Raw genomic sequence first — 115,343 nt, 5'->3', positions numbered from 1 at the left:
AACGCTGGGTTAAGCAGTACGGTTCAAAACCTGACTTTGAACCAGTCAACTACCGTAACCTGCTGCTGACCATTATTGGTGTTGTGGCTCTGATCGCGGTTGCAACCTGGCTGCTGCACAACCAGGAAGTTGCACGTATGGCGCTGGGCGTTGTTGCCCTGGGTATCGTGGTTATCTTCGGTAAAGAAGCCTTTGCAATGAAAGGTGCCGCACGTCGTAAAATGATCGTTGCCTTCATCCTGATGCTTGAAGCAATCATCTTCTTCGTGCTGTACAGCCAGATGCCGACGTCGCTGAACTTCTTTGCGATTCGTAACGTTGAACACACTATTCTGGGTCTGGCCGTTGAGCCAGAGCAGTATCAGGCGCTGAACCCGTTCTGGATCATCATTGGTAGCCCGATTCTCGCCGCTATCTATAACAAGATGGGCGATACCCTGCCGATGCCGACCAAGTTTGCAATCGGTATGGTGATGTGCTCTGGTGCGTTCCTGATCCTGCCGCTGGGTGCGAAATTCGCGTCTGACGCCGGTATCGTTTCTGTAAGCTGGCTGGTAGCTAGTTACGGCCTGCAGAGTATCGGTGAACTGATGATCTCTGGTCTGGGTCTGGCGATGGTTGCACAGCTCGTTCCGCAGCGTCTGATGGGCTTCATTATGGGTAGCTGGTTCCTGACCACTGCCGGTGCAAACCTGATTGGTGGTTATGTTGCGGGTATGATGGCTGTTCCGGATAACGTAACCGATCCGCTGATGTCGCTGGAAGTGTATGGTCGCGTGTTCTTGCAGATTGGTGTCGCCACTGCCGTTATTGCTGTGCTGATGCTGCTGACCGCGCCGAAACTGCATCGCATGACCCAGGACGATGCTGCAGACAAAGCGGCGAAAGCTGCCGTAGCGTAAATTTCAGGGAAACTCTTTTACAAGCCGCTAACTTTTCGTTAGCGGCTTTTTTTTTGTTCAGCAACGCACTACCATACTTTAAACCACAGCCAAAAGGAGTTACCGATGAAACTGTTCTACAAACCGGGCGCCTGCTCTCTTGCTTCCCATATCACCCTGCGTGAGAGCGGAAAGGACTTTACGCTCGTCAGTGTGGATTTGATGAAAAAACGTCTCGAGAACGGTGATGATTACTTTGCCATTAACCCTAAGGGACAGGTTCCTGCGTTGCTGCTGGACGATGGTACTTTGCTGACGGAAGGCGTAGCAATTATGCAGTATCTTGCCGACAGTGTTCCCGACCGCCAGTTGCTGGCATCGGTAAACAGTATTTCTCGCTATAAAACCATCGAATGGCTGAACTATATCGCCACCGAATTGCATAAAGGGTTCACACCACTGTTCCGCCCGGATACCCCGGAAGAGTATAAACAGGCTGCCCGTGCACAACTGGAGAAAAAGCTACAGTATGTTAACGACGCGCTGAAAGATGAGCACTGGATCTGCGGGCAACGTTTCACCATCGCTGATGCCTATCTGTTTACGGTTCTGCGCTGGGCATATGCGGTGAAACTGAATCTGGAGGGTTTAGAGCACATTGCAGCCTTTATGCAGCGTATGGCTGAAAGGCCTGCGGTGAAAGCCGCGTTAACGGCGGAAGGGTTGCAGTAATCGTCATCGGCCCACAGGAAGCTGTGGGCCAAGGTATTTCAGAGCTTCGTTGCGCTGAAATAGTGTTCCGGTTTGGCTATACGATCTTGCGCGGCAACCACCTGCAGCTCATATTCCTGCATTGCTTTGGTGGTCACCATAATTTCGTATACTGCAGCCGTCACGTGTTCCAGTGCCTCTTGCAGCGTTGCCCCCTGCAACAATTTCACCAGCAGTAAACCGCTCGTCACATCACCAACGCCTACCGGCTGGCGCGTACCGAAATCGACCAGCGGACGGCTGATATGCCAGGCTTCATCGGCAGTAACCAGCAGCATTTCAAAACGATCTGTGCTGTAGCCCGCACGCGCCAGGTGTTTAACCAATACGATTTGTGGCCCTTGCGCAATAAGCTCACGCGCAGCTTTAACGGCCTCTTCGACGTTATGTACTGGATGTTCACAAAGAATTTCCAGCTCGACCAGATTCGGCGCGATGATATCGCTGGCTGGCATACCGTGACGGACATGAAATTCCGCCACGCCCGGCGCAACGATGCAACCTTTTTCCGGGTGCCCCATTACTGGATCGCAAAAATATTTCGCTTGTGGATTCGCCGCTTTTACCTGACGGACAATACCGAGGATATGTTCGCCCTGCTCTGCCGATCCCAGATAACCACTGAGTACGGCATCACAGGTGTGTAATTTATCAATGGCGGCAATGCCCTGAACAATTTCGGTTAAATGGCTGGGCGGCATCACACAGCCAGTCCATTTGCCGTATTGAGTGTGATTAGAAAATTGAACGGTATTCAGCGGCCAGACATTCGCGCCCAGGCGGCGCATCGGAAACTCTGCCGCACTGTTACCCGCATGACCATAAACAACGTGAGACTGGATAGCGAGAATATTTTTCATTGTGTTCCCTGTATAAAAATCAGGGGAGTGATTTCTCACTCCCCCTTTCCACTTAGTGCATTATTTCCAGCAAATCAGACAGTAATTCTTTTTGCCGCGACGCAGTAAGGTATAACGACCAAACAGGCGATCTTCTTCTTTAAAGAAGTATTCAGGATCGGACTGTTTTTCACCGTTAATGGTGATGGCATTGGATGCGATAGTTTTACGCGCCTGTCCACGGGATGGTTGCAGTTCAGAATCGACCAGCGCCTGCATCAGATCAGCGCCTTTTTCCATCTCAACCATCGGTACGCCGTCCTGCGCCAGCTGTTCAAAGTCCGCTTCGCTAAGCGCACTCAAGGAACCGCTGAACAGACATTCGGTAATACGTTTCGCGGCTTGCAAACCTTCTTCACCGTGAACCAGACGCGTCACCTGCTCCGCCAGCACATACTGGGCGCGCGGTGCTTTGCCGCTGTTTTTATCTTCTTCTTCTAGGGCATTGATCTCTTCAATGCTCATGAAGGTGAAGAACTTCAGGAAGCGGTAAACGTCGGCATCAGCGGTGTTGATCCAGAACTGGTAGAACTTATACGGACTGGTCTTCTTCGGATCCAGCCATACTGCGCCGCCTTCAGTTTTACCAAATTTGGTGCCGTCAGCCTTGGTGATCAGCGGAACGGTCAGGCCAAACACCTGATTCTGATGCAGACGACGGGTCAGATCGATACCAGAGGTGATGTTACCCCACTGGTCAGAACCGCCAATCTGCAACGTAACACCATACTGTTTATTCAGACAGGCAAAGTCATAGCCCTGCAACAGGTTGTAAGAAAACTCGGTGAACGAAATACCCTGATCTTCACGGTTGAGACGCTGCTTAACCGCTTCTTTGTTGATCATCTGGTTAACGGAGAAGTGCTTACCGATATCGCGCAGGAAGGTCAGCACATTCATATTGCCGAACCAGTCATAGTTGTTCGCGGCGATAGCAGAGTTTTCTCCACAGTCGAAATCGAGGAACGGGGCAACCTGCTTGCGGATTTTGTCCACCCACTCCTGAACAGTTTCTTCGGTGTTCAGCTTACGCTCGGCAGCTTTGAAGCTTGGGTCGCCAATCAGACCTGTCGCGCCGCCTACCAGCGCAACCGGCTTGTGGCCCGCCTGCTGGAAGCGTTTCAGGCATAACAATGGAACAAGATGCCCCAAATGCAAGCTGTCAGCGGTAGGATCGAAGCCGCAATAGAGCGCGATCGGGCCTTGCGCCAGTCGCTCTGCTAACGCTTCTTCGTCCGTCACCTGGGCCACCAGCCCCCGCTCTTGCAATTGTTTAATCAAGTTACTGCTTGCCATCAAAATCTCCATGTATATAACGACTGCACCTTTGCCGGTACACGACTTTTCGCCAGATGCGAAAGAGACATAGAATAAAGTGCCGGAATCAGGAGTGCCAGCGATTAAAGCAAGATTTTTGCATCTTTTCAGGGTGCGAGACGATCGATTTTCCACGCCTCATTTTCACGCTGGTACAAAAAGCGGTCATGCAGACGATGCTCACCGCCCTGCCAGAACTCAACCTGCTCAAGACTTACGCGAAAACCGCCCCAGAAACTCGGTAACGGGACGTCGCCCTGCTGAAACTTCTGCTTCAGCTCAAGGAATTTGCTCTCAAGGATCCCTCGCGCGGAAATACGGCTGGACTGCTTAGATACCCACGCGCCAATCTGGCTATCGCGCGGACGACTATGAAAATATTTCATCACTTCGAGAGTCGAAAGACGCTCCGCTTTACCGGTCACCATCACCTGGCGTTCAAGAGTATGCCACGGGAAAAGCAGGCTAACACGAGGGTTATTTTCGATTTGATGCGCTTTGCGACTGCCGAGATTGGTGTAAAACACCATCCCTTTTTCGTCGTAATGTTTGAGTAACACGATGCGCTGATAAGGCTGACCATGTTCATCAACGGTTGCGACGACCATCGCGGTGGGGTCAACCAGTTTGGCTTCACAGGCCTGGGAGAGCCAGCGTTCAAAAAGGGTTAAAGGATCGGCGGGAAGATCGCGGCGGCGTAAACCGCCTTTGGTGTATTCACGGCGCAGATGCGCGATTTGCTGCAATTCGTCGTTATCAGACATGGTTTTCTTTACGGATTGTCAGTGGGTGACGCTATTGTGCGCCGCCCCTGGAAAAATCTCAACGCTGCGGATTTTGTAACTGACAGTTATTCAAGACGATGCGGTCACGCTTATAGACCGTTGCCTCATCACCTTTTGACCAGAAAACATAAATGCCATCGGTATAACGTGCGCCAGAGGCTGAAATGCCCTGTTTAAGGTGAATTAATTGATTGTCGTAGACAAAACTGACTTCCTGACGCGGATTATTCAGTTTTACCGTCAACGGTTTTTCATCACACTGGTATTCCAGCGTATCAGTTTGCATACGTTCAACCAGTTGATTAAACGCGCCACAGCCAGTGAGAAGCACCGGCAAACAGATCAGTAACAGTTTTTTCATAAACACATCCCGAAGACTTTCCTGGTCCGGAGAGCAAAACGCTCTCCTCAACTTCCAAGTGTAACGGCAGACGCAGTAGGAAAAATTCAGTTAACTCTGATATCGCGGGTTTGCAGGGAAAATTGCGCCCAGCACCGTCGCCTCGCTTGCGCCGGTGACCGAAGGCAGGTTGCCTGGCAGCCCCGCCAGCGTCCGCCAGGCAAGCCACGCGAAGGCCAATGCTTCCATGTCATCACCACTAATGCCGACGGCGTCAGTGGTAGTCACTTCGGTTCCTGGCAGCAAGGCAGCAAGTCGCGTCATCACCAATGGATTACGGCTTCCGCCACCACAGACCATCAAACGATCGCAGCCGCCACTCAATAATACCTGTTCAGAAATGGTCACGGCGGTAAGTTCCGCCAGCGTCGCCTGGACATCACGCGCATCAACACCCGGGAAATGGCGCAAATGCCGTTCCAGCCAACCGTAGTTAAAGTATTCGCGCCCGGTGCTTTTCGGCGCGGATTGGGAAAAATACGCATCACTAAGCATATTCTGCAACAGGGGCAAAATGACTTTCCCCCCCCGCGCCCACTCAGCGTCTTTATCGTAAGGTTTACCGGCCTGACGCCAGATCCACGCATCCATCAACATGTTACCCGGCCCGGTATCGTACCCCCCCACCGGCTGCCCTGGAATCAACAACGACAAATTGGCGATACCACCAATGTTGAGAACCATTCGCCGCTCCGTCGGATGAGCCAGTAATGCGTGATGAAACGCTGGCACCAGCGGCGCCCCCTGCCCACCTAAGGCAATATCGCGACGGCGAAAATCACCAACGACAGTAATTTCAGTGCGCGCCACAATTTGATTGTTATCACCAATCTGTAGAGTATGCGGCGCAACGCCTGTGGGTTCGTGCCAGACAGTCTGTCCGTGACACCCGATGGCGACGATATCTTTTGACTGCAAATTTTCTTGCTTGAGCAGTGCGTTAACGGCATCGGCAAACAAACGACCAAGTTGAGTATCCAGTTGACCGAACTGAGAAAGCGTAAGCTGCTGCCCCTGACAAATATCCAGTACTGCTTGTTTAAGTGATGGGGGAATCGGCCAGCTCAAACTTGCCAACTGCGCCACCCTGTGTTCATCGATAGTCGCCAGTACAACATCGACACCATCCAGGCTAGTACCTGACATTACGCCAATAAAGCGGCCTGATTTCATAGTTCATCCTTTTTCAACCTGTCGTTTGCGCTCCACTCAAACACAAACCTCTCACGAATTCCATGCATGAGCGCCGATTTTTACCATTACCAGGAAAACATTATATTCATATCAATAATTACTATGAATGTTTTGTTTATACTTGGTTAACCGTATTCTAATTATGATTCCATCATGTTTTAGTGGAACATGTAATCATAGTTATACCAATGCCATTTACTTTGGCCATGAGGGATGCTTGTGAGGCGTTTCATGGTAATCAGGAGATTTTTCAATGATTAAGCGCGTACTGGTTGTATCAATGGTAGGTCTGTCTCTTGTCGGTTGTGTTAATAACGATACCCTTTCTGGCGATGTCTATACCGCCTCTGAAGCGAAGCAAGTGCAGAATGTCAGCTATGGCACAATCGTTAATGTACGACAGGTACAAATTCAGGGCGGTGATGATTCCAACGTTATCGGCGCAATTGGCGGTGCGGTTCTCGGTGGCTTCCTTGGGAATACCGTTGGTGGCGGAACAGGGCGTTCTCTGGCAACTGCGGCAGGCGCTATCGCAGGTGGCGTAGCTGGTCAGGGCGTGCAGAGCGCAATGAACAAAACTCAGGGTGTGGAGTTGGAAATTCGTAAAGATGATGGCAACACCATTATGGTGGTACAGAAACAGGGCAATACCCACTTCTCTCCGGGACAACGTGTTATTCTGGCCAGCAACGGTAGCCAGGTGACGGTTTCCCCGCGCTAAACAAGTTGACGTGTGGTCAGGTCACTGACCACACGCCCCTTTCATTTCACCCTTTGGCCTGTAACTCAGTGATATTATGCTCAAGTTTTGCAATGAGTTTAATCAACTGTTCTACTTCCTCTGCGGAAATTCCATGCAATATTTCCGCCCGGGTTTTGTTAATAACCGCTTCCATTTCGCTAATCAGCGGCTCCGCTTTTTCCGTCAGTTTAATACGTTTAGCCCGACGATCGCTGGCGCAAGTTTGACGCGAAATTAACCCTTTTTCTTCCAGTTGGTCCAGCGTACGAACCAGTGAAGGCTGCTCAATGCCGATCGCTTTTGCCAGTTGAATTTGCGACTGGTCTGGAGGTAACTGATGAATATTGTGCAACGTTACCCAATGGGTTTGCGTTAACTCCAGCGGTTTCAGGCGATGGTCTATCAGAGCACGCCATATGCGCACCAACCGTGCCAGATCAGAACCTAGTGGCGATTCCAATTTCATCTCCTTATAATTAGCTTGCTAAGATATTATACAGCTTTTAGAATAGTGTGCAGCAATTGTATTGCTAAAACAAATGTATTGCTGCATTTGCTTACCGTCAGACATGCTTTTCAGAAATTGCGCGTAACTTTTTCGCACTTAAAGAATATTTATTAATCTAACGCAATATATTCGGTCGTAAAGGAATCTATTTTGTGAAGTTTATGCTCAATACAACGGGATTGCCCTTACAAGATCTGGTGTTCGGTGCGTCCGTCTATTTTCCTCCGTTTTTCAAAGCGTTCTCGCTTGGATTTGTCCTCTGGCTTGTCATACACCGCCTGCTTCGCGGCTGGATCTACGCCGGTGACATCTGGCATCCCTTGTTAATGGATTTATCGCTGTTTGCGATTTGCGTTTGCCTTGCTCTGGCAATACTGATTGCGTGGTAACTATGTCAATTAAAACAATTAAGTATTTCTCAACAATTATTGTAGCGGTTGTTGCGATTCTTGCCGGATGGTGGCTATGGAACTATTACATGCAGTCACCGTGGACACGCGATGGAAAAATACGTGCAGAACAGGTTTCTATCACGCCACAGGTGTCTGGACGTATTGTTGCGATGAATATAAAAGACAACCAGTTGGTTAATGCTGGTGATATTTTGCTCACCATCGATAAAACGCCCTTTCAGATAGCCGAACTGAACGCCCGGGCACAGTTAACGAAAGCGCAATCTGACCTCGCCAAAGCCAATAACGAAGCTAACCGTCGCCGTCATCTCTCACAAAACTTTATCTCTGCCGAAGAGCTGGATACCGCTAACCTCAATGTTAAAGCGATGCAGGCCAGTGTTGATGCCGCACAGGCGACGCTTAAACAGGCACAATGGCAACTGGCGCAAACGGAAATTCGCGCTCCGGTGAGTGGATGGATAACTAATCTCACTACTCGCATCGGCGACTACGCCGACACCGGAAAACCCCTGTTTGCCCTGGTGGATAGCCATTCGTTTTACGTCATTGGTTATTTTGAAGAAACCAAATTGCGCCATATCCACGATGGTGCACCAGCGCAAATTACGCTCTATAGCGATAACAAAACGTTACAGGGTCACGTTTCCAGTATCGGTCGGGCGATTTATGATCAGAGCGTTGAAAGTGATTCCAGCCTGATTCCGGATGTGAAACCTAACGTCCCCTGGGTGCGTCTCGCCCAACGCGTTCCGGTCCGCTTTGCTCTGGATAAAGTCCCCAGCGATGTCACGCTGGTGTCGGGCACCACCTGTAGCATCGCCGTAGGTCAATAATGAGCGCATCGCCATGGTTCTTGCGCAATTTGCCCTGGTTCAGGGCCACGCTGGCGCAATGGCGTTATGCGTTACGCAATACCATTGCCATGTGCCTGGCGCTGACGGTTGCCTATTATTTAAATCTCGATGAACCCTACTGGGCGATGACCTCGGCTGCGGTGGTAAGCTTTCCCACCGTTGGCGGAGTCATCAGCAAAAGTCTCGGACGCATCGCTGGTAGTTTGCTGGGAGCCATTGCGGCACTGATTCTTGCCGGGCATACGCTTAACGAGCCGTGGTTTTTTCTATTGAGTATGTCGGCGTGGCTTGGCTTTTGTACCTGGGCTTGCGCGCACTTCACGAATAACGTGGCGTATGCCTTCCAACTGGCGGGCTACACTGCGGCCATTATCGCCTTTCCGATGGTCAATATCACGGAAGCAAGCCAGTTATGGGATATCGCTCAGGCGCGCGTTTGCGAAGTCATCGTCGGTATTCTCTGCGGTGGCATGATGATGATGATCCTGCCGAGTAGTTCCGACGCCACCGCGCTTTTAACCGCGTTGAAAAACATGCATGCCCGTTTACTGGAACATGCCAGCCTGCTCTGGCAGCCTGAAACAACCGATGCCATTCGCACTGCACATGAAGGAATCATTGGGCAAATATTAACCATGAATTTGCTGCGCATTCAGGCGTTCTGGAGTCACTATCGTTTCCGCCAGCAAAATGCACGCCTGAATGCGCTACTTCACCAGCAATTACGCATGACCAGCGTCATCTCCAGCCTGCGACGTATGTTGCTCAACTGGTCATCAACGCCCGCCGCCACACGTGAAATTCTCGAACAGTTGCTGACGGCGCTTGCCAGTTCGCAAACTGATTTTTACACCGTCGCACGTATCATTGCCCCACTGCGCCCAACCAACTTAGCCGACTATCGGCACGTCGCCTTCTGGCAGCGACTACGCTATTTTTGCCGCCTTTATCTGCAAAGTAGTCAGGAACTACATCGTCTGGAAAGCGGTACAGATGATAGAGCCAGACTCCCACGAACAGCCGGCCTGGCACGTCATACCGATAACGCCGAAGCTATGTGGAGTGGACTGCGCACATTTTGTACGTTGATGATAATTGGCGCATGGAGTATTGCCTCGCAATGGGATGCCGGTGCCAATGCATTAACACTGGCAGCAATTAGCTGCGTACTCTACTCCGCCGTCGCGGCACCGTTTAAGTCACTGTCGCTACTTATGCGCACGCTGGTATTACTTTCGCTATTTAGCTTTGTGGTTAAGTTTGGTCTGATGGTTCAGATTAGCGATCTGTGGCAATTTTTGCTGTTTCTCTTCCCGCTACTGGCAACGATGCAACTTCTCAAATTACAGATGCCCAAATTTGCCGCGCTGTGGGGACAACTGATTGTATTTATGGGTTCGTTCATCGCTGTCACTAACCCACCGGTGTATGATTTTGCTGACTTTCTTAACGATAATCTGGCGAAAATTGTTGGCGTGGCGCTGGCGTGGTTAGCGTTCGCCATTCTGCGTCCAGGATCGGATGCCCGTAAAAGCCGTCGTCATATTCGCGCACTGCGCCGGGATTTTGTCGACCAACTAAGCCGCCATCCAATCCTGAGTGAAAGCGAATTTGAATCGCTTACTTATCACCACGTTAGTCAGTTGAGCAACAGCCAGGATGCACTGGCTCGCCGTTGGTTATTACGCTGGGGCGTGGTGCTGCTGAACTGTTCACATGTTGTCTGGCAATTGCGGGACTGGGAGTCGCGTTCCGATCCGTTATCGCGAGTGCGGGATAACTGTATTTTGCTGTTGCGGGGAGTAATGAGTGAGCGTGGCGTTCAGCAAAAATCACTGGCGGCCACACTTGAAGAATTACAGCGGATATGCGATAGCCTTGCCCACCATCATCAACCCGCTGCCCGTGAGCTGGCGGCGATTGTCTGGCGTCTGTACTGCTCGCTTTCGCAACTTGAGCAAGCGCCGCCGCAAGGTACGCTGACCTCTTAATTACTTAATAACACCACAGGCATAGCGTTCACCGCCACCGCCCAGCGGTTTTGGTTGATCGGACATATTATCGCCGCCAACGTGGATCATCAGCGCCTTATCTTTGATTTCATCAAGTGATTTCAGACGAGGTGCAATGACGGCATCGGTTGCTTTACCGTCATTGTTAACCACTAATGCAGGCAGATCGCCTAAGTGTCCTGCACCTTCTGGCCCTTCATGCTTACCGGTATTTTGTGGATCAAGATGTCCGCCTGCGGATTCTGCGGCGCTGGCTTTGCCATCTTTCGTTGCTGGCTGGCAGCTTCCTTTGGCATGAATATGGAAGCCATGCTCACCGGGTGGTAATGCTTTCAGATCGGGCGAAAACTCCAGACCTTTATCGGTTTCAGTAATCGTTACACTACCGATTGACTGCCCAACCCCTTGCGACGTGACGAGGTTCATCTCGACTTTTTCACTGGCAGCTTGTGCGCCGGTTGCAACAACCAGCGCCAGAATGGCCAGACTAAAACGTTTCATAGGACCTCCGTTCAATGTGCATATCCGTTAAGTGTAAACCAGTGACACATATTTGAACGGCGGCTATTCCTAAAAGTGTTTACGGTACGTCGTAACCCAGTGCCGCTTTACGGATACGGAACCATTGTTGGCGGGTCATTTTCAATGCTTCCGCTTCGACAGCAGCCCGCACACGCTCAATTTTACCGGAGCCGATAATCGGCAGCGGCTGCGATGGCAGACGCAATATCCAGGCATAAACCACCTGCTCGATAGAGCCCGCGTTTAATTCTTCCGCCACCACAGCAAGTTCATCACGTAGCGGCCTGAAATAATCATCATTAAACAGACGACCACCGCCAAGACAAGACCAGGCCATCGGGCGAATACGCAGTTGTTGCAGTTGATCAAGCGTGCCATCCAGCAGTAACGGCTGATGCACCGGGGATATTTCCACCTGATTAGTGGCAAGGGTAAACGGCAGACGCGATTGCAACAGCGCAAATTGCGCAGGCGTGAAGTTGGATACGCCAAAATGGCGTACTTTTCCGCTCTGATGCAGATGTTTAAACGCATCTGCCACTTCATCGGCATCCATGAGCGGGTCGGGGCGATGGATCAGCAGCAGATCCAGATGATCGGTCGCAAGATTAATCAGCGACTGTTCGGCGCTCTTAATGATGTGATCGCGGTCAGTGATGTAATGACCAATGACGTTTTCTTCACGCGCGGTCGTCGCGATACCGCATTTGCTGACAATTTCCATTCGTTCACGCAAATGAGGCGCCAGTTTCAACGCCTCGCCAAACGCCGCTTCGCACTGATAACCGCCATAAATATCAGCGTGGTCCACGGTAGTCACGCCGAGATCCAGATGCTCTTCAATAAAACTGACTAACTGGCGAGCGGACATATTCCAGTCCATCAGTCGCCAGTAGCCCATCACGAAACGGGAAAACTCCGGGCCTTGCGGCGCAATAGTAATACGCTGAACCATAATCGCTTCCTCTTATCAGATATGAGAGGAGTATACGCAAGATTAGGCTCAAAAGAGTGATGGTTGCTCCGGTTCGTCTGATGACGCTGGCTTATTTGCATGTAATTTACGCATAAGTCGTTGCCGACAAAGGCGCAGCACCTCTTGTTTTTCGCCATCACTCATTTTATTCCAGTTAAAACGCTCATCCCGGCTACGAAAACAGCCGCGACAAAATCCGCGTTCATCAGACTGGCAAATTCCCCGGCACGGGCTCTGGACGGGAAAGAACTCTAATTGCTCCGCCATTTCGCCCTCCTGAGATGAGATTATTACCACTATTGAAGCTGTTAATGCCCAAAGTAGCAACTTTGCTTGCACTAGACCGACTGGTCTACTACACTCGAACGCATGAACAAACACACCGAACATGATACTCGCGAACACCTCCTGGCTACGGGTGAGCAACTTTGCCTGCAACGTGGATTCACCGGGATGGGATTAAGCGAGTTACTGAAAATCGCTGAAGTGCCGAAAGGGTCGTTCTATCACTACTTTCGCTCTAAAGAAGCGTTTGGCGTTGCCATGCTTGAGCGCCATTACGCGGCATATCACCTGCGACTAACGGAGTTGCTGCAATCCGGCGAAGGTAACTACCGCGACCGCATTCTGGCTTATTACCAGCAGACGCTTAACCAGTTTTGCCAGCATGGAACTATCAGCGGATGCCTGACAGTAAAGCTCTCTGCCGAAGTGTGTGACCTGTCAGAAGATATGCGCAGCGCAATGGACAAAGGCACACGCCAGGTAATCGCCCTGCTCGCCCAGGCACTGGAAAATGGCCGTGCCAGCCACTGTTTAACCTTTTGTGGCGAACCGCTGCAACAGGCGCAAGTACTTTACGCGCTGTGGCTGGGCGCAAATCTGCAGGCCAAAATTTCGCGCAGTTCCGGGCCACTGGAAAACGCACTGACACATGTAAAAACCATTATTGCGACGCCTGCCGTTTAGCAGGCATTTTTTCATCACCAGACGACCGGGAGCCTTTATGTCATCTGAAAAACTGTATTCTCCACTAAAAGTGGGCACGATCACGGTGGCAAACCGTATTTTTATGGCCCCTCTGACGCGTCTGCGCAGCATTGAACCGGGTGATATCCCTACTCCGTTAATGGCGGAATACTATCGCCAACGTGCCAGTGCCGGTTTGATTATTAGCGAAGCCACTCAAGTTTCCGCTCAGGCAAAAGGGTATGCGGGCGCACCTGGCATTCATAGCCCGGAGCAAATCGCGGCGTGGAAAAAAATCACCGCTGGTGTTCATGCTGAAAATGGTCATATCGCCGTACAGCTTTGGCATACGGGGCGCATTTCTCACGCCAGCCTGCAACCTGGCGGCCAGGCTCCGGTAGCACCTTCGGCACTTAGTGCGGGAACCCGTACTTCTCTGCGCGATGAAAATGGTCAGGCGATCCGCGTCGAGACATCTATGCCGCGTGCACTGGAGCTGGAAGAGATTCCGGGCATCGTCAACGATTTCCGTCAGGCCATCGCTAACGCCCGTGAAGCCGGTTTTGATCTGGTGGAGCTTCACTCCGCTCACGGTTACTTACTGCATCAGTTCCTGTCGCCTTCTTCAAACCATCGTACCGATCAGTACGGCGGCAGCGTGGAAAATCGTGCACGCCTGGTACTGGAAGTCGTTGATGCCGGAATAAAAGAATGGGGTGCCGATCGCATTGGCATTCGCGTTTCGCCAATCGGGACTTTCCAGAATACCGATAACGGCCCGAATGAAGAAGCCGATGCGCTGTACCTGATTGAACAACTGGGCAAGCGCGGCATTGCTTATCTGCATATGTCAGAACCAGACTGGGCAGGCGGCAAACCATATACCGAGGCTTTCCGCGAAAAAGTACGCGCCCGTTTCCACGGTCCAATTATCGGGGCTGGTGCATATACAGTAGAAAAAGCAGAAACGCTGATCGGCAAAGGGTTAATTGATGCGGTGGCATTTGGTCGCGACTGGATTGCGAATCCGGATCTGGTTGCCCGCCTGCAGCGCAAAGCCGAACTTAACCCACAGCGTGCTGAAAGTTTCTATGGCGGCGGTGCGGAAGGCTATACCGATTACCCTACGCTGTAATCCAACATTGCGAGCGGCGCAAAGCCGCCGCTATACTAAAACAACATTTTGAATCTGTTAGCCATTTTGAGGATATAAAAATGCGTCTTCTTCACACCATGCTGCGCGTTGGCGATCTGCAACGCTCCATCGATTTTTATACCAACGTGCTGGGCATGAAACTGCTGCGTACCAGCGAAAACCCGGAATACAAATACTCACTGGCGTTTGTTGGCTACGGCCCGGAAACCGAAGAAGCGGTGATTGAACTGACCTACAACTGGGGCGTGGATAAATACGAACTCGGCACCGCTTATGGTCATATCGCCCTTAGCGTTGATAACGCCGCTGAAGCGTGCGAAAAAATCCGTCAGAACGGCGGCAACGTGACCCGTGAAGCCGGCCCGGTAAAAGGTGGCACTACGGTTATCGCATTTGTGGAAGATCCGGACGGTTATAAAATTGAATTGATCGAAGAGAAAGACGCCGGTCGCGGTCTGGGCAACTAATCTCCTGCCGGGCGTGCACTCATCACGCCCGCATCTTTACTGCATCAGCGGGTAATATTTGTCATAATGCGCGCTGCAATTTTTCCGTATTAAGAGAATCAGATGTCCGATAACGCTCAACTTACCGGTCTGTGCGACCGTTTTCGTGGTTTTTATCCTGTTGTGATCGATGTTGAAACAGCCGGATTTAACGCCAAAACTGATGCGCTGCTTGAGATTGCCGCCATCACCCTGAAAATGGATGAACAAGGCTGGCTGATGCCGGACACCACATTACATTTCCACGTCGAGCCGTTTGTCGGCGCTAATTTGCAACCAGAAGCCCTCGCCTTCAACGGCATTGACCCGAACGATCCCGATCGTGGCGCGGTCAGTGAATACGAGGCGCTGCATGAAATTTTCAAAGTTGTCCGTAAAGGCATTAAAGCGAGCGGCTGTAACCGTGCCATTATGGTGGCGCACAACGCCAATTTCGACCACAGCTTTATGATGGCCGCCGCAGAACGCGCCTCACTGAAACGTAACCCGTTCCACCCTTTCGCCACTTTTGACACTGCTGCACTGGCCGGGCTGGCGCTCGGACAAACCGTATTATCAAAAGCCTGCCAGACCGCTGGCATGGAGTTTGACAGCACTCAGGCACACTCCGCGCTGTACGATACCGAACGTACCGCTGTGCTGTTTTGTGAAATCGTCAACCGCTGGAAACGTCTGGGAGGCTGGCCGCTACCTGCCGCCGAAGAGGTGTAATCGAGTCGATGCCTGATGACATGCAATGATTCAGGCATCTATAGTGAGGCTATTCCACGCATCATGCATGATATTCACGGGGAATAGCGTTAATGGCAGATAATCCAAACTTTTCATCGCCGCTGCCGGACGTGTTTTCACCGGCGACCCGCGACTGGTTTCTTCGCGCCTTTAAACAGCCGACCGCTGTCCAGTCGCAAACCTGGCATGTGGCGGCACACGGTGAACATGCGCTGGTGATTGCACCGACAGGTTCCGGAAAAACGCTGGCCGCTTTTCTCTACGCCCTCGATCAACTCTTCCGCGAAGGCGGAGAACATGCAAGCGAAGCGCATAAGCGTAAAACCTCGCGCATCCTCTATATTTCACCGATTAAAGCCTTAGGCGCCGACGTTCAGCGCAATTTACAGATCCCGTTACAGGGCATTGCGGATGAGCGACGGCGGCGTGGCGAAACGGAAGTCAACATTCGCGTGGGTATCCGCACTGGCGATACCCCCGCACAGGAACGCAGCAAACTGACCCGTAATCCGCCGGACATTCTGATCACCACGCCCGAATCACTCTACCTGATGCTGACCTCCCGCGCGCGCGAGACGCTGCGCGGCGTCGAAACGGTGATTATTGATGAAGTCCATGCCGTGGCAGGCAGCAAACGCGGTGCACATCTGGCACTGAGCCTGGAGCGACTCGATGCGTTGCTAAACACCTCTGCACAGCGAATTGGTCTTTCCGCCACCGTGCGCTCAGCAAGCGATGTGGCGGAATTTCTGGGTGGCGATCGCCCGGTTACGGTGGTCAATCCGCCCGCAATGCGCCATCCACAAATCCGTATTGTCGTTCCTGTCGCCAATATGGATGATGTCTCATCGGTCGCCAGCGGCAACGGCGAAGACAGCCACGCTGGCAGAGAAGGATCAATCTGGCCATATATCGAAACCGGCATTCTTGATGAAGTGTTGCGCCATCGCTCAACCATTGTTTTCACCAATTCTCGCGGACTGGCGGAAAAACTGACGGCACGGCTGAATGAGCTTTACGCCGCACGATTACAGCGTGCCCCGACTATCGCCGTTGATGCGGCAAATTTTGAGTCTACCTCCGGCGCAACCTCTAACCGCGTGCAAAGTAGCGACGTTTTTATTGCCCGTTCGCATCACGGTTCCGTCTCTAAAGAACAACGGACGATAACCGAGCAGGCGCTGAAATCGGGCGAATTACGCTGCGTGGTCGCCACTTCCAGTCTCGAGCTGGGGATTGATATGGGCGCGGTGGATCTGGTGATTCAGGTGGCGACGCCGCTCTCTGTCGCCAGCGGGTTACAACGCATTGGGCGCGCCGGACACCAGGTTGGAGGCATCTCCAAAGGGCTTTTTTTTCCCCGTACCCGGCGTGACTTAGTCGATTCCGCAGTTATTGTGGAGTGTATGTTCGCTGGCAAGCTGGAAAGCCTGACACCACCGCATAATCCACTCGACGTTCTGGCGCAGCAAACTGTTGCCGCTGCGGCGATGGACGCCTTACAGGTTGATGAGTGGTACGCCCGCGTGCGCCGTGCCGCACCGTGGAAAAGTCTACCGAGGCGCGTTTTTGACGCCACGCTGGATATGCTTTCCGGGCGCTATCCTTCTGGTGATTTTTCCGCTTTTCGCCCAAAACTTATCTGGAATCGGGAAAGTGGAATATTAACTGCGCGTCCAGGCGCCCAACTTCTGGCGGTGACCAGCGGTGGCACCATTCCGGATCGTGGCATGTACAGCGTGTTATTGCCGGCAGGTGAAGAACAGGCAGGATCTCGTCGGGTAGGAGAACTGGATGAAGAGATGGTGTATGAATCGCGGGTGAATGACATTATCACCCTCGGGGCTACCTCCTGGCGGATCCAGCAAATCACCCGCGATCAGGTGATTGTGACGCCTGCGCCCGGACGCTCCGCCAGACTTCCCTTCTGGCGCGGTGAAGGTAGCGGACGTCCCGCTGAATTAGGCGAGATGATCGGCGATTTTCTCCATTTGCTGGCGGATGGCGCGTTCTTTTCCGCGAATATCCCTCCGTGGCTGGCGGAAGAAAATACTCTCGCCAATATTAAGGGGCTGATTGACGAGCAGCGAAACGCAACGGGCGTTGTCCCCGGAAGCCGTCACCTGGTTCTCGAACGCTGCCGTGATGAAATTGGCGACTGGCGTATTATTTTGCACTCTCCCTATGGGAGACGCGTGCATGAACCCTGGGCGCTGGCGATTGCCGGGCGAATACATGCGCTATGGGGCGCAGACGCCTCAGTCGTTGCCAGTGATGACGGCATTGTTGCGCGCATTCCTGACACCGATGGCAAATTGCCTGATGCTGCCATTTTCTTGTTTGAGCCGGAAAAGTTGCTGCAAATTGTCCGTGAAGCGGTGGGCAGCTCAGCACTTTTCGCCGCCCGTTTTCGCGAATGCGCCGCGCGGGCATTATTAATGCCGGGGCGCACGCCGGGCCATCGCACCCCGCTTTGGCAACAACGGCTGCGCGCCAGTCAGTTGCTGGAAATCGCTCAGGGATATCCGGATTTTCCGGTCATTCTCGAAACCCTACGCGAATGTCTGCAAGATGTTTATGATCTTCCCGCACTGGAACGTTTGATGCGTCGCCTGAACGGTGGCGAAATTCAAATATCCGATGTAACGACTACTACGCCCTCGCCTTTCGCCGCCAGTTTATTGTTCGGCTATGTCGCGGAGTTTATGTACCAGAGCGACGCCCCGCTGGCAGAGCGCCGGGCGTCCGTACTGTCGCTGGACAGCGAGCTGTTGCGCAATCTACTCGGTCAGGTCGATCCGGGTGAATTACTCGACCCGCAGGTCATTCGCCAGGTGGAAGAAGAGTTACAGCGGCTGGCGGCTGGCAGAAAAGCGAAAGGTGAAGAAGGTTTGTTTGACCTGCTACGCGAACTGGGGCCAATGACCGTTGAGGATCTGGTACAACGGCATACAGGCAGCAGTGAAGAAATTGAGACGTATGTGGAAAATCTTCTCGCTGAAAAACGAATCTTCCCGGCGATGATTGCAGGTCAGGAGCGTCTTGCCTGTATGGATGACGCAGCCAGGCTACGAGACGCCCTCGGTGTACCATTGCCGCACTCACTGCCGGAAATCTACCTGCACCGCGTAAATTCCCCGCTTCGCGATCTCTTTCTACGCTATCTGCGGACTCATGCCCTGGTCACGGCTGAACAACTTGCCCGTGATTTTGGCCTCGGTATTGCCATTGTCGAAGAGCAACTTCAGCAACTGCGCGAGCAAGGGTTGATGATGAATCTGCAACAAGACGTCTGGGTGAGTGACGAAGTTTTCCGTCGTCTGCGCTTACGCTCGCTGCAGGCTGCCAGAGAAGCGACGCGTCCAGTTCCGTCTACAGTCTATGCGCGATTGCTGCTGGAACGTCAGGGCGTGTTACCCGCCACCGATGGCAGCCCGGCGCTCTTTGCCACAACGTCTACAGGCGTTTATGAGGGTGTGGATGGCGTCATGCGGGTTATCGAACAACTTGCCGGTGTTGGTTTACCCGCCTCACTCTGGGAAAGCCAGATCCTGCCAGCCCGCGTGCGCGACTATTCGCCAGAAATGCTTGATGAACTGCTGGCAACCGGCGCAGTTATCTGGTCGGGGCAAAAAAGACTGGGGGATGATGACGGTCTGGTGGCTCTGCATTTGCAGGAATATGCCGCAGAATCGTTAACACCAGTAGAAAATGATCACGCGAAACGTTCAGCGATTCAGCAAGCAATTATCGCGGTTCTGGCTGATGGTGGTGCCTGGTTTGCGCAACAAATCGGTCAACGGGTAGGCGAGAAAATCGGTCAACCGGTAGATGCGTCGCCCCTGCAAGAAGCGTTATGGGAGCTGGTCTGGCAAGGCGTCATTACCAGCGATATTTGGGCACCGTTACGCGCCCTCACCCGCAGCAGTACCAGCGCGCGCGCCTCAGCTCGCCGCAGTCACCGGGCTCGGCGTGGACGTCCTGCCTATACGTTGCCCATCTCGCCGCTGGTATCTTACAACACGCCGAAGCTGGCTGGACGCTGGTCGTTATTACAGGTGGAGCCACTGAACGATACCGAAAGGATGCTGGCGCTGGCGGAAAATATGCTCGACCGCTACGGCATCATCAGTCGTCAGGCGGTGATAGCCGAGAATATCCCTGGCGGGTTTCCATCAATGCAAACGCTTTGTCGCAGCATGGAAGATTCAGGGCGAATTATGCGTGGTCGTTTTGTTGAAGGTCTGGGCGGCGCGCAATTTGCTGATCGCCTGACTATTGACCGATTGCGCGATCTCGCCGCCGCCAGCCAACCGCAGCAATTCACGCCAGTGGCGCTCTCTGCCAACGATCCGGCTAATGTGTGGGGAAATATCCTGCCCTGGCCTGCACATCCGGCAACGCTGGTGCCAACGCGTCGGGCGGGTGCGCTGGTGGTCATTTCCGGCGGCAAATTGTTGCTCTATCTGGCGCAAGGTGGCAAAAAAATGCTGGTCTGGCAGGAAAAAGAGGAATTACTCGCGTCGGAGGTTTTACAGGCGCTGACCACCGCGCTGCGTCGCGAACCTCGGCTGCGCTTTACGCTGACAGAAGTGAATGATCAACCCGTCCGGCAAACGCCGATGTTTACGCTGCTGCGTGATGCGGGATTTTCAAGTTCACCACAAGGGCTGGATTGGGGATAGAAAAGGACTGACGGATGCTTGTTTGCATCCGTCAGTATTGCAGGACGGATTACTCCGCGTCCGGCTCTTCAGACTTGTATTTAGCGGCAGTTTCTTTGATCAGCTGCTGCAGTTCGCCGCGCTGATACATTTCGATCACGATATCACAGCCGCCTACCAGTTCGCCGTCAACCCACAGTTGCGGGAAAGTCGGCCAGTTAGCGTATTTCGGCAGTTCCGCACGAATGTCCGGATTCTGCAGGATATCAACATAGGCAAAACGTTCGCCACATGCGGCAAGCGCCTGGACTGCCTGGGCAGAGAAACCGCAGCTCGGCAGTTTCGGTGAACCTTTCATGTACAGCAGGATCGGGTTTTCAGCAATCTGGCGTTGGATTTTTTCGATAGTGGTGCTCATTGTCTTGCTTCCTCAAACTTCTTTACGGCAGTAATCTGACATTGTAGCGGGTCAGTGCGGCAACGGAAAATAACATTTTCATCACGCTTTTGCTATTTTATCCCTTTGCTCTAAATGTTGCATTTCAAATATTCTTTTCTTCTCTGGCACGCAACAACGTGGTGTTTTTATAACCATTTTTAGCTTTGCCTGCTGCATTTTTTTGCGCTCGCCGACGAAACGTATTTTTTAACAATAAAAGCTATTAACTTTCTCTTCTTCTATGCATTAGAATCATCAAGTTTTGTAAATCAGACGCAGGCATGATAGACCTGCCTTAACAGAGGGACGCTCAGTGGCGCGGATAAACCGTATTTCGATCACGCTCTGTGCTTTACTTTTTACTACCCTGCCTTTTACGCCTATGGCACATGCTTCAAAGCAAGCCAGGGAGAGTTCTGCTACCACTCACATCACCAAAAAAGCAGATAAAAAGAAAAGCACGGCAACCACCAAAAAGACCAATAAAACCAACCAGAAAACAGCGAAAAAAGCCGCCAGTAAAAGTACTACTAAAAATAAAACTGCTTCTTCCGTTAAAAAATCCTCCATTACTGCTTCTAAAAACGCCAAAACTCGCAGCAAACAAGCCGTCAATAAAACGGCGTCAGCCAGCTTTACGGAAAAGTGCACCAAACGTAAAGGCTATAAGTCACGTTGCGTGAAAATCAAAAATGCCACACAGGGAACCATCGCCGACGCGCATAAAGCCAAAGTACAGAAAGCCACAAAAGTGGCTATGAATAAGCTGATGCAGCAAATTGGCAAACCATATCGCTGGGGCGGCAGCTCACCGCGTACCGGTTTTGATTGCAGCGGGCTGGTTTATTACGCGTATAAAGATCTGGTGAAGATCCGTATTCCACGCACGGCTAACGAAATGTATCACCTGCGTGATGCCGCGCCGATCGATCGCAGCGAACTGAAAAACGGCGACCTGGTTTTCTTCCGCACTCAGGGGCGCGGAACCGCCGATCACGTTGGCGTGTATGTCGGCAACGGCAAATTTATTCAGTCACCACGCAGTGGTCAGGAAATTAAAATCACTTCATTAAGTGAAGATTACTGGCAACGCCACTATGTTGGCGCTCGTCGGGTGATGACCCCAAAAACACTTCGCTAAAACTTTACCCTGTTGTTACGGCAACAGGGTAAGTTCATCTTTTGTATCACCTTTTAATTTGCTACCCTATCCATACGCACAATAAGGCTATTGTACGTATGCCAATTAATAATAAAGGAGAGTAGCAATGTCATTTGAATTACCTGCACTACCATATGCTAAAGATGCTCTGGCACCGCACATTTCTGCGGAAACTATCGAGTATCACTACGGCAAACATCATCAGACTTATGTCACTAACCTGAACAACCTGATCAAAGGTACTGCGTTTGAAGGTAAATCACTGGAAGAGATTATTCGCAGCTCTGAAGGTGGTGTATTCAACAACGCCGCTCAGGTCTGGAACCACACTTTCTACTGGAACTGCCTGGCACCGAACGCGGGTGGCGAACCTACTGGTGAACTGGCTGAAGCTATCGCCGCTTCTTTTGGCAGCTTTGCTGACTTCAAAGCTCAGTTTACTGATGCTGCGATCAAAAACTTTGGTTCTGGCTGGACCTGGCTGGTGAAAAACAGCGATGGCAAACTGGCTATCGTTTCCACTTCTAACGCAGGTACTCCGCTGACCACCGATGCGACTCCACTGCTGACCGTTGATGTCTGGGAACACGCTTATTACATCGACTATCGCAATGCACGTCCGGGTTATCTGGAGCACTTCTGGGCGCTGGTAAACTGGGAATTCGTAGCGAAAAATCTCGCCGCATAATCACTGATGGCAAATGCAACATTGCCTGATGCAACGCTTAACGCGTCTTTTCATGCAAACGCGGATGAGGCGTTAGCACCACATCCGGCAAGATAAATCGCACTTTGCCTGCAAACTGTAACGCAGAAGGTTAGCCTTCTGCGTTTTTGTTTTATTAGCTGTTGGCAACGCAAACTGCTTCAGGTTGTTTTCTGGCTGACATAAACACCAGCAACAATGCCAGTCCCGCGACAATCGCCCCCATCACCGGCACAAAACTGTATCCCAGACCACCGGAAATCACTGCACCACCGGCTGCGGCACCCAGCGCATTTCCAAGGTTAAAGGCACCAATATTTACTGATGAAGACAAACCCGGCGCTTCGCTGGCGACGCGCATCACTCGCATCTGCAACGGCGGTACGACCGCAAAGGTTGCCGCGCCCCACACCACCATGCTGATTGCCGCGCCAAACTCATTTCGTGCCAGGAACGGGATCGCCAGCATAATCACCATCAACAGCAGCAAAAAGCCTTTCAGCGTACCATTGACCGAACGATCTGCCAGTTTACCGCCGAGATAGTTACCGATAGAGAACCCAACGCCAATCAGCACCAGCATTGCCGTCACGAACACCGGCGTTGCGTGAGTGATACTTTGCAGTACCGGAGAAATATAGGTGTAGAGGGTGAACATTGCACCAGCGCCCAGCACCGTCGTCAGCAATGCAGACAGCACCTGTGGACGCAACAGTACCGCCAGCTCTTTTTTCACTTCAGGCCGCGCTCCTGCGCCACCTTTTGGTAACGAGAAGAACAGGCTCACCATTGAAATCACGCCTAACCCTGCCGTTGCCAGAAATGACATACGCCAGCCAATAGTTTCCCCAAGCCAGGTTGCCGCCGGAACGCCACCGATATTCGCCAGGGTTAAGCCCATAAACATAGTGGCAACTGCGCTGGCCTGTTTATGTTTTGGCACCACGCTTGCTGCCACGACAGACCCCAGGCCAAAAAACGCCCCATGATTCAGGCTGGTTAAAATGCGTGAAAGCATCAGCGTCATATAATCCGGTGCGATGGCAGAAAGTACGTTACCGAGGGTGAAAATCGCCATCAGGAAAATCAGCGCACTGCGGCGGGCACGATGAGAAAGCAGAAGCGTCATCAATGGCGCGCCAACCATCACGCCAACCGCATAGGCGCTGATTAACATTCCGGCAACTGGAATCGAGACATCCACACCACGCGCAATAACGGGCAACAAGCCCATTGGCGAGAATTCCGTTGTCCCGATACCAAACGCGCCAATTGCCAGCGCCAGCAACGGATAGTTAATTTTCATGCCTAATCTCCACCTCTTCGCGTCATCACGCGATGTTCATCAAAGTGGCGAAAGCATGACATCAATCACAAAAGAATGAAAATAACAAAAAGAGAAAACACTTTTGCCATTTTGCTAACAAAGAGGAAGGAGATGTGAGGGAGAACGCGCTCCCTCGAGGGGAAATCAGTGCAGCGCGGCTGTCAAACCCACGGCCACGATCAAACCAAGAACGATAATGGTTGTTACCAGTGAAAATTTAAGGTCGGTGCTCATCAAGTTTTCTCCTTTTTATTACCCCACAAAAAGTGATATTACGCATTTTTACACACTGTGATGAAAAAATCTCCCGCCATTTATAATGATAAGTGTTTTTACTACTTCCCCTTTTCATCAAGATCGGCCAAAATTCCACGCTTACATTATTTGCGTACTGGCCATTGACCCCTTCCTGACGCTCTGTGTCATTTTCCCGGCGTACCGCAACACTTTTGTTGTGCGTAAGGTGTGTAAAGGCAAACGTTTACCTTGCGATTTTGCAGGAGCTGAAGTTAGGGTCTGGAGTGAAATGGAATGGCAACAATAAAAGATGTAGCGAAGCGAGCAAACGTTTCCACTACAACTGTGTCACACGTAATCAACAAAACACGTTTTGTCGCTGAAGAAACGCGCAATGCCGTGTGGGCAGCGATCAAAGAATTACACTACTCCCCTAGCGCGGTGGCGCGTAGCCTGAAGGTTAACCACACCAAGTCTATCGGTTTGCTGGCGACCAGCAGCGAAGCGGCCTATTTTGCCGAGATCATTGAAGCGGTAGAAAAAAATTGCTTCCAGAAAGGCTACACGCTGATTCTGGGCAATGCGTGGAACAATCTTGAGAAACAGCGGGCTTATCTGTCGATGATGGCGCAAAAACGCGTCGATGGCCTGCTGGTGATGTGTTCTGAGTATCCGGAACCGTTGCTGGCGATGCTGGAAGAGTATCGCCATATCCCGATGGTGGTGATGGACTGGGGTGAAGCAAAAGCAGACTTTACCGATGCGGTTATCGATAACGCTTTTGAAGGCGGTTATATGGCCGGGCGCTATCTGATTGAACGCGGTCACCGCGAAATCGGCGTTATTCCTGGTCCTCTGGAGCGTAACACCGGTGCTGGCCGTCTGGCGGGCTTTATGAAAGCGATGGAAGAAGCCATGATCAAGGTGCCGGAAAACTGGATTGTGCAAGGTGACTTTGAGCCTGAATCAGGTTATCGCGCCATGCAGCAAATCCTGTCGCAACCGCACAGACCTACCGCAGTCTTCTGTGGCGGCGATATTATGGCGATGGGCGCGCTCTGTGCCGCTGATGAAATGGGTCTGCGCGTCCCGCAGGATGTTTCTCTGATCGGTTATGATAACGTGCGCAATGCTCGCTACTTTACCCCGGCACTGACTACTATCCATCAGCCAAAAGATTCGCTGGGTGAAACGGCGTTCAATATGCTGCTGGATCGTATCGTCAACAAACGCGAAGAACCGCAGTCAATTGAAGTTCATCCACGGTTGATTGAACGTCGCTCCGTGGCCGATGGCCCGTTCCGCGACTATCGTCGTTAATCATCCGTTGCGGGAGTCTCTTCAGGCTCCCGCAGCCACTCCTTATTCAGCGTCTCACTATCGCCGAGATACTCAAGCAACCAGGTTAAAGCAGGCGACATATCATTCTGCTGCCAGGTCAGACAACATGCTGAATCAGGGAATGGATTTTCCAGTTCTAGTGCTACCCACTTCCCCTCATTAAGCCACGGTTTGGCGAAATGTGTCGGCACCATACCGATGCATAACCCAGCCGAAATACACGTTGCCGATGATTCCCAGTCCGGTACAACCAGGCGCTTTTGATTATCCAGCAGCCAGGTAATACGTTTGGGTAGCGTCCGCGAGGTGTCTTCGCGCACCAGTGACGGCCAGTTGCGCAACGTATCATCGCTGAATGGTCCATTCATTGACGCAAGCGGATGATGACGGGCAACAACACAGCTCCAGCTCAGCATCCCCATATCACGGAAGGCATAACGACCGCCCACCGGAATCGCTCGTGTCGCGCCAATCGCCAGTTCCACGCGCCCATCAGAAAGCGCATCCCAGACACCGTTGAATACTTCCTGAAATACCAGAAGTTCAACGTCATCAAAATGGCGATAGAAATCAACGATCATCTGCCGTGTACGTTCTGGCCTGACGATATTATCCACCGCAATGGCTAACTGACCGCGCCAGCCGTTCGCAATCTGCTGACATTGCTGGCGCGTGATCTGCATTTTTTTGACAACAGAGCGCCCTTCTTTGAGAAACCACGCCCCGGCAGCGGTCAGTTCCACATCACGATGACGCCGTTCAAAAAGCGGCACCGCCAGCCACTCTTCCAGCTGACGCACGGTATAGCTGACCGCTGAAGGAACGCGATGCAACTCCTGAGCCGCAGCACTAAAACTGCCATTACGCGCCACCGCATCAACCACTTCGAGAGAATACTCAGACCACATAGTTTGCCTGCAAAATTTTTGAAACCAGTCATCAAATATTACCGTTTCACAACAGGAATTTCACTCCCTACACTTTGCGACGGTGTTTAATTGAGAAATTTAGAGAATATACATGCAACCTGGGAAAAGATTTTTAGTCTGGCTGGCGGGTTTGAGCGTACTCGGTTTTCTGGCAACCGATATGTATCTGCCCGCTTTCGCCGCCATTCAGGCCGATTTGCAAACGCCTGCGTCTGCTGTCAGTGCCAGCCTTAGTCTGTTCCTTGCCGGTTTTGCCGCAGCCCAACTTCTGTGGGGGCCGCTCTCCGACCGTTATGGTCGTAAACCGGTGTTATTAATCGGCCTGACAATTTTTGCGTTAGGTAGTCTGGGGATGTTATGGGTGGATAACGCCATCACTCTGCTGGTATTACGGTTTGTGCAAGCGGTTGGTGTCTGTGCCGCCGCAGTTATCTGGCAGGCGCTGGTGACGGATTACTATCCTTCACAAAAAGTGAATCGTATTTTCGCCACTATCATGCCATTAGTGGGACTCTCTCCTGCCCTTGCTCCTCTTTTAGGTAGCTGGCTGCTGGTTCATTTTTCCTGGCAGGCGATTTTCGCGACCTTATTTGCCATTACCGTGGTGCTGATTCTGCCCATTTTCTGGCTTAAACCCACGACTAAAGCACGTAACGACAGTCAGGATGGACTGACCTTTACCGATCTGCTGCGTTCAAAAACCTATCGCGGCAACGTGCTGATTTATGCGGCCTGTTCAGCCAGTTTCTTTGCCTGGCTGACCGGTTCACCGTTCATCCTTAGCGAGATGGGCTATAGCCCGGCAGTCATTGGTTTAAGTTATGTACCACAAACCATCGCGTTTCTGATTGGTGGTTATGGCTGTCGCGCAGCATTGCAGAAATGGCAAGGCAAACAATTATTACCGTGGCTGCTGGCGCTGTTTGCTGTCAGCGTCGTGGCGACCTGGGCTGCTGGCTTCATTAGCCATGTTTCGCTGGTCGAAATTCTGATCCCATTCTGTGTGATGGCTATTGCCAACGGCGCAATCTACCCGATTGTTGTCGCCCAGGCGCTGCGCCCCTTCCCACATGCGACCGGCCGCGCCGCAGCATTGCAGAACACACTGCAACTGGGACTGTGCTTCCTCGCAAGCCTTGTGGTTTCCTGGCTCATCAGCGTTAGCACACCACTGCTCACCACCACCTGCGTGATGTTATCGACCGTGGTATTGGCTTCTCTGGGTTACATGATGCAACGTTGTGAAGAACCTGGTTGCCAGAATCATGGCAATGCCGAAGTCGCTCATAGCGAATCACATTGATCTATATCGACATCTTTATACTTAGGCTGCTAACAAAATTTTGTTGTATGATTGAAATTAGCGGCCTATACTAATTTCCAGTTGTTAAGATTACGATAAATATTATGTTTTTACGGGGACAGGAGCGTTCCCGGATTGCTATGGATGGTCATTTCGGCAAGGGTTCCTCCTTTCCCTCTGTTCTACGTCGGATTATAGACTCGCGGATTTTCTGCGAGATTTCTCACAAAGCCCAAAAAGCGTCTACGCTGTTTTAAGGTTCTGATCACCGACCAGTGATGGAGAAACTATGAGTTCATCGTGTATAGAAGAAGTCAGCGTACCGGATGACAACTGGTACAGAATCGCCAACGAATTACTTAGCCGCGCCGGTATAGCCATCAACGGTTCTGCCCCGGCGGATATTCGTGTTAAAAACCCCGATTTTTTTAAACGCGTTCTACAGGAAGGTTCGTTGGGGTTAGGCGAAAGTTATATGGATGGCTGGTGGGAATGTGAACGACTGGATATGTTTTTTAGCAAAGTCTTACGCGCAGGTCTCGAAAACCAACTCCCCCATCATTTCAAAGACACTCTGCGCATCGCAGGCGCTCGTCTCTTCAATCTGCAGAGTAAAAAACGTGCCTGGATAGTTGGCAAAGAGCATTACGATCTGGGTAATGACCTGTTCAGCCGTATGCTTGATCCCTTCATGCAATATTCCTGCGCTTACTGGAAAGATGCCGATAATCTGGAGTCTGCCCAACAAGCGAAGCTTAAAATGATCTGCGAAAAATTGCAGTTGAAGCCAGGGATGCGTGTACTGGATATTGGCTGCGGCTGGGGCGGACTGGCGCACTACATGGCGTCTAACTATGACGTAAGCGTGGTAGGTGTCACCATTTCTGCTGAACAGCAGAAAATGGCTCAGGATCGCTGTGAAGGTCTGGATGTCACCATTTTGCTGCAAGATTACCGTGACCTGAACGATCAATTTGACCGCATTGTTTCAGTGGGAATGTTCGAACACGTCGGGCCGAAAAATTACAACACTTATTTTGAGGTGGTGGATCGCAATCTGAAACCGGACGGTATTTTCCTGTTACATACTATCGGCTCGAAAAAAACCGATCTGAATGTTGATCCGTGGATTAATAAATATATTTTCCCGAACGGTTGTCTGCCCTCTGTACGCCAGATCGCTCAATCCAGCGAACCACACTTTGTGATGGAAGACTGGCATAACTTTGGCGCCGATTACGATACCACGCTAATGGCCTGGTATGAGCGATTCCTCGCCGCATGGCCGGAAATTGCGGATAATTACAGTGAACGCTTTAAACGGATGTTTACCTATTATCTGAATGCTTGCGCTGGTGCTTTCCGCGCCCGTGATATTCAGCTCTGGCAAGTGGTGTTCTCTCGAGGGGTCGAAAACGGCCTTCGGGTTGCACGCTAAATGTTATTCTATCGCCCCCGTTTGGGGGCGATATCATATTTAAGTCCGTTATTGATTCAGCGCCTTTTCCCGCATCGCCAGCACACGTTCTACCGTATCTACCACTGCCTGAGTTTGTGGATCGATTTCAATATTGACGCGCGCTCCGAGTTTTTTCTTACCGAGAGTGGTACGTTCCAGCGTTTCCGGAATTAAATGCACGCAGAAACGTGTTGACGTTACTTCGCCCACGGTCAGGCTAATACCGTCGATTCCGATAAATCCTTTGTACAGGATATATTTCATCAACTGACTATCCTGCACTTTAAACCAGATCTGGCGATTATTTTCAGAGGTTAATATTTTCGCTACTTCAGCGGTGGTCATAATATGACCCGACATTAAATGTCCGCCAATTTCATCACTGAATTTAGCCGCACGCTCAACGTTTACCCAATCCCCAACCTGTAAATCGCCAAGATTAGTAATGCGTAATGTCTCTTTCATCAGATCAAAACTGATATGGTTACCGTTGATTTCCGTCACGGTCAGGCAACAACCGTTGTGTGCCACAGACGCACCGGTCTCCAGACCATCCAGCATATAGTCAGGTAACTCAACCACATGAGTACGAAAATTTGGTTTCTCGTCAATCGACACCAGTTTTGCAGTGCCCTGCACTATCCCCGTAAACATACTTACAACTCCTGAAATCAGTTAAGGCATTCTGTTCAGCACAATAGCAGGTGGGAAACACCCTTACCAGTAAAGGGGGCTGAATGGTTATTTTTTCACTGGAGAATTAATAAATCCTCGCTACAATAGACTGAATTTCCCCTGCTTCTTCTTTTTGCTGCCCATTCAGGCGGCTTTTTAGTCTCTCATATAACAACAATATAAAAGGTGTTCACGTGCAGAAGTATATCAGTGAAGCGCGTCTGTTATTAGCATTAGCAATCCCGGTGATTCTCGCGCAAATCGCCCAAACAGCGATGGGTTTTGTCGATACTGTCATGGCGGGCGGCTATAGCGCCACCGACATGGCGGCGGTCGCCATTGGTACATCTATCTGGCTCCCGGCTATTCTTTTCGGGCACGGATTGCTGCTTGCGTTGACGCCAGTGATCGCGCAATTGAATGGTTCTGGTCGCCGTGAACGCATAGCGCATCAGGTACGACAAGGTTTCTGGCTAGCCGGCTTTGTCTCGGTGCTCATTATGGTGGTTCTGTGGAATGCGGGTTATATCATCCGCTCCATGCAAAATATCGATCCGGCGCTCGCCGATAAAGCGGTAGGTTACCTGCGTGCACTGCTGTGGGGTGCTCCGGGCTATCTGTTCTTCCAGGTCGCGCGTAACCAGTGTGAAGGTCTGGCAAAAACCAAACCTGGGATGGTGATGGGTTTTATTGGCCTGTTGGTGAACATTCCGGTTAACTATATCTTTATTTATGGTCATTTCGGAATGCCTGAACTCGGTGGCGTCGGTTGTGGTGTAGCGACGGCGGCTGTGTATTGGGTGATGTTCCTCGCCATGGTTTCTTATATTAAACATGCCCGTTCCATGCGCGATATCCGCAACGAAAAAGGCACCGCTAAACCCGATCCTGCCGCATTGAAACGGCTGGTGCAACTTGGTCTACCTATCGCGCTGGCGTTGTTCTTTGAAGTGACACTGTTTGCTGTAGTGGCGCTGTTGGTATCTCCACTCGGTATTATCGATGTGGCAGGCCACCAGATTGCACTGAACTTCAGTTCGTTGATGTTCGTTCTTCCAATGTCGCTGGCCGCAGCAGTAACCATCCGTGTTGGTTATCGTCTGGGTCAGGGCTCAACGCTGGATGCACAAACAGCCGCGCGAACAGGGCTTATGGTTGGCGTTTGTATGGCGACTCTGACCGCAATTTTCACGGTTTCACTACGGGAGCAGATTGCCCTGCTGTATAACGATAATCCTGAGGTCGTAACGCTGGCGGCACATTTGATGTTGCTGGCGGCGGTGTATCAGATTTCTGACTCCATACAGGTTATCGGCAGTGGGATTTTGCGTGGTTATAAAGATACGCGGTCGATTTTTTATATTACCTTTACGGCGTACTGGGTATTAGGCTTGCCGAGCGGCTACATTCTGGCGCTGACCGATCTGGTAGTTGAACCAATGGGGCCAGCAGGTTTCTGGATCGGCTTTATTATTGGCCTGACTTCTGCCGCTATTATGATGATGCTGCGTATGCGTTTCCTGCAACGTCTGCCATCAGCCATCATTCTGCAACGAGCAGCTCGCTAAAAAACAAGGCGCAACCTTCACAGATTGCGCCTTAGTTTTTATTCGGGCTGGAGCGTTGCGCCAATCCTGTCTTCGTCAGGTTGCAGTTTAAGCACACTGCAAATTGGTTGCCGACTGGCATCCGTTATCTCAACGAGAATATTGCCACTAACTTCCCCTTTCACACTGATGAAGTCAGGCGAAATTTCTTTCGCGCTGGTTTGCAGGCAAATCGTTCCCTCTCCGCGCAGTCGTTTCACTTTCAGTTGCACATGTGTGGCTGCTGCCGTGATCAGCCAAACTTTTCCGCCATCAAGGTTTAATTCACCAACGCGAAAAGTGACATTGTCACCTTTTACCGTACTGCCATCGAGGATCATCACGCCTCCCGGCTGTACCGTAACCGTTGACTGTTGTAAATCAGCACCGTAACCAATAATCAAAGAGCTACCTTCTTGTACGGCAACGCTCCCCATCAGTTCAACTGGCGCACAATCCTCTTCCACGACAAATTTATCGTCCGCGCTGGTGGGAGACATGACAATCATCGTGCCACCTTTCAGCAGTGCATTTTCCAGCGTACCGGCATAAACTTCAGCACGGCCTCCGGCATTAACCGCCAAATCCTTCGTCTTACCGGAGCTATAGAGCTGTAGACCGTCTGTCCCAAGGCGATAAACGGCTGCGTTCTCAACAAGGGTATGAATATCTTCTCCGCCTATGTTATTCATGGCTCCGCCCGCAAGCGTCGTATCGCAGGCTTTCCCCGCCAGCATAAAGACTCCGCCCTGGTTAATTGCGCTGTTGAAAGCTTCTCCACCAGGGTAAACCAGCAATTCACCGCCATCATCCACTATTGCAGATGAAGTCGTCCCGTTGACCAATAAACCACCGGCCTGATCGAGAATAATTTTTTCTGCCCGATGGCCTTCCAGTACGCGCAGATTACCGCCATTCTCCAGTAACAAACCGCAGGCGTAGCCCTGATCAACGCTAAATTCACCTTCGGGATGGCGGCCATTAACAGTAGCGAGCGTTGAGAGGCTAATTGCTCCACCGTCGGACTGAACGATGTCTGTGGCAATTGCACCGTCACCGACTGATAACGTGCCATTGTTGCCATATTGTGTGCCTCTGACGATCCCACCAGTTTCCACTTTCAGCCAGCCCGCATCTGTCACTACGGTGTTTTCAGCTCTTCCGCCTGTCTCAACGAGCAACTCACCGTCAGTGAGTTGAGTCGCGCTAATGACCTCGCCGGTCTTAACAATTTGCACTTTCCCGTCGCTCATCAAGTTTTTTGCATCAGATCCCATGATTTATTCCTTTGCTGCATCTGTGTGCCCTTATCGCTACCTAAGTGTAAAGGCTACGGAGGATTTATCCACGATAGAATTGATTTGCTGGCAAACGACTCGGTTTATATCCTGATGCGCGAGATAGTGGGTTGTGTCAGATGTGAAAATGACTCTGACCAAAAATCACCCTTGCAAATCAACAAAATATAGCCAATTTGCTTAAAAGCTCTGCAAACGGTCGAAATACCGCAGAAAATTACGCTTTGCCTCTTGCCACCTTCCCACTCTGCCGCTAATATTCGTCCCCGTTGTCACCTACAACGTTGCGTTCATAGCTCAGTTGGTTAGAGCACCACCTTGACATGGTGGGGGTCGTTGGTTCGAGTCCAATTGAACGCACCATCCTGCGTCCGTAGCTCAGTTGGTTAGAGCACCACCTTGACATGGTGGGGGTCGGTGGTTCGAGTCCACTCGGACGCACCAGATTTTTTAGTCTGGTCTCCTCTCTCCTTGTATTCCCTTGTTTCTTCTCTGTATCCAACACATTAAAAAATTTATACTGTTTTGTATGTGTTATCAGAAGGAGAATCGCTATGGCGACTTTGTTACAGATTCACTTTGCATTTAATGGCCCCTTTGGCGATGAAATGGCCGAACAGCTTAAACCGCTTGCCGAGTCGATTAATCAGGAACCTGGTTTTCTGTGGAAAGTGTGGACAGAAAGTGAAAAGAACCGCGAAGCTGGTGGCATCTATCTTTTTACTGATGAAAAAAGTGCCCTTGCCTATCTGGATAAACATACTGCCCGTTTGAAGAACCTTGGCGTTGCAGAAGTTATCGCCAAAGTTTTCGATGTCAATGAACCATTAAGTAAAATCAATCAGGCCAAACTCGCCTGACAAGTCTTCATGAAGGGCGGTTGGCGCCCTTTTCATCCCTGTCTGAAATTTTCCAAATTCTAAAAATCTCAACCAAACTTATCTGATAACACTAAATTCAAAAGAATGCATACAGGTAAGTAATAATGAAAAAAATTGCCATTGTGGGTGCCGGGCCAACAGGGATCTACACTCTCTTCTCGCTTTTACAGCAACCAACGCCGCTTTCTATTTCCATCTTCGAACAGGCTGACGAGGCCGGTGTCGGGATGCCGTACAACGACGAAGAAAACTCTAAATTAATGCTGGCAAATATTGCCAGCATTGAAATACCACCGATTTATTGTACTTATCTGGAATGGTTACAAAAACAAGATGCCAGCCATCTTCAACGTTACGGCGTTAAAAAGGAAACCTTGCACGACCGTCAGTTTTTACCGCGAATTCTGTTGGGAGAATATTTCCGCGATCGATTTTTACGATTAGTAGATCAGGCGCGACAGCAAAAATTTGAAGTGGCTATTTATGAATCATGCCAGGTTACCGATCTGCAAATTACAGACGCTGGCGTCATGCTCGCTACAAATCAGGATTTACCCACAGAGACGTTTGATTTAGCGGTAATAGCCACCGGTCACGTCTGGCCTGATGAAGAAGAAGCAACCCGAACGTATTTTCCCAGCCCGTGGTCGGGTCTGATGGAAGCAAAGGTCGATGCCTGTAACGTGGGCATTATGGGAACATCCTTGAGCGGACTGGATGCGGCAATGGCAGTGGCTATTCAGCATGGTTCGTTTATTGAAGAAGATAAACAACGAGTTAGCTTTCAACGCGATAGCAACAGTGAAAATCTGCACATTACGTTGATGTCGCGCACGGGCATTTTACCGGAAGCCGATTTCTATTGCCCCATCCCCTACGAACCGTTACGCATCGTCACAGAACAGGCCTTAAATACAGAAATAGAAAAAGGTGCGGAAGGCCTGTTGGATCGGGTATTCAAATTGATACAGCAAGAAATTAATTCTGCCGATCCAGACTGGAGCCAACGCATAGCGTTAGAGCGCCTCAATGTCGATACCTTTGCGCAAACCTGGTTTGCCGAGCGTAAACAGCATGACCCTTTTGGCTGGGCGGAAGAAAACTTAGCCGAAGTCGAGCAAAATAAACGGCAAAAACATACCGTCCCCTGGCGTTATGTCATTCTGCGTTTGCATGAAGCTGTACAGGAAATTGTGCCGCATCTGAATGAACACGACCATAAGCGATTCAGTAAAGGTCTTGCCAGAGTCTTTATCGATAATTATGCGGCAATCCCTTCAGAATCTATAAGACGATTACTGGCCTTACGCGAAGCGGGGATCATTCATATTCTCGCCCTCGGTGAGGACTACGAGATGGAAAACAACGAAACGCGCACAATTCTGAAAACAGCGGATAACAGCTACTCGTTTGATGTTTTTATTGATGCCCGAGGTCAACGTCCACTCAAAGTGAAAGATATTCCTTTCCCTGGGCTACGCGAACAATTGCAGAAAACAGGCGAGGAAATCCCTGATGTTGGTGAAGATTATACGCTACAGCAACCTGAAGAAGTTCGTGGTCGCGTGGCGTTCGGTGCTTTACCCTGGCTGATGCACAACCGGCCTTTCGTCCAGGGACTTACGGCTTGTGCAGACATTGGCGAGGCTATGGCGCAGGCCATCGTAAAACCTGCATCCCGTGCACGTCGGCGTCTTTCGGTTGATTAAAGATAAAGCTATCAGCACTCAACAAACTGATACTGTTCATTGAGACGATAGCGGACTCCGGCACGGATATTGTTTTCACCTTCAATGGCGACGGCGAAGCGCACTCTTTCGCCGTCATGATATGCCAGTGCGGCGCTGCCACCAGGCCCGAGGACAATCGAGTCAACCACGCCCGTACTGACTACTGTTGAGTTAGCACCGCTGGCAATAATGTGAACATTATCACCACTGTTAGCAATTTTCGCGTTTGCGCCAAAGCTGGCAATTTGTACCAGATCGCCATTACTGGCAACATGACATCTTTCACCGGGAGTACAGACGCGTACTCGCATCCCGGCATTCGCAATACGGCTACCCTCTCCGGCACTGCTGATTCGAGTCGAGTTACCCGCCACTGCCACGCGGGCACGCTCGCCTGAGCTGCCAATATGGCTGTTAAAACCCACACTAGCCATCCGTACGCTGTAGCCCGTGCTGGCAATTTGCGCCGCATAACCTGCTGTAACTATTCTGGCGTTATCGTCGCAACACCCGACGCGTGCGTTATCCTCGGCACTGGAGAGCTGGCGGCAAAATGTTGGTTCCACCGGTTCTGTGACCTGCTTTTGCATAGAGGAAACTTCCTGGCGGGCAAAGTTTTCGTCTGTCAGCCATTTGTTCCATGCATACTCAACCAGACTATCTGCCCAGTCCGTATACCCTTCGTCGATCAGCGCATGGTGAACATCGGCATAGCTGCCGTCCTGCGGAAAATGGCGCAAAAACCAGCGGTACATTACCGCTCCTACACGCCACTCTCGCAGGTTCTCTCGCGTAATGATCATACGTTAATGTCGGTGATAGCCATCGATCATACATTTAAAGGTTTCGTGCGGAGTACGCCCCGTAGTGCAAAGATAGAGATGACCGAAGATGAAAAAGAGGCTAATAAATGCCAGAGCAAAATGCGCCTGTAATAACCAGTATCTTACGCCAGGAAACACATTTCCCACGACTTGCGGATAGAGACACAGCAGCCCCGTCACCAGTAACAACGGCAGTAATCCATACATCACCCCGACATAGGCTACCTGCTGTAAGGGATTAAATTTAGACTGCATTGTCGCCGGAAAAGGATGCGCTTCCCCCTGCATAATGCCAGACAGATAAAATCGCGTTTGTTTCGCCGCTCGCCCCTGCCACCCTTGACGACGAATGCGATAGTGGTGACCATTACCCCCAACGGCATTAATCAGAACAAAGCCAAGCCAGCATACCAGTAACAAGAATCCACAAACTTCATGCACAGCAACCAGACTTTTGACCGCAGCTGCGCCCACCAGCGCAAAGTGATTAATTAGCCCACTTGCCAGCAACAATACGAAGAGTAATGCGTTCGACCAGTGCCATAATCTGACCGCCTTGCTGTAAAGATAAACCTTCTCGCCATGATCGGTGGCTGATTTCTTCACACCACGAGCACGAAGCAAAGCGTGCAGCCCCAGGACTAACCACATTCCAACCAGCAATAGCCCGGCAATGACCAGCCACACCGGCCAAAATTCAGGGGTGAACTGTGGTACATAGTTCGCCAACTGGCTCTGAAACTGTTCAGCATTTTGCGACGGGTTCATACATTTTCCTTCTTAATCAAATGTTGACCGAACCGGCGATACAAATGCGGTTTCCCGGCACCAGGCAGCTGATATTGATAGTATTTATTTTTCTGTAACCACGCCTGAATTTCTGGGCTATCTTCGCGGCCAAAGATCAATGCGTGTTCCGGGCAGGCGCTGACGCAAATGGGCGGAAACCCTTTTGCCAGCCGGGACTCGGCGCAGAAATCACATTTATCCGCTACTTTAGTCACAGGGTTAAGGTAACGAACCTGGTACGGACAAGCGCCAATGCAATAACTGCAGCCGATGCACTGCGATTTTTCTACCCGCACGATCCCCTGCTCATCACGCCACGACGCCCCTGTTGGGCAAACGTCAATGCAAGGAGCATCTTCGCAGTGCTGGCATGACTGGCGAAAAAAGTGATACAGCGTTTCGTTGTCGTTATCGGTAACTGGAATGTGTGCTATCGATAAACGGCTTCCCTGGGCAGGAACGTGATTGGTCTTGCGACATGCTCGGGCGCAAATATTACAACCATTGCACCGTGACTCATCGTGAATCATGGCATACCGAACTTCCTTTTCTTGCCTGGTGTTCGCTAACAGAGAAGACGCAGAGCCAGTAAAAAAGATTACTGTTCCCATCCCCAGAACAAATTTGCGTCGAGTGAAGGACATCTGATTATCCCCTAATGCAGTGGCTGCAACTGTCCACCCTGTCCATGACATTTCCCTGAAATTTCAGGGATTCTGAAACTGCTCAACCTCAAACCATTCGCATAAACCATAAGCCTTGCCATAGCTCATATACCGCTCGCTAAACAGGTACAGCACCGCCGTCGATGACTCCACCTGGCGTATATCGGCATATTCAGGGGCAACATCCATCGCGGCGATCGCGGCTTCAATCTGCGCTTCCTGGAAGTAATATGGCGCTTGCCTCAGCATGGCGACTTTGTAGGGTCGCGGGTACGTCTGGCACTCAAAGCGAACGACGTGAGCAATGGCGCGACAAATGTCCTGCTCCACAACTTGCAAAGACATCGCCGCGTAGTTTTCGCTCATGGCCTGCGTTGAGTAATAGTAATCATCGTGAGTTCCCGTGATACAGGCGATATCCGCGTAGTCTCCGTTCTGTTTTATGCCTTCCAGCAAAAAAGACAGATCCTCTTCAGCAACCGAATATGGCGGCGAGAGAAACACGGCACGCGCCACCAGTTGACCCGCAGCCGAATGCTGACGGATAAACTCTGCCAGAACTTCTGTCGGTTCTGGTTCTGCGACGTCTTCACTGACCGTATCTCCGGTGTGACGCATACCCTGCAACCATTGACGCTTCGCCTCGTCAACGTCGCTGACTCCGGATAGCGGCAACTCATCCTGATGGTTCATCTCACCCATTCCTTACGCAGGCAGCAGATTGTGTGCAGCCAGATCGGTGGCAATATCTTCCAGCCCCAGACGTTGCAACGTTTCACGTGTCGGGCAACCGAGCTGTGGATCCCAGCCCATTTCCTTGTAGAACATAGTGAGAGACGCGTACATATCGTCGCGATCCATTTTGTCAGTTCCTTCAGTAAAGACCGGGATCTGCGGATCCTTGTCGAATACCCAGGAGCAAATAAGATCGTGCTCGTTACGCATATCTTTGGTTTGCATCAGTTTTACCGTGTAAGCGCGATGCAGTGTAAATATACGTTCAGCGGCTAAATCTAATTTTTCCTGGGTCATCTCTTCACCGGTGATCGCTTTGAAGAATTTGGCTTCTAAAGCAAGGTCACCACGGTAATTACGGCTCTTCAGCGGCGAAACGGTCATTGGCCAGACCCAGTTGCACAGGGTGACAGCGTTATGCAAACAGACCCGCAACAGCGACCATTTGGCATATTTAATTTTTGCGTCATTGATCGGCGTGTAGTTTTTGGTTTCGTCGTAAGCATCTTCAGAGCCAAAAAGCTCTTTCGCCACTTCACGCTGCAATTTCAACGGCAGACCGGAGCCAATAAAGTTAATGTGGGTGTGCGTCATGCAATCGCGGTTGAACATGCAGTTAACAATGGAACCAACTTGCGCCGAGGCTTCATTAGCATGATGAACCGGATAGCCAAACGGCGACCAGAGTTTATTTTTCGCGTAGCCCCAATACTCTTCGCCCAAATTCCAGCGTTCCGCAATGGCATATGAGCCATCAGCCAGGTGGCTCAACTCACCCACGCGATGCGCCAGACGGTAGTAAAAATCTTTAATGAAGTTAACGTCGCCCGCTTCCAGCTGATCCCAGCGAATTTCTGCATACTCATCAGCAGGCAGAACGCGTTTGAACACGCCTTTGCTGTAGCAATACGTAAAATCTCGATGTAGCTGTCCGTAGTTACACCACAGGCCATAGTCATCAAACAGATTCAGACCAACCAGATTACCAATAACACGACCATCGTCTTTATCTTCAAAATCTTTCGGCCCGTTCGGGAAGATGGTGGTATGGACAAAGTTTGCTACACAAGTATTACCGCCGGTGCTGGGCACGCCGAACTCTTTGACCCGAGGAATGTTCATCTGGGTCATACAACGAATCGGGCAAGAGTGGCAGCCGCTCATTTTTACCGTGTATTTCTCTGCTGCCGGACCTAAGTCAAAAACGGATTTATAGGTGCGAAAACCCACGGTATTTTGATTGCCTGGCGGGATCTCGCCCGTTTCAATCGGGCCACCTTCCGCCGCTCCCCAGAACAGACCTTTACGCGCCGTCCAGCGAGACTTGGGATCGGAGTACTCCGCCCACGATTGCGGCGTACTTGGCACCACATGGTTGTTATTCGCACCGATAAGTTCGGTCATCATGTAGTCATTGAGACGTTTCATCTCCTGACGATCGGCAATGTTGACCCCTTTAGTCCCTTCAACTGCAATCGCTTTGAGGTTTTTCGAACCCATTATTGCGCCAGTTCCCGCGCCGCCGCTGTGATTACGGCTATTCAACATGCCAGAGAGCGGCACAAGGTTTTCACCTGCCTGACCAATAGCTGCCACACAGGTTTCCGGGCTGGTCAAACGACAAATTTCTTCCGTCGTGGCTCGCGTCCCTTTACCCCATAGGAAATCTGCTTTTTCGAGGGTAACTTTGTCATCTTTAATATTCAGCCAAACCGGTGATTTCGCTTTCCCTTCGATAATAATAACGTCGTATCCAGCGAATTTCATTTGCGCGGCAAAAAAGCCACCCATATGGGCATCAACAACTAAATTCCCTTTGGTAAAGGTGGAAAGCGAAGTGATATTTACGCGAGAACTACAGGGAGCACCAGAGCCAGTTAATGGCCCGGTAGCAAAGACTAATTTATTTGCTTCATCGAAAGGTTTAGTGCCTGGCGGTACTTCGTCATACATAATTTTGTAGCCGAATCCCATGCCACCAACAAAATTTTTAAACTTACTGGAATCTTCGAGGGTAATATTTCCTGTCGTGAGATTAACTCTTAATATATTACCTGTCCAACCGTTAGCCATGATTTTTTCCTTTGCAAGATTCACACAGTAATATCTTTCCACTCGATAATTTTTAACGCCCCTGTTGGGCAGGCGTTTGCACATTCACCACATAACACACATTTCGAGGATTTTTTACTTTCGGTATTTACGGTAGCCATCATCCACGGACATGCAGTGGTACAGGCGCTACAACCAATACAACGTTTATGATCGACGACAATACAGCCTTCTTCCTGCTGCCAGGCAATCGCGCCAATCGGGCAAACGTTCATGCATTGCGGATCTTTGCATTGACGACAGGTGTCAGCGGTATAGTTCAGATCGCCATACAGACCACCGCCTGATCCTATCCCTTTGTCGCCAAAGAAATAATTGCGATGGATTTTGATGCGGGAGAAAAAAGTGCCCACTGAGCCATCATTGAAGTTAGTACAAGAGATTTCACAGCGATGGCAGCCTGTGCATCGCGCTCGCTGGGTAACCAGCACGCCTTTGGGCGTATTTATCAACCCTACCGTACCGCTATCAATATCTTCCTGTTTGCAACCCAAAAGTGACAGTAACGCAGGGGCTATCGTTAAACCAGCAAGACCCTTTCCTGATATACGCAAGAATTCTAATCGCGTTAAGCCAATATCTAATAGTGGACGATCAACCGGGTTCATTTATTTCGCATCCTCTTCGCAAACACAGTGCTGACAATTCAACAGCCTGATATTAAGCATTCAACTAATACGCTGCTGACTCTGTCCCCAACACCAGATATTTTCCCTAACCTGATAGTGCATGAGAAAAGAATTAACGCCAATAAACTAATCCTTTATGGTTAGGAGAAAAAATAATGTGATTATTCTGAGGGCTTAACATTGATCATTATCAATTAAATTCACAAAGTGAGAAATTAAAAGTGAACTGATATTTATTATCATCTGGAATTAATTTCATTTAAGTGACAATTATTTGTGATATTCATTCCAGAAAATAAAAATAACATTCCCGTTATGCACTTTAATACATATCGAAACTCATATAATTTCATCAGTTGCTATTTATGAAAATTAGCTGTGGCTGCGATTGAAATAAACATATCAGGATGAAGTGTTGCACTTCATCCTGAATGGTCATTTTACCAGCGCGTTAATGACGGTTTCCATCGCCTGTTTTTCCAGTTCGCTGCGTTGAATACGTTTATTGGCTAAAGCCGTGCGTAATACGCCAGCGATGACAATATGTTTTGGTTCCTGCCCCAAATCGCGCATTTCCAGCACAACTTTACCGACTACCCTGCACATCTCGCGGTACAGTTCGTCATCTTTTGTCCGATTTCCCATTCTTTGTACCTATTTATCATGCCAACTATCAGCATATATCAATCTAAACAATTAAACAAAAATCAAACAAAATCATATAAATAACGCTATAAACTATTTTGACTGTAGCGATTGAGCGATGGTGTATTTACACACCTGATGAACATTCACTCCTCCCCAGGCTGGCGACCTTACCTCGTAACGTTGCGCAAACAACGAAATTTTTGCGTAATCTTTTCCCCGTAACGTTAAATCTTTGATAACAATTTATTGTCTGCCGACTTGTATATTTTTTGAAACGCTGTTTTTGTTTTCCTTTTGGATTAATTTCAGCGTATAATGCGCGCCAATTGACTCTTGAATGGTTTCAGCACTTTGGACTGTAGAACTCAACGACTCAAAAACAGGCACTCACGTTGGGCTGAGACACAAGCACACATTCCTCTGCACGCTTTTTCGATGTCACCTATCCTTAGAGCGAGGCACCATCACTTTCGTAATACCGGATTCGCTTTCCGGCAGTGCGCCCAGAAAGCAAGTTTCTCCTATCCTTCTCAACTTAAAGACTAAGACTGTCATGAAAAAGACCAAAATTGTTTGCACCATCGGACCAAAAACCGAATCTGAAGAGATGTTAGCTAAAATGCTGGACGCGGGCATGAACGTCATGCGTCTGAACTTCTCTCATGGTGACTATGCAGAACACGGTCAGCGCATTCAGAATCTGCGCAACGTGATGAGCAAAACCGGCAAAACTGCCGCTATCCTGCTCGATACCAAAGGTCCGGAAATCCGCACCATGAAACTGGAAGGCGGCAATGACGTTTCTCTGAAAGCAGGCCAGACCTTTACTTTCACCACTGACAAATCTGTTATCGGCAACAGCGAAATGGTTGCGGTAACTTATGAAGGTTTCACTTCTGACCTGTCCGTCGGCAACACCGTACTGGTTGACGATGGTCTGATCGGTATGGAAGTTACCGCCATTGAAGGTAACAAAGTTATCTGTAAGGTACTGAACAACGGTGATCTGGGCGAAAACAAAGGTGTGAACCTGCCTGGCGTTTCTATTGCCCTGCCGGCACTGGCTGAAAAAGACAAACAGGATCTCATCTTTGGTTGCGAACAAGGCGTAGACTTTGTTGCTGCTTCCTTTATCCGTAAGCGTTCTGACGTTATCGAAATCCGTGAACACCTGAAAGCGCACGGCGGCGAAAACATCCAAATCATCTCCAAAATCGAAAACCAGGAAGGCCTCAACAACTTCGACGAAATCCTCGAAGCCTCTGACGGCATCATGGTTGCTCGTGGCGACCTGGGTGTAGAAATCCCGGTTGAAGAAGTTATCTTCGCCCAGAAGATGATGATCGAAAAATGTATCCGCGCACGTAAAGTCGTTATCACTGCGACCCAAATGCTGGATTCCATGATCAAAAACCCACGCCCGACCCGCGCAGAAGCCGGTGACGTCGCGAACGCCATCCTCGACGGTACTGACGCAGTAATGTTGTCTGGTGAATCCGCAAAAGGTAAATACCCGCTGGAAGCGGTTTCTATCATGGCAACCATTTGCGAACGTACCGACCGCGTGATGAACAGCCGTCTCGAGTTCAACAATGACAACCGTAAACTGCGCATTACCGAAGCTGTGTGCCGTGGTGCGGTTGAAACTGCTGAAAAACTGGATGCTCCGCTGATCGTCGTAGCAACCCAGGGCGGTAAATCTGCTCGTGCAGTGCGTAAATACTTCCCGGATGCAACCATCCTGGCACTGACCACGAACGAAAAAACTGCACATCAGCTGGTACTGAGCAAAGGCGTTGTGCCGCAGCTGGTCAAAGAGATCACTTCTACTGATGATTTCTACCGTCTGGGTAAAGAACTGGCTCTGCAGAGCGGTCTGGCGCACAAAGGTGACGTAGTAGTAATGGTTTCCGGTGCACTTGTACCGAGCGGCACTACCAACACCGCATCTGTTCACGTCCTGTAATATTGCTTTTGTGAATTAATTTGTATATCCAAGCGCCCTGATGGGCGCTTTTTTTATTTAATCGATAACCAGAAGCAATAAAAAATCAAATCGGATTTCACTATATAATCTCACTTTATCTAAGATGAATCCGATGGAAGCATCCTGTTTTCTCTCAATTTTTTTATCTAAAACCCAGCGTTCGATGTTTCTTTGAGCGAACGATCAAAAATAAGTGCCTTCCCATCAAAAAAATATTCTCAACATAAAAAACTTTGTGTAATACTTGTAACGCTACATGGAGATTAACTCAATCTAGAGGGTATTAATAATGAAAGCTACTAAACTGGTACTGGGCGCGGTAATCCTGGGTTCTACTCTGCTGGCAGGTTGCTCCAGCAACGCTAAAATCGATCAGCTGTCTTCTGACGTTCAGACTCTGAACGCTAAAGTTGACCAGCTGAGCAACGACGTGAACGCAATGCGTTCCGACGTTCAGGCTGCTAAAGATGACGCAGCTCGTGCTAACCAGCGTCTGGACAACATGGCTACTAAATACCGCAAGTAATAGTACCTGTGAAGTGAAAAATGGCGCACATTGTGCGCCATTTTTTTTGCCTGCTAATTACTGTTATTGCGTCGCGCGTAACATATTGCCCTGCTCAGGTTCGCCATTTTGAGCTGACTCAACTGCGGGCGCGTTGCTGGCATGTGTCGTTCCATTGCCTACCGCGACCGGATATCCCGCCCGACGATATAAGGCTTTATCCACCAGCTTCTGATCAACAGCCTGATTATCTTTGAATTGCGTAAAACCAATGGGCAGTTTATACGGCATCGTCTGAACGTTCTGCTGTTCCTCTGCCGATAGTGGTCGATGCACTTCCACATAACGCATTCCGTTCGGTTCTACAGAGTATTTCACCGGCTCATTGATCACTTTCACTGGCGTCCCCGTCCGCACGCTGGAGAACAAAGCTTTAATATCCGGTGCGTTCATACGAATACAGCCCGAACTGACGCGCAAACCGACGCTGTCCGGCGCACTGGTGCCATGAATGAGATATTCGCCATTGCCGTGCGCCAGGCGCATTGCGTAGCGTCCTAGTGGGTTATTAGGCCCTGCTGGAACGACTGGTGGTAATTTTATGCCACGCTCCAGCGAACGCTGCCGAATACCAGCGGTCGGTGTCCAGGTAGGGTTAGGGATTTTCTGCCCAACCCGCGTATCCATCACTGGCGTTTCCAGTCCCTGCAAGCCAATGCCTATCGGATAGACCTGCACGATATTTTCTCCTGGCGGATAATAATAAAGACGCAGCTCGGCAAGGTTAACGATGATCCCCTGACGCGGCGCATCAGGTAATAACAGTTGTGAAGGAATGGTTATCGTCGTACCTGGTTTTGGCACCGGGGCGATGGTGTTATTGGCTTCCAGAATCAACATTGCCGCAGTATCAAAACGTCGGGCGATGGCCTGAAGGTTTTTATCCCCCTCTTGCACCGTATACGTTTGATTTTGCCCAACCAGTCGGCTTTCGGTTGGTGGGAGCGGGTAATCTACCGCCCAGGCAGCGTGTATGGCGCTAAAAGCGCCGATAAGAGTCAGTGTAAGCAGAGACGCGCGTTTCATTGTAAACCTCCTGTATTTGCCGGAGACTCACGCTAAGACGTCGGATGGCGCTTTTGCTTACCTGAAGCCGAAACACTCCTGTGCTGGTCAGAATAAACATCGACCATCCGGCAATGTGAGTCATCCGGATGAAAGCTGTTCCTTTAGTTTAGCTAAGTGCAGCGGCTTTGGCGCGGATTGCACGAATCATCGCTTCCAGACCTTGTGAACGAGATGGGGTGAGATGCTGAGCAAGTGCCATTTTTTCAAACCACGGGCGCACGTCAAAATTAACAATATCCTGCGGCGTCATCTGGTCGTAGAGAATAAAAACAACCGCAATAAGCCCTTTCACAATGGCGGCATCGCTGTCGCCCTGCAATTCAATAATTCCCTGCGCATTCTGGCGCATGACAATCCATACCTGACTTTGACAGCCCTGAATACTATTTTGCGGGTTTCTGTCTTCATCGCGTAATTCCGGCAGACGCTGACCCAATTCAATAATGTAGAGATATTTCTCTTCCCAGTTGGCACAGCGTAAAAAATTACGCAGCAATTTTTCTTTATCCGGCAATACAGCCATAGAGCCTCCCTGTTATCCCAGCAGACGATGAATGCGTTGCAATCCTGTCACCAGACGATCCACTTCTTCATGGGTGTTATACATAGCCAACGACGCCCGACACATAGCCGGAACGTTATAAAACGCCATCAACGGCATCGCGCAGTGATGGCCGGTACGCACAGCGATACCGTAGTTATCAAGAAAACTGCCAACATCATAGGCATGATGTTTACCGAGATTAAAGGCGATAACGCCAAGTCTGTCCGGTGGTCCATACAGAGTAAGATCCGGCACTGCTGTCAGTTGTGACAGCGCGTAATGCATCAGATTCTGTTCGTACTCAGCAATGTTGTTAAGCCCCAGAGCTGACACATACTCCAGCGCCGCACCAAGACCAATAATCCCCCCCGTATTGGGCGTGCCGGCCTCAAACCGCCACGGCGCTTTGGTCCAGGTAGTCCCTTCGCTAAGGCTGACGGTGGCAATCATAGATCCGCCCCCTTCCCACGGCGGCATCTCCTGCAACAAGGCTTCTTTAACATAAAGAATGCCAATGCCGGTGGGGCCATACAGTTTATGCCCGGAAAAAACGTAGAAGTCGCAATCCAGCGCCTGCACATCCACCGGATGATGCATCACTGCCTGAGCGCCATCCACCAGCACTTTTGCGCCATGCTGGTGCGCAAGTGTGATCATTTCCGGCAGCGGATTTTCCGTCCCCAGCACATTAGACACGTGAGTAATCGCCAGCAGGCGGGTTTTTTCATCAAACAGATTAGGCAGCGTCTCCAGTTGCAGCGTGCCGTCCGGGTTAAGCGGGATCACCCGCAGCTCTGCGCCAACGCGCGCGCAAAGCATCTGCCAGGGAACAATGTTAGCGTGGTGTTCCATCTGACTGATGATGATGTTATCTCCCGCCCGCACGTTGCTGTTGCCCCAGCTATTGGCGACCAGATTGATCCCTTCCGTAGTGCCACGGACGAACACCAGCTCTTCCGCCGAACGGGCATTGATAAACAGCGATGCACGCTTACGCACGTTCTCCATTTTCTCGGTCGCCTGGGCGCTTAACGTATGAATACCGCGATGCACCGCCGCGTAGCCGTGACGATAAAACTCAGCCTCGGCGTCAATCACCTGGCTCGGTTTCTGCGCACTGGCGGCGCTGTCGAGATAAGCCAGCGGCAAACCGTTCACCTCACGCGAGAGCACCGGAAAATCGGCACGCACCTTCTCAACGGAAAAAGTCATCTTGCACCTCCCGGCAGCCGTTGGCCGATTCGAGCCAGCACCTGCTGTTTAAGACCATCATCGCGTAAGGCTTCCGTCAGTTCGGCGGCAAAGGCATAGATGATCATCTGCTGGGCATCCTGCTGATTGATCCCGCGAGAACGCAGATAGAACATTTGCTCATCATCAATACGCCCGACCGTTGCGCCGTGACTGCATTTCACATCATCGGCATAAATTTCCAGTTGCGGTTTGGTATCCACTTCCGCCAGCTTGCCCATCAGCAGATTATTATTGGTCATCTGACCGTCAGTCTTGATGGCATACTGCGCGACGTTAATCAAACCATTAAATACCGCGCGCCCTTTGTCGCTGACGATAGTTTTGTGCAACTGGCGGCTGTTACAAAAACCTTTATTGTGTTCCAGCCAGGTGCGGGTATCGCACACTTCATTTTTCACCGGCATCGCCAGGCTATTAATCCGCAGCGTACTGTTTTCGCCATTAAGTTGCGTACTGGTGTTGTGCCGTAACACGGCGCCACCAAGCAGAAAACTGTGGCTAGATGCGGTGGCATCGTCTGCCAGCAGCAAATCGTTATGGGCAAAGTGGTGGCTGACCGGGTTTTCAAACGCCAGCTTGATATGCTGCAAGTGGGCGTTCGCTGCGACGTTGATAGTAAAGCGCGCGCCTGTAAAATGGCGGGCATCATTAAGGCTGACAAAATGTTCAATCACTGTCGCTTCCGCGCCTTCCGCCAGATCCAGATGATGGCGGTAATGGGCTGTGTTCACCTCTTCACCTGCCACGCCCTGGGTAATATGCATTAACAGCAATGGCTTTGCAGGCCGTTGACCGCGCTTCACAGCAATATGCGTAACGCTTTGCGCCAGGCTTTCCGTCAGATGCAGAAACACTTCTGGCTGAATTGCATCGGGCAGCCCCTGGCGTTCGTCGTTTATGCTCACGTCATATCCGCTGCCTTCAGTTGCATCGCTAAGTGCTGGCACGTAACGTCCATCAACAAACACCAGTCGCACGGCGTCTAACGTTAAGGCTAAAGCATCACGCTGCTCTTGAGATATCTCCCCTGCAATGCTGACAAACTGGCTATTGGTCAGCCCTTCCAGCGGCGTATATTTCCAGTGCTCATGTTTACGCGTCGGCAGACCGGTACGCAGCAATTGTTGTAAATGCTGCTGCGCTTGCGGGGAGCGTTTTGCCCCTTCAGCCTCAAACAAGTGATGCCACTGTTGCAGCACGTTACTGCTGTTCACTAAGCCAGCCATAACCCTGCTCCTCCAGTTGTTTGACCAACGTGAAATCGCCGGATTTCACAATTCGCCCCTGATACAGCACGTGGACGTAATCAGGCTTGATGTAGTCAAGAATGCGTTGGTAGTGCGTCACGATGATGAATGAACGCTTGCCATCACGCAGCGAGTTCACGCCATCGGCAACCACTTTTAATGCGTCGATATCCAGCCCGGAGTCCGACTCATCAAGAATGCATAACTCCGGTTCCAGCACTGCCATTTGCAAAATATCGTTGCGCTTTTTCTCGCCACCGGAAAAACCAACGTTAACCGAACGGGTTAATAAATCTTCCGGCATCTTCAACAGGGCGATTTTCTCTTCCATCAAATCCTGAAAATCGAAGCGGTCGAGCGTTTCCTGACCGCGATAACTACGCACCGCATTGAGCGCCGTTTGCAGGAAAAACTGGTTACTGACGCCTGGGATTTCCACCGGATACTGGAAAGCCATAAAGATGCCTTCGCCCGCACGATCTTCCGGTGACAGCTCTAGCAAATCTTTGCCCTTAAACTCCACCGTGCCGCCCGTCACTTCATAATCTTCGCGCCCGGCAAGCGTTGCCGATAAGGTACTTTTGCCCGAACCATTGGGTCCCATAATGGCGTGAACTTCACCAGGACGAACGTCGAGGCTTAATCCGCGCAGGATAGCTTTATCTTCCACGCTGACGTGTAAATCTTTAATACTTAACATGTTTATTCCTTATCCGACGCTGTGTTCAAGACTGATGGCGAGGAGTTTTTGTGCTTCAACGGCAAATTCCAGCGGCAGTTCCGAGAACACGTCTTTGCAGAAACCGTTAACAATCATCGAGATGGCGTCTTCTTCGCTGATCCCGCGTTGCAGGCAGTAAAACAGCTGATCTTCACCAATACGCGATGTCGTTGCCTCGTGCTCCAGTTGTGCGCTGTTATTGCGACATTCGACATACGGGAAGGTATGCGCCCCGCAATTAGCGCCAATCAGCATTGAGTCGCACTGAGTGAAGTTGCGCGCATTGGTTGCCGTCGGCATGATTTTCACCAGGCCGCGATAGCTGTTCTGGCTGTGTCCGGCAGAGATCCCTTTCGAGATAATGGTCGATTTGGTGTTCTTACCGATGTGGATCATCTTGGTGCCGGTATCAGCCTGCTGATGACCGCTGGTCAGCGCCACCGAGTAGAACTCGCCGATGGAGTTATCGCCGCGCAAAATACAGCTTGGGTATTTCCAAGTAATGGCTGAACCGGTTTCCGATTGTGTCCACGACATTTTGCTGTTTTCGCCTTCGCACAGAGCACGCTTGGTGACGAAGTTGAGAATACCGCCAGTGTTGTTATCGCCAGGGAACCAGTTTTGCACCGTGGAATATTTCACCTCGGCGTTTTTATGGATGATGACTTCCACCACCGCCGCGTGTAGCTGGTAGCTATCACGCACTGGTGCGGAGCAGCCTTCAATGTAGCTGACGTAGCTGTCTTCGTCGGCTACCAGAATGGTGCGCTCAAACTGCCCGGTTTTTTCTGCGTTAATGCGGAAATAGGTGGAAAGCTCCATCGGGCAGCGTACTCCTTTAGGTACATAAATAAACGTACCGTCGGAAGCCACCGCCGCATTGAGCGCGGCAAAAAAGTTGTCATTCCCCGGCACCACGGTGCCGAGATATTTACGCACCAGTTCCGGGTGATCGTGAATCGCCTCGCCAAAGGAACAGAAAATGATCCCCTGCTCCGCCAGTTTTTCGCGATAAGTGGTGGCAACCGAAACAGAATCGAAAATGGCATCCACCGCCACCTCTTTGCCTTCCCGCACCGGTACGCCCAACTGCTCAAATGCCGCTTCAACCTCTTTACTTAAAAAGGCGTTTGCGCCGGTTTGTTGCACCGCGCCCGGTTCAGAAATACAGGTGTCATCGCAGTTACCACATGAAGGCGCGGAGTAATAGCTATAATCCTGATAATTCAGCTTGTCGTAGTGCGCCTTCAGCCAGTGCGGTTCTTCCATCTCCAGCCATGCGCGATAGGCGTTGAGACGAAACTCCAGCATCCAATCCGGCTCATTACGCTTCGCCGAGATTGCGCGCACCACCTCTTCGTTTATGCCCTTAGCCAGTTCATCAGTCGCTAATTGGGTGAAGAATCCTTCTTTATAATTCAGCGGGCCGCCGGTCCAGGTTTTGACATCGTCAGTTGCTTCAGTATTACGAGACATAGTACCGCCTATACCCCAAAGCTTTCGCCACAGCCACATTCATTCTGGGCTTTCGGGTTGTGAAATTTAAATATCTGATTGAGTCCTTCGCGAACGAAATCAACTTCCGTGCCATCAATAAACGGCATTGCTTGTAGGGGGACGAACAGCTTCGCGCCGTCGTGTTCAAACAGCAGATCGTCTTTGTCCGGCTCGCTAACACTGTCGAGTACATAGCCAAAGCCCGCGCAGCCCGTTTGCTTCACACCTAAGCGCACACCAACCATGCCTGGTTGCTTCGCCACCAGCTCACGGATGTGTACCGCCGCTGCGGGGGTTAGCGTTAAGCCTTGCCAGGTAAAATCCTCTGGGTTAAAGGTTCCTGAATGCATGTCCATCGATTTACCTCACTTCATCGCTTTCAGCGTATAACAGCATGTTAGTGATAATGATTATCAGTTCAACCCAGCAAACGCAGGGGCTTTACCGTAAAACATGCTTTTTGCCTGCATTTAATAAGCATAGACCCTGATGTGCGGCTTAACAGGCACGCTAAGAATTAGGTATCTCATTGTTAGTTAATGATTATTACCGGAGGACATTTAAGACTGTGATGGAAAAGAAAAAGTTGTATTGAAAATGACTATTTAAGAGATAGGTAAAAAAGTGGCTCGTTCAGAAATAAGAAAACCCTTAAGTCTGTTCAACACAGACTTAAGGGTTTCTACCCCATCCGGCGCTTATCTCCGGCACTCACAGTGGCTTAGCTCTTGAAGGGGCGATAAGAATAATCTCATAAAGCTAAGCCGGCGTTTTAACACAACCTGCGATTTGTATTCTTTTTAAACAAGATCAAGCGGGTAAAAATGGGAGAAGTCAGAAGAAAGTCGTCAGACCTGGACTGGAGTTAATCCAGGTCGATGGGGCACACTAACTGCGTTCAGCCAGATCAATGCACGCCCAAACGCCAGGCAAAGTAGATTTCTTCTTTTAATTCAGCAGAAGAGAGAGTAAGCAGATCAGCGAATTCAAGTTCTAGTTGTTTCAGACGTTTGAGGTATTGGGCAGGTGAAAGATTGCTCTGGTCACGGCGTAAAAATTCAATGGCCAGTTGGGTGGGATCAAGTTGAGTAGACATAGCATCCTCGCTTTTAGACAAGACCTGCACAGTATACCACCGATTACTGTGCAGATAATAACCAAAGGCAATATGCGTCACACTTTTCTGGTGACAACGTCACAAAATGGCGGTCGTCAATCGTGATGAACAGCACAATCGCTCTTTCTCATCGAAGATTTCAATCTGCCAGACCTGATGACGTGAACCAAGATGCAGCGGCTTACAAACGCCGCGAACTCGCCCTTCTCGTGCCGAGCGAACATGGTTAGCATTGATTTCCAGACCAACGACTTTTTGCTCGCCCTCGGTACATAAATAACCGGCAACGGAACCAATACTTTCGGCCAGCACCACGGACGCCCCGCCATGCAGCAGCCCGAAAGGTTGCTTTGTCCGCGAATCTACCGGCATTGTCGCTTCCAGGGTGTCATCACCAATATGTTCAAAACGAATATCCAGCAACCCCACCATGTTTCCGTCACCCATGGCGTTCAGCGCCTCGAGTGTGATTTTACGTTTCCATATCATTTAATAATCTCCAGTAATGCCTGCACAGGATGGCGTACCCCCGTGCCTTCAACCCGTTTTACCTGACTACGGCAGGAATATCCGGTCGCCAGACAGCGATTTCGCGGCAGACGCTGCATCGCCTGATGCCAGGATAACTCATAGATCCCGAGCGAGTTTTTATGATTTTTCGCTTCATGTCCGTAAGTCCCCGCCATACCGCAGCAACCCACACTGACATTTTCCAGCTTCGCGCCAAAACGGGCAAATATCGCGGCCCACTGTGCTGGCGCCCCCGGCAAGGCGGTGACTTCGGTACAATGACCAAAGAAATACCACGGTTCACCGCTGACCGCAGCCACTGGCTGTGACTCAAGTGCGCTTGCCAGCCATTCATTCGCCAGCAGAACGTTAAACTCGCCGCGTTCCTTGCCGAGAGTGAGTTTGTATTCGTCGCGATAACAAAGAACCAGAGCTGGATCGACACCCACCATTGGCATTCCCAGCTTCGCCATACGGTTGAGGAAATCCGCCGTCTTTTTCGCCGTCTTCGCAAAACGATTGAGGAATCCTTTGATGTGCTGGGCTTTACCATTCGGCGAGAATGGCAGTAACACAGGCTGGAAACCTAATTTTTCGACCAGACGGACAAAATCTGCCACCACTTGCGCATCGTAATAGCTGGTGAAAGGGTCTTGCACCACCAACACCGTGCGCGCTTTCTGCTCAACATTGAGAGCTTCAAGCTGTTCCAGCGTCATGTTTGCCGAACGATGCCCCACCATTTGTTGTTGCAGCGAGGGAACTGACAACAGCGGCAAATCAACCATGCCGATATGTTTTTTCGACAGTTTGCGCACCAGCGACTGGTTAATGAAGAAGTTAAACGTCTTCGGCGCTCGCGCCATCAGCGGCGCATAACTTTCGACCGTCGCCACAAGATGGTCGCGCAGCGGGCGTAAATAACGGGTGTGATAGAGTTGCAGGAAACGAGAGCGGAACTCCGGCACGTCAATTTTGATGGGGCACTGGGTCGAACAGGCTTTACAGGCCAGACAGCCTGACATCGCCTCTTTCACTTCGTGGGAGAAGTCATATTCGCCTTTATTTGCGTGCCAGCTATTGCGCGTGCGGGAAATTAACGTCCGCAAACTGGCTCGCGATTCCGGCAGTTCTTGTTCCAGTTTTAGAGGATCAACGCCACGGTCAGCCAGCAAACGTAGCCATTCACGCACCAGTGTTGCGCGCCCTTTCGGTGAATGAATCCGGTTCTGGGTGATCTTCATCGACGGACACATGGGGCTGCGGGCATCAAAGTTGAAGCATAAACCGTTGCCGTTACATTCCATTGCCCCGCGCCATTGCTGACGTACCGCGATGGGGATCTGCCGGTCAAATGTACCGCGCTTCACCGCGTCCACTTTCATCATCGGTGCATCGAGACCTTCTGGCGGACAAATTTTCCCAGGGTTTAGCCGATTATGCGGGTCAAATGCCGCTTTAACTTTGCGCAGTTCTGCGAAAAGTTCCTCACCGAAAAACGCCGGGCTGTATTCGGCGCGAAAACCTTTACCGTGCTCGCCCCACAACAATCCACCGTATTTCGCAGTCAACGCCACCACGTCATCAGAGATTTGCTTCATCAAAATCTCTTGTTGCGGATCGCACATATCCAGCGCCGGACGAACGTGCAAAACACCCGCATCGACGTGACCGAACATACCGTAGCTTAAGCCGTGGCTGTCGAGCAGCGCGCGAAATTCGGCTATATAATCCGCCAGATGTTCCGGCGGTACGCAGGTATCTTCGGCAAACGGAATTGGCTTGGCGGCGCCTTTTGCATTGCCAAGCAGGCCTACGGCTTTTTTACGCATCGCATAGATACGTTCAACACCCGCCAGTTCGCGGCACACCTGCCAGCCGATCACACCTGCTTGCTGGCTGGCGATAAGTTCGTCCAGGCGCGCACAGAGTGCATTTACCCGCTCGTCAATCAGCGCCTCATCATCACCAGCAAATTCCACAATGTTCAGCCCGAGCATCTCTTTGTCTGGCACGTCAGTAATCAACTCGCTGACGGAATGCCAGACAATATCTTCCCGCGCCAGATTCAGCACTTTTGAGTCCACCGTCTCTACCGAAAGCGCCCGAGCCTCAACCATAAACGGCGCGTTACGCAGCGCGGAGTCAAAAGAGTCATATTTGACGTTCACCAGACGGCGCACTTTCGGCAAGCGAGTAATATCCAGTCGCGCTTCGGTAATAAAGGCCAGCGTCCCTTCTGAACCCGTCAGAATGCGCGTCAAATCGAACTCAGTCATCTCATCGTTAAAGACATGACGCAGATCGTAACCGGTAAGAAAGCGATTAAGTTTGGGGAATTTGTCAATAATTAACTGGCGTTGCTGACGGCAGCGTTGATAAACCGTTTTATAGATACGCCCGATAGCGGTATTGGTTTTACCCAGCGTTTCCGCCAGTTCGACAGGTAAAGGTTGCGTATCGAGAATATCGCCCCCCAACAACACCGCCCGCACGCCGAGCACGTGATCTGACGTTTTGCCATAGACCAGCGAGCCCTGACCGGAAGCATCGGTATTGATCATCCCGCCGAGCGTTGCCCGGTTGCTGGTTGAAAGTTCCGGCGCAAAAAAGTAACCGAACGGTTTCAGGTACTGGTTAAGCTGATCTTTAATTACCCCCGCTTCAACGCGCACCCAGCCCTCTTCAGGGTTAATTTCGATGATGCGGTTCATATGGCGGGACATATCAACAATAATCCCCTGGTTGAGCGCCTGACCGTTTGTGCCAGTACCGCCACCGCGCGGGGTGAAGATCAGCGATGAATAGCGTTCCTGCGCAGCCAGACGGGCGATTAATGCCACATCTGCGGTCGAACGTGGAAATACCACTGCATCGGGGAGAAGTTGGTAAATACTGTTGTCGGTCGACATTGTCAGACGATCGGCATAACTTGTCGCCGTATCGCCGGTAAAACCCTGTTGCTCCAGCTCTTGCAAAAAATTAAGCACCAGTTGAACGACGCCGGGTGCCTGGGAAATCTGTGGAATCATTATATTGACCCTTTCCTGCGGTCTGTGATGAGAGATTAATCGTTTGCGTGTTGCCTGAATTGTTGTACCACATTTTTTTCTTACACGCCCATCAGAATTAAGGGCAGAATCGGCCTGTTAAAAACCGCTGAAATTGCTCATCATTATGCAGGTGAGTTTCGCGTGTTCACGTCGCGTCGACGATTTGACGCACAAAAAAGGTGAAAAGTAGTTATGGTAAATGTTCGTCAGCCCAGGGATGTCGCACAAATTCTGCTTTCGGTGCTGTTTTTAGCCATCATGATTGTGGCATGTCTGTGGATTGTTCAACCCTTCGTTCTCGGCTTTGCGTGGGCCGGTACTGTGGTTATCGCTACCTGGCCGGTATTGTTACGCTTGCAAAAGATCATGTTTGGTCGCCGTTCGCTCGCCGTTCTGGTGATGACGCTGTTATTAGTGATGGTGTTTATCATCCCTATTGCCTTGTTGGTTAACAGTATCGTCGATGGCAGTGGGCCGTTGATTAAAGCCATTTCCAGCGGTGACATGACGTTACCCGATCTGGCGTGGCTTAATACCATTCCGGTGATTGGCGCGAAGCTGTATGCAGGCTGGCACAACTTGCTGGATATGGGGGGGACGGCGATCATGGCGAAAGTCCGTCCTTATATTGGCACCACCACCACCTGGTTTGTTGGGCAGGCGGCGCATATCGGGCGCTTTATGGTGCATTGTGCGCTGATGCTTCTCTTCAGCGCCCTGCTGTACTGGCGCGGTGAACAGGTAGCGCAAGGCATTCGCCATTTTGCCACTCGTCTGGCAGGCGCTCGCGGAGATGCCGCAGTCCTGCTGGCTGCGCAAGCTATCCGTGCGGTGGCGCTGGGCGTGGTGGTAACGGCGTTGGTGCAGGCGGTTCTTGGCGGTATCGGTCTGGCGGTATCCGGCGTACCTTACGCAACGCTGCTGACGGTGTTAATGATCCTCTCCTGCCTTGTCCAGCTTGGCCCGCTACCGGTGTTGATTCCGGCGATTATCTGGCTCTACTGGACCGGTGATACCACCTGGGGCACGGTATTGCTGGTGTGGAGTGGTGTGGTTGGCACACTGGATAACGTGATTCGCCCGATGTTAATTCGCATGGGTGCCGATTTACCGCTGATCCTGATCCTCTCCGGGGTTATCGGTGGTTTGATTGCCTTCGGGATGATCGGTCTGTTTATTGGTCCGGTTCTGTTAGCCGTTTCCTGGCGTCTGTTTGCCGCGTGGGTGGAAGAAGTCCCGCCACCGACTGACCAGCCGGAAGAAATTCTCGAAGAACTGGGCGAAATTGAAAAGCCGAATAAGTAACTCTCTCATCAGGCGGCTCTGCCGCCTGATTGTTAACCATCGCTAATTGATATTTCATTTCTCAACCTCGTATTTCCCTGCTTCCCTCCATTCAGCTGGTAGTACCTGTCGCAAATTCTTTACAGTTTTTAAACTAATGAGACGAATCTGATCGACGCAAAAAGTCCGTATGCCTACTATTAGCTCACGGTTATAAATCAACATATTGATTTATAAGCATGGAAATCCCCTGAGTGAAACAACGAATTGCTGTGTGTAGTCTTTGCCCATCTCCCACGATGGGCTTTTTTTTAACATTTTTCCGTTTCCTTATCTCGCCATTCATTCTTTCCAATAATGTTGCACAAGATACTGTGACTCTCTTCAAGCCGTTAGCAGGCTGATAATGTTATTTATATTTTATTCTATTTTTTGATGCAGCCATTACCTATGAACGCTTATGAACTCCAGGCACTACGCCATATTTTTGCCATGACTGTTGATGAATGCGCGACCTGGATTGCCCAGACAGGTGACAGCGAAAGCTGGCGGCAGTGGGAAAATGGCAAAAGCGCCATTCCTGATAGCGTCGTTGAAAAATTGTTGGCTATGCGTCAGCAAAGAAAAAAACATCTCCACGCCATCATAGAGAAAATAAATAACCGCATCGGCAATAACACCATGCGCTTCTTCCCTGACTTAAGCGCGTTTCAACGTGTCTACCCTGACGGCGATTTTATTGACTGGAAGATTTATCAATCAGTAGCCGCTGAGTTATATGCGCACAACCTTGAGCGTCTTTGTTGATATTTTAACGGGAATCAATAGCCATTATTACAAGAATAATGACCGAATATTGACGCAATATCGCCACATTTTTTAAAGCAAAGTTGCTAAGTGGATCTTATGAAAAGTCCCTATCTCCCTACCGCGCTGGGGTTGTATTTCAATTACCTGGTACATGGTATGGGCGTCATTTTGATGACTCTGAATATGACCTCGCTGGAGACGCTTTGGCATACCAGTGCGGCAGGTGTCTCGATTGTTATCTCATCATTAGGCATTGGTCGATTAAGCGTCCTGTTTCTTTCTGGCTTATTATCCGATCGCTTCGGTCGACGACCGTTTATCATTCTCGGTATGTGCTGCTATATCGCCTTCTTTTTTGGCATCCTGCACACTAATAACATCATTATCGCTTATGTTTTTGGCTTTCTGGCCGGAATGGCAAACAGTTTTCTCGATGCAGGCACTTATCCCAGCCTGATGGAAGCCTTTCCTCATTCGCCGGGTACAGCCAATATTTTAATTAAAGCCTTTGTTTCCAGCGGACAATTTTTATTGCCGCTAATCATCAGCCTGTTAGTGTGGGCCGAACTGTGGTTTGGTTGGTCTTTTATGATTGCCGCAGGCATTATGATTATTAACGGTCTGTTTTTATACCGCTGTACCTTTCCACCGCATCCGGGTCGTCGCTTACCTGCCGTAAAAAAAGCAACCACTTCTGCGGGGCATCGCTGCTCAATAATCGATTTAGCCAGTTATACCTTATATGGCTATATATCAATGGCAACGTTTTATCTGGTCAGCCAGTGGCTGGCACAATACGGGCAATTTGTCGCTGGCATGTCATACACAATGTCGATCAAATTACTCAGCATCTACACTGTGGGATCGCTGCTTTGCGTATTTATTAGTGCACCGCTCATTCGTAAAGCGATTCACCCGACAACATTGTTGATGCTGTACACTTTTATCTCATTTATTGCCCTGCTCACCGTTTGCCTGTATCCCATATTTTATGTGGTAATAACATTCGCTTTCGTTATTGGTTTTACCTCCGCTGGAGGCGTTGTACAAATTGGCCTGACGTTAATGGCTGAACGTTTTCCCTACGCTAAAGGTAAAGCAACCGGGATTTATTACAGTGCGGGAAGTATTGCAACCTTTACCATTCCGTTGATTACGGCTCATCTATCACAAAGAAGTATTGCCGATATTATGTGGTTCGATACCGCCATCGCTGCCGTCGGATTTTTACTGGCGCTGTTTATTGGCTTACGCAGCCACAAGGAAACACAACATCCATCGCTAAAAGAAAATGTCGCTACGGATGGTTAATGCAATATTCTTTTCAGGACATGCAAGATCTTACGGATAAATTAATCTTTCTGCGCTAATTAAGGAAAATCACGATCCAAAACAAACTATCTCATGCAATATACCTGGAAACATAAACTTTATGCCATGTATCCGGGGAAAATCATCTTCAGTATAGTGATTATGAAAACCGTCGAAGAACAATACGTACGGTAACAAAATTATCTTTCAGCAAGGAGCTGTGAAAATGTCTCAAAATAAGGCTTTCAGCACGCCATTTATCCTGGCTGTTCTTTGTATTTACTTCAGCTATTTTCTGCACGGCATTAGTGTTATTACACTTGCACAGAACATGTCATCTCTGGCAGAAAAATTTTCGACTGATAATGCTGGTATTGCTTATTTAATTTCCGGTATTGGTCTGGGTCGTCTGATCAGTATTTTATTCTTCGGTGTGATCTCCGACAAATTTGGTCGGCGAGCGGTAATATTAATGGCAGTCGCCATGTATCTGCTGTTCTTCTTTGGTATTCCCGCTTGCCCGAATTTAACTCTCGCTTACTGTCTGGCAGTGTGCGTAGGTATCGCTAACTCGGCGCTGGATACCGGTGGTTACCCGGCGTTAATGGAATGCTTTCCGAAAGCCTCCGGGTCGGCGGTAATACTGGTTAAAGCAATGGTGTCATTCGGGCAAATGTTCTATCCAATGCTGGTGAGTTATATGCTGCTGAATAACATCTGGTACGGCTATGGGCTGATTATTCCGGGCATCCTGTTTGTACTGATCACGCTAATGCTGTTGAAAAGCAAATTCCCCAGCCAATTAGTGGATGCCAGCGTTGCTAATGAATTACCGCAAATGAACAGTAAACCGTTAGTCTGGCTGGAAGGTGTTTCATCGGTACTGTTCGGTGTCGCCGCATTCTCGACCTTTTATGTGATTGTGGTGTGGATGCCCAAATATGCAATGGCATTTGCCGGTATGTCGGAAGCCGAGGCATTAAAAACCATCTCTTATTACAGTATGGGTTCGCTGGTCTGTGTCTTTATATTTGCCGCGCTACTGAAAAAAATAGTACGCCCCATCTGGGCTAACGTATTTAACTCTGCACTGGCAACGGTAACTGCTGCTATTATCTATCTCTACCCTTCTCCGCTAGTGTGTAATGCCGGAGCCTTTGTTATCGGTTTCTCAGCGGCTGGCGGCATTTTACAACTCGGCGTTTCGGTCATGTCGGAGTTTTTCCCCAAAAGCAAAGCCAAAGTTACCAGTATTTATATGATGATGGGAGGTCTGGCAAACTTTGTTATTCCTCTGATTACCGGTTATCTGTCAAATATCGGCCTGCAATATATCATCGTTCTCGATTTTACTTTCGCGCTGCTGGCTCTGATTACCGCGATTATTGTTTTCATTCGCTATTACCGCGTATTCATTATTCCCCAAAATGATATCCGGTTAGGTGAACGTTATTTTAAACACAATTAGGCACAGAGGTTAAAGGAGTTAATTATGGATGTTACCGCTAAATACGAATTGATTGGGCTGATGGCCTATCCTATCCGCCACAGTTTATCGCCTGAAATGCAAAATAAAGCCTTAGAAAAAGCAGGATTACCATTTACCTATATGGCCTTTGAGGTGGATAACGATAGCTTTGCCGGAGCAATTGAAGGATTAAAAGCCCTCAAAATGCGCGGCACCGGTGTGTCGATGCCGAACAAACAACTGGCGTGTGAATATGTTGATGAATTAACGCCTGCGGCGAAACTGGTGGGCGCCATCAATACCATCGTTAATGATAACGGCTACCTGCGCGGTTATAACACCGACGGCACAGGCCATATTCGCGCCATTAAAGAGAGCGGTTTTGATATCAAAGGCAAAACGATGGTGCTGTTAGGTGCCGGTGGCGCCTCAACGGCGATTGGCGCGCAGGGGGCGATTGAAGGGTTAAAAGAAATTAAACTCTTTAACCGTCGGGATGAGTTTTTTGATAAAGCCCTCGCCTTCGCGCAACGGGTCAACGAAAACACCGATTGCGTCGTCACAGTTACGGATCTCGCCGATCAACAGGCCTTTGCCGAGGCGCTGGCTTCTGCTGACATTTTAACCAACGGCACCAAAGTGGGTATGAAACCCCTTGAGAATGAATCATTAGTTAATGATATCAGCTTGTTACATCCAGGACTTCTGGTCACTGAATGCGTATATAACCCGCATATGACGAAGTTATTGCAGCAGGCGCAACAAGCGGGTTGCAAAACGATTGATGGATACGGCATGTTGTTGTGGCAAGGGGCTGAACAGTTCGCGTTATGGACTGGCAAAGATTTCCCTCTGGAATATGTTAAACAGGTCATGGGGTTCGGCGCCTGACAGGCTGACCGCGTGCAGAAAGGGTAAGAAATGAAAACCGTAACTGTAAAAGATCTCGTCATTGGCACGGGCGCACCAAAAATCATCGTCTCGCTGATGGCAAAAGATACCGCCAGCGTGAAGTCTGAAGCTCTCGTCTATCGTGAAGCAGACTTTGATATTCTGGAGTGGCGCGTGGACCACTTTGCCGACCTCTCCTGCGTAGAGTCGGTCATGGCAGCGGCAAAAGCTATCCGCGAGGTAATGCCGGAAAAACCACTGCTGTTTACCTTCCGCAGTGCCAAAGAAGGCGGCGAGCAGGCGATTTCCACCGAGGCTTATATTGCACTCAATCGCGCAGCCATCGACAGCGGTCTGGTCGATATGATCGATCTGGAGTTATTTACCGGCGATGATCAGGTTAAAGAAACCGTCGCCTACGCCCATGCGCATGATGTGAAAGTTGTCATGTCCAACCATGACTTTCATAAAACACCGGAGGCCGAAGAAATCATCGCCCGTCTGCGCAAAATGCAATCCTTCGACGCCGATATTCCCAAAATTGCGCTGATGCCACAAAGCACCAGCGATGTGCTGACGTTACTTGCCGCGACCCTGGAGATGCAGGAACAGTATGCCGATCGTCCAATCATTACCATGTCGATGGCAAAAACTGGCGTAATTTCCCGTCTGGCGGGTGAAGTTTTCGGTTCGGCGGCAACCTTTGGCGCAGTAAAAAAAGCCTCTGCCCCTGGGCAAATATCAGTGAATGATTTGCGCACAGTATTAACTATTTTGCATCAGGCATAATCAATAACATTCCGGCGGGAACACCCTCACCCGCCGAAATAAAAACAAGTGTTTTAAGAGTATTTAATAAAAATATTCCGTGGATACCTGCGCGCTATTTTTTCTGGCTGGCGCAGGGAAATTCACACCTGAATCAGGAAAAAATAATGAAACCTGTAAAACCACCTCGTATTAATGGACGAGTGCCGGTCCTGTCGGCACAGGAAGCAGTGAATTATATTCCCGACGAAGCAACGCTTTGTGTATTAGGCGCTGGCGGCGGTATTCTGGAAGCCACCACATTAATTACTGCTCTTGCTGATAAATATAAACAGACTCAAACGCCACGCAATTTATCAATTATTAGCCCTACGGGGCTTGGCGATCGCGCCGACCGTGGTATTAGTCCGCTGGCGCAAGAAGGCCTGGTGAAATGGGCATTATGCGGTCACTGGGGACAATCGCCGCGTATTTCAGATCTCGCAGAACAAAATAAAATTATTGCTTATAACTATCCACAAGGCGTACTTACACAAACCTTACGCGCCGCCGCTGCTCACCAGCCAGGTATTATTAGTGATATTGGTATTGGTACATTCGTCGACCCTCGCCAACAAGGCGGCAAACTGAATGAAGTAACCAAAGAAGACCTGATTAAACTGGTCGAGTTTGATAATAAAGAATATCTCTATTACAAAGCGATTGCGCCGGATATCGCCTTTATTCGCGCCACCACCTGCGACAGCGAAGGCTATGCCACCTTTGAAGATGAAGTGATGTATCTCGACGCGCTGGTCATTGCTCAGGCGGTGCACAATAACGGCGGTATCGTAATGATGCAGGTGCAGAAAATGGTTAAGAAAGCCACGCTGCATCCGAAGGCAGTACGCATTCCGGGCTACCTGGTAGATATTGTCGTTGTCGATCCGGATCAAACCCAGTTGTATGGCGGCGCACCAGTTAATCGTTTTATTTCTGGTGACTTCACCCTGGATGACAGCGCCAAACTTAGCCTGCCCCTAAACCAACGTAAATTAGTTGCGCGGCGCGCATTATTTGAAATGCGCAAAGGTGCGGTGGGAAATGTCGGTGTCGGCATTGCCGATGGCATTGGCCTGGTCGCCCGAGAAGAAGGATGTGCCGATGATTTTATTCTGACGGTGGAAACGGGGCCAATTGGCGGTATTACCTCGCAAGGTATCGCCTTTGGCGCAAATGTTAATACCCGCGCCATTCTGGATATGACGTCCCAGTTCGATTTTTACCACGGCGGTGGTCTGGATGTTTGTTATTTGAGTTTTGCCGAAGTCGACCAGCACGGTAACGTCGGCGTACATAAATTCAATGGCAAAATCATGGGCACCGGTGGATTTATTGATATCAGCGCCACCTCGAAGAAAATTATTTTCTGTGGCACGTTAACCGCAGGCAGTTTAAAAACAGAAATTTCCGACGGTAAATTAAATATCGTTCTGGAAGGACGGGTGAAGAAATTTATCCGTGAACTACCGGAAATCACGTTTAGTGGAAAAATTGCTCTCGAACGGGGGCTGGATGTTCGTTATATCACTGAACGCGCCGTATTCACGCTGAAAGAAGACGGTCTGCATTTAATCGAAATCGCTCCCGGTATCGATTTACAAAAAGATATTCTCGACAAAATGGATTTCAAACCGGTTATTTCGCCAGAACTCAAACTAATGGACGAAAGACTATTTATCGATGCGGCGATGGGTTTTGTCCTGTCTGAAGCGGCTCATTAACAGGAGTATAATGATGGATTTTTCTTTAACTGAAGAACAAGAACTGCTGCTGGCCAGTATTCGCGAACTGATTACGACTAACTTTCCGGAAGAGTATTTCCGCACCTGCGATCAAAACGGTACATATCCGCGCGAGTTTATGCGGGCGCTGGCGGATAACGGTATTTCCATGCTTGGCGTGCCGGAAGAATTTGGCGGTATCCCTGCGGATTACGTCACCCAGATGCTGGCGCTGATGGAAGTGTCAAAATGCGGTGCTCCGGCATTTTTGATTACCAACGGTCAGTGTATTCACAGTATGCGCCGCTTCGGTTCTGCAGAGCAGCTACGTAAAACGGCAGAAAGCACCCTGGAAACGGGTGATCCCGCCTATGCCCTGGCGTTGACGGAACCTGGCGCTGGCTCAGACAACAACAGCGCCACCACCACTTACACGCGTAAAAATGGCAAGGTTTATATCAACGGACAGAAAACCTTTATTACCGGCGCGAAAGAGTATCCGTACATGCTGGTGCTGGCGCGCGATCCGCAACCGAAAGATCCCAAAAAAGCCTTTACCCTGTGGTGGGTCGACTCCAGTAAGCCAGGTATTAAGATCAACCCACTGCATAAAATCGGCTGGCATATGCTCAGCACCTGCGAAGTTTATCTCGACAACGTAGAGGTTGAAGAGAGCGACATGGTGGGCGAAGAAGGAATGGGCTTCCTCAATGTGATGTACAACTTTGAGATGGAGCGCCTGATCAACGCCGCGCGCAGCACCGGCTTTGCCGAATGTGCCTTCGAAGATGCAGCCCGCTATGCCAACCAGCGTATCGCTTTTGGTAAGCCGATTGGGCATAACCAGATGATCCAGGAAAAACTGGCGCTGATGGCGATTAAGATCGACAACATGCGCAACATGGTGCTGAAAGTGGCATGGCAAGCTGACCAGCATCAGTCACTGCGCACCAGCGCGGCGCTGGCAAAACTGTACTGCGCACGTACCGCGATGGAAGTCATTGATGATGCGATTCAAATCATGGGCGGTCTGGGCTATACCGATGAAGCGCGCGTTTCCCGCTTCTGGCGTGATGTCCGCTGTGAACGTATCGGCGGCGGTACAGACGAAATTATGATTTACGTGGCAGGTCGGCAGATCCTGAAAGATTATCAGAACAAATAATCTGCAGGCGGCGCAGCTTCTTGCAAAACTGCGCCGCCAGATTTATCCGGCAAGACTTACGGGTTGAGGAAATTCAGAAAAGGTTTCTTGTTCCGCAAAACAGTTTTTAAATTGCCTGCGGTAATCACTGGGCGAACAGCCGACATGGCGCAAAAACAGTTTGGCGAAGTGATCGACATTTTCATAACCCACACGCCAGGAGATCTCTGCCTGTGATAATTCAGTATTGGTGAGTGACCATTTCGCTTCCGTCATACGCCGTTGAATAACATAATTAATAGGGGAAATTCGATATTCTTTAGTAAACTCATGACAAATATAGCTGACGCTGGCACGAAACTTTTTCGATAACTGTTCCAGGGTGATTTTTTCGCGATAGTTATTATTCAGGTAGAAGAGAATATCTTTTATCAGAACATCTTTTTTAATATACCCCTGTTCTGAACGATACGCATTTTTAAAATTTTCGTAGTAAAGAATTGCTAATGTATAGGCAAATGCGTCCCATAACGAAGATATCTGACTATTTTTACTTTGCGGCAAAATCACGCTTAGCTCATTAAATAAGGTTTTAATGACCTCTTTTCCCTGCCCTGCGGCAATTACCGGACATGAATGTGGTTGCAGAAGCTGGTTTTCCTCTGCCCCCTGAAACTGAAAACCGTACAGCGCACAGGTACAGGTCGTTGCTGGATCGTTGACATCAGAAGCCACCGCATGAAGTCTGCCGCGTTCTATCACCACAATGTCATCGGCATGGGCTACATATAACGAGGAGTCAATGGTAAACCTTGCCACCCCTTTCTTGACATAAATCAGCTCAGTTTCATTGTCATGAACGTGATGTCCAGACTCCCATTTGGGATCATCGCTAAATGCAAAACGTGAAAGCCGTGGCGTTTTTCCAGAGACAAACAGCGTTTCGCTGGCATTATCAAAACAGCGTTGATACATGACAACCTCCCTATTCCATGAGCAAGCAAAAGCAATATATGCCGGATAAAATACGGCGTGTATTGCGGTTATACAACCGCGTTTAGCGAGAGCTAAACAAGATTATTTAAACCGAATGCAAGATTGTACGGTCATGGCATAACAATATTGCCGCTAACTGCACTTTTGTTTTAGCGATCGCATTTTTTTTGCAAGATTGTTGGCAAGGAAAACAGCTTGCTCCGTCGAAAACCCCGCACCGCTATCGCACACTATTTTCAGGCCATTTTTACCTTCCATCGGAGATGGTTCCGTATGCGACCCACAGGAGAAATCATGAAAATAATAACCTGCTTTAAGCTGGTGCCTGAAGAACAGGACATTGTTGTCACTCCCGAATACACCCTTAATTTCGACAATGCCGACGCCAAAATCAGCCAGTTCGATCTCAATGCTATTGAAGCCGCAAGCCAGCTTGCGACAGACGATGATGAGATAGCCGCACTGACGGTTGGCGGTTCGTTATTGCAGAACTCGAAGGTGCGCAAAGACGTGTTATCACGCGGGCCACATAGTCTTTATATGGTGCAGGATGCCCAACTTGAACACGCGCTGCCCGTCGATACCGCAAAGGCGCTGGCAACCGCAGCAGAAAAAATCGGCTTTGATTTACTGCTCTTTGGTGAAGGTTCCGGCGATCTCTATGCCCAGCAGGTCGGTCTGCTGGTAGGGGAAATCTTGCAACTTCCGGTGATTAATGCAGTGAGTGCCATTGCGCGTCAGGGCAATACACTGGTGGTTGAACGCACTCTCGAAGAGGAAGTTGAAGTTATTGAACTCTCGCTTCCCGCCGTACTTTGCGTCACGTCTGATATCAACGCTCCACGTATCCCCTCCATGAAAGCCATTCTCGGTGCGGGCAAAAAACCGGTGAACCAGTGGCAGGCAAGTGATATCGGCTGGAGCCAGAGCGCGCCACTTGCTGAACTGACCGGCATTCGCGTACCGCCGCAAACAGAACGTAAACACATCATTCTCGATAACGATTCGCCGGAAGCGATTGCCAAGCTGGCGGAATACCTGAAGAAAGCCCTGAACTAAAGCCAACGGAGAAGAAACGATGAGTCAATTAAACAGCGTCTGGGTCTTTAGCGATAACCCTGATCGTTATGCTGAACTGTTTGGCGGTGCGCAGCAATGGGGGCAACAGGTGTATGCCATTGTGCAAAATGCCGACCAGGCGCAGGCGGTTATGCCTTATGGCCCAAAATGTATTTATGTTCTTGAGCAAAACGCTGCGCTGCAACGCACTGAAAATTACGCTGAAAGCATTGCTGCCCTGCTTAAAGATAAACACCCCGCTATGTTGCTGATGGCCGCGACGAAACGCGGTAAAGCTCTGGCAGCACGGTTAAGTGTGCAACTGAATGCGGCGCTGGTGAACGATGCCACGGCGGTGGATATTGTCGATGGCGACATTTGCGCCGAGCACCGTATGTATGGCGGGTTAGCGTTCGCTCAGGAAAAAATCACCAGCCCACTGGCGATAATTACCCTTGCACCCGGTGTTCAGGAACCGTGCACGAGCAATGCTTCTCATCAATGCCCGATTGAAACGGTGCCTTACGTTGCCCCGCGTCATGAAATTCTCTGTCGCGAACGCCGCGCTAAAGCGGCAAGCAGTGTCGATCTGAGTAAAGCGAAACGCGTGGTCGGCGTCGGGCGTGGTCTGGCGGCTCAGGATGATCTGAAAATGGTTCACGAACTGGCGGCGGCGCTGAATGCTGAAGTCGGCTGCTCACGCCCGATTGCCGAAGGCGAGAACTGGATGGAACGTGAACGTTATATCGGCGTCTCCGGCGTGTTGCTGAAATCCGATCTCTACCTGACGCTGGGGATTTCCGGGCAGATCCAGCATATGGTTGGCGGTAACGGCGCAAAAGTGATTGTCGCCATCAATAAAGATAAAAACGCGCCAATCTTTAACTATGCCGACTACGGTCTGGTGGGCGATATCTACAACGTCGTCCCTGCCCTGATTAACCATTTGAATCGCTAATTCCTTTTCAACCACATCTCCCGCTGCTAACGCAGCGGGAAGGGAGCATAACGCATGTCGGATGACAAATTTGATGCCATTGTGGTCGGTGCGGGTGTCGCCGGTAGCGTTGCCGCACTGGTGATGGCGCGAGCCGGACTGGATGTTCTGGTGATAGAACGCGGCGACAGCGCCGGATGTAAAAACATGACTGGCGGGCGTCTTTATGCCCACACGCTTGAAGCGATCATTCCCGGCTTTGCTGTATCTGCACCGGTTGAACGCAAGGTTACACGCGAGAAAATCTCCTTCTTAACCGAAGAGAGCGCCGTTACCCTCGATTTTCACCGTGAGCAACCGGATGCCCCGCAGCAAGCGTCTTATACCGTATTGCGCAACCGCCTCGATCCGTGGCTGATGGAACAAGCAGAACAGGCGGGTGCGCAGTTTATCCCGGGCGTTCGCGTCGATGCGCTGGTTCGTGAAGGAAACAAGGTCACTGGCGTCCAGGCCGGGGATGATATTCTCGAAGCGAATGTGGTGATTCTGGCTGATGGCGTTAACTCAATACTTGGTCGTTCGCTGGGAATGGTTCCCGCCTCCGATCCGCATCATTACGCTGTTGGTGTAAAAGAGGTCATTGGCCTCACACCAGAACAAATCAACGATCGCTTTAACGTCACCGGCGATGAAGGCGCCGCCTGGCTGTTTGCCGGTTCTCCTTCTGACGGATTAATGGGCGGCGGATTCCTTTATACCAATCGCGACTCCGTATCGTTGGGTCTGGTCTGCGGATTGGGTGATATCGCCCATGCGCAAAAAAGCGTGCCGCAAATGCTGGAAGATTTTAAACAGCACCCCGCCATACGCCCGCTGATTAGCGGTGGCAAACTGCTTGAATATTCCGCGCATATGGTGCCGGAAGGTGGTCTGGCGATGGTGCCGCAACTGGTTAATGATGGTGTGATGATCGTCGGTGACGCCGCCGGTTTCTGCCTCAATCTGGGCTTTACGGTTCGCGGAATGGATTTAGCCATCGCGTCGGCACAGGCTGCTGCCACAACGGTGATTGCCGCCAAAGAACGCGCGGATTTCTCCACCAGCAGTCTGGCGCAATACAAACGTGAGCTGGAACAGAGTTGCGTCATGCGCGATATGCAGCATTTTCGCAAAATCCCGGCGCTGATGGAAAACCCGCGCCTGTTTAGCCAATACCCGCGCATGGTCGCCGGCATCATGAACGATATGTTCACCATCGACGGCAAACCTAACCAGCCGGTGCGCAAGATGATCATGGGACATGCGAAGAAAATCGGGCTGATCAACTTGCTCAAAGATGGCATTAAGGGAGCAACCGCACTATGAGCCAGAATGCTACGGTTAATGTTGACGTCAAATTAGGCGTCAATAAATTCCATGTTGATGAGGGACATCCGCACATCATTCTGGCGGCAAACCCTGATATCAATGAATTTCGTAAATTAATGAAAGCCTGCCCGGCCGGACTTTATAAACAGGATGAGGCGGGAAATATTCATTTTGATTCTGCCGGTTGTCTCGAATGCGGAACCTGTCGGGTGCTTTGCGGCAACACTATCCTCGAACAATGGCAATACCCTGCTGGCACTTTCGGTATTGATTTCCGCTACGGTTAATCACGCATCCCACAGGCCCGCACATCGGGCCTGACGTTTTGTTTCGAGAGTCCAAAATGAAAGTGACATTAACGTTTAACGCGCAGCGTCGTGCAGCCTATCGGCAGCAAGGGTTATGGGGTGATGCTTCGCTGGCCGATTACTGGCAGCAGACCGCTCGTGCGATGCCTGACAAAATAGCCGTGGTCGATAATCATGGCGCATCGTACACCTATAGCGCGCTCGATCAGGCCGCGAGCTGTCTGGCAAACTGGATGCTGGCGAACGGTATTGAAGCCGGCGATCGCGTCGCATTTCAACTGCCCGGCTGGTGTGAATTTACCGTTATCTATCTCGCCTGCCTGAAAACCGGCGCAGTTTCCGTGCCGTTGTTGCCTTCCTGGCGAGAAGCGGAACTGGTGTGGGTGCTCAATAAGTGCCAGGCCAAAATGTTTTTTGCCCCAACGTTGTTTAAACAAACGCGTCCGGTAGATTTAATCCTGCCGCTGCAAAATCAGCTTCCACATCTGCAACAAATTGTCGGCGTGGACAAGCTGGCTCCCGCCACATCGTCTCTCTCGTTAAGCCAGATTATTACCGATAATACCCCGCTGACGACGGCGATATCGGTTCACGGCGATGAATTAGCGGCGGTGCTGTTTACCTCCGGAACTGAAGGTATGCCAAAGGGCGTGATGCTGACACATAATAATATTCTCGCCAGCGAGCGGGCATATTGTGCGCGGCTGAATCTGACCTGGCTGGATGTTTTTATGATGCCGGCACCGCTGGGTCATGCGACAGGTTTTCTGCATGGCGTAACGGCGCCGTTTTTGGTAGGCGCACGGAGCGTATTGTTAGATATTTTCACCCCTGAAACCTGTCTCTCGTTGCTTGAGCAACAACGTTGCACCTGTATGCTCGGCGCAACGCCGTTTGTCTATGACCTTTTGAATTTACTGGAGAAACAGCCCGCAGATCTTTCTGCGCTGCGTTTCTTTCTTTGCGGTGGCACCACGATCCCCAAAAAAGTGGCGCGAGAATGCCAACAACGCGGCATTAAATTGTTAAGTGTTTATGGCTCCACAGAAAGCTCGCCGCACGCGGTGGTGAATCTCGACGATCCGTTGTCGCGCTTTATGCATACCGATGGTTACGCTGCCGCTGGCGTGGAAATCAAAGTCGTCGATGACGCACGCAAGACCTTACCGGCCGGTTGTGAAGGTGAAGAGGCCTCGCGCGGCCCCAATGTGTTTATGGGCTATCTGGATGAACCTGAATTAACCGCCCGTGCGCTGGATGATGAAGGCTGGTATTACAGTGGCGATCTCTGTTGTATGGATGAGGCGGGTTATATAAAAATAACCGGACGCAAGAAAGATATTATTGTCCGTGGCGGAGAAAATATTAGCAGCCGTGAAGTGGAGGATATATTGTTACAGCATCCCAAAATTCATGATGCCTGCGTAGTTGCGATGCCCGATGAACGCTTAGGCGAACGCTCGTGTGCTTATATTGTATTAAAATCGCCACATCATTCATTATCGCTGGAAGATGTGGTGGCATTTTTTAGTCGTAAACGGGTAGCGAAATATAAATACCCTGAACATATTGTGATAACTGAAAAGTTACCCCGCACTGCATCCGGTAAAATACAAAAATTTTTGCTCAGAAAAGATATTATTCAGCGATTAACCGAGGGTTATTGCGGAATTACTGAATAAGACCCGTTTCCGCAAATAGCTAACCCCGGCGACATATTGTCGCCGGGGTTATATTTTATTTCTTCAGTTCAGCCAGACTTAACCAGGTTTGCACCACAGTGTCCGGGTTCAGAGACAGGCTATCGATCCCCTCTTCCATCAACCATGCGGCAAAGTCTTCGTGGTCAGACGGCCCCTGACCGCAAATCCCGACGTATTTGCCCTGTTTCTTCGCGGCACGGATCGCCATCGACAACAGTGCTTTCACGGCATCGTTGCGCTCATCAAACAGTTCAGACACCACGCCGGAGTCGCGGTCCAGACCGAGCGCCAGCTGCGTCATGTCGTTTGAGCCGATAGAGAAACCGTCGAAATATTCGAGGAACTGTTCTGCCAGCAAGGCGTTGGACGGAATTTCACACATCATGATGATCTTCAGCCCGTTCTCACCACGTTTCAGCCCCTGACGCGCCAGTTCTTCAACCACCGCTTTCGCCTGGTCAACGGTACGCACGAACGGGATCATGATCTCAACGTTGGTTAACCCCATGTCGTTGCGCACACGTTTCACCGCTTCACACTCCAGCGCGAAGCAGTCGCGGAAGCTATCAGAAACGTAGCGACCGGCGCCACGGAAGCCCAGCATTGGATTCTCTTCATGCGGCTCGTAACGCTCGCCACCGACCAGGTTGGCGTATTCGTTGGATTTAAAATCAGAGAGACGGACAATGACGCGCTTCGGATAAAACGCAGCGCCCAGCGTCGCGATCCCTTCAGTCAGACGGCCAACGTAAAATTCACGCGGAGAATCAAAACCTTTCATCATCTCGCGGATTTCGTTTTGCAACTGCGGTTCCTGATCGTCAAACTCAAGCAGTGCGCGTGGGTGGACGCCAATCATACGGTTGATGATAAATTCCAGACGCGCAAGGCCCACGCCTTCGTTCGGCAGGCAGGCGAAGTCGAAAGCACGGTCCGGGTTACCGACGTTCATCATCACTTTCAACGGCAGCTCCGGCATCGTTTCTACGCTGGAGCTTTTCACGCTAAATTCCAGCAACTCCGCATAGACGTAACCGGTATCACCTTCGGCACAAGAAACAGTGACGTTCTCACCGTCTTTCATCCGTTCTGTTGCATCACCACAGCCCACTACCGCCGGAATGCCCAGTTCACGGGCGATGATCGCCGCGTGACAGGTACGACCGCCACGGTTGGTGACGATGGCAGATGCTTTCTTCATGATCGGTTCCCAGTCCGGGTCGGTCATGTCAGTGACCAGCACGTCACCAGGTTCGATGCGGTTCATTTCGCTGATGTCATGAATGACTTTCACCGGCCCCGCGCCAATGCGATGACCGATAGCACGGCCTTCGGCGATAATCTTGCCCTGTGAATGCAGCGTATAACGTTCCGTGACCTGGCCGCGTGAACGCACGGTTTCCGGACGTGCCTGCACAATAAACAGTTTGCCGGTGTGACCGTCTTTTGCCCACTCAATGTCCATCGGACGACCGTAGTGTTTCTCAATTTGTACGGCCTGTTTTGCCAGTTCCTGCACTTCTTCGTTGGTCAGCGAGAAGATGTCACGTTGTTCCTGTGGTACGTCTTCAATTTTAACCTGCTTGCCGTGCTCCTGAGTCGGCGCGTAGACCATGCGGATTTTTTTCGACCCCATGGTACGGCGCACGATAGCCGGGCGATTCGCCGCCAGCGTCGGTTTATGCACGTAAAACTCATCCGGGTTAACCGCGCCCTGCACAACCATCTCACCGAGGCCCCATGCGGAAGTGATAAACACCACCTGGTCGAAACCGGATTCGGTATCAATGGAGAACATCACGCCAGAGGACGCGAGGTCGGAACGCACCATCCGCTGAACACCGGCGGAGAGCGCCACGCCACGGTGATCGTAACCCTGGTGAACGCGATAAGAGATGGCGCGATCGTTAAACAGAGAAGCAAAGACATGCTTCACTGCCACGAGGACGGCGTCAAAACCCTGAACGTTGAGGAAGGTTTCCTGCTGACCGGCAAAGGAGGCGTCCGGCATGTCTTCTGCGGTGGCGGAGGAACGCACCGCAAAAGAGGCGTTTTCGTCATCGGCGGAAAGCTGTGCATAGGCTTCGCGGATGGCATTTTCCAGCTCAGGCTGGAAGGGAGTGTCGATAATCCACTGGCGGATTTGCGCGCCTGCTTTCGCAAGCTGAGTAACATCGTCAATATCCGTTTTATCCAGCAGTTCATAAATGCGCTGGTTTACGCCGCTTTGATCCAGAAACTGGTTAAACGCATCGGCGGTGGTGGCGAAACCATTCGGAACGGAAACGCCCATTCCGGAAAGGTTAGTAATCATTTCACCCAGGGAGGCATTTTTGCCCCCAACCCTGTCTACATCATTCATGCCGAGTTGGTTATACCAAAGCACCAGCGGTGACGAGCCATTGTTGGACATCGAACAATCCTTTTGTGATAAATGAACGGTTTGAGAAACACATTTCTGCGCATTTATCTTTGCATATTTAACCAGATGAAAAAAACGGTGAATCGTTCAAGCAAATATATTTTTTTACTTTTTAAGACTGATCCCAGCGTTGCGCAAATCTGTTATCTTCGATAATTCCCACATAAACCATCGGTATAAACGAAACCGGAAAATGAAATGCTGTTTTCATAAAAAATAAAATTGAAGGTTCATTTTATAAACCAGGCATAACGTTCTACGCTTCTGTACGTTTTTAATTTATGCTTTCATAGAATTATGTCTGCATCACGGGAAGAACAAAATGGATAATGCTGTTGATCGCCACGTTTTTTATATTTCTGATGGTACGGCAATAACTGCGGAGGTATTAGGACACGCAGTAATGTCGCAATTTCCCGTTACTATCAGCAGCATTACGCTGCCGTTTGTCGAAAATGAGAGCCGGGCGCGGGCGGTGAAAGACCAAATAGACGCGATTTATCAGCAAACAGGTGTGCGCCCGCTGGTCTTCTACTCCATCGTGTTACCGGAGATCCGCGCCATCATCTTGCAAAGTGAAGGCTTTTGCCAGGATATCGTTCAGGCGCTGGTTGCCCCGCTACAACAAGAGATGAAACTGGACCCGACGCCGATTGCTCACCGTACCCACGGCCTGAATCCCAACAATCTCAATAAATATGATGCGCGCATTGCGGCGATTGACTACACCCTCGCTCATGATGATGGCATTTCGTTGCGCAATCTGGATCAGGCACAGGTGATCCTGCTCGGCGTTTCTCGTTGCGGTAAAACTCCCACCAGTCTGTATCTGGCGATGCAGTTTGGTATCCGCGCGGCAAACTACCCCTTTATTGCCGATGACATGGATAATCTGGTGCTGCCCGCGTCCCTTAAACCGCTACAGCATAAACTGTTCGGGCTGACCATCGACCCGGAACGTCTGGCGGCTATTCGCGAAGAGCGTCGGGAAAACAGTCGCTATGCCTCGCTTCGTCAGTGCCGGATGGAAGTCGCGGAAGTAGAAGCGTTGTACCGTAAAAATCAGATCCCGTGGATCAACAGTACCAATTATTCGGTAGAAGAGATTGCCACCAAGATCCTCGATATCATGGGTCTTAGCCGGAGAATGTACTAGAAAACTAGTATAAGAGTTCGCTTTTTTGTTATTATGCCGTCAATTGAGCGAGGCGTAACCTGCCTCGCACTTGAAATCAGCAGGGATTGGTTTATCGTGATGCGCATCACTTCCCGGTAGTCCTGCCGTTGAAGCAACAAATTTCTGAGACTTGTAATGAACAGAACTGACGAACTCCGTACTGCGCGTATCGAGAGTCTGGTAACGCCCGCCGAACTCGCGCTACGGTATCCCGTAACGCCTGGCGTCGCCAGCCATGTCACCGATTCCCGCCGCAGAATTGAAAAAATACTGAATGGTGAAGACAAGCGACTGTTGGTCATTATTGGCCCCTGCTCGATCCACGATCTCACCGCTGCAATGGAGTACGCCACCCGTCTGCAGGCGCTGCGCAACCAGTACCAGTCACGGCTGGAAATCGTAATGCGCACCTATTTTGAAAAACCACGAACCGTTGTCGGCTGGAAAGGATTAATTTCCGATCCGGATTTAAACGGCAGCTATCGGGTAAATTACGGCCTCGAACTGGCGCGTAAGTTACTGTTGCAGGTAAATGAGCTGGGCGTTCCCACCGCGACCGAGTTTCTCGATATGGTGACCGGTCAGTTTATTGCTGACTTAATTAGCTGGGGCGCGATTGGCGCACGCACTACCGAAAGCCAGATCCACCGCGAAATGGCTTCCGCGCTCTCATGCCCGGTAGGCTTTAAAAATGGTACTGATGGCAACACGCGTATTGCCGTGGACGCGATTCGCGCGGCGCGCGCCAGCCATATGTTCCTCTCACCAGACAAAAACGGTCAGATGACCATCTATCAGACCAGCGGCAACCCGTATGGTCACATTATTATGCGCGGCGGCAAAAAGCCGAATTACCATGCCGATGATATCGCCGCCGCCTGCGATACGCTGCACGAGTTTGATTTACCTGAACATCTGGTAGTGGATTTCAGCCACGGCAATTGCCAGAAGCAGCATCGTCGCCAGTTAGAGGTTTGTGAGGATATTTGCCAGCAAATCCGCAATGGCTCTACCGCGATTGCCGGAATTATGGCGGAAAGTTTCCTGCGCGAAGGAACGCAAAAAATCGTCGGTGGTCAGCCGCTCACTTACGGTCAGTCAATTACCGATCCGTGTTTAGGCTGGGAAGATACCGAACACCTGGTCGAAAAACTCGCCTCTGCGGTGGATACCCGCTTCTGAATACATGCCCGTTCCGTCTGGAATGGGCATTTCTGCTCAATAGCTTGTCTTATCAATGAATTATTACTTGCTCTGGTGCAAGATTGTATTGATAATAAGAATCATTGTTATATCAATTATTATTAGTTTTTATGAGCTATACGGATAGCAGCAGACTCACGCCTAAAACGGATGCAAGTCAGAAGGCCTCTTCCCCGCAGCCTGTTCGACGCATTGCCAGCCAGACACTGTTAGGTCCGGATGGCAAACTGATCATTGATCATGACGGACAAGAATATTTGCTCCGTAAAACCCAGGCTGGCAAACTGCTGCTGACAAAGTAGCGTTTAACTTGAGCAGCTGACTTCCAGCCGTTTGCCCCAGTCCGGTGGACGGCTGACATAATCATCATCTCTGTCGCTGAAAGGATTTCGCAACGCCTCATGCAGGCGGTGTAATTCCGTCATATCGCCCTTTTCTGCCGCCTCAATGGCTCGTTGTGCCAGCCAGTTGCGCAACACCAGCGCCGGATTGACGCTTTGCATAATTTGCTGACGTTCGCTGTCGGTGACGTTATCTTGCTGCAAACGCGCCCGATAACGGGCAAACCAGTCATCAAATGCCGCACGATCAATAAACTCATCACGCAGTGGCGATGCCGGACTGCGCTGTTCAACCAGGCTAAGGATGCGGAATGTACGGGTATAGTCGCTGCGCTCTCGCGCCATCAAACTGAATAATTCATTCAGCAGCGCGTTATCTTCTTTTTGTTCCGTCACAAAGCCCAGTTTCTGCCGCATTCGTTGCCCATAATGTGTCATCAAAACCTGTTGATAGCTATCCAGCGCCGCATTGAGCGCATCCACAGCAATAAATGGCGACAATGTCTGTGCCAGACGCTGTAAATTCCACAACGCGACGGCAGGCTGATTATCAAAACTATAACGCCCCTGATGGTCAGAGTGATTACAGATAAAACCAGGCTCGTAATCATCGAGGAAGCCGAACGGCCCGTAATCGAGGGTCAGTCCGAGAATCGACATGTTGTCAGTGTTCATAACACCATGAGCAAAACCGACTGTCTGCCAGTGAGCAATTAACGACGCGGTACGTGCGACAACATCGGTAAACCAGAGACGGTATTTATCCTCATCATCCTCAAGATGTGGCCAGTAATGTCGGATGGCGAAGTCAGCCAACTGGCGAACCTTTTCTGGCTCGCGGCGATAGTAAAAATGTTCGAAATGACCGAATCGCAGATGGCTTTGTGCCACGCGCATTAACATCGCGCCTGATTCTACCGTTTCCCGGTAAACTGGCGTATCGCTGGTAACAATGCTTAAAACGCGCGTCGTCGGAATGCCCAGGTAATGCATCGCCTCACTGGCGAGACTTTCGCGGATTGTCGAGCGTAATACCGCCCTTCCATCCCCCATGCGCGAATAAGGCGTCAGCCCCGCACCTTTCAGATGCCAGTCCATTGTTGTGCCATCGGCAAGTTGTTGCTCACCGAGAAGAATGCCTCGCCCGTCACCCAACTGGCCCGCCCAGACGCCAAACTGATGACCGCTGTAGACCTGCGCCAGTGGCGACATGCCAGGCAGTAATGTTTCTCCCCCCCAGACGCCAGCACCACGTTCAAACAACGACGATGGGATACCCAGCGTGTTAGCCAGTTCAGCATTATGCCAAATCAGCCGGGCATTATTTAAAGGCGTGGGGGAAAGTGCTGTATAGGTTGCTGGCAATTCATCGCGCCAACGGGTAATAAAAGACAGGGTCATAGATCCTCCTGTCTGATAGTGTAGACGGTTACCCTCATCTTAAACACCAGCAAACAAAAGGGTTATCGCTGAACCAGCGTTGTTACCTGACTGACGGGAACAGCAGGCCATAAGCATCCTTGTAGGGCATGAAAACCATACGGTGTGATTCGCGCCAACATTTCTGAGGTATCGATACCTGCCGCAATGATATAGCTGCAACAAGGCGAAATTTGCGTATGAATAGCACGAATAAATGGCGCGAAGGATGTATTAGCTATTTGTTGCTTAACAAAGCCTTTATCCAACATAACTCGAGTGAAAAGACCATCAAATATTGCTTTCATGTTGCTGTTGCCCGCACCTAAATTCCCCAACACCAACGGAGAAATTTGTGATAAGCGCAAGAGATTACAATTGTCTTTTCCTTCATTAAGTTGTGGATAATTTTCATTAATCCGCAATTCAATGAAAGGGAATTTTAATAGTTGGTCTGCGTAATTATTAGCACCTAATAATAATCTTGCTACTTGTGGCGTCAAATTAATCCATGCGAAAAATTTGTGTTGAATAAAAAAATGTTGGCATGATTTAAGTAATTCTAGCTGCTCGGCAAATAGCTGCCAATGCTGTTCCTCGGAAAGCTGCGCCATAACCCGCGTGGTCGGGATGCGAACCATACCGTCTTCACTGGAGAAATGGGTTATTAATTCAACCCCAACAAGATTTTGCCGGCTATCTCTTATCGGCAGGAAATAGCAATCAGAATGATAAACATTATCCAGTAAAATCTTCATGGTAATCGCCCTTCTCCAGAAATATTTTTACAAATCCGGCTAAAAAGGATGAGACCATAAAACATAAAAAAAACAGAAAGGATAACTTTCATTTGTTCCTTGTTAACCACTTTTTCATGGGTCCTTTTTTAGATTATTCTAATTATAAACGAATATTCCATTTACGGAATTTTTGTCTGAAAAATACTACGGTATTCAGAAGTAAAAGGACGATGATACATCACCGTCCTTTTCGACATGCTAGATTCGTCTCGCTTGCCAGAAATTTTTCTGCCAGTAAACATTATCAAGGGAAGAACGCATCACCCCTTTGCTGGTAGAGGCGTGAATAAATTGGTTATTGGTATCATAAATACCCACATGTAAACCATTTTGCCCAGAGCCGGTTTTGAAGAAAACCAGATCGCCTGGCAGCAACTCGTCTTTATCAATTTGAGTACCAATAGAGGCCTGTTGCTTTGTTTCACGCGGCAACTGCAAATCGAAACGATCGCGCATCGTTACGACCACAAAGCCTGAGCAGTCAACCCCGCGACGACTCATACCACCATAACGATAAGGTGTGCCATGCCAGCTTTGTAGTTGATCGTTCAAACCGGCAATCACGGTAATAGAATCAGAAAGTCTGGCGTTTGGTGGCGGCGCTTTATGATGGCTACACCCGGCCAGAAACAGTGCTGTGATTAAAATAAGGCAGAAACGCATTCCGTACGAATCCTCTGTTTTTTATTCTTGCATTAATTTAGCGTCGAAATTACCCGATTTTCAAGATGCTATTGTTATCAGGCAGTCGAAATCAGCATTCTGTGACCTTCAATGTCCAGACGGCGGAAATTCATCCCATAGGCCTGCGCCAGATTCGGCGGTGTCAGAACTTCCTCCCGACGCCCACTGGCCAGCAATTTCCCACCTTTTAGCAGCCACGCACGATGCGCGTGACGCAATGTGTGATTAAGATCGTGACTGCTCATCACAATCGCCAGTCCTTGCTGGCACAGCGCGCTCAGAATTTTGTCTAAAGCACTTTGTTGGGCAACGTCAAGGCTGTTCATGGGTTCATCGAGAAGCAGCAATTGCCCCACAGGATTGGCTTGCGGGGTGATTTGCAGCACCACTGCCGCAAGGCGTACCCGTTGCCACTCCCCGCCGGAAAGTTGATTGGTGCTACGTCCGAGCTTGTCATCAAGAGCCAGCGCCCCGGCGACATCATTTAGCAGATCGCTACGCGTTTTATCATGCTGATGCAGGGTCAGGTAATGCCAGACCGGCATAGCAAATGGCGGCGTTTGTTGTTGCGAAAGATAGGCGCGATGCAGCGCGAGTTTTGTTGCGGACCATGCTTCCAGTGGTTGCCCCGCGAACTGAATGCTTCCCTTACCGCTGGTCATTCCGGCCATTCGCGCCAGCAAGGTACTCTTACCCGCGCCGTTCGGCCCCACCAGATGCAGGATCTCCCCTGCCCGAACTTCACCCGAAAGCGGCCCCAGGCGGGTTGATTCCGCAACATCCTGTAACTGCATCACAATAGACATTATTTTGCCAACGCCAGTTTAATACTTTCCATTACAATGGGATCTTCCGGCGTCATATCCGGGGAAAAACGCTGGATGACCTTGCCGTCCCTGCCTACCAGGAATTTCTCAAAATTCCATAAAATATCATCAGGATACAGTGGTGCACGTCCCTTACTGGCCATGCGCGCATAGAATCCGCTTTCTTCCGGCGCGACTGCGGTCGGCGCTGCGGCAATTAATTTTTGATACAGCGGATGGCGACCTTCGCCGTTAACCTCAATCTTACTGAACATCGGGAACGTCACGCCCCAGGTGGTGGTGCAGTAGGTTTTAATCTCTTCATCGCTACCCGGCTCTTGCTCAAGAAATTGGTTGCACGGAAATCCCAGCACGACAAAACCACGATCGGCCCAGGCTTTCTGAATATTCTCCAGCTGCTCATATTGCGGCGTTAAGCCACACTTTGAGGCAACATTGACAATCAACAGTACATTACCGGCATATTTCTCCAGCGTGGTCACTTCACCGTCGATATCCTTCACTACGGTCGTCAGAATGGAATCTTGCATCGTGTCTCCTGGATGTGGTCAGTAAAAATCTTAGCTTTTAATCATAGACCTTCTTTTTACGGCTAACGTCCTGCTTTTAACAATAGCCAGATAAACACCGGTGCGCCCAACGTAGCGGTGACTACACCAATTGGCAGCTCGGCGGAAACCAGTGCCAGACGAGCGACGATATCGGCGAGTAGTAATGCCGTAGCGCCTGCCAGAGCACAGCCAGGAAGTAAAACACGGTGATCGGTTAACCCGCACAGCCGCAGAATATGCGGGATCACCAGACCAATAAATCCAATAGCACCAGCAAGCGCCACACTGACGCCGACCATCCAGCCGGTCGCTGCTACCAGCACATTGCGCCAGAACCAAAGAGGCAACCCCAGCTGTCGCGCCGAGACCTCGCCAAGAGCTAACATATTCATCGGTCTGGACTGACAGCAAATCCACAACAATACCGGGATCAACGCCACCATCAGCCAGCTTTGCCGCCAGTCAACACCGCCAAAGCCGCCCATCATCCAGTACATTAACTGGCGCAAATCAACCGATGTGGAAAAGTAGATGGCCCACGTCATTAATGCGCTACAGATAATCCCTAATGCAACTCCCGCCAGCAATAATCGGCTGGTCGAAAGATGACGGCGGGCAAAACGCAGGAGAATTAAAGTGATAATGAGTGCACCAGCAATGGCACAAAGCCCCAGCGCCCATTCAGGTAATTGCCCGTGCCCCAGCAATACAGCAGCAATAAGCCCTACACCAGCGCCATTAGAAACGCCGAGTAACCCGGGTTCTGCAAGCGGGTTTTCAAATAACGCCTGCATTACTGCGCCGGATAATGCCAGCGCCGCACCAACCAGCAATACAGCCAGCGTGCGTGGAAGACGTATTTGCCAGACAAAAAGCTCGCCTCGGGGGGTAAACCAGTCAGTTGGCGAGATCCATTGTTCACCAGCACAGAGGCTTAAAAGAAGCGCCAGCAGCATTAATACTGACAGGCTAAATAACCAGCGTACATTTTGTCGCTGTTGTTGGCGGGCAAGTGTCAGCATGGTATCCGTTCAGCTGCAGAGTAATGCTGTTGATTTTACGGTGACTCGCCGGGAGTGAAAAGAAAAAAGGCCGCAGAGCGGCCTTTTTAGTTAGATCAGATTACTCGTCTTTGGGCGAAGCGTTTTCGACACGGCTCTTTAACTTCTGTCCGGGTCTGAAGGTCACCACGCGCCGTGCTGTAATGGGAATATCTTCGCCCGTTTTCGGGTTACGTCCCGGGCGTTGATTCTTATCACGCAGATCGAAGTTACCAAAACCAGAGAGTTTCACCTGTTCGCCGTTTTCCAGAGCGCGACGGATCTCTTCGAAAAACAGTTCAACCAGTTCTTTGGCATCCCGCTTGCTAAGCCCAAGCTTATCAAACAGATATTCTGACATTTCAGCTTTTGTAAGCGCCATAGGTTCAATCCCTCAATGATGCCTGGAATCGCTCTTTTAATGCCTCTACACATTTGGCGACGGTAGCGGCAATCTCCTCTTCTTCAAGTGTACGGCTGGTATCTTGCAGGATCAGGCTAATGGCGAGGCTCTTATACCCCTCCGCAACACCCTTACCACGGTACACGTCAAATAAGTTTACGCCAACTACCTGATTTACGCCAACTTTCTTACATTCGGATAAAATATCCGCAGCAGGAACGTTTTCTGCGACCACAACAGCAATGTCACGACGGTTCGCCGGGAAGCGAGAAATCTCGCGCGCCTGAGGCACCACGCGGTCTGCGAGCTTGTTCCACTCCAGTTCAAACACCAGAGTGCGACCGTTAAGATCCAGTTTACGTTCCAGTTCAGGATGAACAACCCCAACAAAACCAATACGTTCACCTTTCAGATAAATCGCTGCGGATTGTCCCGGATGCAGTGCCGGATTCGCTTCTGCACGGAACTCAACGTCAGCCAGTTTACCGGTCAGGTCGAGAACGGATTCAAGATCGCCTTTCAAATCATAGAAATCAACGGTCTCTTTTGCCAGGTTCCAGTGCTCTTCGTAACGGTTACCGCAAATCACACCAGCTAACATCAGATCCTGACGAATGCCCAACGGTGCCTGAGTATCCGGCACGAAACGCAGACCGCTTTCGAAAATACGCACACGGTTTTGCTGACGGTTCTGGTTGTACACCACGGTTGCCAGCAGGCCAGTCCACAGAGAAAGACGCATTGCCGACATTTCAACGGAAATCGGACTTGGCAGCAGTAAGGCTTCAACGCCCGGATGGATCATCTGTTGAACTTTCGGATCAACGAAGCTGTAAGTGATCACTTCCTGATAGCCTTTGTCGTTGAGCAGCGTTTTCACGCGCTTGAGTGACAGGTCAGCTTCACGATGAGTGCCCATAATCAGGCTCGCCTGTACCGGCTCATCCGGGATGTTGTTGTAGCCGTAAACACGCGCCACTTCTTCGACCAGATCTTCTTCAATCTCCATGTCGAAACGCCAGCTCGGCGCAACAGCCTGCCACTCGTCCTTACCTTCGGTCACTTCACAGCCGAGACGACGCAGAATGTCAGTCACCTGTTCATCAGCAATATGATGGCCGATCAGGCGATCCAGTTTGCTACGACGAAGAGTGATGGTCGCACGCTTCGGCAGCGTTGCTTCATTAGTGATATCGATTACCGGACCAGCTTCACCGCCACAGATGTCAATCAGCAGACGGGTCGCACGTTCCATCGCTTTGTGCTGCAGTGCCGGATCAACACCACGCTCGTAACGATGGGACGCATCGGTATGCAGACCATGACGACGAGCACGACCGGTGATAGACAGCGGGCTGAAGAAAGCACATTCCAGCAGGACGTTTTGCGTTTCTTCATTTACGCCAGAGTGTTCGCCACCGAAGATGCCGCCCATCGCCAGCGCCTTGTTGTGGTCGGCAATGACCAGGGTGTCAGCATTCAGCTTCGCTTCAGTACCGTCGAGCAGCACCAGCGTTTCACCCTCTTTCGCCATCCGCACTACAATGCCGCCTTCAATACGATCTTTATCGAAAGCGTGCATCGGCTGGCCCAGTTCGAGCAGCACGTAGTTGGTTACGTCAACTACCGCATCAATGGAACGAATACCGCAGCGACGCAGTTTTTCTTTCATCCACAGCGGGGTTGGCGCTTTAACATTAATGCCTTTAACCACACGACCAAGATAACGCGGGCAGGCTTCCGGTGCTTCTACTGCAATCGGCAGCGTGTCGTCGATGGTCGCACCAACCGGAACGATTTCCGGTTCAACCAGCGGCAGCTGGTTCAGCACGGCAACGTCACGCGCAACACCAATGATGCCTAAGCAGTCGGCACGGTTTGGCGTAACACTGATTTCGATAGTGTTGTCATCAAGTTTCAGGTATTCGCGGATATCGGTGTCAATTGGCGCATCCGCTGGCAGTTCGATAATGCCGTTGTGATCGTCAGAAATACCCAGCTCAGAGAAGGAGCACAGCATCCCTTCAGACGGTTCGCCACGCAGTTTCGCCGCTTTAATTTTGAAATCGCCCGGCAGAACAGCACCAATAGTCGCTACCGCCACACGCAGCCCCTGACGGCAGTTTGGCGCACCGCAGACGATATCCAGCAGGCGATCGCCGCCGACATTAACTTTGGTCACACGCAGTTTGTCCGCATTCGGATGCTGGGCACACTCAACCACTTCACCGACAACCACGCCGTGGAAGCTACCGGCAACGGGTTCTACACCGTCAACTTCCAGACCCGCCATGGTGATTTGATTCGCCAGCGCGTCGCTATCAATCGCTGGGTTCACCCATTCGCGTAACCACAGTTCACTGAATTTCATAATCTAATCCTGCCTTATTTAAACTGTTTGAGGAAACGCAGATCGTTTTCGAAGAATGAACGCAGGTCGGTGACGCCATAACGCAACATGGTCAGACGCTCCATCCCCATCCCGAAGGCGAAACCAGAGTAAACTTCCGGGTCGATACCAACGTTACGCAGCACGTTCGGATGCACCATCCCACAACCCAGCACTTCCAGCCATTTGCCGTTTTTACCCATGACGTCAACTTCTGCAGACGGTTCGGTGAACGGGAAATAGGAAGGACGGAAACGAATCTGCAAATCTTCTTCAAAGAAGTTACGCAGGAAATCGTGCAGCGTGCCTTTCAGGTTGGTGAAGCTGATATTGGTATCAACAATCAGGCCTTCCATCTGATGGAACATCGGCGTGTGGGTCTGGTCGTAGTCGTTACGATAAACACGTCCAGGCGCGATGATACGAATCGGCGGCTGCTGAGCTTTCATGGTGCGGATCTGTACACCAGAAGTCTGGGTACGCAGCAGACGGGTTGCATCAAACCAGAAAGTGTCGTGGTCAGCGCGCGCCGGGTGGTGACCAGGAATGTTCAGAGCATCGAAGTTATGATAATCATCTTCGATTTCCGGCCCGGTTGCCACGGTAAAGCCAAGCTCACCGAAGAAACTTTCGATACGGTCGATGGTACGGGTCACCGGATGCAGACCGCCGTTTTCAATACGGCGACCAGGTAGGGAGACATCAATAGTTTCTGCCGCCAGACGCGCATTCAGCGCCGCGCTTTCCAGTTCGGCTTTACGCGCATTCAACGCCTGCTGCACCTGCTCTTTCGCTTCGTTGATAACCGCACCGGCTGCCGGGCGTTCTTCTGGCGGCAGTTCACGCAGGGTCGTCATCTGAAGGGTTAAGTGCCCTTTTTTACCCAAATATTCGACGCGCACATTGTCTAACGCGGCAACATCTGACGCCTGGCTAATGGCCGCCTTCGCACTGGCAACCAGTTCTGCGAGATGTGACATGGTTTTCCTCATTGTGTCAGTGGTGACACTGGTTCGTTGGACTTAGAGCCTATCCCATCAGACTATTTTACTTGCCATTTTGTCCTGGGCAGTGCTCGAAATCCTCACGTACTTAAGTACGCTCCGGTTTCTCCGCGCTGGCCGTGTCCAAACTGGCTGCGACAATTACGCCTGATGAGACAGGCTTTTTATTTCTCAAAACGCGCATACAAAAAAAGCCTCCACTGGGAGGCTTTCAGGCGCTGTTTTCCGTTTCTCTTCTCACGCGCTAGCCTCCTGGAGTCAGGTGCTAAAGTAAAAAAAGAAGCGGAAAATAGCAGCATTCATTGCTTGCGTTACCTTTTGGTACTATTCAAAAGACCTTTATTGAAAAGGCTACGGCGATAAAAGTCAATGTTCTGATAGTGTTGAAACGAAAAGAGGGAGACTAGCTCCCTCTTCCAACTGGCTTATGCCAGAGCTGCTTTCGCTTTTTCAACCAGAGCGGTGAACGCTACTTTGTCGAATACTGCGATATCAGCCAGGATCTTACGGTCGATTTCAACAGAGGCTTTTTTCAGGCCATTGATGAATTTGCTGTAAGAAATACCGTTCTGACGTGCTGCTGCGTTGATACGCGCAATCCACAGTTGACGGAACTGACGCTTACGTTGACGACGGTCACGGTAAGCATACTGACCAGCTTTGATAACAGCCTGGAAGGCAACGCGGTATACGCGAGAACGCGCACCGTAGTAACCTTTAGCTTGTTTCAAAATTTTCTTGTGACGTGCGCGTGCAATAACACCACGTTTTACGCGAGCCATATGTGCTCTCCTGTATCTATATTCTAATTAAAAAGTTAAAAACGTTAACGGCTTATGCGTACGGCAGGCACGCGATTACCAGACCCAGATCGCCTTTGGAAACCATGGCTTTCGGACGCAGGTGACGTTTACGTTTGGTCGCTTTTTTGGTCAGAATGTGACGCAGGTTAGCGTGCTTGTGCTTAAAACCACCTTTACCGGTTTTTTTGAAGCGCTTAGCAGCACCGCGTACGGTCTTAATTTTTGGCATTTTAATAACTTCCACTTCGCATTGTTGATAAACAGAAACAAAGGCGAATCACCCTGTGAGCCGAAGCCCACAGGAATGATTACTTGATGGCCTTACTGTTTCTTCTTAGGAGCGAGCACCATGATCATCTGGCGGCCTTCGATCTTCGTTGGGAAGGATTCGACCACTGCCAGTTCTTGCAAATCGTCTTTCACGCGATTAAGCACTTCCATACCGATTTGCTGGTGCGCCATCTCACGACCACGGAAACGCAGTGTGATTTTGGCTTTGTCACCCTCTTCCAGAAAGCGAATCAGGCTGCGGAGTTTTACCTGATAGTCGCCTTCATCTGTACCAGGACGGAATTTGATTTCCTTAACCTGGATAACTTTTTGCTTTTTCTTCTGTTCCTTAGAAGACTTGCTCTTTTCATAGAGGAATTTGCCGTAATCCATGATACGACAAACCGGCGGCTCGGCGTTAGGGCTGATCTCGACTAAGTCTACTCCGGCTTCTTCTGCTTTCTCCAGAGCTTCTCTCAGACTCACAATACCAAGCTGCTCGCCTTCCAGACCTGTTAAGCGAACTTCCTGGGCGCGAATTTCGCCATTGATACGGTTAGGGCGCGCCGTTTGAACTCGTTTTCCGCCTTTAATACCTTATTCCTCCAATTGTTTAAGACTGCGGCTGCGAATCTCTTGTTGCAGCTTCTCGATCACTTCATTTACGTCCATGCTTCCCAGGTCTTTACCACGGCGGGTGCGAACGGCAACTTTGCCTGATTCCACCTCTTTATCACCACAGACCAGCATATATGGGACGCGACGCAAAGTGTGCTCGCGGATTTTAAAGCCAATCTTCTCATTTCTCAAGTCTGCTTTAACACGAATGCCCGCATTTGATAGTTTTTGCGTCAATTCGTTAACGTATTCAGACTGAGAATCGGTAATATTCATGATAACAACCTGCACTGGCGCAAGCCAGGTCGGGAAGAAACCAGCGAACTCTTCGGTCAGGATACCAATGAAACGTTCCATTGACCCCAGAATTGCGCGGTGAATCATTACCGGAACCTTACGCTCGTTGTCTTCGCCTACATAAGAGGCGCTCAGACGAGACGGCAAGGAGAAGTCCAGCTGTACTGTACCGCACTGCCATGCACGATCGAGGCAGTCATACAGGGTAAATTCAATTTTCGGACCGTAGAAAGCGCCTTCACCCAGTTGATATTCAAACGGGATGTTGTTTTCTTCCAGCGCAACCGCCAGATCCGCCTCAGCACGATCCCACATTTCGTCGCTGCCAATACGTTTTTCAGGACGAGTGGAAAGTTTGACCACGATTTTTTCGAAGCCAAAAGTGCTGTACATATCATAGACTAAACGGATACATCCGTTAACTTCATCGCGAATTTGTTCTTCAGTACAGAAGATATGCGCGTCATCCTGGGTAAAACCACGCACGCGCATCAGGCCATGCAGAGAACCTGACGGCTCGTTACGGTGGCAGCTACCGAACTCAGCCATACGCAGCGGCAGATCGCGATACGACTTCAGCCCCTGGTTGAAAATTTGTACGTGACCCGGGCAGTTCATCGGCTTAATGCAGTATTCACGGTTCTCTGAAGAGGTGGTGAACATTGCATCTTTGTAGTTGTCCCAGTGACCGGTTTTTTCCCACAGGACGCGGTCCATCATGAACGGACCTTTTACTTCCTGATACTGGTACTCTTTCAGTTTAGAACGAACGAATACTTCCAGTTCACGGAAGATTGTCCAGCCGTCGTTGTGCCAGAATACCATACCCGGCGCTTCTTCCTGCATATGATACAGGTCAAGCTGTTTGCCGATTTTACGGTGATCGCGTTTAGCGGCTTCTTCCAGGCGCTGCAGGTAAGCGTTGAGGGCTTTTTTGTCTGCCCACGCAGTACCGTAAATACGCTGCAACATTTTGTTGTTGCTGTCGCCGCGCCAGTAAGCGCCTGCCGTTTTCATCAGTTTGAAATGATGGCAGAAACGCATATTCGGTACGTGCGGACCACGGCACATATCGACATATTCTTCATGGAAATAGAGGCCAGGCTGGTCATCATGGGCAATATTTTCGTCCAGGATGGAGACTTTATAGCTCTCGCCGCGTTTAACAAACGTTTCACGCGCTTCGTGCCAGCTGACTTTCTTCTTAATGACGTCGTAGTTTTTCTCAGCAAGCTCATGCATCCGCTTCTCGAGTGCTTCGACATCTTCCTGGGTTAACGTGCGGTCAAGATCAACGTCGTAATAGAAACCGTTGTCAATAACCGGGCCGATTGCCATTTTGGTATGCGGCCAAAGTTGTTTAATCGCGTGCCCTAACAGGTGCGCGCAGGAGTGACGAATGATCTCCAGACCTTCTTCGTCTTTTGCGGTAATGATCGACAGTTGTGCGTCGTTTTCAATCAGATCGCAAGCATCAACCAGCTCACCATTTACGCGCCCTGCGATACAGGCTTTCGCCAGACCTGGACCAATGTCCAGCGCAACATCCATGGGACTTACAGCGTGGTCGTAATGGCGTTGGCTGCCATCAGGAAGAGTAATAACAGGCATGTTATATCCTTATTTGCAGTGGTGACCCATACGCAAGATCACATACAAAGATTCATATGAAATTTACCAAAAAGGTTTGGGCTGATTCCCGCTTCACTCTGCGAAATATGTCATAACATGCTGATTAGCGATGCCAGACCTACACCCACTTTCTGATAATACCGTCTGGCAGTTTACACGGTATTTGTTATCGGGCAAAGCGGCAATCATCATGATCGAAATGATATAAATCAATACAGGCAACACCTGCCCATTTTGTTACACTCGGATATTGACCACTCGAAATACGCAGGAAAACACATGCCGACAAAACGTTTTGACAAAAAACACTGGAAGATGGTGGTGGTGTTGCTGGCTATTTGTGGCGCAATGCTGTTACTGCGTTGGGCGGCAATGATTTGGGGTTGAATGGTAAAATGCTATTAGCTTACGAAAAAGCCAGACCGCTCGTCGCGGCCCGGCAGTAATTACATTTTATATCCCAGCGATAACGTTGTTCGGCGATCGGTATGTTCTGGAGCCGATTCAGGCGGTTCAGAGTTCCATGTAACGTTGTACGCCACCTTCAGGCCGAAATGTTCATTAATAGCCACATTTAACGCGCTTTCCGAGTTCAGCGTCGTATCTTCCGCGCCAAAGACGGAAACGCCCTGGGTTATTTTCGCGTTGTCGGTCAACTGCCACGCGTAAGCCCCAGAAGCATAACCCAGCGGCTGGGTTTTACTGGCATTGTCGGTATATTTGTCGTAACGCACGCCAGGACCGAATTCAAAGCGGAAGCTGTGTACCGGGCCATTCAAAAACTGGCGACCATAACCCGCAGTCAGCACATCGCGTTCGCGATAACCGTTATAGCGGTCTGTCAGCCAGCTTGCCTGACCAAATAAATAGTCATAGTCAGTTAAATTAAAACGGCTACGCCCGCCGACCGCATATTTTTCCGAAGAACGCTCATCGTTAGAAGAAGTATTACTGGCATTCCCCCACAGCGACCAGGCAGTAGAATGCCCATACCAGGTCATAGTGGAATCAGCCGTTAGTGAAGAACTTTTCGTGTTACCTGATTGTGCAAGGTAGCCTGCATTCAGATTACCTTCAAAAGGTTTTTTGGCGCTGGCAGGATCGTCCATGACAGTAAAAACGGAATCATCGGCAGTTGCATTCAGAGACGCAAACATACCCCCCGCCAGCATAACGATGGCAGGAACTGTCTTCAAAAGCTTCATTTATTAAAAGTCCGTACAACAAAAAAAGAGACCATCGCGGTCCCGGAAACTTTCTTAAGGATCAAAGAGTAGCGTCCCTGGAAAGGTGACAAATTATAAAAAGGAGTGAAAAACTTAGCAACGACTTCTTATTTCATTTTTTGAATAAGCACATTACGAAAACAAATATTTATTTATATATCTTCATCTTATTATTTTCATATAAATATCCAATAAATCATATTGTTAATTTCTTCACTTTCCACTGATTCAGTGCCAGACTGAAATCAGCCTATAGGAGGAAATGATGGTACGTATCTATACGTTGACACTTGCGCCCTCTCTCGATAGCGCAACAATTACCCCGCAAATTTATCCCGAAGGGAAACTGCGTTGTACCGCCCCGGTGTTCGAGCCTGGGGGCGGCGGTATTAACGTCGCCCGCGCCATTGCTCACCTTGGTGGGAGCGCCACGGCAATCTTCCCGGCTGGCGGAGCGACTGGCGAACATCTGGTTTCACTGCTGGCTGATGAAAATGTCCCGGTTGCGACCGTCGAAGCAAAAGACTGGACCCGTCAGAATCTGCACGTACATGTGGAGTCTACAGGTGAGCAGTACCGATTTGTCATGCCTGGCGCGACATTAAGTGACGATGAATTTCGTCAACTTGAAGAGCAAGTTCTGGAAATTGAATCTGGAGCCATCCTGGTCATCAGCGGAAGCCTGCCCCCAGGAGTGAAGCTGGAAAAATTAACTCAGCTGATTTCCGCTGCGCAAAGGCAAGGGATTCGCTGCATCGTCGACAGTTCTGGCGAGGCTTTAAGTGCAGCCCTGGCCATTGGCAATATTGAACTGGTTAAGCCTAACCAGAAAGAACTCAGTGCACTGGTTAACCGCGAACTCACCCAACCTGATGATGTGCGCAAAGCCGCGCAGGAAATCGTTAATAGCGGTAAGGCCAGGCGGGTTGTCGTTTCCCTTGGTCCGCAGGGCGCGCTGGGAGTGGACAGCGAAAACTGTATTCAGGTCGTGCCACCACCGGTGAAAAGCCAGAGTACCGTCGGTGCAGGCGACAGCATGGTCGGCGCGATGACGCTGAAACTGGCGGAAAATGCCTCTCTTGAAGAGATGGTTCGTTTTGGGGTCGCTGCGGGCAGCGCCGCCACGCTCAATCAGGGAACTCGCCTGTGCTCCCATGACGATACGCAAAAAATTTACGCTTACCTTTCCCACTCATAGAGATATTCCCCCAATATTGGGGGAATCACCATAAACCTGTCGACAACGCGTTTCTCCGACTATGCTAAAAAATCACGTGATAACAAAGAGGTGAATTATGGCTGGTGGCGATCTTGTCCGTTATGTCATTACTGTCATGTTGCATGAAGACACATTAACTGAAATTAATGAGTTAAATAACTTTCTGACACGCGACGGTTTTTTACTGACCATGACGGATGATGACGGAAATATCCATGAGCTGGGAACGAACACCTTTGGGCTTATCAGTACTCAAAGTGAAGATGAAATAAGAGAGCTGGTTGCCGCACTCACCCAAAGCGCCACAGGCAAAGACCCAGAGATCATAATTACCACCTGGGAGGACTGGCATAGCAACAGAAAATAAATGGTTTTTGGGCAATAATCAGTCTGTGGTGTGCGTTAGCTCGTGTTTTTGCACCGCATTCCTGCGCTAACCTTATGATCTGGCAGACAACATGGGAGAGACATCATGTGGCAGGCAATCAGTCGTCTTTTGAGCGAACAGTTAGGTGAAGGCGAAATCGAACTGCGTAATGAACTGCCTGGCGGAGAAGTCCATGCCGCATGGCATTTACGCTATGCAGGACGTGACTTTTTCGTCAAATGTGATGAAAGGGAACTGCTTTCCGGTTTTACCGCCGAAGCCGACCAACTGGAATTACTGTCGCGCAGTAAAACCGTCACCGTGCCTAAAGTCTGGGCTGTTGGCGCTGACCGCGACTACAGTTTTTTGGTGATGGACTATCTCCCGCCTCGCCCGTTGGATGCACATAACGCATTTATTTTAGGACAACAAATTGCGCACCTGCATCAATGGAGTGACCAGCCGCAATTTGGCCTCGATTTTGATAACGCACTTTCCACTACTCCACAACCCAACACCTGGCAACGTCGCTGGTCAACGTTCTTTGCTGAACAACGTATTGGCTGGCAACTGGAACTGGCGGCAGAAAAAGGGATCGCCTTCGGCAATATCGACGCCATCGTCGAGCATATTCAGCAGCGTCTGAGTTCACATCAGCCACAGCCTTCACTGTTACACGGTGATTTATGGTCTGGCAACTGCGCTCTGGGCCCGGAGGGGCCGTATATATTCGACCCTGCCTGTTACTGGGGCGACAGAGAGTGCGATCTGGCGATGTTACCGCTGCATACCGAACAGCCGCCACAAATCTATGACGGCTATCAGTCCGTTTCACCGCTACCGGCAGATTTCCTCGAACGTCAGCCGATTTATCAACTCTACACGTTGCTTAACCGTGCAAGGTTGTTTGGCGGCCAGCATTTGGTTATTGCCCAGCAATCACTGGATAGATTGTTAGCTGCGTGATGTGGATTGATGATAATGGCCGCTCCATGCGGCCTTTTACTTAAATAAATCCAAGCAAAGAAAAGAACACATACCCCGCAGCAATACAAATTACCGGCAGGATATAGAGTGAGAAAATCTGTAAGAAAATAGTATGGTGTGGCACCACAATGCGTGACTCAATCTGTTCACGCGTTAACCCCTCTTCCCCTTTAGCCTTCTCCAGAATGAGTTGATCCTCAACACCTTCGCGCAAAAAGCGCGCCTGGCGGCTCATACGGGCACCAGAGTCTTGCAACGCAAGACCCACAAATATCAGGATGAAAATCACCCAAAACATAACGTTCACGCCACCATTAAAATTGGGCGTCGGTGAGTTGTACCAGAACAGATTCAGAAAAGGCGTATTCGCCTGCATCATATCGATCATGACATGCGCAAAATCGAGCATTACTGCATTGATGCCTTCCTGGGATTCTTGCCGGACATTCATAAACTTCAGCAAGGAAATTAACGTGGAAACAAGTGTCGGTATAAAAATCACCCAACCCAAAATCCTTTTCAAAACAGCAATGCGTCCAGCTTGTTGATACGTCATGAGTTCTCCTTGATTAAGACGCGTCGTTTCAATTAGTTTACCTGTAGATATCTGTTTTCGCCCATTCTTTAAAGGCGATATGATAGGCGCTTAATCATAAGCACTGCTTAATACCTTACACATAATGCTCTAAAGGAGAGGTTGTAATGTCAACCCCGCGTCAGATTCTTGCTGCAATTTTCGATATGGATGGATTACTTATCGACTCAGAACCTTTATGGGATCGAGCCGAACTGGATGTGATGGCAAGCCTGGGGGTAGATATCTCCCGTCGTAACGAGCTACCGGATACCTTAGGTTTACGCATCGATATGGTGGTTGATCTGTGGTATGCCCGGCAACCGTGGAATGGGCCGAGTCGTCAGGAAGTAGTTGAACGGGTTATTGCCCGTGCCATTTCACTGGTTGAAGAGACGCGACCATTACTGCCTGGTGTGCGTGAGGCCGTTGCGCTATGCAAAGAACAAGGATTATTGGTAGGTCTGGCCTCCGCGTCACCTTTGCATATGCTGGAAAAAGTGCTGACCATGTTTGGCTTACGTGACAGTTTCGATGCCCTCGCCTCCGCCGAAAAGCTGCCTTACAGCAAGCCGCATCCACAAGTGTATCTCGACTGTGCAGCAAAACTGGGGGTTGATCCTCTCGCCTGCGTGGCGCTGGAAGACTCTGTAAATGGCATGATCGCCTCTAAAGCGGCACGTATGCGTTCTATCGTCGTCCCCGCGCCCGAAGCGCAAAATGATCCACGTTTTGTGTTGGCAAACGTAAAACTTTCATCTCTCACCGAATTGACCGCGACCGACCTCCTCGGCTAATAAAATCGGGCAGTGTCATAACTGCCCCTGGCTTTTTATCTGAATTTTTATTCAACTGGCGGATTTATCATCATTTTGTGATAAAGAGTTACACCGTCACCACTTCCGCGCACTGTATAAAAATCCTATACTGTACGTATCGACAGTTTAGTGAGTTTTATCATGACGGCGGAAGGTCACCTTCTCTTTTCTATTGCTTGTGCGGTATTTGCCAAAAATGCCGAGCTGACACCCGTGCTGGCACAGGGTGACTGGTGGCATATTGTCCCTTCCGCGATCTTAACGTGTCTGTTACCGGACATCGACCACCCAAAATCGTTTCTTGGGCAGCGATTAAAGTGGATATCAAAACCCATTGCCCGCGCATTTGGACACCGTGGATTTACCCACAGTTTGCTGGCTGTATTTGCCCTGCTGGCAACCTTTTACCTCAAAGTTCCGGAAAGCTGGTTTATTCCGGCTGATGCACTGCAAGGTATGGTGCTGGGTTATTTGAGTCATATTCTTGCCGATATGCTGACACCGGCTGGTGTTCCCCTGCTCTGGCCGTGTCGCTGGCGCTTTCGCCTGCCAATTCTGGTGCCACAAAAGGGCAATCAGCTGGAACGTTTTCTCTGCATGGCATTATTTGTCTGGTCGGTGTGGATGCCCCATTCTCTGCCTGAAAACAGCGCGGTTCGTTGGTCATCGCAAATGATCAATACCTTGCAGATCCAGTTTCATCGCCTTATTAAGCATCAGGTTGAATACTAAAAAAGCAAAAATCACCTTTCTGGAATAAGCAATTCCATTTGAATATAAGAGCCAGCTCACAGTTCTGTTAATCTTGCGCCAACACTATGACTGTTACACAGTGATAGAAATAATAAGATCAGGAGAACGGGGATGAACTTTCCATTAATTGCGAACATCGTGGTGTTCGTTGTTCTATTGTTTGTGCTGGCTCAGGCCCGCCACAAACAGTGGAGTCTGGCAAAAAAAGTACTGGTGGGTCTGGTGATGGGCGTGGTCTTTGGCCTTGCTCTGCATACCATTTATGGTTCTGACAGCCAGGTACTTAAAGATTCTGTACAGTGGTTTAACATTGTCGGTAACGGCTATGTTCAGCTACTGCAAATGATCGTTATGCCGTTAGTATTCGCCTCTATTCTGAGCGCGGTTGCTCGCCTGCATAACGCATCTCAGTTAGGAAAAATCAGTTTTCTGACCATCGGTACGCTGCTGTTTACCACGCTGATTGCGGCGCTGGTCGGTGTGCTGGTGACTAACCTGTTTGGTCTGACTGCTGAAGGTCTGGTTCAGGGTGGCGCTGAGACTGCCCGTCTGAACGCTATCGAAAGCAACTATGTCGGTAAAGTCGCGGATTTAAGTGTTCCGCAACTCATTCTGTCTTTTATACCGAAAAATCCGTTTGCCGATCTGACCGGTGCGAATCCGACATCAATTATCAGCGTGGTAATTTTTGCCGCATTCCTCGGCGTCGCGGCGCTGAAACTGCTGAAAGATGATGCGCCGAAAGGTGAACGCGTTTTAACAGCTATCGACACACTGCAAAGCTGGGTGATGAAACTGGTTCGCCTGGTCATGCAACTAACCCCTTACGGCGTGCTTGCGCTGATGACTAAAGTGGTTGCCGGTTCCAACCTGCAAGACATCATTAAGCTGGGTAGCTTCGTTGTCGCGTCCTACCTGGGTCTTATCATTATGTTTGCGGTACATGGCATTCTGCTGGGTATTAATGGCGTGAGTCCGCTGAAATACTTCCGCAAAGTGTGGCCGGTGCTGACGTTTGCTTTCACCAGTCGCTCCAGTGCTGCGTCTATTCCACTGAACGTTGAAGCACAAACACGTCGTCTGGGTGTTCCAGAATCTATCGCCAGTTTCGCTGCCTCTTTTGGGGCGACCATTGGTCAGAACGGCTGTGCCGGTTTGTATCCGGCAATGTTGGCAGTGATGGTTGCGCCAACGGTGGGCATTAACCCGCTGGATCCAATGTGGATTGCGACACTCGTTGGTATCGTCACAGTGAGTTCAGCAGGTGTTGCAGGTGTTGGTGGTGGTGCGACTTTCGCCGCGTTGATTGTTCTGCCGGCGATGGGCCTGCCGGTAACGCTGGTGGCTCTGTTAATCTCCGTTGAACCGCTTATCGATATGGGTCGAACTGCATTGAACGTGAGCGGCTCAATGACCGCAGGTACGCTGACCAGCCAGTGGCTGAAGCAAACCGATAAGTCCATTCTGGACAGCGAAGACGACGCCGAACTGGCACACCGTTAATCCTGGTTCATAACGCAAAACGCCTGTCATTCGACAGGCGTTCTTTTATTCTTCGATCTCATTTTCCTGGCGCACTTGGTTAGCCCAACGCTGGGCGGACTCCGGCACGCTAAATGCTGGTGAGCGCAGGAATGACTCCCCCGTCAGAACAAACGCAACATATTTGCCACGCAGCATCCAGACATCGCGAAACGAATCCATCTTAATCGCATGTTCTGGCGGCGCAGGTTCCGTGCGAGGAACATAGCTAATAATCGGGCGGTTTTGCTGACGTAGCGGTTTCTTCATTACTGGCTTCACTAAACGCATATTAAAAATCAGAAAAATTGTAGTTTAGCTGATTTACCCCCCGTCCGTCCTGCTTTGCGTATATTCCCGAATACCTTCTCTGGCACCACTTCCAGAGCGGGATCACCCTGATGGTCTATAGTTAGAGGGTTTTTTGACCAAAACAGCGGCCCTTTCAGTAATGAATTAAGGAGACGAGTTCAATGTCGCAACATAACGAAAAGAACCCACATCAGCACCAGTCACCACTACACGATTCGAGCGAAGCGAAACCGGGAATGGACTCACTGGCACCTGAGGACGGATCTCATCGTCCAGCGGCTGAACCAACACCGCCAGGCGCACAACCTACCGCCCCTGGGAGTCTGAAAGCCCCTGATACGCGTAACGAAAAACTAAACTCTCTGGAAGACGTACGCAAAGGCAGTGAAAATTATGCGCTGACCACTAATCAGGGCGTGCGCATCGCCGACGATCAAAACTCACTGCGTGCCGGTAGCCGTGGCCCAACGCTGCTGGAAGATTTTATACTGCGCGAGAAAATCACCCACTTCGACCATGAACGTATTCCGGAACGTATCGTTCACGCGCGTGGGTCAGCCGCTCACGGTTATTTCCAGCCGTATAAAAACTTAAGCGATATCACCAAAGCCGACTTCCTGTCAGATCCCAACAAAATTACCCCGGTGTTCGTGCGTTTCTCTACCGTTCAGGGTGGCGCAGGTTCGGCAGATACGGTGCGTGATATCCGTGGTTTTGCCACCAAGTTCTATACCGAAGAGGGTATTTTTGACCTTGTTGGCAATAACACGCCAATCTTCTTTATTCAGGATGCACACAAATTTCCGGACTTTGTTCATGCGGTAAAACCAGAACCGCACTGGGCAATTCCGCAAGGGCAAAGCGCCCACGACACTTTCTGGGATTATGTCTCCCTGCAACCAGAAACGCTCCACAACGTGATATGGGCGATGTCAGATCGCGGAATACCACGTAGTTACCGCACCATGGAAGGCTTCGGCATTCACACCTTCCGCCTGATTAACGCCGAAGGTAAAGCGACCTTTGTGCGTTTCCACTGGAAACCACTGGCAGGTAAAGCCTCACTGGTGTGGGATGAAGCGCAGAAACTCACCGGACGTGATCCAGACTTCCACCGCCGCGAACTGTGGGAAGCCATTGAAGCAGGCGATTTCCCGGAATACGAACTGGGCTTCCAGTTGATCCCCGAAGAAGATGAATTCAAATTCGACTTCGACCTGCTTGACCCAACGAAACTCATCCCGGAAGAGTTAGTACCCGTTCAGCGCGTCGGCAAAATGGTGCTTAACCGTAACCCGGATAACTTCTTTGCCGAAAACGAACAGGCAGCTTTCCATCCAGGTCATATTGTCCCTGGTCTGGATTTCACCAACGATCCGCTGTTGCAGGGACGTTTGTTCTCTTATACCGATACACAAATCAGCCGTCTTGGCGGGCCGAATTTTCATGAAATTCCGATTAATCGCCCGACCTGCCCGTACCACAATTTCCAGCGTGACGGTATGCATCGGATGGGAATCGACACTAACCCGGCGAATTACGAACCGAACTCGATCAACGATAACTGGCCGCGCGAAACGCCGCCGGGGCCAAAACGCGGTGGATTTGAATCGTACCAGGAGCGTGTGGAAGGCAATAAAGTGCGGGAGCGCAGCCCATCATTTGGCGAATACTACTCGCATCCGCGCCTGTTCTGGCTGAGTCAAACGCCGTTCGAGCAGCGCCATATTGTCGACGGTTTCAGCTTTGAGTTAAGCAAAGTTGTACGCCCTTATATTCGTGAGCGCGTTGTTGACCAGTTAGCGCATATCGATCTTAACCTGGCGCAGGCGGTAGCAAAAAATCTCGGTATCGAACTGACTGACGACCAACTGAATATTACGCCGCCACCGGACGTAAACGGGTTGAAGAAAGATCCGGCTTTAAGTCTGTATGCCATTCCTGACGGTGATGTGAAAGGTCGTGTGGTAGCGATTTTACTTAATGATGAAGTGAGATCGGCAGACCTTCTGGCAATTCTGAAGGCGCTGAAAGCCAAAGGCGTTCATGCCAAACTGCTTTACTCACGGATGGGCGAAGTCACTGCCGATGACGGTACGGTGTTGCCGGTTGCAGCAACCTTTGCCGGGGCGCCATCGCTGACGGTTGATGCGGTCATTGTCCCTTGTGGCAATATCACCGATATCGCAGACAACGGCGATGCAAACTACTATCTGATGGAAGCCTATAAGCACCTTAAACCAATTGCGCTGGCGGGCGATGCGCGCAAGTTTAAGGCGACAATCAAGGTTGATGACCAGGGTGAAGAAGGGATTGTGGAAGCCGACAGCGCCGACGGTAGTTTTATGGATGAACTGTTAACGCTAATGGCAGCGCACCGCGTATGGTCACGAATTCCTAAGATTGATAAAATTCCGGCGTAAATATGAATAAAGTCACTCCCCCAGGGGAGTGACTTTACAAACCATCTTACACATCAAGATAACTACCCAACCGATAACCTCGCTCGGCAATGGCATACTTCAGCGATGCGGATGTCAACACTTCCAGCTCCGTTAACCGTGGAAAGCAATATGCACTCTGGCGAATTGTATTATCGACAAACGCCGGATGGCACATCACTTCCAGCGAACGTTCACCGCGATGGCAGGAATCATCCAGCACTTGCAGAAACAGTGACTCGCTAATCTCTTCACCATAGAACGCGCTACTGAATCCCTGCGAGCTGCGCAGATTAGCCGGTAAATCACCATCATAAGATAGCGGCTGACGGTCGATGCGCAACGCAATCCCCTCTTCAGCCGCAAACTTCGCCACAATCGGGAAAATCTGCGGGAACATATGCACATGATGATGGCTATCAAGGTGCGTTGGTTTGCGCCCAAATAGCTCAATGAAACGCAGATACTGACTGGCAAGTTCCTGAGCAATTTCCTCCAGCGGTAAAGCATCTTCTTCCGCCAGTTGCCAGATCCACTTCCCCAACACACCTTCGCGGGTTAAACCCGGCATTGCAGTCAGCGGCTTGCCCAGGGTGAGAACAAAGTGCATTCCAACTGCCAGACTCGGTTCATCGCGACTCAACTGCACCGCATGGGCGATAGCTTCACCATTCACCAGCGCCGTCGTCGACGTGACAATACCGTTTCGGCAGGCCTCGATAATGCCGTAGTTCTGGCCTTTACTTAGGCCAAAGTCATCGGCATTAACAATCAGTAAGCGTTCCATAATCAGCCCCGGTTAATGTGCTTTTTTAAGTTCTGCTATGCAGTCGGCAAAGTTTGGCAGCCATTTCTCGTGCGCCAGAATCATCTCGCGTGCCAGCAGCTCAGCATCACGATCGGAGTGCACCAACGGGCTAAGGTTTAGCGCCAGTAACACATCGTTAAATTCCCCGCTAAGTGCTGCGTTGCTGGCCGCAATCTCGAAGCCTTTGATGGTGTGAATCAGCCCCATCACTTTGTCATCGAAATGCGTAATGCGCGGATGTGGCGTCGCGCCATCGCGCCCCAGCGTGCAGGTCATTTCTACCGCCCAGTCTGCAGGAATATTATCAATATGCCCATGATGCGGGATATTAACGTAATGTTCCGTTTGCTTGTCGTTGTAGATAGCGTTGATGACTTCGCACGCTGCATCAGAGTAATAAGCTCCACCGCGCTGCTCCAGCTCTTTCGGTTTCACTTTCAGATCCGGGTTTTTATACAGCTCAAAGAGTTGCTTCTCGACTTTCTGTACCACCTGCGCACGCGCGCCGCCTTTGTAGTATTCACCCATTTCAATCGCCAGCATCTCTTTTTGCTTGAAGTAATAAAGCAAATAGGAACACGGCAACAGGTTCAGTGCCCGAATTAAACCTTCGCTAAACGGCAGATCGAAAATATTTTTAACGCCAGATGCTTTTAACTGCCCGGATGCCACACCATCAAGCAATTCGGCAAAACGTGATTTGCCATTTACCAACACATCCTTAATAAACACCATGTGGTTCAGGCCGAACAGATCGATAGATAAATCATCGTTCTCATTCAAGGCTAAAACATCGCCGATAAACATTTTCATACCAATCGGAATATTACACACGCCGATAAAGCGTTTAAATCCGGTATGACGATAAACCGCTTCAGTGACCATTCCCGCCGGGTTAGTGAAGTTGATCACCCATGCATTCGGACAAAGTTCTTCGACATCTTTTACGATGTCAAAAATCACCGGAATGGTGCGCAGACCTTTAAACAGGCCACCCGCACCATTAGTTTCCTGGCCAAGATAACCATGACTTAACGGAATACGTTCATCCAGTTCGCGTGCTGGTAATTGACCTACGCGCAGTTGGGTAGTGACAAAATCTGCCCCTTTCAGCGCCTCACGACGATCAAGCGTTTTATAAAGTTTAATCGGTACACCAGCGTTATCGATCATTCGCTGGCAGAGATCAAAGATAATATCCAGTTTTGCTTTACCACCTTCGACATCCACCAGCCATAATTCAGTCACCGGCAATTCGTGATAACGCTTAATAAACCCTTCCAGTAGTTCTGGGGTATAACTACTCCCGCCACCAATAGTGACGACTTTTAATTTCTGGCTCATAATTTCTCCCTTCATCAGGAAATACTGATATTATTCATACCTGCCTCTACGTCAGGAATATCCCGGTCTCCCCAGGATAAATAAGGCACGCATGTAAATTTAATGATCAGTGATAATAACTACTGATTAAATTCAGTCAATTTCTTACGATAACTATTTGGTGTAAAAGATGTTAGTTTCTTAAACGTTTTAATAAACAGGCTTGGGCTACTATAACCGGCTTCAAATGCAATATCAGTCACAGAATAGTTAGTCATTTCCAGTTGTTTTTTGGCAAAGTTAATGCGGATTTCATTAATAATCTGCATCGGCGTTTTGCCATAATATCGCTGAGTCGCACGCGTCAAATACTCCTGCGATTTAGCCGATAACATCACCATATTTTCCAGCGCATTTTCACTGAACTGCGCTTTATCATGCATCTTTTCAACCGTACTTTTTAACCACTGTGGCACATCATCAATCACCTGTTCTTCGCGGTAATGACGTAAACGGTTAATGACATAAAAAGTGACTATCTCAACAAATTCTTCCAGACCGGTTTCGCTGAAATTCAATGAAGAAATCACCGTTTCCACATAGGTAAGAAAAGTATTATTAGTTCGGTAAACCTGTGAAGCAACAAAGCAATAAGGCAACAACGGCAAATAATGCTGTTCAAAAAAACGTTTACTGATCCCAACGTTCAATATGCGCGTGGCACCAAACTCATAAAAACTTTGATGGTGTGATCCTAACGGAATAAAAACAAAATCGCCCCGTTCCAGCAACACGCGCTTACCGTTAATCTCCTGGAAATAACGACCAGTTAAAACCAGGGTAAATTCATAATAGTCATGCTGATGCAATCCAGTAATACTTTCCGTTTTATTGTAGATAAATACATGGAAATTTTTGCCATTAAACAACTGCTGTTCACGGGCAGTGGCAATTTCCGGCGCATTAATCACTGGCTGCATCATCGACTCCTTATGCCTTCAGTTTTTCATGAAGCTCAATTAATTCGGTAATCAGTTCACGTGCAAGCATGGAAGTCATTAGATGATCCTGGGCGTGAACCAGCACCAGACTCACTTTCATCTTGCCTTCGCCCGCGTCGCCTTCAATCAGTTTCGTCTGTACCAGATGCGCTTCATTCAAGGCCATCCGCGACTGATCCATCATGGCTTTTGCCGCTGCAAAATCGCCCTGCTTCGCCTGCTTCAGCGCCGCATACGCCAGGCTGCGCGCTTGTCCGGAGTTGATGATAAGCCCCATCACCACTTCTTCCAGTTCCTCAGCTTCCGTTTGCGTATCAGGAATATTATCGAGATCCATCATACATCGTTCCTCTCTATTCTTACCGGCACGATTGCCCGTGCCAGCGTCGATTAAAATTTCAGGGCGTTAGCAATATCTTCTTCGCTCTCTTCTTTATCAATCACGTTCTGCGCTTTGTTTGCCACCACGACAAATGGCAGATATATCAGCGTTGCGATGCCAAGGTTGAAGAGTGCGACCAGCAATGCAGCGACGCTACCGTTAGTATTAAAGAAGGCTCCCAGACCGGTTGGCATGGTCCACGGTGCAATGTTAGTCACCGGTGGGATGATGCCCATGTAGTACGCCGCCAGAGTAATTGCCGCCAGAATCGGTTGCACCAGAACAAACGGAATAAACATCACCGGGTTCATGATAATCGGCAAGCCAAACAGAATCGGTTCGTTAATCTGGAAGATGCCCGACGGCAGCGCCAGTTTTGCCACCTGACGATAGTCAGCACGGCGAGAAGCGATAAAGATAGCCAGAATCAGCCCCAGGGTCGCACCGCTGCCCCCGAGGAAAATAAAGGAGTCCAGCATCGGCTTGGCCCAGATATGGAAGGTCTTACCGGCTGCCAGCGCCGCTTCGACGGAGCCATATTGTTGATAGGTGGCGATGTTTTCCAGCGCCCACGGCGTCATAATGCCGTTGTCCAGCGCGGTCAGCGCCAGCGCGCCGTGAATACCGAAGAACCACAGCAGCGGAACAAAAATTACATACGCCCAGCCGACCACGCTACCCAACGATGCCAGCGGCGTCGAGATGGTATCCATAATAATCTGATGGAAGTTAGTGCCCCAGGTATTCAGCGCCCAGGCAATAATCCCCATCACAGAAAGAATAATAAAGCCGGGAATTAATGCTGAGAAAGAACGTGAGACCGATGTCGGCACACTGTCGGGTAATTTAATCACCCAGTTACGGTGGACAATAAAGGTAAACATTTCTGCCACCACCAGGCCGATAATAATCCCGGAGATGATATTCGCGCCACCTAACCAGTTTGCGCCGACCGCGTAAGCTTCACCGACACTATAAGGCGTGACGGTCATAAATGCCGCAACGGATAACAACCCTGCCGCGAGCGCATCGACTTTACGCTCTTCTGCCAGCGCCATACCGATAAAAACGGCGCCATTAAAGACATAATCCCTAATGTTCCGTTGTATACGTTTCCGCCAATACCTTTCAGGCCATTGAGTGTTTCAATGGTTGAGGCATCGAGGCGAATACCTAAGGAGTAAAAAAACGACCCCTCCCCAAAGCTCAGAAAAACGTTATTGATTAATACAAACATGGCCCCCGCAAGGGTTAACGGCATTAAGCGAATAAAACCGTTTTTGATTGCATTAACGTGTGGCTGTTTTCCTATTTTGACTGCAAAAGGGAGGAGTACCTTTTCAAGCGATGCAATAACATTACTCATAGAAAAATACCCTTAAAAACCGCAATTAAAGTATTGCGGTATAGATTTATGAAATAACTCTTTGACGGAAAAATTTAAAAATTAATTTGCTGCGGCTTTTTTAATTGCTGCAACTGCAGCCTTAAGCACGCCTAAACCATCGACTTTGCCATATAACAGTGAATCAATGACTTCAACGGGTTTGTTGGGTAACAAACGCTGGATTTCGGGCAACATATAAGCAATCTGCGGCCCTAATAACACGACATCGGCATTCTGACCTTTTTCACCCGCCAGTGTTTCCGGAAATGCTTCAATAATGACCGGAACTTCATATTTTTCTGCCTGTGCGCGCATTTTTGATACCAGTAAAGAGGTAGACATGCCCGCAGAACAAAACAGATAAATGTGTTTCTTTTCCATAAAACTGCCCTCATCAACGATTATCTGTCAGCCAGACACTCCGCAAGCCTTCACCTGCTTCCATGCTCTGGGTAACTTGCGAAACCAACATGACTTTTTTTGGTGGCTGAAAAGAGTATACGGTATTGACCTGAACGATAGTATTTCTTTGACCATACAAATTGTCTCTCCTTGACCTGTTGTTATGACCTTCTTCACATTTCGGTTAAATAATTCGCGACAATAAATAAGAACACGGGGCAAAAAAAAACCGGCGCAATGGCCGGTTTCCGTTGTAACTCAAGCTTTCAGGCGAAGAAATTACTTCGCCGCTTGTGGATCGGTGTCGTATTCGGCACAGGTCTGATAGCCGGAGTTGATGACATGTCCGGTATCATCTAACGCGACAAAATAGGTTTCTGCTTTACCATCACGTTGACCCAGGATATAGGTCTGGCAAGTACCACGAGCATGGATCATGCTCACTTCAGACGAAGGTTTACCCGCAATTTGTGCAACCTGCGCCCGGCTCATGCCTTTTTTGACGTCTTTCACCACAGGCTGTACAAACTGGTCTTTGGTACGATCATACGCCGTACAACCTGCCAGCATGGTTAATACCGCCGCTGCACCCAGAATTCCTGCCATATTCTTGTTCATATTCCGTCCTCTTGTTTATCAGCGTGTTAGATAAGCCTGGAATACATTGGGCGCTTTTTCAAGCCTGTGAACGAAACGGCTCTGCTTTCAGAGGATTCCTGTATGACGTTTTAACCGCCATTCAACCTGCTGTCGCTTGTCGTTTCTGTAGCAACGGGTTAGCTTTAAGGAAGTTTTATTTTTCTGTCTGGAGGGGTTCAATGACATTGCAACAACAAATAATAAAGGCGCTGGGCGCAAAACCGCAGATTAATGCTGAAGAGGAAATTCGCCGCAGCATCGATTTTCTGAAAAGCTATTTGCAAACCTACCCGTTCATTAAATCATTGGTGCTCGGGATCAGCGGCGGTCAGGACTCCACTCTTGCCGGGAAACTGTGTCAAATGGCAATTAACGAGCTACGTCAGGAAACGGGCAACGAGGCACTGCAATTCATTGCCGTGCGCCTGCCCTACGGTGTTCAGGCTGATGAACAGGATTGTCAGGACGCCATTGCCTTTATTCAACCGGATCGCGTATTAACCGTGAATATCAAGGGCGCGGTATTGGCCAGCGAACAGGCGCTGCGCGAGGCGGGTATTGAATTAAGTGATTTCGTTCGCGGCAATGAAAAAGCGCGTGAGCGGATGAAAGCGCAATACAGCATTGCAGGCATGACCAACGGTGTCGTGGTTGGCACCGATCATGCGGCAGAAGCCATTACCGGATTCTTCACTAAATACGGTGACGGTGGTACTGATATTAATCCGCTATACCGTCTGAACAAGCGTCAGGGCAAACAGTTACTGGCGGCATTAGGTTGCCCGGAACATCTCTACAAGAAGGCGCCAACAGCCGACCTGGAAGATGACCGCCCTTCCCTGCCAGATGAAGTGGCGCTCGGCGTGAGCTATGACAATATCGATGACTATCTGGAAGGGAAAACCGTACCCGAACAGGTCGCCAGAACAATAGAAAACTGGTATCTGAAAACCGAACATAAACGCCGTCCGCCAATTACAGTTTTCGATGATTTCTGGAAAAAGTAATCATTTGCACATAATGGCTTGTGCGAAAAAGAGTGCTTTGTTCATGCCGGATGCGGCGTGAACGCCTTATTCGGCCTACAAAACTTTGCAAATTCAGTACATTGCAGGAGTCGAGTAGGCCTGATAAGCGTAGCGCATCAGGCGGTGTTACTTTTGTCATCGACCCGCCTCTTTTTTAATCGTTTCCCGCCTGTTACACTGGATAGATAACCAGCACTTGGAGTCAACAGTGGTACGGCGTTTAACTTCCCTGCGGCCAGAATTTGAAGCGGCGGCAATCTACGAATATCCCGAACATTTACGTTCATTCCTTAATGACTTACCCACCCGACCAGGGGTGTATCTGTTTCATGGCGAAAGTGACACCATGCCGCTCTATATCGGCAAAAGCGTTAATATCCGCAGTCGGGTGCTTTCTCATTTACGCACTCAGGATGAAGCCGCGATGCTGCGGCAATCCCGGCGAATTAGCTGGATCTGCACCGCAGGCGAAATTGGCGCTCTACTCCTCGAAGCGCGATTAATCAAAGAACAACAGCCACTGTTTAATAAACGCTTGCGCCGTAATCGCCAGCTCTGTGCCCTGCAACTGAATGAAAAGCGTGTCGATGTGGTGTATGCCAAAGACGTGGATTTTTCTACCGCAGCAAACTTATTCGGCCTGTTTGCCAACCGTCGTGCGGCTTTACAAGCGTTACAGACCATCGCCGATGAACAAAAACTTTGTTATGGCCTGCTTGGGCTGGAACCGTTAAGTCGCGGGCGCGCTTGTTTTCGTTCGGCGCTAAAACGTTGCGCCGGAGCGTGCTGCGGTAAAGAGAGCCATGACGCTCATGCGCTACGTTTGCGCCAGTCTCTGGAGCGTTTGCGGGTTGTTTGTTGGCCGTGGCGAGGTGCGGTGGCGCTGAAAGAACAGCATCCGGAAATGACCCAATATCATATTATTCATAACTGGCTGTGGCTGGGCGCGGTTAATTCGCTGGAAGAGGCTGCAACGTTAATCCGTACACCCGCCGGGTTTGATCACGACGGTTATAAAATCCTCTGTAAACCGCTGCTTTCCGGCAACTATGAAATCACTGAACTTGATCCGGTGAATAGCCTGCCAGCCAGTTAATTTCACTGAACAGCAGTTTGCCTTGCGGTTGCAAAAGCCGCAGGGTGTGCCTGCCATCGTACCAGCACGCGCCCTGGTCGGTAGTCAACAGCTTGTCGCCCAGTTGCCACGCTCCGCTAATCACAAACACCACCCCACCGCGTGAGCCAAAAGTGGTGAACGTGCGATCGGCAATTCTGACTTTCGCCTTACAGGCATCAAGGCGCGTCATGATGTTGAAATCCATCGACATCTGACCTTCAGTCAGTTTCGCTTTTACCACCTGATCCGCCGAGAAAGCAAAAGGCTGTAGCGGTTTTAAGGTATGGCTAAAACGGTTAGTGCTTTCAAGGAGCATCTCACCGCCTTCCAGCAGCGTCACGCTCCTTTCCATTCCCGGAAACAACGAAAACTCACCATTTGCCGCAATGGAAGCAATGCTGGCACGCCAGTAAAAATCACGTTTTGCCGGAGGAAAGCTACAGATTTCCCGAGTTTCACCGGCAGCGTTTCGCCACAGGTTCACCGACATTTTACGCATATCAAAGTATTCCATACTCGCTCCCGGCATACTCTTTTCATTGTTATCGTTCAGGCAACCGTGGATTGTTATCGGCAACTCGGGTGATTTACCTTAGTGGTGATTAGGTTTTTTTTGCAAAAGTTGTATAACAGAAAAGAAAACCGCCGATCCTGTCCACCGCATTGCTGCAAGGTAGTGGACAAGACCGGCGGTCTTAAGTTGTCAGGCTGAAAGATTATTCAGCAGTTGCAGGCATTTTACCTTTTGCCGCAGGGCGTTCTGTCAGACGCTTCTCAAAATTAGCATTAAATTGCTTTTTCTGCTCCGGCGTCAGGATGTTGTAAATCTTGTTCTGGGTTTCCAGGTGCGCCAGCATGTTAGCTTTGCGCTGTTCTTCCATTTTTGCGATCTGCGCTTCAGCTTTTGCTTTGTCGAAGGTATCGCTGGCAATAATGTCATGCATTGCGCGGCGTTCTTCCAGCGGCGGGCGTTTCATCTGGTCACGCTGACCTTTCATGATTTCGCGAATCTGCTGTTTCTGCGCATCGGTCAGGTTCAGGTCTTTAAACATCATGTCGTGATGCGGACCGAATTTACCTTTATGGTGCATCATCGGCTTCGCGTCAGCCGGTGCTGCGGTAGTGGTATCGGCGGCATGGGCCAGGTTAGCCGCGCCAAAAGCCAGGGTAGAGGCAACAAACAGTGCAGTTAATTTACGCATATTCTATATCCTTCCTTTCAGTTATTTATTACGGCTTTCTTAAGTAACGTGCCGTGTTGACGAGATTAACTTTACTGACTTTAGCGTCAATTAATCAGAGCAACGGTAAAACAATGAAAGTGTAAAAAACACTTTTGCGCCAATTATGGAGAAAAAAAGAAAATTTGATGGAGAGTGATGATGAAATATTACAACACACTGATTTTGCAGAAATTATGAAGAACTATACCTGATGACTGGTGATAAATAAAGCAAATAACCAGGATTAATCCGCATTATTTCATTAAAAAGCCAGTAAATACCCGCAGAATGATTTCTGCGGGCAAGTATTAGGTTATTTTTTCCAGCATTAATCCCGCACGTAATCCCGTCGCCACCAATGGATTAGGGAATAACACATACTCAACATCATGAGTCACAGTAAAATGTTCCTCACCATCCTGCGCCAACAACGTTCCTTTCTTAAACGGCGTGAAGTTCAGCGTCTCGCTTGCCATATGCAGTTCGAAGGACGATGAGTGGCGGGTAATTTGCGAAATGACCCGATAGCGTAGCGGCGACGTTCTCTCAGTACCGACACTCACGCCAGATAACAACGCAGTAATCGCGCTGACAGTGGGTGAAAACTGGCGAAGATCGTTTTTGCCAAATGGCAATGCTTTACCAAGTTCCAGCGTACACGCCAGTGCACCGAAATGTTCGGCACTAAAATGGGTAAACGTGCCCCCCGGCGCCTGGTGAAACACCAATGCCTCCAGCCCTGCCGCACCCAGCCATGTCAGAAAGTTTTCGTCCCAGGGAATATTACGTTGCGGTAAAACACCAAACCGTGGGTGATACGAACCACGAATCGCGGTATGCAGATCAAGGTGCCAGCGAACAGACTCTTTACCCTGTTCATAAAAATCTTCCAGACACTGTTCCAGTTCGCGGGCACGGCAAGTTTCGCCGCTTTCGGCAAATAGCTGCCAGCGTCCGCCAAACATTCGATTCATATCGCTATGGCAATAACGTGTCCCTTGCTTGAGCGCCGGGGGATTTCCAAGGATCGCCAGCAGCCGCCAGCGTAGAGGGATCTCGCCGTGGAGGATCGCGCCAAGCAAAGCATCAAGCATTTCTACCGGCGCTGTTTCATTACCGTGTATTCCCGCAGAAATCACCAGCGCACCCTGCGGTGGCGTTAACGGCGTCAGTTCCAGCAGCCCGTCGCCCAGCCAGCGCCAGCGAATACCGTTGCTTTCCCTCTCACTCATGGCTGGTTTTTTGCCCGTTAAGGTCAGGGCAAGAAAATTATCCATTGCTCCCTCCCTCACGCTGAAACGGATAAACCGAACCGAGATTTAGCAAACGAGTCAGCGCATCCAGAGCTTCCCTTCCTTCACGCAGCAATTGCGGGTCAGCAAGATCGGCGGCAGTAAGACGATCGCGATAGTAGCGATCCACCCAGCCATTGAGCGTATTAAACAAGGTATCGTTCATCATCACTGCCGGATTTACCGCCTGATATTCTTCTGCCGTCAGCACCACGCGTAACCGCAGGCACGCAGGGCCGCCACCGTTTGCCATACTTTCGCGTAAATCAAAGACTTTCAGTTCGCTTATCGGGTTATCGGCAGCAAGCAATTCATTGAGATAACGCCATACCCCAGCGTGTTCCCGACACTCCTGCGGCAGCACCAACACCATCGAACCATCATCACGGCTCAGTAACTGGCTGTTAAACAGATAAGTCGAGACAGCATCCGCTACGGAAACCTGTGCCGCCGGAACTTCTATCGCCATAAAACCGTTCACCCGCGCGCGCAGGTTTGCCAGTAATTGAGCCTGGCGGGCGAACGCCTGCTGATGGCAAAACAGCACCTGGAGGTTGCTCACAGCAATCACATCATTATGAAAAACGCCCTGGTCGATAACGTCCGGGTTTTGCTGGGCGAAAATCACCTGCTGTGGATTCACCTGATTCAACCTGGCGACCGCCTCACTGGCTTCGCGGGTTTGCCGCGCCGGATAACGGGAAGGTCGCGTGCCATTGCCCTCTTCTCGCCCGTAAACAAAAAGCTGAATACCGGGATCGCCATAGTTACCGCCGAGACGATTGTGGTTTGCCGCCCCCTCATCCCCCAGCATCGCCACCTGCGGCAAAGCAGAATGAACGGTGAACTTCTCTTCATCATTAAAAATCGCTTTTAACAGCGATTCGGTGACGGGCGCTTCCAGCGAACGGTGAAATTTATTGTTCAGGTTGGCGACGGTCAGATGCACTTTGCCATCCAGCGTATCAGCGGATGGCGCTACCGTGGCTGCATTCGCTACCCACATTGGCGAAGCGGAACTGACGCTGGAAAGCCAATGCGGAGCCTGACGGGCAACCTTTTCCAGCACGTGTTCATCGCTGCCGTTGAATCCCAGTTGACGCAAAACAGGAATAAACGGTCGCTCGTGCGGCGGCATCACCGCCTGGGGGAATCCCGCATCAGCAAGGGCTTTCATTTTCAGTAAACCCTGTTTTGCCGCCAGTCGCGGATTAGAGACCTGAAAACGGTGGCGGGTAGAGGCTTCATTGCCAAACGACAAACCAGCGTAATGATGCGTCAGCCCCACCAGCCCGTCGAAATTCACTTCCCGGGCGTTCATGGCACCACCTCATCGGAGAAATCCAGACCGGGGTTAAGCGTAGTGGGCAACGTTAACGTGTCTGACTCCAGGCTAGCCATCGGCCAGGCACAATAATCTGCGGCATACCAGGCGCTGGGGCGATGGTTGCCGGAAGCGCCAACGCCGCCGAATGGTGCAGTACTGGCAGCGCCGGTAAGCGGTTTGTTCCAGTTGACGATCCCCGCCCGCGCTTCCAGTAACAGTCGATCGAACTTTTCCCGCTCCGGTGACACCAGCCCGCAAGAGAGACCAAAGCGAGTGTTATTCGCCATCTTAATCGCCTCATCAAAGGTGTCATAACGCCAGACGCGCAATAGCGGCCCAAACACTTCTTCATCCGGCACGCCGACAACGCCTGACATTTCAATGATCCCCGGCGTCAGCAACGATGTTCCTGCGCGCAGTAAACGTGGCGCAAGCAGGGTTCGCCCGCCCATCGCTTCCAGTTCCTGCCAGGCGGTAACAACCTGCTGCGCGGCCTGTTCAGAAATCAGCCCGCCAATAAACGGCTGTGGTTCGTCATCCCAGTTCCCCGGCGTTAACCGCTGGCTGACGGCAACCAGGCGAGCAAGGAACGCATCGCCCTGCGCCCCGCGTTTAAGCATTAAACGGCGGGCGCAAGTGCAGCGTTGCCCGGCAGTAACAAATGCTGACTGAATAGTCAGGTGGACAGCGGCGTCGATATCCGCCACGTCATCAATAATCAGCGGGTTATTGCCGCCCATTTCGAGGGCGAGGATTTTTTCCGGCTGACCGGAGAGCTGACGATGCAACTGATAGCCCGTGTTGGCGCTGCCGGTAAACAGTAAACCGTCGAGATCTTCCAGCGCAATCAGCGCCTGACCCGTTTCGCGCCCCCCCTGCACCAGGTTCAGCACACCCGGCGGCAAGCCAGCCTGCTGCCATAAGCGCATTACCACCTCGCCGCTCCACGGTGTCAGTTCGCTGGGTTTAAAGATAATTGTGTTGCCTGCCAGCAGCGCCGGAACGATATGTCCGTTCGGCAAATGCCCAGGGAAATTGTACGGCCCAAACACCGCCAGCACGCCGTGTGGGCGATGGCGCAAGCTCGCCGCCCCATCTGGCATTTCGCTGCGCTGCTCGCCCGTGCGCACGTGATATGCCTTGATTGAAATAGCGATTTTATTGATCATCGCCGTCACTTCGGTTGCCGCTTCCCAGCGCGGCTTACCCGTTTCTCTGGCAATAATCGCCGTTAATTCGGCTTTATTGCTTTCCAGCAGTCCGGCAAAGCGTTCAACTCTTACCTGACGATCGCCAAAGGAGAGCCGCGCCCAACGCGGAAACGCGGCGCGTGCAGCACGACAAGCCAGCTCCACCTGAGCGGCATCGGCATCATTGCCTTGCCATAATACGTCGCCCGATACCGGATTACGCTTCACGCGAAGTTCGCCCTGCCCCGTCACCCAGTCGCCGTTGATCCATAAAGTCATGTTGTTTTCTCCTCTGCGCACAGGCGCACCAGACGAACGCGATCCCCGGCGTGGCACTTGAGAGCGTCCAGTTGTGCGGCGGTTAAAATCAAACGCTGGGTTGCCGGATCGGCACGCACCAGTACCACGCGGAAATGGTGATAATTTTCATTGGCGACCAGACAAGCCGGGAAGTCCCCCTGCGCTGGCTGCCCTTCCGCTACTTCCACCAACCGACTTTTGCGGATGGCGCGAACGCGGTCGATGTCGCACTCCAGCGTCGGCCCACCGTCGAAGATGTCGATATAGTTACGGTAGCGAAAACCTTCTTTTTCCAGCACCGCACGCGCGGGGGCTGTTTGCGGATGCACCTGGCCGATAACGTCCTGCGCTTCCTGGGATAAAAAGTCCGTATAGATCGGATGTTTTGGCATCAGTTCAGCGATAAACGCCTTTTGACCAGTACCGCAGAGAAAATCAGCGCGGCTAAAATCCATCGAAAAGAAGCGTTTACCGAGGCTTTGCCAGAACGGCGAATAGCCGTGTTCGTCAATCACGCCGCGCATTTCGGCGACCACTTTGTCGTTAAACTTGTCACGAAAAGCCGCCATAAACATAAAGCGCGATTTCGACAGCAAATAGCCATTGCCCTCTTTGCGCCAGTCCGGGTCGAGGAACAACGTGCATAACTCACTGCTTCCGGTGTGATCATTACTGAGAAACAGCGTCGGTAGCGCGTTATAGACATTCAACTCTTTCGAAGCGTGAACCAGCGTACCGACGCGATAGTTGTACCAGGGATCGTTTAGCCCGACAGCCACCTCAATAGCGCAAATACCCGCCACGGTGCCTGTCTCGCTCTCTTCCAGCACGAACACATAACCCTGCTCGCTTTCGGGTAATTCGCCCTGCCAGGTTTTAATGGATCTGTCGATACGCGCCGAAAGCGTGGCTTCATTGGCAGGGAGCGACGTCAGGCCGCCGCCCGTTTTACCAGCAAGCTGCATTAACGCCGCGACATCGGTGCGCTCAACGGGACGGATGACCATCATGATGAACCCCGGCTAACAAAGCGTTCGCAAGTAGCGGCAAAGCGATCCAGTCCGGTCGTCACCTCTTCTTCGCTGACGTTGAGCGCCGGCGCAAAACGCACCACGTTGCCACCCGCAATCAGCACCATCACGCCTGCTTTCGCCGCCTCCTGAGAGATCTGTTTCGCTTGCCCGGCGTAATCCGTATTCAGCACACAACCAATCAACAGACCTAATCCGCGAATTTCACTGAACAAACCGCAGCGATGATTAATGATATTAAGACGCTCAACAAACCAGTCGTGACGCTGTTTGACACCATTAAGCATCTCTGGCGTGTTGATGAGATCAAGCACTTTACCCGCCACCGCCGAGGCCAGCGGATTACCACCATAGGTGGTGCCGTGAGTGCCAACGGTCATCACCCGACCGCACTCTTCGGTTGCCAGCAGCGCACCAACCGGGAAACCTCCGCCCAGAGCTTTAGCGGTGGTCAGCAGATCGGGCGTCACCCCGTAGTGCATATAGGCATACAGTTCACCGGTGCGCCCGACTCCGGTTTGTACCTCATCGAAAATCAGCAATGCATTGTGGCGATCGCATAACTCACGCAATCCCTGCAAAAATGCCTTGCTGGCTGGCACCACGCCGCCTTCGCCCTGTACTGGCTCGACAATCACCGCGCAGGTGGAGTCGTCAATCAGCGCACTGGCAGAATTAATATCGTTATACGCGGCATGGCGGATATCCGGCGGCAGTGGCGCGAAATCCTGTGAATAGGCTGGCTGCCCGCCCGCACTAACGGTAAACAGCGTGCGCCCGTGGAAAGCATTTTTAAACGCCACGATGCCGCTTTTATGGCTACCGTAGCGGTCGTGAGCGTATTTGCGCGCCAGTTTCAACGCCGCTTCGTTGGCTTCCGCGCCGGAGTTACAGAAGAACACGCGATCGGCAAACGTCGCGTCAATGAGCTTTTTCGCCAGCCGTAATACCGGCTCGTTGGTATAACCATTACCGGTATGCCAGAACTTACTCGCCTGCTCGTTCAGCGTCTCCCGCAGTTCCGGATGCGCATGACCCAGAGCGTTCACTGCAATGCCACCCGCGAAGTCGATATACTCTTTCCCCTGCTGATCCCACAAGCGCGAACCTTCGCCACGTACCGGAATAAACGGTGCCGGAGCGTAAACAGGTATCATCCATTCATCAAAATTTTCACGCGTAATTGGCTGAGACATAGCGACCCCTACAGTAAATAAATAGTTATTTATATGTTAATAATAAGTGGCGATTACGCTGTAAATGTAGATTGCAGGGTTCGTGCCAGCCAGTGGTAAAAGTGCATAAACGGCGGCAGTTAACTGGAAATCAAGGCGTTACAACCCAGCGATATGCACCTGAAGTGCATATAAAGTGAATACGTTTGCGATACTGATGAATAAAAAGAATAAAAAACGAAATGTTATGCAGAAGTAAAATATAATTCTGGAATTGTGATCGTTGACGAAATTTACTGGAAATTACTGCGCCATTCTGACGCAGCCGCACCAAAAACGGGCATTTTTTGCGCCATCGTTGGCATCATTAACAACCATCGATCAAATCACTTAACAACAGGCAGTAAGCGCGGCGAATTTCTGCTAACATCCACGCACTCTTTATCTGAATAAATGGCAGCGACTATG

112 protein-coding genes, 2 tRNA genes, 1 other RNA gene, 2 pseudogenes and 1 other annotated feature (2 of these 118 running past the window's edge) are annotated in these 115,343 nt (G+C 50.3%); of the genes and pseudogenes, 52 read left to right on the top strand and 65 right to left on the bottom strand.

What is annotated here, in order from left to right; genetic code table 11:
• Together dtpA and gstA are read left to right on the top strand one after the other, a co-directional pair.
• Positions 1 to 902, top strand: partial view of a dipeptide/tripeptide permease DtpA gene (dtpA, locus tag HEM79_RS02350; protein ID WP_000100947.1) — the 3' portion only. The gene continues 601 nt to the left of window position 1, outside the view; the window shows 902 of its 1,503 coding nt (coding positions 602–1,503); its start codon lies beyond the left edge, outside the window; it ends in the stop codon at positions 900 to 902.
• 105 nt (positions 903 to 1,007) lie between these two features.
• Positions 1,008 to 1,613 (top strand): glutathione transferase GstA, encoded by a 606-nt coding sequence (gene gstA, locus HEM79_RS02345; protein ID WP_000765735.1) that lies wholly within the window; start codon positions 1,008 to 1,010, stop codon positions 1,611 to 1,613.
• A gap of 38 nt (positions 1,614 to 1,651) precedes the next feature.
• On the opposite strand, the gene pdxY is transcribed toward gstA, so the two are convergent.
• The 5 genes from pdxY to anmK form a co-directional block, all read right to left on the bottom strand.
• Positions 1,652 to 2,512: a pyridoxal kinase PdxY gene (pdxY, locus tag HEM79_RS02340; protein WP_000789757.1), complete on the bottom strand. Its 861-nt coding sequence runs from the start codon at positions 2,510 to 2,512 to the stop codon at positions 1,652 to 1,654.
• Positions 2,513 to 2,572: 60 nt separating this feature from the next.
• Positions 2,573 to 3,847 (bottom strand): tyrosine--tRNA ligase, encoded by a 1,275-nt coding sequence (tyrS, locus tag HEM79_RS02335; RefSeq protein ID WP_001516333.1) that lies wholly within the window; start codon positions 3,845 to 3,847, stop codon positions 2,573 to 2,575.
• Positions 3,848 to 3,975: 128 nt separating this feature from the next.
• Positions 3,976 to 4,632, bottom strand: coding sequence for a pyridoxamine 5'-phosphate oxidase (gene pdxH / locus HEM79_RS02330; RefSeq protein ID WP_001282324.1), 657 nt, complete (start codon positions 4,630 to 4,632; stop codon positions 3,976 to 3,978).
• 58 nt (positions 4,633 to 4,690) lie between these two features.
• Positions 4,691 to 5,014, bottom strand: coding sequence for a C-type lysozyme inhibitor (gene mliC / locus HEM79_RS02325; RefSeq protein WP_000734947.1), 324 nt, complete (start codon positions 5,012 to 5,014; stop codon positions 4,691 to 4,693).
• A gap of 90 nt (positions 5,015 to 5,104) precedes the next feature.
• Entirely contained in the window at positions 5,105 to 6,226 is a 1,122-nt protein-coding gene (gene anmK, locus HEM79_RS02320; protein ID WP_176241110.1) for an anhydro-N-acetylmuramic acid kinase, read from the bottom strand.
• 274 nt (positions 6,227 to 6,500) lie between these two features.
• Here anmK and slyB point away from each other — a divergent pair, with 274 nt between their 5' ends.
• Positions 6,501 to 6,968 carry an outer membrane lipoprotein SlyB gene (slyB, locus tag HEM79_RS02315; RefSeq protein ID WP_000597203.1) on the top strand — a complete coding sequence of 156 codons (468 nt, stop codon included), beginning with the start codon at positions 6,501 to 6,503 and terminating at the stop codon, positions 6,966 to 6,968.
• Between the two features lie 46 nt (positions 6,969 to 7,014).
• Here the strand turns inward: slyB and slyA are convergent, their stop codons facing one another.
• Positions 7,015 to 7,449 carry a transcriptional regulator SlyA gene (slyA, locus tag HEM79_RS02310; protein WP_016158207.1) on the bottom strand — a complete coding sequence of 145 codons (435 nt, stop codon included), beginning with the start codon at positions 7,447 to 7,449 and terminating at the stop codon, positions 7,015 to 7,017.
• Positions 7,450 to 7,649: 200 nt separating this feature from the next.
• Here slyA and HEM79_RS02305 point away from each other — a divergent pair, with 200 nt between their 5' ends.
• Genes HEM79_RS02305 through HEM79_RS02295 form a run of 3 tightly spaced genes read left to right on the top strand, consistent with a single transcriptional unit; the run spans position 7,650 to position 10,758 of the window.
• Complete coding sequence (locus HEM79_RS02305) at positions 7,650 to 7,886, top strand: DUF1656 domain-containing protein (RefSeq protein ID WP_021550723.1); 237 nt, start codon at positions 7,650 to 7,652, stop codon at positions 7,884 to 7,886.
• Positions 7,887 to 7,888: 2 nt separating this feature from the next.
• Positions 7,889 to 8,746 (top strand): efflux RND transporter periplasmic adaptor subunit, encoded by an 858-nt coding sequence (locus HEM79_RS02300; RefSeq protein WP_176241111.1) that lies wholly within the window; start codon positions 7,889 to 7,891, stop codon positions 8,744 to 8,746.
• On the top strand, positions 8,746 to 10,758 hold the full coding sequence (locus HEM79_RS02295) for an FUSC family protein (protein WP_176241112.1): 2,013 nt from the start codon (positions 8,746 to 8,748) through the stop codon (positions 10,756 to 10,758). The genes HEM79_RS02300 and HEM79_RS02295 overlap by 1 nt, the downstream gene beginning before the upstream one ends.
• Here HEM79_RS02295 and sodC read toward each other — a convergent pair whose 3' ends face one another.
• The 3 genes from sodC to HEM79_RS02280 form a co-directional block, all read right to left on the bottom strand.
• Positions 10,759 to 11,280: a superoxide dismutase [Cu-Zn] SodC gene (gene sodC, locus HEM79_RS02290; RefSeq protein WP_000819797.1), complete on the bottom strand. Its 522-nt coding sequence runs from the start codon at positions 11,278 to 11,280 to the stop codon at positions 10,759 to 10,761.
• A gap of 79 nt (positions 11,281 to 11,359) precedes the next feature.
• Positions 11,360 to 12,256, bottom strand: coding sequence for an aldo/keto reductase (locus HEM79_RS02285; protein WP_000250648.1), 897 nt, complete (start codon positions 12,254 to 12,256; stop codon positions 11,360 to 11,362).
• A gap of 48 nt (positions 12,257 to 12,304) precedes the next feature.
• Positions 12,305 to 12,544 carry a DUF1289 domain-containing protein gene (locus HEM79_RS02280; RefSeq protein ID WP_176241113.1) on the bottom strand — a complete coding sequence of 80 codons (240 nt, stop codon included), beginning with the start codon at positions 12,542 to 12,544 and terminating at the stop codon, positions 12,305 to 12,307.
• Between the two features lie 102 nt (positions 12,545 to 12,646).
• Between HEM79_RS02280 and nemR the strand changes: the two genes are divergently transcribed.
• The 5 genes from nemR to HEM79_RS02255 all read left to right on the top strand — a co-directional run bounded on the left by nemR (position 12,647) and on the right by HEM79_RS02255 (position 20,325).
• Entirely contained in the window at positions 12,647 to 13,246 is a 600-nt protein-coding gene (nemR, locus tag HEM79_RS02275) for a DNA-binding transcriptional regulator NemR (protein ID WP_176241114.1), read from the top strand.
• A 37-nt stretch (positions 13,247 to 13,283) separates the two neighbouring features.
• Positions 13,284 to 14,381 carry an N-ethylmaleimide reductase gene (gene nemA, locus HEM79_RS02270; protein WP_176241115.1) on the top strand — a complete coding sequence of 366 codons (1,098 nt, stop codon included), beginning with the start codon at positions 13,284 to 13,286 and terminating at the stop codon, positions 14,379 to 14,381.
• Positions 14,382 to 14,461: 80 nt separating this feature from the next.
• Positions 14,462 to 14,869: a lactoylglutathione lyase gene (gene gloA / locus HEM79_RS02265; RefSeq protein ID WP_001237802.1), complete on the top strand. Its 408-nt coding sequence runs from the start codon at positions 14,462 to 14,464 to the stop codon at positions 14,867 to 14,869.
• Positions 14,870 to 14,971: 102 nt separating this feature from the next.
• Positions 14,972 to 15,619 carry a ribonuclease T gene (gene rnt / locus HEM79_RS02260; RefSeq protein WP_001282285.1) on the top strand — a complete coding sequence of 216 codons (648 nt, stop codon included), beginning with the start codon at positions 14,972 to 14,974 and terminating at the stop codon, positions 15,617 to 15,619.
• Positions 15,620 to 15,711: 92 nt separating this feature from the next.
• The gene (locus HEM79_RS02255) at positions 15,712 to 20,325 is read left to right on the top strand and encodes an ATP-dependent helicase (RefSeq protein ID WP_176241116.1); all 4,614 of its coding nucleotides are present in this window, start codon (positions 15,712 to 15,714) and stop codon (positions 20,323 to 20,325) included.
• 49 nt (positions 20,326 to 20,374) lie between these two features.
• Here HEM79_RS02255 and grxD read toward each other — a convergent pair whose 3' ends face one another.
• The gene (grxD, locus tag HEM79_RS02250; protein WP_000108172.1) at positions 20,375 to 20,722 is read right to left on the bottom strand and encodes a monothiol glutaredoxin 4; all 348 of its coding nucleotides are present in this window, start codon (positions 20,720 to 20,722) and stop codon (positions 20,375 to 20,377) included.
• A 334-nt stretch (positions 20,723 to 21,056) separates the two neighbouring features.
• Here grxD and mepH point away from each other — a divergent pair, with 334 nt between their 5' ends.
• The gene (gene mepH / locus HEM79_RS02245; RefSeq protein ID WP_176241117.1) at positions 21,057 to 21,884 is read left to right on the top strand and encodes a peptidoglycan DD-endopeptidase MepH; all 828 of its coding nucleotides are present in this window, start codon (positions 21,057 to 21,059) and stop codon (positions 21,882 to 21,884) included.
• Between the two features lie 127 nt (positions 21,885 to 22,011).
• Positions 22,012 to 22,593 (top strand): superoxide dismutase [Fe], encoded by a 582-nt coding sequence (sodB, locus tag HEM79_RS02240; RefSeq protein ID WP_000007278.1) that lies wholly within the window; start codon positions 22,012 to 22,014, stop codon positions 22,591 to 22,593.
• A gap of 154 nt (positions 22,594 to 22,747) precedes the next feature.
• Here sodB and HEM79_RS02235 read toward each other — a convergent pair whose 3' ends face one another.
• Entirely contained in the window at positions 22,748 to 23,917 is a 1,170-nt protein-coding gene (locus HEM79_RS02235; RefSeq protein ID WP_105284827.1) for an MFS transporter, read from the bottom strand.
• A gap of 165 nt (positions 23,918 to 24,082) precedes the next feature.
• On the bottom strand, positions 24,083 to 24,172 hold the full coding sequence (gene cydH / locus HEM79_RS02230; protein WP_000102278.1) for a cytochrome bd-I accessory subunit CydH: 90 nt from the start codon (positions 24,170 to 24,172) through the stop codon (positions 24,083 to 24,085).
• A 297-nt stretch (positions 24,173 to 24,469) separates the two neighbouring features.
• On the opposite strand from cydH, the gene purR reads away from it, so the two are divergent.
• Positions 24,470 to 25,495 (top strand): HTH-type transcriptional repressor PurR, encoded by a 1,026-nt coding sequence (gene purR / locus HEM79_RS02225; RefSeq protein WP_000190978.1) that lies wholly within the window; start codon positions 24,470 to 24,472, stop codon positions 25,493 to 25,495.
• Here purR and punR read toward each other — a convergent pair.
• Positions 25,492 to 26,424, bottom strand: coding sequence for a DNA-binding transcriptional activator PunR (punR, locus tag HEM79_RS02220; protein ID WP_000269487.1), 933 nt, complete (start codon positions 26,422 to 26,424; stop codon positions 25,492 to 25,494). The genes purR and punR overlap by 4 nt on opposite strands.
• A 112-nt stretch (positions 26,425 to 26,536) precedes the next feature.
• Here punR and punC point away from each other — a divergent pair, with 112 nt between their 5' ends.
• Both punC and cfa read left to right on the top strand, forming a co-directional pair.
• A complete protein-coding gene (gene punC, locus HEM79_RS02215; protein ID WP_001182342.1) occupies positions 26,537 to 27,748 on the top strand; it encodes a purine nucleoside transporter PunC in 1,212 nt (403 codons plus the stop codon).
• 289 nt (positions 27,749 to 28,037) lie between these two features.
• Positions 28,038 to 29,186, top strand: coding sequence for a cyclopropane fatty acyl phospholipid synthase (gene cfa, locus HEM79_RS02210; RefSeq protein ID WP_176241118.1), 1,149 nt, complete (start codon positions 28,038 to 28,040; stop codon positions 29,184 to 29,186).
• A gap of 48 nt (positions 29,187 to 29,234) precedes the next feature.
• Here cfa and HEM79_RS02205 read toward each other — a convergent pair whose 3' ends face one another.
• A complete protein-coding gene (locus HEM79_RS02205; protein ID WP_000493959.1) occupies positions 29,235 to 29,861 on the bottom strand; it encodes a riboflavin synthase in 627 nt (208 codons plus the stop codon).
• Between the two features lie 215 nt (positions 29,862 to 30,076).
• Between HEM79_RS02205 and mdtK the strand changes: the two genes are divergently transcribed.
• Positions 30,077 to 31,450: a multidrug efflux MATE transporter MdtK gene (gene mdtK, locus HEM79_RS02200; RefSeq protein ID WP_001174971.1), complete on the top strand. Its 1,374-nt coding sequence runs from the start codon at positions 30,077 to 30,079 to the stop codon at positions 31,448 to 31,450.
• A 38-nt stretch (positions 31,451 to 31,488) separates the two neighbouring features.
• Here the strand turns inward: mdtK and HEM79_RS02195 are convergent, their stop codons facing one another.
• On the bottom strand, positions 31,489 to 32,745 hold the full coding sequence (locus HEM79_RS02195) for an AIDA repeat-containing protein (RefSeq protein WP_176241119.1): 1,257 nt from the start codon (positions 32,743 to 32,745) through the stop codon (positions 31,489 to 31,491).
• A 307-nt stretch (positions 32,746 to 33,052) separates the two neighbouring features.
• Between HEM79_RS02195 and HEM79_RS02190 the strand changes: the two genes are divergently transcribed.
• The 4 genes from HEM79_RS02190 (at position 33,053) to HEM79_RS02175 (ending at position 35,356) form a co-directional block, all read left to right on the top strand.
• Positions 33,053 to 33,129, top strand: a tRNA-Val gene (locus HEM79_RS02190).
• 4 nt (positions 33,130 to 33,133) lie between these two features.
• Positions 33,134 to 33,210 (top strand) — tRNA-Val (locus tag HEM79_RS02185).
• Between the two features lie 110 nt (positions 33,211 to 33,320).
• Positions 33,321 to 33,626 carry a monooxygenase gene (locus HEM79_RS02180; RefSeq protein ID WP_000212641.1) on the top strand — a complete coding sequence of 102 codons (306 nt, stop codon included), beginning with the start codon at positions 33,321 to 33,323 and terminating at the stop codon, positions 33,624 to 33,626.
• Positions 33,627 to 33,751: 125 nt separating this feature from the next.
• Complete coding sequence (locus HEM79_RS02175; protein ID WP_176241120.1) at positions 33,752 to 35,356, top strand: FAD-NAD(P)-binding protein; 1,605 nt, start codon at positions 33,752 to 33,754, stop codon at positions 35,354 to 35,356.
• Between the two features lie 11 nt (positions 35,357 to 35,367).
• Here the strand turns inward: HEM79_RS02175 and ydhT are convergent, their stop codons facing one another.
• The 7 genes from ydhT to fumD form a co-directional block, all read right to left on the bottom strand.
• Positions 35,368 to 36,180 (bottom strand): protein YdhT, encoded by an 813-nt coding sequence (ydhT, locus tag HEM79_RS02170; RefSeq protein WP_176241121.1) that lies wholly within the window; start codon positions 36,178 to 36,180, stop codon positions 35,368 to 35,370.
• A gap of 3 nt (positions 36,181 to 36,183) precedes the next feature.
• Complete coding sequence (phsC, locus tag HEM79_RS02165) at positions 36,184 to 36,969, bottom strand: thiosulfate reductase cytochrome B subunit (RefSeq protein ID WP_176241122.1); 786 nt, start codon at positions 36,967 to 36,969, stop codon at positions 36,184 to 36,186.
• The gene (locus HEM79_RS02160) at positions 36,966 to 37,634 is read right to left on the bottom strand and encodes a 4Fe-4S dicluster domain-containing protein (protein ID WP_176241123.1); all 669 of its coding nucleotides are present in this window, start codon (positions 37,632 to 37,634) and stop codon (positions 36,966 to 36,968) included. The genes phsC and HEM79_RS02160 overlap by 4 nt, the downstream gene beginning before the upstream one ends.
• A gap of 63 nt (positions 37,635 to 37,697) precedes the next feature.
• Positions 37,698 to 38,348, bottom strand: coding sequence for a YdhW family putative oxidoreductase system protein (locus HEM79_RS02155; RefSeq protein WP_010355674.1), 651 nt, complete (start codon positions 38,346 to 38,348; stop codon positions 37,698 to 37,700).
• Positions 38,349 to 38,360: 12 nt separating this feature from the next.
• Complete coding sequence (locus tag HEM79_RS02150; protein WP_176241124.1) at positions 38,361 to 40,463, bottom strand: aldehyde ferredoxin oxidoreductase; 2,103 nt, start codon at positions 40,461 to 40,463, stop codon at positions 38,361 to 38,363.
• Between the two features lie 20 nt (positions 40,464 to 40,483).
• Positions 40,484 to 41,110 (bottom strand): ferredoxin-like protein, encoded by a 627-nt coding sequence (locus tag HEM79_RS02145; RefSeq protein WP_176241125.1) that lies wholly within the window; start codon positions 41,108 to 41,110, stop codon positions 40,484 to 40,486.
• 456 nt (positions 41,111 to 41,566) lie between these two features.
• Positions 41,567 to 41,776 (bottom strand): fumarate hydratase FumD, encoded by a 210-nt coding sequence (fumD, locus tag HEM79_RS02140; RefSeq protein WP_000528337.1) that lies wholly within the window; start codon positions 41,774 to 41,776, stop codon positions 41,567 to 41,569.
• 354 nt (positions 41,777 to 42,130) lie between these two features.
• Here fumD and ynhH point away from each other — a divergent pair, with 354 nt between their 5' ends.
• From ynhH to lpp, 3 genes are all read left to right on the top strand, one after another.
• Positions 42,131 to 42,325 (top strand): protein YnhH, encoded by a 195-nt coding sequence (gene ynhH / locus HEM79_RS22545; protein WP_242664678.1) that lies wholly within the window; start codon positions 42,131 to 42,133, stop codon positions 42,323 to 42,325.
• A 7-nt stretch (positions 42,326 to 42,332) separates the two neighbouring features.
• On the top strand, positions 42,333 to 43,745 hold the full coding sequence (gene pykF / locus HEM79_RS02135) for a pyruvate kinase PykF (protein ID WP_010346010.1): 1,413 nt from the start codon (positions 42,333 to 42,335) through the stop codon (positions 43,743 to 43,745).
• A 310-nt stretch (positions 43,746 to 44,055) separates the two neighbouring features.
• Positions 44,056 to 44,292 (top strand): murein lipoprotein Lpp, encoded by a 237-nt coding sequence (lpp, locus tag HEM79_RS02130; protein WP_000648420.1) that lies wholly within the window; start codon positions 44,056 to 44,058, stop codon positions 44,290 to 44,292.
• Between the two features lie 63 nt (positions 44,293 to 44,355).
• Here the strand turns inward: lpp and ldtE are convergent, their stop codons facing one another.
• The 10 genes from ldtE to ydiJ all read right to left on the bottom strand — a co-directional run bounded on the left by ldtE (position 44,356) and on the right by ydiJ (position 55,321).
• Positions 44,356 to 45,357 (bottom strand): L,D-transpeptidase LdtE, encoded by a 1,002-nt coding sequence (gene ldtE, locus HEM79_RS02125; protein ID WP_176241126.1) that lies wholly within the window; start codon positions 45,355 to 45,357, stop codon positions 44,356 to 44,358.
• A gap of 148 nt (positions 45,358 to 45,505) precedes the next feature.
• The gene (gene sufE, locus HEM79_RS02120; protein WP_000279732.1) at positions 45,506 to 45,922 is read right to left on the bottom strand and encodes a cysteine desulfuration protein SufE; all 417 of its coding nucleotides are present in this window, start codon (positions 45,920 to 45,922) and stop codon (positions 45,506 to 45,508) included.
• Between the two features lie 12 nt (positions 45,923 to 45,934).
• Positions 45,935 to 47,155, bottom strand: a complete 1,221-nt coding sequence (sufS, locus tag HEM79_RS02115; protein ID WP_016158184.1) for a cysteine desulfurase SufS — start codon at positions 47,153 to 47,155, stop codon at positions 45,935 to 45,937.
• Positions 47,152 to 48,423, bottom strand: a complete 1,272-nt coding sequence (gene sufD / locus HEM79_RS02110) for a Fe-S cluster assembly protein SufD (protein ID WP_176241127.1) — start codon at positions 48,421 to 48,423, stop codon at positions 47,152 to 47,154. Before sufD ends, sufS begins: the two co-directional genes overlap by 4 nt.
• Positions 48,398 to 49,144, bottom strand: a complete 747-nt coding sequence (gene sufC / locus HEM79_RS02105) for a Fe-S cluster assembly ATPase SufC (RefSeq protein WP_000948879.1) — start codon at positions 49,142 to 49,144, stop codon at positions 48,398 to 48,400. The genes sufD and sufC overlap by 26 nt, the downstream gene beginning before the upstream one ends.
• 9 nt (positions 49,145 to 49,153) lie before the next feature.
• On the bottom strand, positions 49,154 to 50,641 hold the full coding sequence (gene sufB, locus HEM79_RS02100) for a Fe-S cluster assembly protein SufB (protein WP_176241128.1): 1,488 nt from the start codon (positions 50,639 to 50,641) through the stop codon (positions 49,154 to 49,156).
• 8 nt (positions 50,642 to 50,649) lie between these two features.
• Positions 50,650 to 51,018: a Fe-S cluster assembly scaffold SufA gene (gene sufA / locus HEM79_RS02095; protein ID WP_000367151.1), complete on the bottom strand. Its 369-nt coding sequence runs from the start codon at positions 51,016 to 51,018 to the stop codon at positions 50,650 to 50,652.
• Between the two features lie 551 nt (positions 51,019 to 51,569).
• Positions 51,570 to 51,758, bottom strand: coding sequence for a YdiH family protein (locus HEM79_RS02090; RefSeq protein WP_001296104.1), 189 nt, complete (start codon positions 51,756 to 51,758; stop codon positions 51,570 to 51,572).
• Positions 51,759 to 51,857: 99 nt separating this feature from the next.
• Positions 51,858 to 52,268 carry a 1,4-dihydroxy-2-naphthoyl-CoA hydrolase gene (menI, locus tag HEM79_RS02085; protein WP_000637977.1) on the bottom strand — a complete coding sequence of 137 codons (411 nt, stop codon included), beginning with the start codon at positions 52,266 to 52,268 and terminating at the stop codon, positions 51,858 to 51,860.
• Positions 52,265 to 55,321, bottom strand: coding sequence for a D-2-hydroxyglutarate dehydrogenase YdiJ (gene ydiJ / locus HEM79_RS02080; RefSeq protein WP_176241129.1), 3,057 nt, complete (start codon positions 55,319 to 55,321; stop codon positions 52,265 to 52,267). Before ydiJ ends, menI begins: the two co-directional genes overlap by 4 nt.
• Before the next feature lie 213 nt (positions 55,322 to 55,534).
• Between ydiJ and ydiK the strand changes: the two genes are divergently transcribed.
• The 9 genes and pseudogenes from ydiK (at position 55,535) to HEM79_RS02035 (ending at position 64,802) form a co-directional block, all read left to right on the top strand.
• Entirely contained in the window at positions 55,535 to 56,647 is a 1,113-nt protein-coding gene (gene ydiK / locus HEM79_RS02075) for an AI-2E family transporter YdiK (protein WP_176241130.1), read from the top strand.
• 186 nt (positions 56,648 to 56,833) lie between these two features.
• An RNA gene (gene rprA, locus HEM79_RS02070) (antisense sRNA RprA) lies at positions 56,834 to 56,941 on the top strand.
• Between the two features lie 135 nt (positions 56,942 to 57,076).
• A complete protein-coding gene (locus HEM79_RS02065; RefSeq protein ID WP_176241131.1) occupies positions 57,077 to 57,433 on the top strand; it encodes a YdiL family protein in 357 nt (118 codons plus the stop codon).
• A 99-nt stretch (positions 57,434 to 57,532) separates the two neighbouring features.
• Positions 57,533 to 58,747: an MFS transporter gene (locus HEM79_RS02060; RefSeq protein WP_176241132.1), complete on the top strand. Its 1,215-nt coding sequence runs from the start codon at positions 57,533 to 57,535 to the stop codon at positions 58,745 to 58,747.
• Positions 58,748 to 58,973: 226 nt separating this feature from the next.
• A pseudogene (locus HEM79_RS02055) lies at positions 58,974 to 60,228 on the top strand (MFS transporter).
• 11 nt (positions 60,229 to 60,239) lie between these two features.
• Positions 60,240 to 61,106 (top strand): quinate/shikimate dehydrogenase, encoded by an 867-nt coding sequence (gene ydiB, locus HEM79_RS02050; RefSeq protein ID WP_176241133.1) that lies wholly within the window; start codon positions 60,240 to 60,242, stop codon positions 61,104 to 61,106.
• Between the two features lie 30 nt (positions 61,107 to 61,136).
• Positions 61,137 to 61,895 carry a type I 3-dehydroquinate dehydratase gene (gene aroD / locus HEM79_RS02045; protein ID WP_176241134.1) on the top strand — a complete coding sequence of 253 codons (759 nt, stop codon included), beginning with the start codon at positions 61,137 to 61,139 and terminating at the stop codon, positions 61,893 to 61,895.
• A gap of 146 nt (positions 61,896 to 62,041) precedes the next feature.
• Positions 62,042 to 63,637 (top strand): acyl CoA:acetate/3-ketoacid CoA transferase, encoded by a 1,596-nt coding sequence (locus HEM79_RS02040; RefSeq protein ID WP_176241135.1) that lies wholly within the window; start codon positions 62,042 to 62,044, stop codon positions 63,635 to 63,637.
• A 13-nt stretch (positions 63,638 to 63,650) separates the two neighbouring features.
• A complete protein-coding gene (locus HEM79_RS02035; RefSeq protein WP_000347850.1) occupies positions 63,651 to 64,802 on the top strand; it encodes an acyl-CoA dehydrogenase in 1,152 nt (383 codons plus the stop codon).
• A gap of 42 nt (positions 64,803 to 64,844) precedes the next feature.
• On the opposite strand, the gene HEM79_RS02030 is transcribed toward HEM79_RS02035, so the two are convergent.
• On the bottom strand, positions 64,845 to 65,756 hold the full coding sequence (locus tag HEM79_RS02030; protein ID WP_000284823.1) for an AraC family transcriptional regulator: 912 nt from the start codon (positions 65,754 to 65,756) through the stop codon (positions 64,845 to 64,847).
• A 315-nt stretch (positions 65,757 to 66,071) separates the two neighbouring features.
• Here HEM79_RS02030 and HEM79_RS02025 point away from each other — a divergent pair, with 315 nt between their 5' ends.
• From HEM79_RS02025 to fadK, 5 genes are read left to right on the top strand one after another with little or no spacing between them, the layout of a single operon-like run.
• Positions 66,072 to 66,836: an electron transfer flavoprotein gene (locus tag HEM79_RS02025; RefSeq protein WP_176241136.1), complete on the top strand. Its 765-nt coding sequence runs from the start codon at positions 66,072 to 66,074 to the stop codon at positions 66,834 to 66,836.
• 19 nt (positions 66,837 to 66,855) lie between these two features.
• Positions 66,856 to 67,794 (top strand): electron transfer flavoprotein subunit alpha, encoded by a 939-nt coding sequence (locus tag HEM79_RS02020; protein ID WP_176241137.1) that lies wholly within the window; start codon positions 66,856 to 66,858, stop codon positions 67,792 to 67,794.
• 54 nt (positions 67,795 to 67,848) lie between these two features.
• Positions 67,849 to 69,138 carry an FAD-dependent oxidoreductase gene (locus HEM79_RS02015; protein WP_176241138.1) on the top strand — a complete coding sequence of 430 codons (1,290 nt, stop codon included), beginning with the start codon at positions 67,849 to 67,851 and terminating at the stop codon, positions 69,136 to 69,138.
• Positions 69,135 to 69,428 (top strand): ferredoxin family protein, encoded by a 294-nt coding sequence (locus HEM79_RS02010; RefSeq protein ID WP_105286857.1) that lies wholly within the window; start codon positions 69,135 to 69,137, stop codon positions 69,426 to 69,428. Before HEM79_RS02015 ends, HEM79_RS02010 begins: the two co-directional genes overlap by 4 nt.
• A gap of 56 nt (positions 69,429 to 69,484) precedes the next feature.
• Complete coding sequence (gene fadK / locus HEM79_RS02005; RefSeq protein WP_176241139.1) at positions 69,485 to 71,131, top strand: medium-chain fatty-acid--CoA ligase; 1,647 nt, start codon at positions 69,485 to 69,487, stop codon at positions 71,129 to 71,131.
• A 55-nt stretch (positions 71,132 to 71,186) separates the two neighbouring features.
• Here the strand turns inward: fadK and ppsA are convergent, their stop codons facing one another.
• Positions 71,187 to 73,565, bottom strand: a complete 2,379-nt coding sequence (gene ppsA, locus HEM79_RS02000; protein WP_176241140.1) for a phosphoenolpyruvate synthase — start codon at positions 73,563 to 73,565, stop codon at positions 71,187 to 71,189.
• Between the two features lie 331 nt (positions 73,566 to 73,896).
• Between ppsA and ppsR the strand changes: the two genes are divergently transcribed.
• The 3 genes from ppsR to hemP all read left to right on the top strand — a co-directional run bounded on the left by ppsR (position 73,897) and on the right by hemP (position 76,256).
• Positions 73,897 to 74,730 carry a posphoenolpyruvate synthetase regulatory kinase/phosphorylase PpsR gene (gene ppsR, locus HEM79_RS01995; protein WP_000368056.1) on the top strand — a complete coding sequence of 278 codons (834 nt, stop codon included), beginning with the start codon at positions 73,897 to 73,899 and terminating at the stop codon, positions 74,728 to 74,730.
• A 156-nt stretch (positions 74,731 to 74,886) separates the two neighbouring features.
• A complete protein-coding gene (aroH, locus tag HEM79_RS01990; RefSeq protein WP_176241141.1) occupies positions 74,887 to 75,933 on the top strand; it encodes a 3-deoxy-7-phosphoheptulonate synthase AroH in 1,047 nt (348 codons plus the stop codon).
• 131 nt (positions 75,934 to 76,064) lie between these two features.
• On the top strand, positions 76,065 to 76,256 hold the full coding sequence (gene hemP, locus HEM79_RS01985; RefSeq protein ID WP_010349995.1) for a hemin uptake protein HemP: 192 nt from the start codon (positions 76,065 to 76,067) through the stop codon (positions 76,254 to 76,256).
• Between the two features lie 3 nt (positions 76,257 to 76,259).
• Here hemP and selO read toward each other — a convergent pair whose 3' ends face one another.
• The 14 genes from selO to thrS all read right to left on the bottom strand — a co-directional run bounded on the left by selO (position 76,260) and on the right by thrS (position 89,011).
• Entirely contained in the window at positions 76,260 to 77,696 is a 1,437-nt protein-coding gene (selO, locus tag HEM79_RS01980) for a protein adenylyltransferase SelO (protein ID WP_176241142.1), read from the bottom strand.
• Between the two features lie 62 nt (positions 77,697 to 77,758).
• Positions 77,759 to 78,472, bottom strand: a complete 714-nt coding sequence (locus HEM79_RS01975; RefSeq protein ID WP_016158169.1) for an EAL domain-containing protein — start codon at positions 78,470 to 78,472, stop codon at positions 77,759 to 77,761.
• A 240-nt stretch (positions 78,473 to 78,712) separates the two neighbouring features.
• On the bottom strand, positions 78,713 to 79,177 hold the full coding sequence (locus HEM79_RS01970; protein WP_001209771.1) for a C40 family peptidase: 465 nt from the start codon (positions 79,175 to 79,177) through the stop codon (positions 78,713 to 78,715).
• A gap of 77 nt (positions 79,178 to 79,254) precedes the next feature.
• A complete protein-coding gene (gene btuD / locus HEM79_RS01965) occupies positions 79,255 to 80,004 on the bottom strand; it encodes a vitamin B12 ABC transporter ATP-binding protein BtuD (RefSeq protein WP_000029455.1) in 750 nt (249 codons plus the stop codon).
• Positions 80,004 to 80,555, bottom strand: a complete 552-nt coding sequence (btuE, locus tag HEM79_RS01960; protein WP_001154179.1) for a bifunctional thioredoxin/glutathione peroxidase — start codon at positions 80,553 to 80,555, stop codon at positions 80,004 to 80,006. Before btuE ends, btuD begins: the two co-directional genes overlap by 1 nt.
• 62 nt (positions 80,556 to 80,617) lie before the next feature.
• On the bottom strand, positions 80,618 to 81,598 hold the full coding sequence (gene btuC, locus HEM79_RS01955; protein ID WP_000956543.1) for a vitamin B12 ABC transporter permease BtuC: 981 nt from the start codon (positions 81,596 to 81,598) through the stop codon (positions 80,618 to 80,620).
• 100 nt (positions 81,599 to 81,698) lie between these two features.
• The gene (gene ihfA / locus HEM79_RS01950) at positions 81,699 to 81,998 is read right to left on the bottom strand and encodes an integration host factor subunit alpha (protein WP_001229265.1); all 300 of its coding nucleotides are present in this window, start codon (positions 81,996 to 81,998) and stop codon (positions 81,699 to 81,701) included.
• A 4-nt stretch (positions 81,999 to 82,002) separates the two neighbouring features.
• Entirely contained in the window at positions 82,003 to 84,390 is a 2,388-nt protein-coding gene (gene pheT, locus HEM79_RS01945; RefSeq protein WP_176241143.1) for a phenylalanine--tRNA ligase subunit beta, read from the bottom strand.
• Between the two features lie 14 nt (positions 84,391 to 84,404).
• Entirely contained in the window at positions 84,405 to 85,388 is a 984-nt protein-coding gene (gene pheS, locus HEM79_RS01940) for a phenylalanine--tRNA ligase subunit alpha (protein ID WP_000018588.1), read from the bottom strand.
• Positions 85,389 to 85,596: 208 nt separating this feature from the next.
• Positions 85,597 to 85,721: a sequence feature (Phe leader region), on the bottom strand.
• On the bottom strand, positions 85,671 to 85,715 hold the full coding sequence (pheM, locus tag HEM79_RS01935) for a pheST operon leader peptide PheM (RefSeq protein WP_001386830.1): 45 nt from the start codon (positions 85,713 to 85,715) through the stop codon (positions 85,671 to 85,673). Its footprint overlaps the feature before it by 45 nt.
• Before the next feature lie 116 nt (positions 85,722 to 85,837).
• Complete coding sequence (gene rplT / locus HEM79_RS01930; RefSeq protein WP_000124850.1) at positions 85,838 to 86,194, bottom strand: 50S ribosomal protein L20; 357 nt, start codon at positions 86,192 to 86,194, stop codon at positions 85,838 to 85,840.
• A gap of 52 nt (positions 86,195 to 86,246) precedes the next feature.
• Positions 86,247 to 86,444, bottom strand: a complete 198-nt coding sequence (gene rpmI / locus HEM79_RS01925) for a 50S ribosomal protein L35 (RefSeq protein WP_001124225.1) — start codon at positions 86,442 to 86,444, stop codon at positions 86,247 to 86,249.
• 92 nt (positions 86,445 to 86,536) lie between these two features.
• Positions 86,537 to 87,079: a translation initiation factor IF-3 gene (gene infC / locus HEM79_RS01920; RefSeq protein ID WP_001700733.1), complete on the bottom strand. Its 543-nt coding sequence runs from the start codon at positions 87,077 to 87,079 to the stop codon at positions 86,537 to 86,539.
• 3 nt (positions 87,080 to 87,082) lie between these two features.
• Positions 87,083 to 89,011: a threonine--tRNA ligase gene (thrS, locus tag HEM79_RS01915; protein ID WP_001144207.1), complete on the bottom strand. Its 1,929-nt coding sequence runs from the start codon at positions 89,009 to 89,011 to the stop codon at positions 87,083 to 87,085.
• A 300-nt stretch (positions 89,012 to 89,311) separates the two neighbouring features.
• On the opposite strand from thrS, the gene yniD reads away from it, so the two are divergent.
• Complete coding sequence (yniD, locus tag HEM79_RS01910) at positions 89,312 to 89,419, top strand: small membrane protein YniD (protein WP_001142445.1); 108 nt, start codon at positions 89,312 to 89,314, stop codon at positions 89,417 to 89,419.
• 59 nt (positions 89,420 to 89,478) lie between these two features.
• On the opposite strand, the gene HEM79_RS01905 is transcribed toward yniD, so the two are convergent.
• Entirely contained in the window at positions 89,479 to 90,237 is a 759-nt protein-coding gene (locus tag HEM79_RS01905; RefSeq protein ID WP_176241144.1) for a DUF481 domain-containing protein, read from the bottom strand.
• A 286-nt stretch (positions 90,238 to 90,523) separates the two neighbouring features.
• Here HEM79_RS01905 and pfkB point away from each other — a divergent pair, with 286 nt between their 5' ends.
• The 3 genes from pfkB to HEM79_RS01890 all read left to right on the top strand — a co-directional run bounded on the left by pfkB (position 90,524) and on the right by HEM79_RS01890 (position 92,810).
• Positions 90,524 to 91,456, top strand: coding sequence for a 6-phosphofructokinase II (gene pfkB / locus HEM79_RS01900; RefSeq protein WP_021550690.1), 933 nt, complete (start codon positions 90,524 to 90,526; stop codon positions 91,454 to 91,456).
• Between the two features lie 97 nt (positions 91,457 to 91,553).
• Positions 91,554 to 91,844, top strand: a complete 291-nt coding sequence (ghoS, locus tag HEM79_RS01895; RefSeq protein ID WP_000896962.1) for a type V toxin-antitoxin system endoribonuclease antitoxin GhoS — start codon at positions 91,554 to 91,556, stop codon at positions 91,842 to 91,844.
• A gap of 105 nt (positions 91,845 to 91,949) precedes the next feature.
• Complete coding sequence (locus tag HEM79_RS01890; RefSeq protein ID WP_000267675.1) at positions 91,950 to 92,810, top strand: fructosamine kinase family protein; 861 nt, start codon at positions 91,950 to 91,952, stop codon at positions 92,808 to 92,810.
• Positions 92,811 to 92,850: 40 nt separating this feature from the next.
• Here HEM79_RS01890 and HEM79_RS01885 read toward each other — a convergent pair whose 3' ends face one another.
• Positions 92,851 to 93,387, bottom strand: a complete 537-nt coding sequence (locus HEM79_RS01885) for a YniB family protein (protein ID WP_000222184.1) — start codon at positions 93,385 to 93,387, stop codon at positions 92,851 to 92,853.
• A 146-nt stretch (positions 93,388 to 93,533) separates the two neighbouring features.
• Between HEM79_RS01885 and hxpB the strand changes: the two genes are divergently transcribed.
• From hxpB to tcyP, 3 genes are all read left to right on the top strand, one after another.
• Entirely contained in the window at positions 93,534 to 94,202 is a 669-nt protein-coding gene (gene hxpB / locus HEM79_RS01880; RefSeq protein ID WP_176241145.1) for a hexitol phosphatase HxpB, read from the top strand.
• 162 nt (positions 94,203 to 94,364) lie between these two features.
• Entirely contained in the window at positions 94,365 to 94,955 is a 591-nt protein-coding gene (locus tag HEM79_RS01875) for a metal-dependent hydrolase (protein ID WP_105286859.1), read from the top strand.
• Between the two features lie 132 nt (positions 94,956 to 95,087).
• Positions 95,088 to 96,479: a cystine/sulfocysteine:cation symporter gene (tcyP, locus tag HEM79_RS01870; protein WP_001010734.1), complete on the top strand. Its 1,392-nt coding sequence runs from the start codon at positions 95,088 to 95,090 to the stop codon at positions 96,477 to 96,479.
• A 45-nt stretch (positions 96,480 to 96,524) separates the two neighbouring features.
• Here the strand turns inward: tcyP and cedA are convergent, their stop codons facing one another.
• On the bottom strand, positions 96,525 to 96,788 hold the full coding sequence (cedA, locus tag HEM79_RS01865) for a cell division activator CedA (RefSeq protein ID WP_001241546.1): 264 nt from the start codon (positions 96,786 to 96,788) through the stop codon (positions 96,525 to 96,527).
• 182 nt (positions 96,789 to 96,970) lie between these two features.
• Here cedA and katE point away from each other — a divergent pair, with 182 nt between their 5' ends.
• Positions 96,971 to 99,232 (top strand): catalase HPII, encoded by a 2,262-nt coding sequence (gene katE / locus HEM79_RS01860; RefSeq protein ID WP_176241146.1) that lies wholly within the window; start codon positions 96,971 to 96,973, stop codon positions 99,230 to 99,232.
• A 46-nt stretch (positions 99,233 to 99,278) separates the two neighbouring features.
• Here the strand turns inward: katE and chbG are convergent, their stop codons facing one another.
• The 7 genes and pseudogenes from chbG to osmE form a co-directional block, all read right to left on the bottom strand.
• Entirely contained in the window at positions 99,279 to 100,037 is a 759-nt protein-coding gene (gene chbG / locus HEM79_RS01855) for a chitin disaccharide deacetylase (protein ID WP_176241147.1), read from the bottom strand.
• 12 nt (positions 100,038 to 100,049) lie between these two features.
• Complete coding sequence (celF, locus tag HEM79_RS01850) at positions 100,050 to 101,402, bottom strand: 6-phospho-beta-glucosidase (protein WP_105286862.1); 1,353 nt, start codon at positions 101,400 to 101,402, stop codon at positions 100,050 to 100,052.
• A 119-nt stretch (positions 101,403 to 101,521) separates the two neighbouring features.
• Complete coding sequence (chbR, locus tag HEM79_RS01845) at positions 101,522 to 102,364, bottom strand: transcriptional regulator ChbR (RefSeq protein WP_000983663.1); 843 nt, start codon at positions 102,362 to 102,364, stop codon at positions 101,522 to 101,524.
• A 7-nt stretch (positions 102,365 to 102,371) separates the two neighbouring features.
• Complete coding sequence (gene chbA, locus HEM79_RS01840) at positions 102,372 to 102,722, bottom strand: PTS N,N'-diacetylchitobiose transporter subunit IIA (RefSeq protein WP_000968919.1); 351 nt, start codon at positions 102,720 to 102,722, stop codon at positions 102,372 to 102,374.
• Positions 102,723 to 102,772: 50 nt separating this feature from the next.
• A pseudogene (chbC, locus tag HEM79_RS01835) lies at positions 102,773 to 104,130 on the bottom strand (PTS N,N'-diacetylchitobiose transporter subunit IIC).
• 81 nt (positions 104,131 to 104,211) lie between these two features.
• On the bottom strand, positions 104,212 to 104,532 hold the full coding sequence (gene chbB / locus HEM79_RS01830) for a PTS N,N'-diacetylchitobiose transporter subunit IIB (RefSeq protein ID WP_000412169.1): 321 nt from the start codon (positions 104,530 to 104,532) through the stop codon (positions 104,212 to 104,214).
• A 300-nt stretch (positions 104,533 to 104,832) separates the two neighbouring features.
• A complete protein-coding gene (gene osmE, locus HEM79_RS01825; protein WP_001039038.1) occupies positions 104,833 to 105,171 on the bottom strand; it encodes an osmotically-inducible lipoprotein OsmE in 339 nt (112 codons plus the stop codon).
• 200 nt (positions 105,172 to 105,371) lie between these two features.
• Here osmE and nadE point away from each other — a divergent pair, with 200 nt between their 5' ends.
• Both nadE and cho read left to right on the top strand, forming a co-directional pair.
• A complete protein-coding gene (gene nadE / locus HEM79_RS01820) occupies positions 105,372 to 106,199 on the top strand; it encodes an ammonia-dependent NAD(+) synthetase (protein ID WP_176241148.1) in 828 nt (275 codons plus the stop codon).
• Positions 106,200 to 106,428: 229 nt separating this feature from the next.
• Complete coding sequence (gene cho, locus HEM79_RS01815; protein WP_000252348.1) at positions 106,429 to 107,316, top strand: excinuclease Cho; 888 nt, start codon at positions 106,429 to 106,431, stop codon at positions 107,314 to 107,316.
• Here cho and ves read toward each other — a convergent pair.
• The 7 genes from ves to astC form a co-directional block, all read right to left on the bottom strand.
• Positions 107,276 to 107,851: an environmental stress-induced protein Ves gene (ves, locus tag HEM79_RS01810; protein WP_016158159.1), complete on the bottom strand. Its 576-nt coding sequence runs from the start codon at positions 107,849 to 107,851 to the stop codon at positions 107,276 to 107,278. The two genes, cho and ves, sit on opposite strands and share 41 nt — an antisense overlap.
• Positions 107,852 to 108,053: 202 nt before the next feature.
• A complete protein-coding gene (gene spy / locus HEM79_RS01805; RefSeq protein ID WP_001228965.1) occupies positions 108,054 to 108,539 on the bottom strand; it encodes an ATP-independent periplasmic protein-refolding chaperone Spy in 486 nt (161 codons plus the stop codon).
• Between the two features lie 329 nt (positions 108,540 to 108,868).
• Positions 108,869 to 109,837, bottom strand: coding sequence for a succinylglutamate desuccinylase (astE, locus tag HEM79_RS01800; protein ID WP_176241149.1), 969 nt, complete (start codon positions 109,835 to 109,837; stop codon positions 108,869 to 108,871).
• The gene (gene astB, locus HEM79_RS01795; protein ID WP_176241150.1) at positions 109,830 to 111,173 is read right to left on the bottom strand and encodes an N-succinylarginine dihydrolase; all 1,344 of its coding nucleotides are present in this window, start codon (positions 111,171 to 111,173) and stop codon (positions 109,830 to 109,832) included. Before astB ends, astE begins: the two co-directional genes overlap by 8 nt.
• Positions 111,170 to 112,648, bottom strand: a complete 1,479-nt coding sequence (gene astD, locus HEM79_RS01790; protein ID WP_176241151.1) for a succinylglutamate-semialdehyde dehydrogenase — start codon at positions 112,646 to 112,648, stop codon at positions 111,170 to 111,172. The genes astB and astD overlap by 4 nt, the downstream gene beginning before the upstream one ends.
• Entirely contained in the window at positions 112,645 to 113,679 is a 1,035-nt protein-coding gene (astA, locus tag HEM79_RS01785; protein WP_176241152.1) for an arginine N-succinyltransferase, read from the bottom strand. The genes astD and astA overlap by 4 nt, the downstream gene beginning before the upstream one ends.
• Positions 113,676 to 114,896, bottom strand: coding sequence for a succinylornithine/acetylornithine transaminase (gene astC, locus HEM79_RS01780; protein WP_105286866.1), 1,221 nt, complete (start codon positions 114,894 to 114,896; stop codon positions 113,676 to 113,678). Before astC ends, astA begins: the two co-directional genes overlap by 4 nt.
• Positions 114,897 to 115,340: 444 nt before the next feature.
• Between astC and xthA the strand changes: the two genes are divergently transcribed.
• Positions 115,341 to 115,343: the 5' portion of an exodeoxyribonuclease III gene (xthA, locus tag HEM79_RS01775; protein WP_176241153.1), read on the top strand. Its footprint extends 804 nt past the window's final position; the window shows 3 of its 807 coding nt (coding positions 1–3); it begins with the start codon at positions 115,341 to 115,343; its stop codon lies beyond the right edge, outside the window.

The organism is Escherichia sp. 93.0816 (assembly GCF_013368855.2).
Taxonomy (GTDB): domain Bacteria; phylum Pseudomonadota; class Gammaproteobacteria; order Enterobacterales; family Enterobacteriaceae; genus Escherichia; species Escherichia ruysiae.
The sequence above is the reverse complement of the archived record's forward strand: the minus strand, read 5'-3'. Positions and strand labels throughout refer to the sequence as shown.

Coding starts and splice junctions, on each gene's coding strand:
- sufC (WP_000948879.1), bottom strand. CDS start 49,144: ATGTTAAGTATTAAAGATTTACACGTCAGCGTGGAAGATAAAGCTATC.
- tcyP (WP_001010734.1), top strand. CDS start 95,088: ATGAACTTTCCATTAATTGCGAACATCGTGGTGTTCGTTGTTCTATTG.
- HEM79_RS02295 (WP_176241112.1), top strand. CDS start 8,746: ATGAGCGCATCGCCATGGTTCTTGCGCAATTTGCCCTGGTTCAGGGCC.
- HEM79_RS02060 (WP_176241132.1), top strand. CDS start 57,533: ATGAAAAGTCCCTATCTCCCTACCGCGCTGGGGTTGTATTTCAATTAC.
- sodB (WP_000007278.1), top strand. CDS start 22,012: ATGTCATTTGAATTACCTGCACTACCATATGCTAAAGATGCTCTGGCA.
- nadE (WP_176241148.1), top strand. CDS start 105,372: ATGACATTGCAACAACAAATAATAAAGGCGCTGGGCGCAAAACCGCAG.
- HEM79_RS02280 (WP_176241113.1), bottom strand. CDS start 12,544: ATGGCGGAGCAATTAGAGTTCTTTCCCGTCCAGAGCCCGTGCCGGGGA.
- astA (WP_176241152.1), bottom strand. CDS start 113,679: ATGATGGTCATCCGTCCCGTTGAGCGCACCGATGTCGCGGCGTTAATG.
- purR (WP_000190978.1), top strand. CDS start 24,470: ATGGCAACAATAAAAGATGTAGCGAAGCGAGCAAACGTTTCCACTACA.
- HEM79_RS02025 (WP_176241136.1), top strand. CDS start 66,072: ATGAAAATAATAACCTGCTTTAAGCTGGTGCCTGAAGAACAGGACATT.
- phsC (WP_176241122.1), bottom strand. CDS start 36,969: ATGAACCCGTCGCAAAATGCTGAACAGTTTCAGAGCCAGTTGGCGAAC.
- pheS (WP_000018588.1), bottom strand. CDS start 85,388: ATGTCACATCTCGCAGAACTGGTTGCCAGTGCGAAGGCGGCCATTAGC.
- HEM79_RS02015 (WP_176241138.1), top strand. CDS start 67,849: ATGTCGGATGACAAATTTGATGCCATTGTGGTCGGTGCGGGTGTCGCC.
- rpmI (WP_001124225.1), bottom strand. CDS start 86,444: ATGCCAAAAATTAAGACCGTACGCGGTGCTGCTAAGCGCTTCAAAAAA.
- rnt (WP_001282285.1), top strand. CDS start 14,972: ATGTCCGATAACGCTCAACTTACCGGTCTGTGCGACCGTTTTCGTGGT.
- HEM79_RS02195 (WP_176241119.1), bottom strand. CDS start 32,745: ATGGGATCTGATGCAAAAAACTTGATGAGCGACGGGAAAGTGCAAATT.
- HEM79_RS02160 (WP_176241123.1), bottom strand. CDS start 37,634: ATGTCCTTCACTCGACGCAAATTTGTTCTGGGGATGGGAACAGTAATC.
- aroH (WP_176241141.1), top strand. CDS start 74,887: ATGAACAGAACTGACGAACTCCGTACTGCGCGTATCGAGAGTCTGGTA.
- pheT (WP_176241143.1), bottom strand. CDS start 84,390: ATGAAATTCAGTGAACTGTGGTTACGCGAATGGGTGAACCCAGCGATT.
- ldtE (WP_176241126.1), bottom strand. CDS start 45,357: ATGAAACGCGCGTCTCTGCTTACACTGACTCTTATCGGCGCTTTTAGC.
- HEM79_RS01890 (WP_000267675.1), top strand. CDS start 91,950: ATGTGGCAGGCAATCAGTCGTCTTTTGAGCGAACAGTTAGGTGAAGGC.
- cfa (WP_176241118.1), top strand. CDS start 28,038: ATGAGTTCATCGTGTATAGAAGAAGTCAGCGTACCGGATGACAACTGG.
- ves (WP_016158159.1), bottom strand. CDS start 107,851: ATGGAATACTTTGATATGCGTAAAATGTCGGTGAACCTGTGGCGAAAC.
- cydH (WP_000102278.1), bottom strand. CDS start 24,172: ATGAGCACCGACCTTAAATTTTCACTGGTAACAACCATTATCGTTCTT.
- yniD (WP_001142445.1), top strand. CDS start 89,312: ATGCCGACAAAACGTTTTGACAAAAAACACTGGAAGATGGTGGTGGTG.
- HEM79_RS02040 (WP_176241135.1), top strand. CDS start 62,042: ATGAAACCTGTAAAACCACCTCGTATTAATGGACGAGTGCCGGTCCTG.
- sufB (WP_176241128.1), bottom strand. CDS start 50,641: ATGTCTCGTAATACTGAAGCAACTGACGATGTCAAAACCTGGACCGGC.
- katE (WP_176241146.1), top strand. CDS start 96,971: ATGTCGCAACATAACGAAAAGAACCCACATCAGCACCAGTCACCACTA.
- HEM79_RS02145 (WP_176241125.1), bottom strand. CDS start 41,110: ATGAACCCGGTTGATCGTCCACTATTAGATATTGGCTTAACGCGATTA.
- sodC (WP_000819797.1), bottom strand. CDS start 11,280: ATGAAACGTTTTAGTCTGGCCATTCTGGCGCTGGTTGTTGCAACCGGC.
- ydiJ (WP_176241129.1), bottom strand. CDS start 55,321: ATGATTCCACAGATTTCCCAGGCACCCGGCGTCGTTCAACTGGTGCTT.
- punC (WP_001182342.1), top strand. CDS start 26,537: ATGCAACCTGGGAAAAGATTTTTAGTCTGGCTGGCGGGTTTGAGCGTA.
- grxD (WP_000108172.1), bottom strand. CDS start 20,722: ATGAGCACCACTATCGAAAAAATCCAACGCCAGATTGCTGAAAACCCG.
- ydiK (WP_176241130.1), top strand. CDS start 55,535: ATGGTAAATGTTCGTCAGCCCAGGGATGTCGCACAAATTCTGCTTTCG.
- HEM79_RS02175 (WP_176241120.1), top strand. CDS start 33,752: ATGAAAAAAATTGCCATTGTGGGTGCCGGGCCAACAGGGATCTACACT.
- lpp (WP_000648420.1), top strand. CDS start 44,056: ATGAAAGCTACTAAACTGGTACTGGGCGCGGTAATCCTGGGTTCTACT.
- osmE (WP_001039038.1), bottom strand. CDS start 105,171: ATGAACAAGAATATGGCAGGAATTCTGGGTGCAGCGGCGGTATTAACC.
- ihfA (WP_001229265.1), bottom strand. CDS start 81,998: ATGGCGCTTACAAAAGCTGAAATGTCAGAATATCTGTTTGATAAGCTT.
- astE (WP_176241149.1), bottom strand. CDS start 109,837: ATGGATAATTTTCTTGCCCTGACCTTAACGGGCAAAAAACCAGCCATG.
- astB (WP_176241150.1), bottom strand. CDS start 111,173: ATGAACGCCCGGGAAGTGAATTTCGACGGGCTGGTGGGGCTGACGCAT.
- thrS (WP_001144207.1), bottom strand. CDS start 89,011: ATGCCTGTTATTACTCTTCCTGATGGCAGCCAACGCCATTACGACCAC.
- HEM79_RS02010 (WP_105286857.1), top strand. CDS start 69,135: ATGAGCCAGAATGCTACGGTTAATGTTGACGTCAAATTAGGCGTCAAT.
- celF (WP_105286862.1), bottom strand. CDS start 101,402: ATGAGCCAGAAATTAAAAGTCGTCACTATTGGTGGCGGGAGTAGTTAT.
- HEM79_RS02090 (WP_001296104.1), bottom strand. CDS start 51,758: ATGTCTACTCAACTTGATCCCACCCAACTGGCCATTGAATTTTTACGC.
- pdxY (WP_000789757.1), bottom strand. CDS start 2,512: ATGAAAAATATTCTCGCTATCCAGTCTCACGTTGTTTATGGTCATGCG.
- punR (WP_000269487.1), bottom strand. CDS start 26,424: ATGTGGTCTGAGTATTCTCTCGAAGTGGTTGATGCGGTGGCGCGTAAT.
- HEM79_RS02205 (WP_000493959.1), bottom strand. CDS start 29,861: ATGTTTACGGGGATAGTGCAGGGCACTGCAAAACTGGTGTCGATTGAC.
- ydhT (WP_176241121.1), bottom strand. CDS start 36,180: ATGATCATTACGCGAGAGAACCTGCGAGAGTGGCGTGTAGGAGCGGTA.
- chbG (WP_176241147.1), bottom strand. CDS start 100,037: ATGGAACGCTTACTGATTGTTAATGCCGATGACTTTGGCCTAAGTAAA.
- btuC (WP_000956543.1), bottom strand. CDS start 81,598: ATGCTGACACTTGCCCGCCAACAACAGCGACAAAATGTACGCTGGTTA.
- HEM79_RS02150 (WP_176241124.1), bottom strand. CDS start 40,463: ATGGCTAACGGTTGGACAGGTAATATATTAAGAGTTAATCTCACGACA.
- astC (WP_105286866.1), bottom strand. CDS start 114,896: ATGTCTCAGCCAATTACGCGTGAAAATTTTGATGAATGGATGATACCT.
- fadK (WP_176241139.1), top strand. CDS start 69,485: ATGAAAGTGACATTAACGTTTAACGCGCAGCGTCGTGCAGCCTATCGG.
- HEM79_RS01970 (WP_001209771.1), bottom strand. CDS start 79,177: ATGCGTTTCTGCCTTATTTTAATCACAGCACTGTTTCTGGCCGGGTGT.
- aroD (WP_176241134.1), top strand. CDS start 61,137: ATGAAAACCGTAACTGTAAAAGATCTCGTCATTGGCACGGGCGCACCA.
- HEM79_RS01885 (WP_000222184.1), bottom strand. CDS start 93,387: ATGACGTATCAACAAGCTGGACGCATTGCTGTTTTGAAAAGGATTTTG.
- ppsR (WP_000368056.1), top strand. CDS start 73,897: ATGGATAATGCTGTTGATCGCCACGTTTTTTATATTTCTGATGGTACG.
- HEM79_RS02065 (WP_176241131.1), top strand. CDS start 57,077: ATGAACGCTTATGAACTCCAGGCACTACGCCATATTTTTGCCATGACT.
- mliC (WP_000734947.1), bottom strand. CDS start 5,014: ATGAAAAAACTGTTACTGATCTGTTTGCCGGTGCTTCTCACTGGCTGT.
- HEM79_RS02030 (WP_000284823.1), bottom strand. CDS start 65,756: ATGTATCAACGCTGTTTTGATAATGCCAGCGAAACGCTGTTTGTCTCT.
- ghoS (WP_000896962.1), top strand. CDS start 91,554: ATGGCTGGTGGCGATCTTGTCCGTTATGTCATTACTGTCATGTTGCAT.
- nemR (WP_176241114.1), top strand. CDS start 12,647: ATGAACAAACACACCGAACATGATACTCGCGAACACCTCCTGGCTACG.
- HEM79_RS02035 (WP_000347850.1), top strand. CDS start 63,651: ATGGATTTTTCTTTAACTGAAGAACAAGAACTGCTGCTGGCCAGTATT.
- HEM79_RS02155 (WP_010355674.1), bottom strand. CDS start 38,348: ATGAACCATCAGGATGAGTTGCCGCTATCCGGAGTCAGCGACGTTGAC.
- tyrS (WP_001516333.1), bottom strand. CDS start 3,847: ATGGCAAGCAGTAACTTGATTAAACAATTGCAAGAGCGGGGGCTGGTG.
- rplT (WP_000124850.1), bottom strand. CDS start 86,194: ATGGCTCGCGTAAAACGTGGTGTTATTGCACGCGCACGTCACAAGAAA.
- slyB (WP_000597203.1), top strand. CDS start 6,501: ATGATTAAGCGCGTACTGGTTGTATCAATGGTAGGTCTGTCTCTTGTC.
- nemA (WP_176241115.1), top strand. CDS start 13,284: ATGTCATCTGAAAAACTGTATTCTCCACTAAAAGTGGGCACGATCACG.
- pfkB (WP_021550690.1), top strand. CDS start 90,524: ATGGTACGTATCTATACGTTGACACTTGCGCCCTCTCTCGATAGCGCA.
- HEM79_RS01975 (WP_016158169.1), bottom strand. CDS start 78,472: ATGAAGATTTTACTGGATAATGTTTATCATTCTGATTGCTATTTCCTG.
- ppsA (WP_176241140.1), bottom strand. CDS start 73,565: ATGTCCAACAATGGCTCGTCACCGCTGGTGCTTTGGTATAACCAACTC.
- sufA (WP_000367151.1), bottom strand. CDS start 51,018: ATGGACATGCATTCAGGAACCTTTAACCCAGAGGATTTTACCTGGCAA.
- fumD (WP_000528337.1), bottom strand. CDS start 41,776: ATGGGAAATCGGACAAAAGATGACGAACTGTACCGCGAGATGTGCAGG.
- ydiB (WP_176241133.1), top strand. CDS start 60,240: ATGGATGTTACCGCTAAATACGAATTGATTGGGCTGATGGCCTATCCT.
- spy (WP_001228965.1), bottom strand. CDS start 108,539: ATGCGTAAATTAACTGCACTGTTTGTTGCCTCTACCCTGGCTTTTGGC.
- HEM79_RS02300 (WP_176241111.1), top strand. CDS start 7,889: ATGTCAATTAAAACAATTAAGTATTTCTCAACAATTATTGTAGCGGTT.
- chbR (WP_000983663.1), bottom strand. CDS start 102,364: ATGATGCAGCCAGTGATTAATGCGCCGGAAATTGCCACTGCCCGTGAA.
- cedA (WP_001241546.1), bottom strand. CDS start 96,788: ATGCGTTTAGTGAAGCCAGTAATGAAGAAACCGCTACGTCAGCAAAAC.
- btuE (WP_001154179.1), bottom strand. CDS start 80,555: ATGCAAGATTCCATTCTGACGACCGTAGTGAAGGATATCGACGGTGAA.
- menI (WP_000637977.1), bottom strand. CDS start 52,268: ATGATATGGAAACGTAAAATCACACTCGAGGCGCTGAACGCCATGGGT.
- HEM79_RS02180 (WP_000212641.1), top strand. CDS start 33,321: ATGGCGACTTTGTTACAGATTCACTTTGCATTTAATGGCCCCTTTGGC.
- selO (WP_176241142.1), bottom strand. CDS start 77,696: ATGACCCTGTCTTTTATTACCCGTTGGCGCGATGAATTGCCAGCAACC.
- HEM79_RS02020 (WP_176241137.1), top strand. CDS start 66,856: ATGAGTCAATTAAACAGCGTCTGGGTCTTTAGCGATAACCCTGATCGT.
- HEM79_RS01905 (WP_176241144.1), bottom strand. CDS start 90,237: ATGAAGCTTTTGAAGACAGTTCCTGCCATCGTTATGCTGGCGGGGGGT.
- sufS (WP_016158184.1), bottom strand. CDS start 47,155: ATGACTTTTTCCGTTGAGAAGGTGCGTGCCGATTTTCCGGTGCTCTCG.
- sufD (WP_176241127.1), bottom strand. CDS start 48,423: ATGGCTGGCTTAGTGAACAGCAGTAACGTGCTGCAACAGTGGCATCAC.
- btuD (WP_000029455.1), bottom strand. CDS start 80,004: ATGTCTATTGTGATGCAGTTACAGGATGTTGCGGAATCAACCCGCCTG.
- hxpB (WP_176241145.1), top strand. CDS start 93,534: ATGTCAACCCCGCGTCAGATTCTTGCTGCAATTTTCGATATGGATGGA.
- sufE (WP_000279732.1), bottom strand. CDS start 45,922: ATGGCTGTATTGCCGGATAAAGAAAAATTGCTGCGTAATTTTTTACGC.
- pdxH (WP_001282324.1), bottom strand. CDS start 4,632: ATGTCTGATAACGACGAATTGCAGCAAATCGCGCATCTGCGCCGTGAA.
- pykF (WP_010346010.1), top strand. CDS start 42,333: ATGAAAAAGACCAAAATTGTTTGCACCATCGGACCAAAAACCGAATCT.
- anmK (WP_176241110.1), bottom strand. CDS start 6,226: ATGAAATCAGGCCGCTTTATTGGCGTAATGTCAGGTACTAGCCTGGAT.
- gloA (WP_001237802.1), top strand. CDS start 14,462: ATGCGTCTTCTTCACACCATGCTGCGCGTTGGCGATCTGCAACGCTCC.
- HEM79_RS01875 (WP_105286859.1), top strand. CDS start 94,365: ATGACGGCGGAAGGTCACCTTCTCTTTTCTATTGCTTGTGCGGTATTT.
- HEM79_RS02255 (WP_176241116.1), top strand. CDS start 15,712: ATGGCAGATAATCCAAACTTTTCATCGCCGCTGCCGGACGTGTTTTCA.
- HEM79_RS02235 (WP_105284827.1), bottom strand. CDS start 23,917: ATGAAAATTAACTATCCGTTGCTGGCGCTGGCAATTGGCGCGTTTGGT.
- chbA (WP_000968919.1), bottom strand. CDS start 102,722: ATGATGGATCTCGATAATATTCCTGATACGCAAACGGAAGCTGAGGAA.
- HEM79_RS02285 (WP_000250648.1), bottom strand. CDS start 12,256: ATGGTTCAGCGTATTACTATTGCGCCGCAAGGCCCGGAGTTTTCCCGT.
- astD (WP_176241151.1), bottom strand. CDS start 112,648: ATGACTTTATGGATCAACGGCGACTGGGTGACGGGGCAGGGCGAACTT.
- hemP (WP_010349995.1), top strand. CDS start 76,065: ATGAGCTATACGGATAGCAGCAGACTCACGCCTAAAACGGATGCAAGT.
- chbB (WP_000412169.1), bottom strand. CDS start 104,532: ATGGAAAAGAAACACATTTATCTGTTTTGTTCTGCGGGCATGTCTACC.
- gstA (WP_000765735.1), top strand. CDS start 1,008: ATGAAACTGTTCTACAAACCGGGCGCCTGCTCTCTTGCTTCCCATATC.